General features: G+C 68.7%; 70 protein-coding genes and 1 pseudogene (1 of these 71 cut by a window edge). 33 read left to right on the forward strand and 38 right to left on the reverse strand.

The genetic code is table 11. From position 1 onward, the window contains the following. Nucleotides 1–563, forward strand: partial view of a TetR/AcrR family transcriptional regulator gene (locus tag ACFVIV_RS28300; protein ID WP_379201412.1) — the 3' portion only. It extends 4 nt beyond the left edge of the window; only the last 563 of its 567 coding nucleotides appear in the window; its start codon lies off the left edge, out of view; its stop codon occupies nucleotides 561–563. Here ACFVIV_RS28300 and ACFVIV_RS28305 read toward each other — a convergent pair. The 4 genes from ACFVIV_RS28305 to ACFVIV_RS28320 all read right to left on the reverse strand — a co-directional run bounded on the left by ACFVIV_RS28305 (nucleotide 550) and on the right by ACFVIV_RS28320 (nucleotide 4,168). Then, a complete protein-coding gene (locus ACFVIV_RS28305) occupies nucleotides 550–1,215 on the reverse strand; it encodes an MspA family porin (RefSeq protein WP_379201414.1) in 666 nt (221 codons plus the stop codon). The two genes, ACFVIV_RS28300 and ACFVIV_RS28305, sit on opposite strands and share 14 nt — an antisense overlap. A gap of 59 nt (nucleotides 1,216–1,274) precedes the next feature. Next, complete coding sequence (locus ACFVIV_RS28310) at nucleotides 1,275–1,943, reverse strand: MspA family porin (RefSeq protein WP_379201416.1); 669 nt, start codon at nucleotides 1,941–1,943, stop codon at nucleotides 1,275–1,277. A gap of 399 nt (nucleotides 1,944–2,342) precedes the next feature. Then, nucleotides 2,343–3,422, reverse strand: coding sequence for a sensor histidine kinase (locus tag ACFVIV_RS28315; RefSeq protein ID WP_379201418.1), 1,080 nt, complete (start codon nucleotides 3,420–3,422; stop codon nucleotides 2,343–2,345). Then, nucleotides 3,407–4,168 (reverse strand): response regulator, encoded by a 762-nt coding sequence (locus tag ACFVIV_RS28320; RefSeq protein WP_379201420.1) that lies wholly within the window; start codon nucleotides 4,166–4,168, stop codon nucleotides 3,407–3,409. The genes ACFVIV_RS28315 and ACFVIV_RS28320 overlap by 16 nt, the downstream gene beginning before the upstream one ends. A 200-nt stretch (nucleotides 4,169–4,368) precedes the next feature. Between ACFVIV_RS28320 and ACFVIV_RS28325 the strand changes: the two genes are divergently transcribed. Further along, nucleotides 4,369–5,202 carry a carbonic anhydrase gene (locus ACFVIV_RS28325; protein ID WP_379201422.1) on the forward strand — a complete coding sequence of 278 codons (834 nt, stop codon included), beginning with the start codon at nucleotides 4,369–4,371 and terminating at the stop codon, nucleotides 5,200–5,202. 20 nt (nucleotides 5,203–5,222) lie between these two features. Here ACFVIV_RS28325 and ACFVIV_RS28330 read toward each other — a convergent pair whose 3' ends face one another. After that, nucleotides 5,223–5,558 (reverse strand): winged helix-turn-helix transcriptional regulator, encoded by a 336-nt coding sequence (locus ACFVIV_RS28330; RefSeq protein WP_379201424.1) that lies wholly within the window; start codon nucleotides 5,556–5,558, stop codon nucleotides 5,223–5,225. 82 nt (nucleotides 5,559–5,640) lie between these two features. Here ACFVIV_RS28330 and ACFVIV_RS28335 point away from each other — a divergent pair, with 82 nt between their 5' ends. The 4 genes from ACFVIV_RS28335 (at nucleotide 5,641) to ACFVIV_RS28350 (ending at nucleotide 8,981) form a co-directional block, all read left to right on the forward strand. Next, the gene (locus ACFVIV_RS28335) at nucleotides 5,641–6,201 is read left to right on the forward strand and encodes a carboxymuconolactone decarboxylase family protein (protein WP_379201426.1); all 561 of its coding nucleotides are present in this window, start codon (nucleotides 5,641–5,643) and stop codon (nucleotides 6,199–6,201) included. 21 nt (nucleotides 6,202–6,222) lie between these two features. Beyond that, complete coding sequence (locus ACFVIV_RS28340) at nucleotides 6,223–6,801, forward strand: TetR/AcrR family transcriptional regulator (RefSeq protein ID WP_379201428.1); 579 nt, start codon at nucleotides 6,223–6,225, stop codon at nucleotides 6,799–6,801. Between the two features lie 100 nt (nucleotides 6,802–6,901). Beyond that, entirely contained in the window at nucleotides 6,902–7,756 is an 855-nt protein-coding gene (locus ACFVIV_RS28345; protein WP_379201430.1) for an NAD(P)-dependent oxidoreductase, read from the forward strand. A gap of 10 nt (nucleotides 7,757–7,766) precedes the next feature. Then, nucleotides 7,767–8,981: an MFS transporter gene (locus ACFVIV_RS28350; protein WP_379201432.1), complete on the forward strand. Its 1,215-nt coding sequence runs from the start codon at nucleotides 7,767–7,769 to the stop codon at nucleotides 8,979–8,981. 16 nt (nucleotides 8,982–8,997) lie between these two features. Here the strand turns inward: ACFVIV_RS28350 and ACFVIV_RS28355 are convergent, their stop codons facing one another. Then, nucleotides 8,998–9,948 carry a DMT family transporter gene (locus tag ACFVIV_RS28355; protein WP_379201433.1) on the reverse strand — a complete coding sequence of 317 codons (951 nt, stop codon included), beginning with the start codon at nucleotides 9,946–9,948 and terminating at the stop codon, nucleotides 8,998–9,000. Nucleotides 9,949–10,029: 81 nt separating this feature from the next. Here ACFVIV_RS28355 and ACFVIV_RS28360 point away from each other — a divergent pair, with 81 nt between their 5' ends. Next, on the forward strand, nucleotides 10,030–10,926 hold the full coding sequence (locus tag ACFVIV_RS28360; RefSeq protein ID WP_379201435.1) for a LysR substrate-binding domain-containing protein: 897 nt from the start codon (nucleotides 10,030–10,032) through the stop codon (nucleotides 10,924–10,926). 32 nt (nucleotides 10,927–10,958) lie between these two features. On the opposite strand, the gene ACFVIV_RS28365 is transcribed toward ACFVIV_RS28360, so the two are convergent. The 8 genes from ACFVIV_RS28365 to ACFVIV_RS28400 are packed head-to-tail and all read right to left on the reverse strand — an operon-like array spanning nucleotide 10,959 to nucleotide 19,121. Next, entirely contained in the window at nucleotides 10,959–12,428 is a 1,470-nt protein-coding gene (locus ACFVIV_RS28365) for a carboxylesterase/lipase family protein (RefSeq protein ID WP_379201437.1), read from the reverse strand. Nucleotides 12,429–12,471: 43 nt separating this feature from the next. Beyond that, entirely contained in the window at nucleotides 12,472–13,668 is a 1,197-nt protein-coding gene (locus ACFVIV_RS28370; protein ID WP_379201439.1) for an acyl-CoA dehydrogenase, read from the reverse strand. Continuing rightward, the gene (locus tag ACFVIV_RS28375; protein ID WP_379201441.1) at nucleotides 13,665–14,081 is read right to left on the reverse strand and encodes a RidA family protein; all 417 of its coding nucleotides are present in this window, start codon (nucleotides 14,079–14,081) and stop codon (nucleotides 13,665–13,667) included. The genes ACFVIV_RS28370 and ACFVIV_RS28375 overlap by 4 nt, the downstream gene beginning before the upstream one ends. Further along, a complete protein-coding gene (locus ACFVIV_RS28380; RefSeq protein ID WP_379201443.1) occupies nucleotides 14,078–15,715 on the reverse strand; it encodes an AMP-binding protein in 1,638 nt (545 codons plus the stop codon). Before ACFVIV_RS28380 ends, ACFVIV_RS28375 begins: the two co-directional genes overlap by 4 nt. Before the next feature lie 36 nt (nucleotides 15,716–15,751). Next, nucleotides 15,752–16,927: an acyl-CoA dehydrogenase family protein gene (locus ACFVIV_RS28385; RefSeq protein ID WP_379201444.1), complete on the reverse strand. Its 1,176-nt coding sequence runs from the start codon at nucleotides 16,925–16,927 to the stop codon at nucleotides 15,752–15,754. Between the two features lies 1 nt (nucleotide 16,928). Next, the gene (locus tag ACFVIV_RS28390; RefSeq protein WP_379201446.1) at nucleotides 16,929–17,777 is read right to left on the reverse strand and encodes an enoyl-CoA hydratase family protein; all 849 of its coding nucleotides are present in this window, start codon (nucleotides 17,775–17,777) and stop codon (nucleotides 16,929–16,931) included. Next, nucleotides 17,774–18,328 (reverse strand): MarR family winged helix-turn-helix transcriptional regulator, encoded by a 555-nt coding sequence (locus ACFVIV_RS28395; protein ID WP_379201448.1) that lies wholly within the window; start codon nucleotides 18,326–18,328, stop codon nucleotides 17,774–17,776. The genes ACFVIV_RS28390 and ACFVIV_RS28395 overlap by 4 nt, the downstream gene beginning before the upstream one ends. Before the next feature lies 1 nt (nucleotide 18,329). Then, nucleotides 18,330–19,121 (reverse strand): SDR family NAD(P)-dependent oxidoreductase, encoded by a 792-nt coding sequence (locus ACFVIV_RS28400; RefSeq protein ID WP_379201450.1) that lies wholly within the window; start codon nucleotides 19,119–19,121, stop codon nucleotides 18,330–18,332. Nucleotides 19,122–19,258: 137 nt separating this feature from the next. Between ACFVIV_RS28400 and ACFVIV_RS28405 the strand changes: the two genes are divergently transcribed. Further along, nucleotides 19,259–20,560, forward strand: coding sequence for an MFS transporter (locus ACFVIV_RS28405; protein WP_379201452.1), 1,302 nt, complete (start codon nucleotides 19,259–19,261; stop codon nucleotides 20,558–20,560). Between the two features lie 17 nt (nucleotides 20,561–20,577). Here ACFVIV_RS28405 and ACFVIV_RS28410 read toward each other — a convergent pair whose 3' ends face one another. Next, nucleotides 20,578–21,420, reverse strand: a complete 843-nt coding sequence (locus tag ACFVIV_RS28410) for a PaaX family transcriptional regulator C-terminal domain-containing protein (protein WP_379201454.1) — start codon at nucleotides 21,418–21,420, stop codon at nucleotides 20,578–20,580. Nucleotides 21,421–21,518: 98 nt separating this feature from the next. Between ACFVIV_RS28410 and ACFVIV_RS28415 the strand changes: the two genes are divergently transcribed. Next, nucleotides 21,519–23,855 (forward strand): bifunctional salicylyl-CoA 5-hydroxylase/oxidoreductase, encoded by a 2,337-nt coding sequence (locus tag ACFVIV_RS28415; protein WP_379201456.1) that lies wholly within the window; start codon nucleotides 21,519–21,521, stop codon nucleotides 23,853–23,855. 128 nt (nucleotides 23,856–23,983) lie between these two features. Here the strand turns inward: ACFVIV_RS28415 and ACFVIV_RS28420 are convergent, their stop codons facing one another. Then, complete coding sequence (locus ACFVIV_RS28420; protein ID WP_379201458.1) at nucleotides 23,984–24,868, reverse strand: LysR family transcriptional regulator; 885 nt, start codon at nucleotides 24,866–24,868, stop codon at nucleotides 23,984–23,986. Nucleotides 24,869–24,977: 109 nt separating this feature from the next. Between ACFVIV_RS28420 and ACFVIV_RS28425 the strand changes: the two genes are divergently transcribed. Both ACFVIV_RS28425 and ACFVIV_RS28430 read left to right on the forward strand, forming a co-directional pair. Continuing rightward, complete coding sequence (locus ACFVIV_RS28425; protein ID WP_379201460.1) at nucleotides 24,978–25,469, forward strand: cupin domain-containing protein; 492 nt, start codon at nucleotides 24,978–24,980, stop codon at nucleotides 25,467–25,469. Between the two features lie 260 nt (nucleotides 25,470–25,729). After that, nucleotides 25,730–26,866, forward strand: coding sequence for a serine hydrolase domain-containing protein (locus tag ACFVIV_RS28430; protein WP_379201462.1), 1,137 nt, complete (start codon nucleotides 25,730–25,732; stop codon nucleotides 26,864–26,866). Between the two features lie 20 nt (nucleotides 26,867–26,886). Here the strand turns inward: ACFVIV_RS28430 and ACFVIV_RS28435 are convergent, their stop codons facing one another. The 5 genes from ACFVIV_RS28435 to ACFVIV_RS28455 are packed head-to-tail and all read right to left on the reverse strand — an operon-like array spanning nucleotide 26,887 to nucleotide 31,913. Next, nucleotides 26,887–27,984, reverse strand: a complete 1,098-nt coding sequence (locus ACFVIV_RS28435) for an AraC family transcriptional regulator (RefSeq protein ID WP_379201464.1) — start codon at nucleotides 27,982–27,984, stop codon at nucleotides 26,887–26,889. Between the two features lie 7 nt (nucleotides 27,985–27,991). Further along, complete coding sequence (locus tag ACFVIV_RS28440; RefSeq protein ID WP_379201466.1) at nucleotides 27,992–28,495, reverse strand: hypothetical protein; 504 nt, start codon at nucleotides 28,493–28,495, stop codon at nucleotides 27,992–27,994. 10 nt (nucleotides 28,496–28,505) lie between these two features. Then, on the reverse strand, nucleotides 28,506–28,955 hold the full coding sequence (locus ACFVIV_RS28445; protein WP_379201468.1) for a hypothetical protein: 450 nt from the start codon (nucleotides 28,953–28,955) through the stop codon (nucleotides 28,506–28,508). 3 nt (nucleotides 28,956–28,958) lie between these two features. Next, complete coding sequence (locus ACFVIV_RS28450; RefSeq protein ID WP_379201470.1) at nucleotides 28,959–30,176, reverse strand: FG-GAP repeat domain-containing protein; 1,218 nt, start codon at nucleotides 30,174–30,176, stop codon at nucleotides 28,959–28,961. Nucleotides 30,177–30,185: 9 nt separating this feature from the next. Then, entirely contained in the window at nucleotides 30,186–31,913 is a 1,728-nt protein-coding gene (locus tag ACFVIV_RS28455) for a hypothetical protein (RefSeq protein WP_379201471.1), read from the reverse strand. Nucleotides 31,914–32,108: 195 nt separating this feature from the next. Here ACFVIV_RS28455 and ACFVIV_RS28460 point away from each other — a divergent pair, with 195 nt between their 5' ends. After that, the gene (locus tag ACFVIV_RS28460) at nucleotides 32,109–33,455 is read left to right on the forward strand and encodes an FG-GAP repeat domain-containing protein (RefSeq protein ID WP_379201473.1); all 1,347 of its coding nucleotides are present in this window, start codon (nucleotides 32,109–32,111) and stop codon (nucleotides 33,453–33,455) included. Between the two features lie 37 nt (nucleotides 33,456–33,492). On the opposite strand, the gene ACFVIV_RS28465 is transcribed toward ACFVIV_RS28460, so the two are convergent. Both ACFVIV_RS28465 and ACFVIV_RS28470 read right to left on the reverse strand, forming a co-directional pair. After that, nucleotides 33,493–34,971: a flavin-containing monooxygenase gene (locus ACFVIV_RS28465; RefSeq protein ID WP_379201475.1), complete on the reverse strand. Its 1,479-nt coding sequence runs from the start codon at nucleotides 34,969–34,971 to the stop codon at nucleotides 33,493–33,495. Between the two features lie 12 nt (nucleotides 34,972–34,983). Next, nucleotides 34,984–36,624, reverse strand: a complete 1,641-nt coding sequence (locus ACFVIV_RS28470; RefSeq protein WP_379201477.1) for a GMC oxidoreductase — start codon at nucleotides 36,622–36,624, stop codon at nucleotides 34,984–34,986. 141 nt (nucleotides 36,625–36,765) lie between these two features. Here ACFVIV_RS28470 and ACFVIV_RS28475 point away from each other — a divergent pair, with 141 nt between their 5' ends. The 3 genes from ACFVIV_RS28475 to ACFVIV_RS28485 all read left to right on the forward strand — a co-directional run bounded on the left by ACFVIV_RS28475 (nucleotide 36,766) and on the right by ACFVIV_RS28485 (nucleotide 39,347). Beyond that, a complete protein-coding gene (locus ACFVIV_RS28475) occupies nucleotides 36,766–37,233 on the forward strand; it encodes a lipocalin-like domain-containing protein (protein ID WP_379201479.1) in 468 nt (155 codons plus the stop codon). 2 nt (nucleotides 37,234–37,235) lie between these two features. Continuing rightward, nucleotides 37,236–38,630 carry a D-arabinono-1,4-lactone oxidase gene (locus tag ACFVIV_RS28480; protein WP_379201481.1) on the forward strand — a complete coding sequence of 465 codons (1,395 nt, stop codon included), beginning with the start codon at nucleotides 37,236–37,238 and terminating at the stop codon, nucleotides 38,628–38,630. A gap of 96 nt (nucleotides 38,631–38,726) precedes the next feature. Further along, on the forward strand, nucleotides 38,727–39,347 hold the full coding sequence (locus ACFVIV_RS28485; protein WP_379201483.1) for a phosphoribosylanthranilate isomerase: 621 nt from the start codon (nucleotides 38,727–38,729) through the stop codon (nucleotides 39,345–39,347). On the opposite strand, the gene ACFVIV_RS28490 is transcribed toward ACFVIV_RS28485, so the two are convergent. Further along, complete coding sequence (locus ACFVIV_RS28490; RefSeq protein ID WP_379201485.1) at nucleotides 39,298–39,936, reverse strand: class I SAM-dependent methyltransferase; 639 nt, start codon at nucleotides 39,934–39,936, stop codon at nucleotides 39,298–39,300. The two genes, ACFVIV_RS28485 and ACFVIV_RS28490, sit on opposite strands and share 50 nt — an antisense overlap. A gap of 189 nt (nucleotides 39,937–40,125) precedes the next feature. Between ACFVIV_RS28490 and ACFVIV_RS28495 the strand changes: the two genes are divergently transcribed. Then, the gene (locus ACFVIV_RS28495) at nucleotides 40,126–42,351 is read left to right on the forward strand and encodes a hypothetical protein (RefSeq protein WP_379201554.1); all 2,226 of its coding nucleotides are present in this window, start codon (nucleotides 40,126–40,128) and stop codon (nucleotides 42,349–42,351) included. Here the strand turns inward: ACFVIV_RS28495 and ACFVIV_RS28500 are convergent. The 3 genes from ACFVIV_RS28500 to ACFVIV_RS28510 all read right to left on the reverse strand — a co-directional run bounded on the left by ACFVIV_RS28500 (nucleotide 42,264) and on the right by ACFVIV_RS28510 (nucleotide 45,831). After that, entirely contained in the window at nucleotides 42,264–43,517 is a 1,254-nt protein-coding gene (locus ACFVIV_RS28500) for a glycosyltransferase 87 family protein (protein WP_379201487.1), read from the reverse strand. The two genes, ACFVIV_RS28495 and ACFVIV_RS28500, sit on opposite strands and share 88 nt — an antisense overlap. A gap of 74 nt (nucleotides 43,518–43,591) precedes the next feature. Next, entirely contained in the window at nucleotides 43,592–44,263 is a 672-nt protein-coding gene (locus tag ACFVIV_RS28505) for a response regulator (protein ID WP_379201489.1), read from the reverse strand. After that, on the reverse strand, nucleotides 44,260–45,831 hold the full coding sequence (locus tag ACFVIV_RS28510) for an ATP-binding protein (protein WP_379201491.1): 1,572 nt from the start codon (nucleotides 45,829–45,831) through the stop codon (nucleotides 44,260–44,262). The genes ACFVIV_RS28505 and ACFVIV_RS28510 overlap by 4 nt, the downstream gene beginning before the upstream one ends. A 179-nt stretch (nucleotides 45,832–46,010) precedes the next feature. Between ACFVIV_RS28510 and ACFVIV_RS28515 the strand changes: the two genes are divergently transcribed. The 5 genes from ACFVIV_RS28515 (at nucleotide 46,011) to ACFVIV_RS28535 (ending at nucleotide 51,457) form a co-directional block, all read left to right on the forward strand. After that, nucleotides 46,011–46,991: a Bug family tripartite tricarboxylate transporter substrate binding protein gene (locus tag ACFVIV_RS28515; RefSeq protein WP_379201493.1), complete on the forward strand. Its 981-nt coding sequence runs from the start codon at nucleotides 46,011–46,013 to the stop codon at nucleotides 46,989–46,991. Then, nucleotides 46,988–47,569: a tripartite tricarboxylate transporter TctB family protein gene (locus tag ACFVIV_RS28520; RefSeq protein WP_379201495.1), complete on the forward strand. Its 582-nt coding sequence runs from the start codon at nucleotides 46,988–46,990 to the stop codon at nucleotides 47,567–47,569. The genes ACFVIV_RS28515 and ACFVIV_RS28520 overlap by 4 nt, the downstream gene beginning before the upstream one ends. Nucleotide 47,570: 1 nt before the next feature. Next, on the forward strand, nucleotides 47,571–49,079 hold the full coding sequence (locus ACFVIV_RS28525; RefSeq protein WP_379201497.1) for a tripartite tricarboxylate transporter permease: 1,509 nt from the start codon (nucleotides 47,571–47,573) through the stop codon (nucleotides 49,077–49,079). A gap of 83 nt (nucleotides 49,080–49,162) precedes the next feature. Next, nucleotides 49,163–50,680 (forward strand): cytochrome P450, encoded by a 1,518-nt coding sequence (locus ACFVIV_RS28530; protein WP_379201499.1) that lies wholly within the window; start codon nucleotides 49,163–49,165, stop codon nucleotides 50,678–50,680. Nucleotides 50,681–50,689: 9 nt separating this feature from the next. Continuing rightward, on the forward strand, nucleotides 50,690–51,457 hold the full coding sequence (locus ACFVIV_RS28535; RefSeq protein ID WP_379201501.1) for a TetR/AcrR family transcriptional regulator: 768 nt from the start codon (nucleotides 50,690–50,692) through the stop codon (nucleotides 51,455–51,457). A 12-nt stretch (nucleotides 51,458–51,469) separates the two neighbouring features. On the opposite strand, the gene ACFVIV_RS28540 is transcribed toward ACFVIV_RS28535, so the two are convergent. Continuing rightward, the gene (locus tag ACFVIV_RS28540) at nucleotides 51,470–52,636 is read right to left on the reverse strand and encodes a glycosyltransferase family 4 protein (protein WP_379201503.1); all 1,167 of its coding nucleotides are present in this window, start codon (nucleotides 52,634–52,636) and stop codon (nucleotides 51,470–51,472) included. A 239-nt stretch (nucleotides 52,637–52,875) separates the two neighbouring features. On the opposite strand from ACFVIV_RS28540, the gene ACFVIV_RS28545 reads away from it, so the two are divergent. Together ACFVIV_RS28545 and ACFVIV_RS28550 are read left to right on the forward strand one after the other, a co-directional pair. After that, on the forward strand, nucleotides 52,876–53,082 hold the full coding sequence (locus ACFVIV_RS28545) for a heavy-metal-associated domain-containing protein (protein WP_379201505.1): 207 nt from the start codon (nucleotides 52,876–52,878) through the stop codon (nucleotides 53,080–53,082). An 81-nt stretch (nucleotides 53,083–53,163) separates the two neighbouring features. Continuing rightward, entirely contained in the window at nucleotides 53,164–54,537 is a 1,374-nt protein-coding gene (locus ACFVIV_RS28550; RefSeq protein ID WP_379201507.1) for an MFS transporter, read from the forward strand. Between the two features lie 64 nt (nucleotides 54,538–54,601). On the opposite strand, the gene ACFVIV_RS28555 is transcribed toward ACFVIV_RS28550, so the two are convergent. Then, nucleotides 54,602–55,978 (reverse strand): hypothetical protein, encoded by a 1,377-nt coding sequence (locus ACFVIV_RS28555; RefSeq protein WP_379201509.1) that lies wholly within the window; start codon nucleotides 55,976–55,978, stop codon nucleotides 54,602–54,604. Nucleotides 55,979–56,082: 104 nt separating this feature from the next. Next, nucleotides 56,083–57,750 carry a hypothetical protein gene (locus ACFVIV_RS28560; RefSeq protein ID WP_379201511.1) on the reverse strand — a complete coding sequence of 556 codons (1,668 nt, stop codon included), beginning with the start codon at nucleotides 57,748–57,750 and terminating at the stop codon, nucleotides 56,083–56,085. A 261-nt stretch (nucleotides 57,751–58,011) separates the two neighbouring features. On the opposite strand from ACFVIV_RS28560, the gene ACFVIV_RS28565 reads away from it, so the two are divergent. The 3 genes from ACFVIV_RS28565 to ACFVIV_RS28575 are packed head-to-tail and all read left to right on the forward strand — an operon-like array spanning nucleotide 58,012 to nucleotide 59,902. Further along, nucleotides 58,012–59,130: a sensor histidine kinase gene (locus ACFVIV_RS28565; RefSeq protein ID WP_379201513.1), complete on the forward strand. Its 1,119-nt coding sequence runs from the start codon at nucleotides 58,012–58,014 to the stop codon at nucleotides 59,128–59,130. Continuing rightward, nucleotides 59,127–59,786, forward strand: coding sequence for a response regulator (locus tag ACFVIV_RS28570; RefSeq protein ID WP_379201515.1), 660 nt, complete (start codon nucleotides 59,127–59,129; stop codon nucleotides 59,784–59,786). Before ACFVIV_RS28565 ends, ACFVIV_RS28570 begins: the two co-directional genes overlap by 4 nt. Next, the gene (locus tag ACFVIV_RS28575; RefSeq protein WP_379201556.1) at nucleotides 59,783–59,902 is read left to right on the forward strand and encodes a class I SAM-dependent methyltransferase; all 120 of its coding nucleotides are present in this window, start codon (nucleotides 59,783–59,785) and stop codon (nucleotides 59,900–59,902) included. Before ACFVIV_RS28570 ends, ACFVIV_RS28575 begins: the two co-directional genes overlap by 4 nt. Nucleotides 59,903–59,911: 9 nt before the next feature. On the opposite strand, the gene ACFVIV_RS28580 is transcribed toward ACFVIV_RS28575, so the two are convergent. Together ACFVIV_RS28580 and ACFVIV_RS28585 are read right to left on the reverse strand one after the other, a co-directional pair. After that, nucleotides 59,912–60,307: a RidA family protein gene (locus ACFVIV_RS28580; protein WP_379201517.1), complete on the reverse strand. Its 396-nt coding sequence runs from the start codon at nucleotides 60,305–60,307 to the stop codon at nucleotides 59,912–59,914. Nucleotides 60,308–60,457: 150 nt separating this feature from the next. Beyond that, entirely contained in the window at nucleotides 60,458–61,294 is an 837-nt protein-coding gene (locus tag ACFVIV_RS28585) for an oxygenase MpaB family protein (protein WP_379201518.1), read from the reverse strand. A gap of 83 nt (nucleotides 61,295–61,377) precedes the next feature. On the opposite strand from ACFVIV_RS28585, the gene ACFVIV_RS28590 reads away from it, so the two are divergent. Further along, nucleotides 61,378–62,418: an AraC family transcriptional regulator ligand-binding domain-containing protein gene (locus tag ACFVIV_RS28590; RefSeq protein ID WP_379201520.1), complete on the forward strand. Its 1,041-nt coding sequence runs from the start codon at nucleotides 61,378–61,380 to the stop codon at nucleotides 62,416–62,418. Between the two features lie 13 nt (nucleotides 62,419–62,431). Here the strand turns inward: ACFVIV_RS28590 and ACFVIV_RS28595 are convergent, their stop codons facing one another. The 5 genes from ACFVIV_RS28595 to ACFVIV_RS28615 all read right to left on the reverse strand — a co-directional run bounded on the left by ACFVIV_RS28595 (nucleotide 62,432) and on the right by ACFVIV_RS28615 (nucleotide 79,233). Further along, nucleotides 62,432–63,694: a cation:proton antiporter gene (locus tag ACFVIV_RS28595; RefSeq protein ID WP_379201522.1), complete on the reverse strand. Its 1,263-nt coding sequence runs from the start codon at nucleotides 63,692–63,694 to the stop codon at nucleotides 62,432–62,434. Between the two features lie 25 nt (nucleotides 63,695–63,719). Further along, complete coding sequence (locus ACFVIV_RS28600; RefSeq protein ID WP_379201524.1) at nucleotides 63,720–64,499, reverse strand: alpha/beta fold hydrolase; 780 nt, start codon at nucleotides 64,497–64,499, stop codon at nucleotides 63,720–63,722. A 30-nt stretch (nucleotides 64,500–64,529) separates the two neighbouring features. After that, nucleotides 64,530–65,849, reverse strand: coding sequence for a hypothetical protein (locus tag ACFVIV_RS28605; RefSeq protein WP_379201526.1), 1,320 nt, complete (start codon nucleotides 65,847–65,849; stop codon nucleotides 64,530–64,532). 6 nt (nucleotides 65,850–65,855) lie between these two features. Then, nucleotides 65,856–77,789, reverse strand: a complete 11,934-nt coding sequence (locus ACFVIV_RS28610; RefSeq protein WP_379201528.1) for an amino acid adenylation domain-containing protein — start codon at nucleotides 77,787–77,789, stop codon at nucleotides 65,856–65,858. 136 nt (nucleotides 77,790–77,925) lie between these two features. After that, the gene (locus ACFVIV_RS28615; RefSeq protein ID WP_379201530.1) at nucleotides 77,926–79,233 is read right to left on the reverse strand and encodes an MFS transporter; all 1,308 of its coding nucleotides are present in this window, start codon (nucleotides 79,231–79,233) and stop codon (nucleotides 77,926–77,928) included. Between the two features lie 490 nt (nucleotides 79,234–79,723). On the opposite strand from ACFVIV_RS28615, the gene ACFVIV_RS28620 reads away from it, so the two are divergent. From ACFVIV_RS28620 to ACFVIV_RS28645, 6 genes are all read left to right on the forward strand, one after another. Then, on the forward strand, nucleotides 79,724–80,905 hold the full coding sequence (locus tag ACFVIV_RS28620; protein ID WP_379201532.1) for an acetyl-CoA C-acyltransferase: 1,182 nt from the start codon (nucleotides 79,724–79,726) through the stop codon (nucleotides 80,903–80,905). A 96-nt stretch (nucleotides 80,906–81,001) separates the two neighbouring features. Further along, a complete protein-coding gene (locus tag ACFVIV_RS28625; protein WP_379201534.1) occupies nucleotides 81,002–81,763 on the forward strand; it encodes an ATP-binding cassette domain-containing protein in 762 nt (253 codons plus the stop codon). 10 nt (nucleotides 81,764–81,773) lie between these two features. Beyond that, nucleotides 81,774–82,808 carry an ABC transporter permease gene (locus ACFVIV_RS28630; protein ID WP_379201536.1) on the forward strand — a complete coding sequence of 345 codons (1,035 nt, stop codon included), beginning with the start codon at nucleotides 81,774–81,776 and terminating at the stop codon, nucleotides 82,806–82,808. A 30-nt stretch (nucleotides 82,809–82,838) separates the two neighbouring features. Further along, entirely contained in the window at nucleotides 82,839–83,816 is a 978-nt protein-coding gene (locus ACFVIV_RS28635; RefSeq protein WP_379201538.1) for an ABC transporter substrate-binding protein, read from the forward strand. Nucleotides 83,817–83,860: 44 nt separating this feature from the next. Next, complete coding sequence (locus ACFVIV_RS28640) at nucleotides 83,861–84,847, forward strand: LLM class flavin-dependent oxidoreductase (RefSeq protein WP_379201540.1); 987 nt, start codon at nucleotides 83,861–83,863, stop codon at nucleotides 84,845–84,847. A 131-nt stretch (nucleotides 84,848–84,978) separates the two neighbouring features. Then, entirely contained in the window at nucleotides 84,979–85,647 is a 669-nt protein-coding gene (locus ACFVIV_RS28645) for an L-2-amino-thiazoline-4-carboxylic acid hydrolase (RefSeq protein WP_379201542.1), read from the forward strand. Between the two features lie 52 nt (nucleotides 85,648–85,699). Here ACFVIV_RS28645 and ACFVIV_RS28650 read toward each other — a convergent pair. Beyond that, nucleotides 85,700–86,158 (reverse strand): annotated as a pseudogene (locus ACFVIV_RS28650) (DNA-directed RNA polymerase subunit beta); the annotation flags it as partial.

Here is an 86,158-nt window from a genome sequence, read left to right on the forward strand (position 1 = left end):
GTGAGACCATGGCGGAGTCCGGCACGCGGGCGCGTACGCGGCGAGCCATTCTCGACGCCGCGGTGGCCGTGCTCTCCCGCAAACCCGGCGCGTCCATGGCGGCGATCGCGAGCCGGGCCGGCGTCGGCCGCACCACCATGCACCGCTACTTCCCCGAGCGGTCCGATCTCATCGCGGCCCTCGGCGCCGATGCCATCGAGAAGGTCAATGCGGCGGTGGCGCGCGCCCGGCTGCACGACGGTCCGGTGCTGGACGCGCTGGACCGGCTGTGCCAGGAGTACTTCGAATTCGGCGACCTTTTCATGCTCTCCTACGCCGAGCCGCAACTGCTGTCCGGCCCCGAATGGGAACAGCACACTCCGGAGGAACGCGAATTCCTGGACCTGATCGAACGCGGCCGGGCCGAGGGCGTCATCGACGCACGGCTCGGCCCGGCCTGGGTTCAGCAGGTGCTGTGGGCCCTGCTGTTCGCCGCGTGGGAGCACATCAAGGAGGGGACAGCCAGGCACGAGGCGCTGAGCCTGTGCCTGCTGACCTTCCGCAAAGCCATCAGCCGATGCTGAACGGCTGACCCCACAGTGTCACAACGGAATTGACATTGGCGGTCTCGACCTTCACCTTGACGAAGGCGCGGGCCTGGGCGTATCCGGCGCAACCGGTGACGCCGACGGTGGAGTCGGCCCAGGTGACGCTGCCGTTCGCGCCCTTGAACTTGTTGCGGGTGGAGTGCGTTTCGTCGCCGAAGTCGTCGGCCTCCTCGAGATCGAGCAGGTACATGGCCTCGGCCTGGCCCGGGCCGAGCGAGAGGGTGGCGCCGCCCTTGCCGCCGACCGAGGGCTTCTTGCCCTCCCAGTCGCTCTCGCCGCTGACGCCGCCGGTGACGCCGCCACCGCCGATATTGACCTGGCAGGCCACCACGTAGCCGGGATAGATCTTGCCGCCCTTGGCATTCGGGCCGGACACCTCGACCTGTGCGCTGCCCGACACCCATGCGTTGCGGTGCACCGGGGTCGCGCCCATGGACGGATTGATATTCGCGGACTCGCCGACCAGGCGGACGGTCACCACGGTGCCGTCGGTCAGGGTGCGGGTGATTTCGCCGCCCGGCAGCGGCACGAAGGTATCGGCATTGGCGGCCCCGGCGGAGCACAGGCCCAGGGCCACGGTGGCAGCGGCGGCGCAGCCCAGGCGCGCCGCGTTCTCACGGTTGATCATCGAGCTTCCCTCTGGGATCGAAAAAGCTTGAGCAAGAGTTGATGTGGCAATGGACCGGGTCAGCCGATGCTGAACGGCATCCCGTAGAGGGAGGTCTTGGAGTAGTGGTCGCCGATGATCTCGACCACGGTGTACGAGCGCGCCTGGGCATAGCCGGCGCAGCCCTGGATCTCGAGTTCGACGTCCTGGTACTCCACGGAGTAGATCCCCGTCGTCAGGATGTCCTTGCCCTCGACGCCCACGAAGGCGACCTCGCCCGGCCCGAGCTCCAAGCCGATGGAGCCGCTGGCGCTGAAGCCGGAGGTGGTGATGCCGCCGCCCACACCCGCGGAGATCGCCTCGTCGCCGATGCTGATCTGGCAGCCGACGATGTAGCCGGTGGTCATGCGCGAGGACCCGTGGGTGGAGGAGTTATTGGTGCCGGGGGCGTTCGCCGCACCGTTCCAGGGCCCCGGCTTGCCCTCCGGCGTCTGGGTGACATCGGCGGTCACGATGCCCGAGAGCCAGGCCACGCGCCCGGCGCCATTGGCGGCCAGCGACGGAGAGATCTTCGCGCTCTCCTGCGTGCGGGTGATCGTCACACCCGGGCCGACCCGCTGTCCGTCCGGCAGGGGCACGAAAGTATCCGCGTTGGCCGCTCCGGTGGAGAACAGGCCCATGGCCACCGCGGCCGCCGCGCCGAGTCCGGCAACCCGCGCCGCGCGACCGGTGTCGCGAAAGTTGTTCATTTTTACCCTCATCATGTTGCTGCGTTGCGACGTCGGGCGCCGCGAAATGTGTTGCGGCTCCGACCGATACAACGGTGAAAATCCGGCAACCGGACGAAGCGTAGGTATCCGCCGCGCGCGCTCGATACCCGCCGAAAGTCAGGAGCACACCCCCCTTTCGGCTGGAAGATTCACAGCCGGGCGGGGGGATTTCCCCGCGGCACGCGCAAGGGCCCCGTAGAACGCACAAGGGCGGCGAATGCCCGCGGAGAGGGAAAGATATCCGCGGGCTTTCGCCGCCTAACGCGCCCGGTGGTCAAGCGCAGGCACCAGTTTTCCGAACCGGGATGCCCGCGGGAACCCGCCGAGTGGCTGAATGTTTCCGGTCCCCTGGGGGATTCGGCTCCCCACTCGGGGGGATCAGCTGCGGTCGAGCCGCAATTCGACGCGGAAGCCGCCGTCCGGGGTGGCGCCCGCGGTCAGCTGCCCGTGCAGCAGTTCCGCGCGTTCGGACAGGCCGAGCAGGCCGTATCCCGCCCCGGGCAGGGGAATCGCGACCCGGGTGGGTGCGGTATTGGTGATCGTCACTCCGAAATGATCGGCGCCGGACCACAATCGGACGCTCGCGCCGGCGCCCGGAGCGTGCTTGCGCACATTGGTCAGGGCTTCCTGAACCGTGCGATAGACGGCTCGCTGCGCGGCGCCGGTGATCTCCGCGGGCAGCGTGCCCTCGAGCTCGACCGTGATCGCGCTGCCGTCGATCAGGGTGTGCAGATCCGCCAGCGTCGGCTGCGGGGTCAGGTCGGTGCCGCGACCACCGGCGGCGCGCAGCAGCGTCACCAGATGCCGCAGCTCGTCCAGGGTATCGACGCTCAGCTTGCGAATCGTGTTGGCGGCCTCGCGAATACCGGTATCGGGCGCCGCGACCATGAGGGCCCCGGCGCGCACGGCGATCAGACTGACCTGATGGGACACCACATCGTGCATCTCCCGGCCGATCTGGGCGCGTTCCCGCGCCAGCACCGCCTGGGCGTGCAGATGCCGTTCGTGATCGCGTACCTCCTCGATCTCGACCAGCCGCCGGGCGAGCTCGTCACGGGTGCGCACCAGCCGGCCGAACAGCACCGGCGCGGCCGCCAAGGCCGTCAGATACACCAGGCCGATCAGCGCGTCGGCGCGCCCGCCGTCCTCCACGATCGGCGGGTCCGACGCGGTCGCCAGCACTATCTCCGCCACCACGCACGCGACCAGCGGCCACCGGCGGCGCGTGTGCACGGCCAGGGTGTACAGGGCGACCGCCGGCGCGACCACGATGCCGGTCAGGAAGGTGGCCGGCAGGGTGGCCAGGAAGACCGGCAAGGGCCAGCGCCGCCGGAACACCAGTGCGGCACAGGCGATCAGCGCCGCGGCGATCCCGTCGGTTTCGAGCCACAGGCTGCCGTACCAGGCATCGCCCAGTGCGAACAGCACCACCGCCGCATCGATCACCGGCTTCCGCAACTGTTCTCGAATGATCCATGGTCCTTCCGGAGCAGCCCGGCCCGCTGCGCCACCAGCGCGGCCTGCACGCGGCTGTTGACGCGCAACTTGGTCAGTATCGCGCTGACATGATCCTTCACCGTGCCCACGCTGAGAAAGATCCGCTGCCCGATCTCGGCATTGGACAGCCCTTCGGCCAAGAGCACCAGCACATCCCGCTCGCGCTCGGTCAAGGTGTCGATCCGCGCCACCTCGACATCACTGGCCGCCATCCGCCCGAGCTCGGTATCCCCGTGCAGCAGCGTCACCGCCGCCTTCGGCGACATCACCACTCCCCCGGCGTACAGGGTGCGCACCGATTGCGCCAGCTGCTCCGGCTCGGTGTCCTTCAACAGGAATCCGGCCGCGCCGCTGCGCAATGCCGTGACGATGTATTCGTCGGTGTCGAAGGTCGTCAGCATCGCCACCACCGGCGGCTCCGGCAGCTCCCGCAGCCGCCGCAAGACGGTGAGCCCGTCGACATCGGGCATCCGGATATCCAGCAGCACCACATCCGGGCGCACCGACCCGATCAACTCCACGGCCTCCCCACCCGAACTCGTCCCCACCACGTCGATCCCGTCCGCGGCAGCGAGAATCAGCTCGAACCCCGTCCGCACCAAGGCCTCGTCGTCCACGACAGCCACCCGGATCCCGCACCGCCCCGCGCCGCCCCGCACCCGCGGATCCGGCAGCGTCGGGGCGTTCACCGCACTCTCGTCGATCATCGAACGAGCGTAGAGAATCCACCGAGCCTCCGGCCATCCGCCGAAAGTCGGACACCCGGACAGGGTCAGCGGGTCGCGGCCGGCAACCGAGTACCGCCGGTGTGACGCGCCTCGCACTCCGGGGCCCTGGTGCGCCGTCTCGCACAGGCATAGCCTGAATCGTCGATACCACGAAATCCCTTGTACTAATTGGACATTCGTTGCAATCTGACCAAGAGGCATATTCTGGTGAGGCGGAGCGGGCGGGTCGTCCGCTCGGACGCCGGCAAATCCTGGCGGGCCTGGCCCTGCTGGCGATAACCGGCTGCGCCGGACCTTCCCGCAAACCCACGGCCGCCACCTCGGAGACTTCCCCGCACTGGGATTACGAGGCGGAGGGGCCCGAGCACTGGGCCGAACTGGATAGCCGATACCTGACGTGCGGGACCGGGCACGCGCAGTCGCCGGTCGATCTGTCCAGCCATACCCAGCTGCATCCGGACGATCACATCACCATCGAGTACGGCATCGTGCCCGCTTTCGGCATCCTGCACGACGGGCACACGCTGCTGGTACGCCCGGCCGCGGCCGATTCGAGCCGGATCCTGCTGGGCGGCAGACCCTTCCAGCTCACCCAGTTCCACTTCCACATGCCCAGCGAGCACACCGTGGACGGGGTGAACTCCACCATGGAGCTGCACCTGGTGCATCGCGACGACAGCGGCAGCCTGGCCGTGCTCGGCATCCTCATGCAGGAGACGGCGGGCGCGTCCGGATTCGACCCGCTGCTCGCCACCGTGCCGCAGCGGCAGGGCGAGTCGGTGCTGACCGGGCCGATCGATCTGCGGACTCTCCTGCCCGCGGACCTCGGCCAATTCCGCTACGAGGGCTCGCTGACCACTCCGCCGTGCAGCGAAGGCGTTTCGTGGACGGTGCTGCGCAATCCGGTGCCGGTCTCCCGCGAGGTCGCCGACCGCTATCACGCCCTCTTCCCGCACTCCAACCGCCCGACCCAACCGCTCAACGGCCGCACCGTCATCATCGCGGGCGGCTAGCGGCGACCTCCGCACTCGAATCAGTCTGCGGCCGACCGGGATTCCGCCCATTCGTCGGCCCAGGCGTCGAGCGGGGCGATCGCGCCGTGCAGCTTCGCGCCGAGGGGCGTCAACAGGTAACCGTCCGCGCCCGTGGCGATTACGCCCGCCTCGGCGAGCTCGGCCAGGCGCTGATACAGCACGCTCGACGACAGGCCCGTGCAGCGCGCGAGCAGCGCCCGGGCGCCGACCGGCCCCTCGCGCAGTTCCCAGATGATGCGCAGCGTCCAGCGGCGGCCGAGCAGGTCGAGGGCCGCCATGAGGGGCCTGCCGGTGGTCGAGCCGCGCACCGGCCGGCCCGGTCGAGGGGACGCCATCGCACTCCTTGAGCCTTGTGTTTCGATTATCGAAACACTAACATCCACAGGTGTTTCTATTTCCGAAACACGGGAGCAGGCAATGCCCAGAATCGAGCCCCTGGAACCGCCCTACACCGAGGAGACCGGTGCGCTGCTGGAACGCATGACGCCCCCCGGCGCACCACCCATCGCCCTGTTCCGGCTGTTCGCACGCAACCCGCCGATGGCCACGGCCATGCACGGATGGGGCGGCTACGAACTCGGCCGGGAACTCTCGCTCGGCCTGCGACTGCGTGAACTGGTCATCGATCGCACCTGCGCCCGCTGCGGCTGCGAATACGAATGGGGCGTGCACATGGCGTTTTTCGCCGAGCGCGCCGGCATCACGCCGCAGCAGCGGACCTCGCTGACCCACGGCGGACCCGAAGACCCTTGCTGGACGGACGAATCCGAGCGGCTACTGTTGCGCGCCGTCGACGCCCTTCATGATGACAACGACATCGGCGACGAACTCTGGGCGCGGCTCGCGGCGGTCTTCGACGACCGGCAGTTGATGGACCTGCTGTTGTTGTGCGGCTGGTATCACGCCATCAGCTTCATTGCGCGGGCGGCGCGCCTGCCGTCCGAGCCGGGCGCACCCCGGTTTTGTAACGTTCGTTAAAATACATGTTAGAGTGCTGTCATGCCTCGCCCCAAAGCCTTCGATCCGGATCGTGTCGTGGATGCCGCGATGACGGCGTTCTGGAACAAGGGGTATGCGGCGACCTCCGCCCAGGATCTGGTGGACACCACCGGCCTGGGCCGGGGCAGCCTCTACAACGCCTTCAGCGGGAAGCACCAGTTGTTCCTGGAATGCCTGCGACGATACGAAAGCGAATGGGCGACAACCCAGGTCGAGGTCCTCCGGGGTGACGGTCCGGTCCGGGATCGCGTGCGCGCGGTGCTGATGACGGTGGTCGACGAGGAAACCGGGGCGGCGCCCGCGAACCGCGGCTGCCTGGCGGTGAATGCGGCCATCGAGCTCGGCGGCAGTGACGCCGAGGCGACGGCGCTGGTGCGGCACACCTTCAACCGGATGCAGGATGCCTTTCAGGAGGCGCTCGAGCGGGCGCGCCGCGATGGCGAGATCGACGCGGATCGCAAGCCTGCGGCGCTGGCGGCCTATCTTCTCAATGCCATGTACGGATTGCGGGTGCTCGGTCGGACGGCGGACCGCGACACCTTGACCGACATTGTCGAGACCACCATGAGAATGCTGTAGCGGCAGCGAATCCCACTCTGCAACAAGACCTTTCGACCGGGCGGCTTTGCGCTGCCCGCATATTGTAATGATCAGTCAAAATCAATGAGGAGCTGTCTTCATGACCGAACAGTCCCCGATCGCGACCGTGCTCGGCACCGGCATCATCGGTGCGCCGGTGGCGCGGAATCTGCGCACGGCATTCACCGTGCGGGCCTGGAATCGCACCCCCGCCGCGGCGGAGCCATTGGCGGCCGAGGGAATCGAGGTCGCACGGACGGCGGCGGAGGCGGTGGCGGGCGCGCACGTCGTGGTCACGGTGCTCACCGATGCGGCGGCGGTGCGGGAGGTGATGGAATCGGCCGCGCCCGCGCCGGGCACGGTGTGGATTCAACTGAGCACCGTCGGCGATGCCGACACCGCCGAGCTGGCCGGTTTCGCGGCCGAGCGCGGCCTGGTGTTCTACGACGCGCCCGTCCAGGGCACCAAGCAGCCCGCCGAACTGGGCCGCCTGGTGGTGCTGGCCGCGGGGCCGGAAAGGGAACGCCAGACCGCGACAGCCGTTTTCGATGCGATCGGCAGTCGCACGCTGTGGGTCGCGGCGGAGCCCGGCGCGGCGACCCGGCTCAAACTGGCCTTGAACAGCCTGGTCTTCGCGCTCACCCACGGCATCGCCGAAAGCCTGTCCCTGGCGGAGGCTTTGGGCGTGGATCCGAATCTGGTGGTGGAGGCGGTCACCGGCGGCCCGCTGGACAGCGGCTTCTTCCAGGCGAAGGCGCGTGCGGCTTTGACCGGTGAGCTCGCGGTGGCCTTCTCGATCGACAACGCGGTCAAGGACTCCCGGCTCATCACCGCGGCGGCGGAGCGGGCCGGGATCACCGTCGATGTCACGGCGGCCGGGCTGGGCCGGTTCCAGCGCGCGGCCCGGGCCGGGCACGGCGCGGCCGATATGGCCGCCTCCTATCTGGCCCGATAGGAGCGCACCGATGACGAGTCTCGACACCTCCGCCCGCGGCGGCGCACCGTCCCGGGCGAAGCCGCCCATCGGCAAACTGCTGGCCTTCACCACGGCCGGATTCCTGGCCATCGTCACCGAGACCATGCCCGCCGGACTGCTGCCGAAAATCGCCGCGGGGCTGCATATCTCCGAATCCCGGGCCGGGCAGCTGGTCACCCTCTACGCGCTCGGCTCGGTGGCCGCGGCCATTCCGGTGATCACCGCCACCCGCGGCCTGCGCCGCCGCCCGCTGCTCCTGGCCGCCGTGGCCGGTCTGCTGGTGTTCAATACCGTGACGGCGCTGTCGTCCAGCTATTCCCTCACGCTGGCGGCGCGATTCGCGGCGGGCATGTCGGCGGGCGTCATCTGGGGCCTGCTCGCCGGATACGCCCGCCGATTGGTGCCCGAGCACATTCAGGGCCGGGCCCTGGCCGTCGTCGGCGTCGGCCAGCCCATCGCCCTGACTCTCGGTGTGCCGCTGGGCACGTGGCTCGGCTCCCTGCTGGACTGGCGCGCCGCATTCTGGATCATGTCGGCCCTCGCCGCCGCCTTGCTGGTGTGGATCCGGGCCCTGGTGCCGGACCTACCGGGACAGGCCGCGGACGCCCGCCGGCCGCTGCGGCAGGTGTTCGCCATTCCCGGCGTGCGCCCGGTCCTCGCGGTCGTGCTGGGCTGGATCCTGGCCCACAATGTCCTCTACACCTATGTGGCCCCGTTCCTCACGCATTCCGGCCTGGAGCAGCGCACCGATGTCGTACTGCTGATATTCGGTGCGGCCGCCATCGCCGGCATCTGGATCACCGGCACCCTGGTGGACCGGCGGCTACGCACCACCACGCTGGTCTCCCTCGCCGTATTCGCCGCCGCGACAACGGTCTTGGCCACCGCCGGCGGATCACCCGCCTTCGTCGTCGCCGGCACCGTCGCCTGGGGGCTGGCCTTCGGCGGAGCGCCCACCCTCCTGCAGACCGCCATCGCCGACGCCGCCGGCAACGAGGCCGACGTGGCCCAGTCCATGCTGGTGACGGTCTTCAACCTGGCCGTCGCCGGAGGCGGTCTCCTCGGCGGATTCCTGTTGAACGCCATCGGAAGCCGATCGCTCCCCGCCGCGGCCGCGGTGACGGCACTCATTGCCCTGGCGGCCGCCGCGGCCGCCGCCGCACACGGCTTCCGTCCCGGATCGCGCGGCGGCACAGCGGAGTAGGACTGCGCGCAGCGGGTCACCGGCCCGCCCGGCCGGCGGTGCGGCGGGAGATGGCGACGCCGATCAGGCAGACCGTGCCGCCGAGCAGGGCCCAGGCCGTGGGGACTTCGCCCAGCAGCACCCACGAGAGCAGGATGGAGATGGCGGGGACGGCGTAGGTGCCGGCGGCCAGGCGGCCGGCATCCGTGCGGTGCAGGGCGTAGGACCAGGCCGTGAAACCCAATGCCGTCGGGAACAATCCGAGGTAGATGCCGTCGGCGACGACGCGGGCGGGAGCGGTGGAGAGTTCGGTGATCAACTGCGGCGTCCACGGGAGCAGGACGACGGCGCCGATGAGGCAGCCGAGCCAGATGGCGGTGAGCGGATCCACATAGCGCAGTGCGGGTTTCTGGACCAGCATGCCCGCGGCGTAGAGCACGGCGGCGAGGATGCACAGCAGGACGCCGAGGCCGTCGCGGTGCCCGCCGCCGCTGGACAGGGCGATGATGCCCACGCCGGCCAGGGATACGGCCGCGCCGATGAGCAGCGTCCGGGTCAGGTGTTCGCGGAACAGGGCGGCGGCGCCGAAGGCCACCAGGAGTGGGGCCAGATTCACCAGGAGCGCGGCGGTTCCGGCGTCCACGTGCAGTTCGGCCGTATTCAGGGCGACGGTGTATCCGGCGAGCCAGAGCACCGCGTAGGTCGTCACCAGCAGGAGCGCCCGGGGCGAGCGGGGTATGCGGCGCAGGGCGTCGCGGCGGGCCAGCATGGGGACGCTCAGCGCCAGCGCGGCGACCACCAGGCGCAGCAGGGCCATCGGGGCGGGTGAAAGATGCGGGCCCGCATCGCGAATCGCGACGAAGGCCGAGGCCCACAGCACGACCGCGGTCAGTGCCGCGAGCGCGCTGGCGGCGCCGGGTCCGAAGCGGCGAGGGGCCGCCGGTACCGGCTGATCGGCGAGGTCGTGCACGCGAATTTCCTGGGTCACGCAGTCATCGTGACTCGGACAATTGAACAGGACAAGCGAACAATCACAAACATTCATTAAGCCCAGCTGTACTATCGGGATATGCTCGACCTCACCCGGCTCCAACTGCTCCGGACCGTCATCGCCACCGGCTCCCTGCGGGCGAGCGCCTCGACCCTGGGCTACACCGCGTCGGCGGCCAGTCAGCAATTGGCGGCGCTGCAGCGGCAGACCGGGTTGCGGCTGGTCGAGCGGGTGGGCCGCGGCATCGCGCCCACCGCGGCCGGGCGGGTGCTGGCCGCTGAGGCGAATCGGGTGTTCGAGGAACTGAGCCGGCTCGACGGGGTGGTCGGCGATCTGCGCGCCGGGCGGGTCGGCAGCCTGTCGATCGGGTACGTGGCCTCCGTCGGCGCGACCTGGCTGCCGCCCATCGTGGAGGTGCTGCGCACCGAATTCCCGGATCTGCGACTGGAATTGCGCATGAGCGAGACCAGCGACGGGCACTGTGATGTCGAGATCTTCATCGAGGACGCGGGCATCGCCCCACCGGCGGGGGTGGAGGTGCGGCCGCTGATCACCGATCCGCATGTGGTGGCCATGCGATCCGATGATCCGCTCGCCGCACGGCCGGCCGTGCGCCTGGCCGAACTGGCGGACCGGCCCTGGATCGACAACGAGCCCACCGCGGGGCCGTGCCGCCGAATCCTGTTGGACGCCTGCGCCCAGGCCGGGATCACGCCTCGATTCCAGGTGCAGACCCCGGACTACCGGACCGCATTGCCCATGGTGACAACGGGTATCGGGATCACCGTGCTCCCCCGCCTCGCCGCCGTGGATCTGCCCGCCGGGGTGACGACGCGCCCCCTGACGGAACCGACGCCGGTCCGCCAGGTGAGCATGGCCGTCCGCGTATCGATCGCGGGCAACCCGGCGGTCCGCCGCACGGTCGGGCTGTTCACCTCCATCGCGCAGCGGTCCGAGCAGCAAGCAAGCGGTTGAGCCCCTGTGTCACGCAACCGGAGCCGTGTTGATCACGACTGTGCCGCACCGATTATGGGCACGGTGGGTGCGGGATCGATCCGTGTCTCATCGCCGATGGTGAGGACGGCCGGTTCCGCCGAGCGGTAGGCGGGCCACGACGGCAGCCCGGCATGGGTGGGATCGCCGTCGCGGATGAATCCGATCCAGGCGCGATGCAGCGTGTCGGTGATCCGCGCGGCCGACCCCGGCTCGAAGCCCTGCGCGAACGGGGCCGCGGACCAGCGGTCGAGATTGCCGAAGGCGAAAGGCAATTCGAGACAGTGGGCGGCGCCCACGGCGGGTCCCATCGGCGAGCTCACGTCGAACTGGTAGACGTAGGTCGGCCGCGGGGCGGTCGTGCGCTGCTCGGCCATCCGCAGTCCGGGGGCGCGGAACATCACATCGCCGACAATGCGTACCACCGCCTCGCCGGGCGAGAGTCCTTCGGACAGCACCGCCGCCGCGTCGATATCGCTGTATCGTGTTGCCGCCCAGTCGATCACCTGCTCGCGGGTGGCGGCGACGCAGCGCGGATCCACCCCGAAGGCGAAGGCGGCCTCGTCGCGGGTCCAGCCGAGGATCATGTCGACGTCGGCGCTCGCCAGCGTTTCCATCGGGTGCCGGGGAATGGTCCCCGGGTCGAGAACCGGCGTGTAGGCCAGCGACCACACGCCGAAGGCGGCGTATTCGGCCATGACCGCTTGCGTGCCGAGAATCAGCCGCTCCCAGGGCTCTTCGCGGAGCGCGTCGATATTCTCGCCGTGGCCGAGGTGGCGTGCCAGGGCCCGGGTGCGTTCGACCGCGACGTCGACGCCGATCAGCTCCCACGCGAACGGCATGCTCTGCAGGATCGCGCGCTGGAACAGTCCGCGCGTCGAGGGATGCTGGGCGAGCGCGGCAATGGCGAACGCGCCACCGGATTGCCCCGCGAGGGTGACGCGCTCCGGATCGCCGCCGAACGCGGCGATATTCTCGGCGATCCACTGCACCGCGGCGATCTGGTCGGTGAGCCAGGCATTGGGGTCGCCGAGCCCGGACAGGAATCCCAGCGGACCGAGACGATAGTTGATCGAGACCGCGACGACATCGCCGTTGCGGGCGAAGGTGTCGGTGGCGTAGCGGTCGAGATTGCCCGAGCCGGTGAGGAATCCGCCGCCGTGCAGCCACACCACCACCGGGCGGCGGGCATCGTCGGCGGCGGGCGTCCAGATGTTCAGCGTCAGGCAGTCCTCGTCGAAGGGCGGCTCACCGTGGAAGCCGATCAGCGGATGCGGCTGCGGCGGGCGCGGTTGCGGGGCGGACGGCCCGTAGGCCGTGGCGTCGCGCACCCCCGCCCAGCCGGGATGCGGGCGGGCGGCGCGCCAGCGGTTCGCGCCGGTGGGCGGTGCGGCGTAGGGGACGCCGAGAAAGGCGGTGACGCCGTCGATGGTCCGGCCCCGCAGCATTCCGGACTTCGTCTCGGCTATCGGTTGTGCGCTCATCGGTTTCTCACATTTCGTCGTATCGTGTTCCAGCGCAGGAGATTCAGAAGGCGGCGATACCGGTGATGGCGCGCCCCAGGATCAGCGCGTGAATGTCGTGGGTGCCCTCGTAGGTGTTGACCACCTCCAGATTCACCAGATGCCGGGCAATGCCGTACTCGTCGCTGATCCCATTGCCGCCGAGCATGTCTCGCGCCACCCGGGCGATGTCGAGGGCTTTGCCGCAGGAGTTGCGCTTCAGGATCGAGGTGAGTTCCACCGTCGCCTGCCGCTCCTCGCGCAGGCGGCCCAGCCGCAGGCACCCTTGCAGCCCCAGGGTGATCTCGGTGAGCATATCGGCCAATTTGCGCTGCACCAGCTGATTGGCCGCGAGCGGACGGCCGAACTGGCTGCGCGCGAGCACGTAGTCGCGGGCCCGGTGATAGCAGTCCTCGGCCGCGCCCAGCGCGCCCCAGGCAATGCCGTAGCGCGCGCTGTCCAGGCAGGTGAAAGGCCCGCGCAGCCCGCGGATCTCGGGGAAGGCGTTCGCCTCCGGCACGAAGACCTCGTCCAGGACGATCTGGCCGGTCACCGAGGCGCGCAGGCCGACCTTGCCGGTGATCTCCGGCGTGGACAGTCCCGTCATGCCCCGGTCCAGGATGAAGCCGCGGATGGCGCCCGCATCGTCGCGGGCCCACACCACGAACACATCGGCTATGGGCGCGTTGGTGATCCACGTCTTGGTGCCGGTCAGCGAATACCCGCCGGGCACCGCGCGGGCGCGGGTCGCCATCGAGCCCGGATCGCTGCCGTGATCGGGCTCGGTCAGCCCGAAGCAGCCGATCGATTCGCCGGATGCCAAGCGCGGCAAGTAGTTCCGCTTCTGTTCCGCGGTGCCGAACTCATTGATCGGCACCATCACCAGCGAGGATTGCACGCTCATCATGGACCGGTACCCGGAGTCGACGCGTTCCACCTCGCGGGCGATCAGGCCGTAGGCGACATAGCCGAGACCCGCGCCCCCGTACTCCTCGGCAATGGTCGGGCCGAGCAGTCCGACCGCGCCCATCTCCCGGAAGACGCCGGGATCGGTGTGCCCGGCGCGGAAGGCCTCGAGCACCCTGGGAGTCAGTCTCCGCGTGCAGAATTCGCGTGCGGCATCGCGCACTGCTCGCTCGTCGGAGGTCAGCTGATCGTCGAGCGCCAGCGGATCGTCCCAGCGGAAGGCGGGCCGGGCGGCGGTCGGGGCGCGGCCGCTCATGCGATGCTCCTGGCGTGCGGGCCGTCGGAGATGACGGCGGTGACCTCGATCTCGACCTGCGCCTCCGGTTCGACGAGGCGGTTCACCTCGAGGGCGGTCATGGCGACATCGAAGTCGCCGATGATCTCCCGGTAGGCCGCGCCGATGGCGCGCTGGGCCCGGGAGTACTCCTCGACATCGGTGAGATACCAGGTCATGCGGACGATGTGCGCGGGTTCGGCGCCCGCCTCGGCGAGCACGGCCACCACATTGCGCAGGGCCTGCCGCACCTGGTCGGCGAGCTCGGTGGCACGGAAGACGCCGTCGGCGTCCCAGCCGACCATGCCCGCCACGAACACCATTTCGCCGCGCACGGCGACGCCATTGGCGTAACCGCGCGGGCGCGGCCAGGCCGGCGGCTGCAGCACCCTCACCGCGCGACCCCCGTCTCGTCGCGCGCCGGGTCCCGGCGCAGCTGGAATCGCTGTAACTTCCCGGTCGGTGTGCGGGGCAGTGCTTCGACGAACACGATGGACCTCGGATACTTGTAGGGGGCGACGGTCTCTTTCACGAAATGCTGTAATTCCCTGATCAATTCGTCTCCGGCCGGAAACTCCGGCCGCAGCACCACATAGGCCTCGACGATCTGGCCGCGCTCCGCGTCGGGCGCGCCGATGACGGCGCAGTCCGCCACCGCCGCATGGGCGGCGAGCGCGTCCTCGACCTCGGGCGCGGCAATGTTGTAGCCGGCGGAGACGATCATGTCGTCGGCGCGGGCATGGAAATGGAAGTAGCCGTCCTCGTCCATGGAGTAGGCGTCTCCGGTGTAGTTCCAGCCGTCGCGCACGTACTCGGTCTGCCGCGGGTCGGCGAGGTAGCGGCAGCCGGTCGGGCCCTTCACCGCGAGCCGGCCGACGACGCCGGGGCCGACGGGCTGCCCGGATTCGTCGACGACGCGCGCCTGATAGCCGGGCACCGCGGTGCCGGTCGCACCGGGCCGCGCGTGCCGTTCGTCGGCGGAGATGAAGATGTGCAGCATCTCGGTGGCGCCGATGCCGTCGATGAGCTCGATGCCGGTGGCCTCCCGCCACTGTGCGCGGGTGCTCGCCGAGAGCGCCTCGCCCGCCGAGATGCACTTGCGCAGCGGTGTGGCGCGCAGGGCCGCGCCTTCCCGGGCCAGCACCCGGTACGCGGTCGGGGCGGTGAACAGCACGGTCGCGCCGTATTCGGCAATGGCCGCGGCCAGCGCGGGCGGACCGGCCTGCTCCAGCAGCACCGTGGACGCGCCGATGGACATCGGGAACAACACCAGACCGCCGAGCCCGAAAGTGAAGGCCAGCGGCGGACTTCCGATGAAGACGTCGTCGGGTTCCGGGCGCACGATGTGCCGCGGGAAGCACCGGCAGATCGCCAGCACGTCGCGGTGGAAGTGGGCGGTGGCCTTGGGAATTCCGGTGGTGCCGGAGGTGAAGGCGATCAGGCAGACATCGGTGGCGGCGGTGGCCACCGCGTCGAACCGGCCGTCGTGGGCGGCCATGGCCGCTTCGAGGCCATCCGCCGCGGCGGTATTGAAGTACTTCACGCGGTCGAGCGTCGATCCGGCGCTGCGGGCCGGTTCCAGCCGATCGGCCACGGCGGCATCGCACAGCGCGTGGGTGATGCGCGCCTTGTCGATCATGACGGCGAGTTCCTTGGCGCGCAGCAGGGGCATGGCGGTGACGGCGATGCCGCCCGCCTTCACCACCGCCAGCCAGCACGCCGCGAGCATGGGGGTGTTCGGTCCGTTCAATAGCACCCGGTTGCCGGGTACCAGCCCCATATCGCGCACGAGCACCGCGGCAATGCGGTTGACCCGCTCGTGCAGGTCGGCGTAGGTCCAGCGCACGCCGGGGCCGCGCATACACAGCCGGTCGCCGCGGCCCTCGGCGAGATGGCGGTCGAGTAGTTCGGCGGCGCAGTTGATTCGATCCGGGAAGCGCAGTTCCGGCAGGTCCAGCAGGAATTCCGGCCATTGCTCGACCGGGGGCAGGTTGTCGGTGGCGAAGGTGTCGATATGAGCACTGGTCATGGCGATACGACCTTGGGAGAGAGGGTGTTTCGAGAATCAGGGCACGCGGGTGAGCGTGGCGTCGCGCAGCAGTTCGCGAGCGATGATCAACTGCTGCACTTCGGTGGCGCCCTCGTAGATGCGCAGGGCGCGGATATCGCGGTAGAGGCGTTCGACCGGATGGTCGTGGACGACGCCGCGCCCGCCGTGCAGCTGGACGGCGGCGTCGATGACCTGTTGCGCTCCCTCGGTGGCAGCCATTTTGGCCATGGCCGCCTCGCGGGTCACCGATCGCCCCCGGTCACGCTCCCAGGCCGCGCGGTAGGTGAGCAGGGCGGCGCTGTCGATGGTGGTGGCCATGTGCGCGAGTTTGGCCCGGGTGAGCTGGAAGTCGGACAGCTTGCCGCCGAACATGTTCCGGGTGGTGGCGTGGTCGATGGCCGCGGCCAGGGCGCGGCGGGCGAAGCCCAGCGCGGCGGCCGCCACGGAGGTGCGGAAGACGTCGAGGGTGCGCATGGCGATCGAGAAGCCCTCGCCCGGTGCGCCGATGCGCCGGGCGGCCGGAATCCGGCAGCCCTCGAAGCGCAGTCGCGCCAGCGGGTGCGGGGACATGGGCTCGATGCGCTCGGCAATGTGCAGTCCGGGGGTCCCGGCCTCCACGATGAACGCCGAAATCCCGCGTGCGCCTTCGGCTTCCCCGGTTCTGGCGAACACCACATAGAAATCGGCTATGCCGCCGTTGGAGATCCAGGTCTTCTCGCCGTCGAGCACATAGTCCTGCCCGTCGGCGCGGGCGGCGCACGACATGGCCGCCACGTCCGAACCCGCATCGGTCTCCGACAGGGCGAAGGCGGCCAGCGCCTGTCCGCGCGCGACCCGCGGCAGATAGCGGCGTTTCTGCTCGTCGTCGCCCGCGAGGCTGATGGCGCCCGAGCCGAGACCTTGCATGGCGAAGGCGAAGTCGGCGAGTGCGTCGTAGCGCGCGAGGGTCTCCCGGAACAGGCACAGCGCGCGAGTGTCCAGCTCCTCCCGCGAACCGCCGAAAGCCTTGCCCGCCACCGTGTATCGCAGCCAGCCCGCGCCGCCGAGCAGGCGGACCAGTTCCCGGCAGCGGTCGTCGACCGCGAGGCCGGAGGGCGTGGTCAGGTGCAGGGCGGCCCACTCGTCGAGCGAGATGGCCAGCGCCCGATGGTCGTCGGTGAGGAAGGGCCAGTCCCAATGATCGCCGGACATATCAGTTCCCTTCGAAGACCGGACGCCGTTTGGCGGCGAACGCCTCGTACGCGCGGGTGAAGTCCTCGGTGAGCATGCACAGGGCCTGCGCCTGCGCCTCCGCCTCGACGGCCTGCTCGATGGTCATCGACCATTCCTGGTGCAGCATGGTTTTCGTCATGCCGTGCGCGAAGGTCGGCCCGTCCGCCAGCCGCCGCGCCAGCGACCGCGCCGCGTCGAGCAGCAGCTCCGGCTCGGTGAGTTCATTGAAGAATCCCCACGCGTACGCCTCGTCGCCGTTCATGACCCGGCCGGTGTAGAGCAGCTCGGCCGCGCGGCCCTGCCCGATGATGCGGGGCAGCATGGCGCAGGCCCCCATATCGCAGCCGGCCAGGCCGACGCGGGTGAACAGGAAGGCGGTCGCGCTGCGGGCGGTGCCGACGCGCAGATCGGCGGCCATGGCCAGGATCGCGCCCGCGCCGGCGCACACGCCGTCCACCGCGGCGATCACCGGTTGCGGGCAGGCGCGCACGGCCTTGACCAGATCACCGGTCATGCGGGTGAACATGAGCAGGTCGGGCGCGCGCAGGCCGATGAGCGGGCCGATGATGTCGTGCACGTCGCCGCCGGAGCAGAAGTTCTCGGCCGCGCCGTGCACGACGACCACCGACACATCGGTGGCATGGGCCAGGCTGCGGAACAGGTCGCGCAATTCGGCGTAGGACTCGAAGGTGAGCGGGTTCTTGCGCTCGGGGCGGTCCAGGGTGATGGTTCCGACGCCGTCATCCACCTCCCAGCGGAAGTGTTCGGCGAGATAGCCGGCGAGGGTGGTGCGATTGCCCGCGAGCAGCGCGGGATGGGGGTCGGTCATGAGAGTCCCGTGGAATTCGTTGGGGGAACGGCGGGGTCGCCGCCCGAGGGGTGCGCCAGGTGGACGCGGAGTTTGCCGAGCAGTTCGTAGAGGGTCTGCTGGTCGGCATCGCCGAATCCGGCGAAGATCTCGCCCAGCCAGCGTTCGTGTTCGGCCGCCATCTCGGCGAAGCGGGTGCGGCCGAGCCGGGTCAGGCGCACCAGGGTGGCGCGCTTGTCGATCGGGTCGGGAATGCGCTCGACCCAGCCCTCCCCCACCAGTTGATCGGTGAGGCCGGTGACATTGCCGCCGGTCACCATGAGATAGCGGGACAGTGCGCTCATGCGCAGGCCGTCGCGGTGGCGTTCCAGCTGGGCCAGGAAGTCGAAGCGCGCCAGGGTGGTTCCGAACCGCTCGCGCAGCCGGGTGCGGATCTCCTGTTCGATCTCATTGGTGGTGGCCAGCAGTCGCAGCCAGGTGCGCACGTCCAGATGATCGCCGGAGGCCGCGCGGGCCTCGACGCCGATGCGGTGGTCGGCAATGGCGGGCGCGCTGTCGCGCTGGTCCGGCACGTCACATCACCTCGCCGCCGCTGACCGAAATCGATTGGCCGGTCACCGATCCGGCCGCATCCGAGCAGAGCCAGGCCACCGCCTCGGCCACTTCCTCGGGCTGGATCAAGCGGCCCTGCGGGTTGTGCTCGACGAAGGCCGCCCGCGCTCGCTCGGCATCGCGGCCGGTGGCGGCCACGACCTCGGCCACGCTCTCGCGCAGCAGATCGGTATCGGTGAAACCCGGGCAGATGGCATTGACGGTGATGGGTGTGCCCGCGAACTCGTGCGCCAGCGCCCGGGTCAGCCCGATGACACCGTGCTTGGCCGCGGTGTAGGCGCAGACGTAGGAGTAGCCGCGCAGTCCGGCGGTGCTGGCGACGGTGACGACCCGCCCGTGACCGGTCGCGAGCATATCGGCCAATGCCGCTCTGGCGCACAGGAATGCGCCGGTGAGGTTGACCGCGAGCATCTGCTGCCACAGGTCGTCGCCGGTGCGGTGCAGCGGTGCGCTGCGCGCCTGCCCGGCATTGTTGATCAGAATGTCGATGGGTCCGTGCCGTTCCCGGGCGGCGGCGAAAGCGGCGACGACCGAATCCGGTTCGGTCACATCGCCGGACACCGCGTGCGCCTGTGCCGAATCCGGCAGTGCGCCTGCGGTTTTTGTGGCCGCATCGAGATCGCGGGCCAGGATGGTGAGCCGCGCGCCGGAATCCGCGAGTCGCGCGGCGATGGCCGCGCCGATTCCGCGTGAGCCGCCGGTGACCAGTGCGTGCCGGCCGGTCAGGTCGATGGTGGTCCCGTTGTAGGTCATGTGGGCCTCCTGAAGCGTGGCGCCCACACTACGGCAGAAACTTTAGTTGTGAAGCAAATTCATACTGTTTTCATGACGATGGCCAAAAATTAGTCATACGATGGCCCGGCATCACCCCTCGCTTCTAGGGACTCACCGTGGCTTCACCCCATCCCACCGCCGCGACCACCACCGCCACCATGCGCTGGCGCGGCCACATCGTCCTCGTACTCTGTTTCGTCGCAATCGTTTTCGACGGCTACGACCTGGTGGTCTTCGGATCCACCCTGCCGTCGATCCTGGCCTACGAGCCGTGGCAGCTGACCAAGTCCACCGCCGGGGTCATCGGCTCGCTGGCACTGGTCGGCATGCTGATCGGCACCCTGGCCGTGAGCGTGCTGACCGACCGGCTCGGCCGCCGCCGCATCATGCTCATCAGCATCGCCTGGTTCTCCACCCTGATGCTGCTCACCGCCGCCGCGCCCTCGCTGGAGGCCTTCGCGCTGCTGCGCTTCCTCACCGGCATCGGGCTGGGCGGCGTCGTGCCCACCTGCGTGGCGCTCACCGTGGAGTTCGCGCCCCGCCGGCATCGCCAGACCGCGAACGCGGTCATGTTCAGCGGCTACTCCGTCGGCGGCGTCGGCGCGGCCACGCTGGCGCTGATCATCCTCCCGCGCTTCGACTTTCGCCTCATGTACGCGCTCGGGGCGCTGTCGCTGATCACACTGCTACCGCTCACCTGGAAATTCATGCCGGAATCGGTGGCGTATCTGGCGCGGTCCGGTCGCGTCGACGAGGCGCGTGCGACGGCCGTGAAATACGGGCTGGTGTACTCCGATATCGTCGCCGCGGAGGAGCACGGCCCGGACCGCGCGCGGTCGAGCCTGGCGACGCTGTTCAGCCGCCGCTGGATCGCCTCGTCGATCCTGTTCGCGCTCACCAACTTCTGCGGTCTGCTGCTGGTGTACGGCCTGAACACCTGGCTGCCGCAGATCATGCGGGAGGCCGGTTTCGCTTTGGGCGCCGCGCTGACCTTCCTGCTGGTGCTCAATGCCGGGGCCATCGCCGGAGCCATCGGCGCTTCCTCGATCGCGGATCGGATCGGCGCCAAACGGGTGGTGGTCACCTGTTTCCTGCTGGCCGCGCTGACGGTGGTGCTGATGAGCCTGGAATTCCCCTTCGCGCTCATGCTCGGGCTGGTCGCCCTCGCCGGGCTCGGGTCGATCGGCACGCAGATTCTCGTCGGCGGCTACTGCTCGACGCACTACCCGCAGTCGCTCACCGCGACCGCGCTGAGCTTCACGCTCGGATTCGGCCGGATCGGGGCCATTACCGGACCGCTCATCGGCGGGTTCCTGGTGGGCCTGGGCTGGGGATGGCAGATCAACTTCTATGCCTTCGCGGCCTTCGCCGTCCTGGGCGCGGCCACGGCCTTCGCCGTACCGCGCGCACCGGTCTAGCGAACGCGGGCGGCGAATCAGTCGCCCGCGATCACCGCAACGGCGAAATCGTGTGCCGGACCGGCGAGTTCGCGCCGCAGTTCATCGAACAGCTCCCCCGCCTGGGCGCCGTGCCAGTCGCCGGGCAGCAGTTCGATGGGCAGGCCGGGATCCAGATACGGCAGCTTGCGCCAGACCGTGAGAGCGCTCACGTAACCGGCGAACGCATCGCGCGGCGACATCCGCGCGGCGCGTTCGCGGACGGGGCCGAACCGCTCGATGAACGCGCCGTACAGCGCTTCCAGCTCCGCCAGATCCCACCACTGCCCGACCTTGTCGCGCAGATCGCCGAAGGCCAGGTGCTCGCCGCGGAACAGCTCGACATAGCGGTCGAGCTCCAGCCGCTCCAGCGTGCGCCTGGTCTCCTCGTACAGATTGCCCGGCGCCACCCAGAATCCGGGCACGGCATTCCCGAAACCCATGCGGGTCAGCTGCGTTCGCAGTTTGTGCCGCTGCTCCCGCTCGGATTCGGGCACCGTGAACACCGCCAGCAGCCAGCCGTCGGCGGCGGTCGCGCGGCGCCGCTCGAAGATTCGCGCGTCGCCCTCGCCCAGCATGTCCAGCGCCGCCGCCGACAGCTCGTAGCCGACGCCGCCGGTTGTCTTCTTGCTCACCAGGATTCCGCGGCGCTTGAGCCTGCTCACGGCGGCGCGCACGGCCGGTTCCTCCACTTCGAGCTGCGCCATCAACCGGACCAGCGCCGACACCGACAGCCAATTGCCCGTCTCCCGGGCGTACAGCCCGAACAGCGTGACGATGAGCCGGCGGGGCTGGCTGTTCGCCGCGTGGCGCTGGGCGGGATCGGACGTCGCGCGAGTCATACGAGCACGATAATTTATGACGGATTCGTTGCGGTCGTTCGGAGCACGAGATATTTTCAGGTTGTTCGCCGCATACGAACAAGGAACGGAATCACCTGATGAAGATCGTTTGCATTGGCGGCGGTCCCGCCGGACTGTATTTCGCACTGCTCATGAAGCAGCTCGATCCGAGCCACGACATCACCGTGGTCGAACGCAATCGCCCCTACGACACCTTCGGCTGGGGCGTCGTGTTCTCCGACGCCACCATGGACGGCATGCGCGAGTGGGATCCGGTCACCGCGGCCCGGATCCAGGACGCGTTCAATCATTGGGACGACATCGAATTGCGGTTCAAGGGCCGCACGCTGCGCTCGGGCGGGCACGGGTTCATCGGCATCGGCCGCAAGCGGCTGCTCAATATCCTGCAGGAGCGCTGCGAAGAGCTCGGCGTGCGACTGGAATTCGAGCGCGAGGTCGAGTCGGATACGGAGTTCCCGGACGCCGACCTGATCATCGCCGGCGACGGCGTCGCCTCCAAGACGCGGATGAAGTACGCGGACGTCTTCGAGCCCGACATCGTGACGCGACCCAACCGATACATCTGGCTGGGCACCGAAAGACCCTATGACGCCTTCACTTTCGACTTCGTCAAGACCGAGCACGGCTGGTTCCAGGCGCACATCTACAAGTTCGACGAGAACACCTCGACCTTCATTGTCGAATGCCCCGAACACGTGTGGCGGGCACACGGTCTCGACACGGCCGACCAGGACCAGTCGATCGAGTTCTGCGAGCGCCTGTTCGCCGACAATCTGGCGGGCCACAAGCTCATGACCAATGCCAAGCACCTGCGCGGCAATGCCTGGTTGAACTTTCAGCGCATCACCTGCGCGAAGTGGTGGCTGCACAATGGAAACAGCCATGTGGTCCTCATGGGCGACGCGGTGCACACCGCGCACTTCGCCATCGGCTCGGGCACCAAGCTGGCCCTGGAGGACGCCATCGAACTGGTGCGTCAATTCCGGGACCACGGGGACTCCCCCGACCGGCTGCCCACGGTGCTGCAGAATTACCAGCGGGTCCGCGAGATCGATGTGCTGCGCCTGCAGAACGCGGCCTGGAATGCCATGGAGTGGTTCGAGGTCTGCGGCGAAAGATATTGCGATCAGCTCGAACCCGAGCAGTTCATGTACTCCATGCTCACCCGCAGCCAGCGGATCAGCCACGAGAATCTGCGCCTGCGCGACAAGGAGTGGCTCGAGGGCTACGAGCGCTGGTTCGACCGGCGGGCGGGGGTGGCGCGCGCCGCGGACGAACCGGCCGTGCCGCCCATGTTCACCCCCTACACCGTGCGCTCGGTGACCCTGAAGAATCGGGTCGTGGTCTCGCCCATGGCCCAATACTCGGCGGTCGACGGCCTGCCCGGTGATTTCCATCTGGTGCATCTGGGCGCCCGGGCGATGGGCGGGGCCGGGCTGGTGTTCACCGAGATGACCTGTGTGAGCCCGGAAGGGCGGATCACCCCCGGATGTCCCGGCCTCTACACCGACGAACAGGGCCTGGCCTGGCAGCGGATCGTCGACTGGGTGCACGCCAATTCCGACGCGAAAATCGCTGTGCAGCTGGGTCATTCCGGCGCGAAGGGATCCACGCGGCGCGCCTGGGACGGCACCGACAAGCCCTTGATCGACGAGGCCGAACCGAACTGGCCGCTGGTATCGGCCTCCCCGCAGCAGTATCTGCCCGGCGAGAGCCAGTGGTCGAGCGCCCTGACCCGCGCCGAAATGGACGACATCACAGCCCAATTCGTCACCGCCGCCGAGCGGGCCGCACGAGCGGGCTTCGACTGGCTCGAAGTGCACTGCGCGCACGGCTATCTGCTGTCGAGTTTCATCTCCCCGCTCACCAACCGGCGCGACGACGACTACGGCGGCTCACTGGACAACCGGCTGCGCTACCCCCTGGAGGTGTTCCGAGCGGTCCGCGCGATCTGGCCCGCCGACCGCCCGATGTCGGTGCGCATCTCCGCACACGACTGGGTGCCCGGCGGCGTCACCCCCGCCGAATCCGTCGCCATCGCCCGCGCATTCGCCGACGCCGGAGCCGATCTCGTCGACTGCTCCTCCGGTCAGGTCAGTAAATCCGAACAACCCAGATTCGGCCGCATGTGGCAAACCCCCTTCGCCGACCGCATCCGCCAGGAGGCCGGGATCCCCACCATCGCCGTCGGCGCCATCTCCGAGGCCGACCACGTGAACAGCATTATCGCCGCCGGCCGCGCCGACCTGTGCGCCATCGCCCGCCCCCACCTGGCCAACCCGGCCTGGACCCTCACCGAAGCCGCCAAGATCGGCTACACCGACATCGCCTGGCCCAGGCAATACTGGTCCGGCAAAAGGCAATTCGAGACCAATATCCAACGCGAACAGGCCGCTGCCCTGGGAAAGCGATAACCGAGCACGTCGCCCTCTTGGCCGGAATCCACAAATCCGTTGGTGCGCTGACGGTGTGGATCCCGGCCAAAAGCACGCCGGGATGACAGGGTCGCCCTCCTAGTGACGGAGGCGGCAATCGCCTCGAATCAGTCGGCGCGGGCCGGAGTGCGATGGAGGGCTTCGAGCAGATGCCGGAGGGCGGGCGAGGGCGGGCCCGGCTGGACGGCGAGGGCGGTGGGCACCGACATGTCCGGCAGCCGCGTGATCGTCACGCCGTGGACGGTGGGCAGGGTGGCGACTTCGTAGAAGACCGTCCATGACGGTGGGGCGGAGGCGATCTCGGTGAGCGTGTGCTGGAGAGTGGTGAACGGCGGGCCGGCGGGCGGGTCGATGCCGGCGGTGCGGCAGGCGTCGGTGATCAGATCGTGGAAGGGCGGGTTGGCCTCGCGGGCGGCCAGGCGCAACGGGATTCGCCCCAGCTGGTCGAGACGCGGGCCCGGGTGCGCGGCCAGTGGATGATCGGCGGGCAGTGCCACGTAGAGCGGATCCGACCACACGTCGAGCACTTCCAGCCCGGGCGCGTGACGCAGCGCGCGGACGAGAGCGGCATCCAGCTCGCCCGAGCGCACGGCGGCGAGCCGCTCGGCCGGCGGCAGCCGCCGGGGCCGCACCCGCAGGCGCGGTGCGATCGCGGCCAGCTCGTTCAATGCCCGATAGACCCGATCGCCGGGGGCGTGCACGGTGCCCACCCGCAGGACGCCTTCCACGCCGCCCGCGATATCCGCCGCGACACCGCGCAGTCGCTCGGCACCGGCCAGCACTAGGCGGGCCTCGGCGAGCAACCGCTCCCCGGCGCCGGTGAGACGCACGTGTCGCCTCGACCGGTCGAACAGGCGCACTCCGAGTTCGCGTTCCAGCCGACCGATCTGCTGGCTCACCGCCGACTGGACGATGGTCAGCCGGTCGGCCGCGCGACCGAATCCGCCCTCCTCGGCGACGGCCACGAAGTACTCCAGCTGCCGCAGCTCCACCGCGCCTCCGATCCATCTCGTTCCGTGATCACTGTGTGCGACAACCGCATCTGGTTCACGAGTTCTTCCCGCGATGCACTGGATCGGGCAACGAACAAAGGAGCGCACCATGTCGTCCACCATCGCCGGAGCTCTGGTCGTACCGGCCGCGACCGCGGAAACCGTGGAGCTGCCGCACGGCGGCGCCTTCCACCTGCTCGCCGATGCCTCCGACACCGGCGGCGCGCTGGGCGCCAATCGCCTCACCCTCGGCGCGGGCGCGGACGGGGCGGCCCCGCACTATCACGCGCGGTCCACCGAACTGTTCTACGTACTCGACGGAACCATGGAGTTCTACCTCGACGGCAGGTCGGAGACGGTCACCGCGGGCGGCCTGATCGTCGTCTCGCCGGGCCTGCCGCACGCTTTCGGCGCCGCCCCCGGCGCGACCGCCGACCTGCTCATCGTGCTCGGCCCCGGCATCGACCGCTTCGACTACTTCCGCCACCTCGGCCGAATCCAGCAGGGCCGGGCGGACTTCGACAGCCTCCTACCGGAACAGCAGCGCTACGACGTGCATTTCCTGCCGGGCATCCAATGGCGGGCGCGATCTCTCGTTTAGCACGTGCAGGCACGGGAGATCCCAGCCGGTCGGGGTCGCCCCCGACCGCGCCGGACAGGATCCGGTTTGCCGTGTCGATGGCGGAACACCACCGCTGACCGAGCCCGGACCGTTCACTCGATGCGGCGGCCACGACCGACTGCGGGCCGGTCGCACGCCGACGCCGCGTGAACAGCCATCTCATTGATCGGCACCGCCATCCGCCGCGGCTGGATCAGGGACGCCGAGCAGGCCGCCGCGGGCGGGGTTAGATTCCGTTCATGGATTTCGCTGAGTATCCGGTGGACGGCGGGGAATTCCCGCGGGCCGCGCCGGAAGCCGTCGGATTGGACCCCGTGGCGGTGCGGGACGCGGTCGCGTTCACCGAAGGGCGGACGACTCGGTCCATCCGGATCTATCGGCACGGGTATCTCGTCGCGGCGGGTGACCGGGATGCGGTCCGGGCCCATGGGGTACGGCCGGTGTGGAGCGCGTCGAAGAGCGTGCTGGCCATGGTCACCGGGCGGGCGGCGGCGCTGGGGCTGCTCGAGCTCGACGATCCGATCGGCCGGTACGTGACCGCGGCCGATGCACGGCATCGGGACATCACGGTGCGGCATCTGCTGAATCAGAGTTCGGGGCTGGCGTTCCGGACGCTGCGGGAATTGGCTGTGCCGGTCTACGACCAGGTGGGGTTGGCGCTCACGGCCGAGCCGAAGCATGCGCCCGGGACGTATTTCGAGTACGCGCAAGCGCCGTTGAGCCTGCTCGGGCATGTCATCTCCCGTGCCGCGGGCATGGACTCGGTGGAGTTCGCGCAGCGTGAGCTGTTCACGCCGCTCGGCATCGAGCCGAAGCAGTGGTGGGTGGCGAAGGATCGTGCGGGGCATCCGTATTGGGCGGGGCTGGTATTTCTGAGCGCGCACAATCTGGCTCGGCTGGGTCATGTGCTGCTGCGCGAGGGACAGTGGGGCGAGCGGGAATTGCTGACCGCCGATTTCGTGCGCCAGGCCCGCACGCCCGCGCCGACCAATCCGGGCTATGGATTCCTGTTGTGGCTCAATGCCGCCACCGACACCATCACCTGCCGGGCGCCGATCCGCTCCATTCTGGACCGGCCGGTCATCGCCTCCGCGCCCGCCGACACCTATCTGTTCAGCGGCATGTTCGATCAGATCGTCGCGATCATTCCCAGTCTCGACATGGTGATCGTGCGCACCGGCCAGGTACCCAACCGGACCCTGGACATCACCGGGGCCATGAGCGTCATCACCGCCGAATGGGCGCACGAGTTCTGCCGCCGCCTGTTCACCGGCTGCGCCGACCCGGCCGCGCCCGCCGATCCGGGACCGTTCCGGTCCGACGGGCTGCGACCGCTGCTGCGCGGAGCGACCGTTCGCACCGCCATCGCCGGCTAGCCGAGTCCGCGCCGCCTTCCTCACGCCGCGGACGGCGGCGCCATGCGGCGCTTGCTCCCCGCGGGCGGCGGCGCGCCGTTGACCAGCACCCGGTATTGCTGTGGCGGGCAGCCCTTCCAGCGCCGGAATGCGCGAATGAAGGCGGCCGGCTCCGCGTAACCGAGCCGCTGGCTGATCTGCCCGGTGGTCAGGTCGGTGTGGTGCAGCAGATGCTCGGCGGTGGTTTCCCGCACCTCCTCGAGCAGGGCGCGGAAGCAGACGCCCTCGTCCTGGAGCCGTCGCGACATGGTGCGCGGGCTGATGTACAGCTCGGCCGCCACCGCCGCCTGCGTGGACAGCTGCCGCGGATCGCGCACCAGCACCTCGCGCACGGCGTCGGTCATCTCGCCCCGCGACGGGCGACGGGCCAGCCGGCGCCGGGTCAGCGTCTCCCGGCACATGCGCTCGTAGGTGGTGCGCGCCCAGGCATCGGCCTGCGGCAACGGCAGCTCCAGATAGCCGGCGTCGAAGGCGCATTCGATGGCCGGGGCGCCGAAAAGCGGCTCCACGCCGAATATTTCGCGATGCCTGCTGGTGTCCGCCGGGACGGCGTGCCGGAAGGACACCCAGTCGGGCGGGATGTCGACGGCGAACAGCTCCCGGCCGAGCACCTGCACCGCGGCCATGGTGCGCTCGGTGAAGAACGGCCGCACATCCGCGGGGATGCCGGCATCGTCCAGGCGCAGCCGGGCCTGCCCGCCTGCCTCGTAGAGCGAGATCGGGCCGACGGCGAAGGCGAGTTCGAGATAGCGCAGCGCCGTGCGCAGGGCCTCGCGCAGCGTCGGGCTGCTCAGCAGCGCCAATCCCCAATTGCCGTAGAGGGATACGTGCATCAGGCTGCCCGCCGCCACTCCCAGTCCCGGCTCGTCGCCGCAGCGCGCGAGCAGGTTGCGCACCACCGCCAGCTCCTGCCGGGCGGTGATCTCGGTCCGCGGATCGATGACCGCCGTCGGCTTCACCCCGGTGCCGGCGAGGCAGTCCACCACCGGCACGCCGCGTTCGCGCGCCAGCTGGGTGAGCACGTAGACGCTGGCGGTGTTCCGCCGCATGTCCCAGTCGAATCGTGGTCGTGTGGTCATGACGATCTCAGTTGATGAACCGGAAGCAGGCGCGCTGACCGCGGTCGCCGACGGTGGCCGAGGACAGGCACACCATGCGGTAATCCTTGGCCGGGCGCCGGCTCAGGAAGCCGTAGATATAGCCGTTCGAGCACTGCGTGGCGAGCGGATACACCTCCTGCTCACCGGTTTTCGTCTCGAAGACGATCGCACCCTCGGCACAGTTCACATCGATGAACGGGGCCATATCGGCGAGCCAGCCGAGCAGGAACACCTGCCATTCCGGATTGACGGCCCACACCGCGCCGTCGAAGGTCACCCCGGCCGGGAACTGATTGGTGTGCTTGAAGTCGAAGCCGAGCACGTTGACGGTGAAGTTGAAAGGCGGAAGCAGTGGCGGCGCAGCGGTTTTCGCAGGTTCCGGGGTGACGGCGGGCAGGTCCGGGTCCGCGCCGGCCGCGGGCACGGCGCAGGTCAGGGCCAGCGCCGCGCCGAACAGACCGGTGAGCAGCCGGGTGGAAGTCTTTGTCATCGCGGAATTCTCAATCGTTCGGGAAGCGGAAGCAGGTCTCGGTCCGCTGCTCGACCACGGTGACCACGCCGCACATCTCGGCGTACTCGCCGGCCGGGCGGCGCGCGACGATCAGGTAGGGGAACGGGGCTCCACAGGCGGTGCCGACCGGAATCGTCTCGGGTGCACCGGATTTCGGATAGAAGACGAGTTGCGCGGTGGCGCAGGTGTTGTCGAACGGGGTCGCATCGGCGAGCAGGCCGAGCACGCCCGGCTGGATGGCGGGGTTCAGCGTCGCGATGTCACCGTCGAACACCGCGCCGCTGGGCACGGTGGTGAAGTGGTTGATGCTGGTGCCGCCGAAGCTGGTGCCCCAGGACAGGGTCGGTTCCACCGCGGCGGCCTCGGGTGCGCCGAGGGTGGCGGCGACGGCCAGGATGCCGCCGCACGCGGTCACCGCGGCGGGAATGGATTTCCGCATGGCTCAGCCTCTCTGCGCGGAACGGTTGACGAGCACGGCGACGTCCTCGGACAGGCTGCTCATGGTGATCAGATCCGGGTACCCGTCATTGGTCAGATCGGCCGTGACCGCCGCCTGCGGACCCAACCCGATGGTGTGCTGCTCGGCGTAGGCGAAGCCGCGCCGCCCGTCGCCGGTGAAAATCACTGCGGTGGAGGGGATGTACTGCATGGCCGCGATATCGTTGACGCCGTCGCCGTCGAATTCGCCGACCGCCACCGCGCACGGTGCGAGCGCCGGGCCGACAAGGTGGGGCGGGGAGAAGTTCCCGCGCCCGTCGCCGTAGTGGATGCCCGCGCTGAAGCCGGCGATATTCGCCGTCACGAAATCCAGATTCCCGTCGGAGTCCACATCGGCGAGCTTGAGGTCCTCGCTCGGCAGCGCGACGAGATTCCATCGGGGAGCGAGGAATCCGCCCCGCCGGTCATTGACCATGATCCAGACGCCGGAGGTGGCCAGATCGTGGAAGGCCAGGTCCGGGTAGCCGTCATTGTCGACATCACCGGACAGTGCGCTGCCCTTGGACAGTCCGACGCCGAACCACTGCGGTGCGCCGAAATGCCCGCGGCCGTCGCCACGCATCACGGCCGCCCCGCCGGGCACCGGGACAATGCTGTTGAAGGCCAGGTCGACCGCACCGTCCTGATCGAAATCGGCCAGCGTCACACCGAAGGGAATGCCGCCGGTGCGGGAGGTGACATTCGGATTGAAGTCGGTCGAGTAGGTGCGGTCGACATGGAAGACACCGCTGCCGTCATTGATCAGCACGGCCAGGCTCAGGAAGTCCCCAACCACCAGGTCCGGGCTGCCATTGCCGTCGATATCGGCCGCGGCCACCGCGTTCGCGCCGATCTCGGTGTTCACGAACTGATTCCGCCGCAGCCGCCCGGTGCCGTCGCCGAACAGCACGCCGACGCCGTCGACAATGCCGGTGGCCGCCACATCGGTGAAGCCGTCACCGTTGAAGTCCGCGGTCGCCATGGTCTGCGATCCCACGCCGGGACCGAGACCGCCCACGTTGTACTGCACGGATTCATGGAAGATGGGATTCGGCCCGCCCGAGCCCGAGGCCGATCCGGAGGACAGCGGCTCGGCGGCCGCCGTCACCGCGCCGCCCAGGGTCAGGGTGAGGGCCGCGCTCGCGGCGCACAGGCGCCGCACGCGAGTCTTGGTGGAGTGCACAGTCTTTCCTCAGTCTTGGCGGGTGCAGTCGTACCAGCCGGGGCTGCTGGTGAGGTTCTGCAGGAAGATCTGCGGCCGCACGATCTGCCCGAGGGTGGCGCGGTCCGGAATGGTCACGCAGTAGCTGGGCCCGTCATGTCCCTGCGGCGCGTATTCCGTTGCGACAGCGCGCGACAGTCCGTCCCGGGGTTGACTCAAGGCGTCGCAGGCGGCCTGATCGGCATCCGCGCGGCCGTAGCAGTTGAACCAGCTCATCGTGTAATGCACCGACAGCGCTGGGGATTTCGGGTTGTGCGGCACGCCCAGCCAGTTGATGGAATCGCCGTGGCTGCCGCTCTCGTAGGGGATGAGCATCATCGGGTTGGTGCTGCGCGGATTGCGGCGCTCCATGTCGTAGAGATCCTTGGTGCCGATCGGGCCGTCGGTGGCCTGGAACAGCGGATTCGGGAAGTCGACGAGGCCGTATTCGCTCAGGCCCGGGATATCGAGATCCGCGGTCTGCCACTGCACCGCCGCCGAGGCCGCGTGCTGGGTGAATCCGGACATGAGCGAGGCCGCGGCGACCCGGGGCAGCGGGCGGCCGTCGTATCCGTGGCCCTTGTCCTGATAGTTCAGGTAGGAGGACATGCCGACCGAGCCGACCGATTGACCCCACAGGTTGATGTGCTCGAGGTCGAGCAGGTCCAGATACGGATTGCGCGGGTTCTGCCCCACCGGCTCGTACGCCGGATTGATCCGCACCAACCGCGGGTTCTGCAGGCGCACAAGGTTTCCGATCTCATTGTTCAGATCGCTGATGGCCATGATGTCGTCCCCGGCCACCCAGCGCGTCACATCCTGCGCGTCCAGGCAGGACCCGGGCGCGAAACAGGCCTCCACCTGAAGCAGGGGCGTGATCAGATCCAGGGCGTTGCCGTCGCTGGCGGGCTGACCGGCCTGGGCGAAGCTGTAGCTGATGAATCCGTTGCGCGCCGCGCCCTGGGCGTACATCGCCACATCGTTCTGCGATTCCGAGGCGCCCGGGAATCCGATTGTCACCGGGTATTTCTCGGTTCCGGGATTATCGGGGTCGACGCCCGCCGGGAAAAACACCTTGCCCGCCAGCATGATGCCGCGCGCATTCACCATCTGGATCTTCTTGACCGTGCCCAGCTTGAATGCCGCGCCGGAATCGCCCGGGGCGCAGGAACCGTCGGTGGTCTCGTACCAGATGCTGCCGTCCGGATTGTTGCACGGCAGCCGGAACTTGGCCGTTTCGAAGGCCGGATCGTCATAGGTGTCGTCCCGCATGGCGTCGTCGATATCCGCGACGCCGAATACCCCGTTGTTGTTCCAGTCCGGTGTGTAGCCGGGATGCGGCGGGAAGCCGATGCCGAACGGCGCCACATGGGTGAGCGCGTCCCAGAGCTGCTGCGCGGCCGCCAGCGCGCCCACCGCGCCATCGGGCGTATGCCAGGTCTCCGGCTTGCTCAAGTTGGCGAACGGCTCGGCGAGCCGGCCGAGATTGGTGAGAATGCCCGCCTTGACGAGGTATTCGAACTGCCCCGGGGTGAGCAGGTCGGTGACCGTACCGCTGAAGATCTCGGCGACCTGCGCGAACACATAGGTCGGATCCGGGGGTTGCGGAGCGGGATAGGGATCCGCGTGTGCGGGGCTCAACCCGGAAGCCGCCACCGACAGCGATAAGGCCGCACCGATGGTGAACAAAGCGCGAGTAAGACGACGTGGGCGAGGCACCCGACCCTCCTCTGAGCGAATCAGCATTCGAGTTAGACGGTATGGGCCGGAATGTGATGGAGGTCATGGCAGGAATCGCCAGAGCATTGATTTACCGCGCCACCCGGACCCGGCCGGAAAATGGCCTGGCCGGTCAAACGCGCGACCGCGGGAGACAATGACTCGCGATCGGCCCGGGTCATAGTGTGCGGCGATATGAGGTCACAAGTCTTGGTCTGCGCCGCGGTCGTCGCCGGTGCGGCGGTCGCCGGCGGGCAGGCGGTCGCCGCACCGCCGACCGGTTCGAGTGGGGGTGCGGGGACGCAATTCTCGGCACCGTACTACTTCGATACCGGTACCGCGCCGTGGGTGACGCGCGCCGGGGACGTCAATCGCGACGGCAAACCGGACATCGTCACGGCCAATGCCGGCTCCGCCACCATCAACGGCGCCACCCATCTGGGCCTGAAGGGCGTCTCGGTATTGCTGAACACCACCGGAACCGGCGCTGCCGCACCGTCTTTCACCGCACCGCGGCAGTTCGTCGCGGGTGTGGGCACGCTGTCGGTGGAGCTGGCCGATATGGACGGCGACGGCGCGCCCGAGATCATCGCGTCCAATTTCTTCGACACCGGGGCGAATGGCGTGTCCATCCTGCGCAATCTCACGCCCGAGGGGTCGGCGACGGCCGAATTCGCCGATCCGATCAATCTGCCCACGGGGGCGTTCCCGTCGCTGGTGCGCACCATCGATATCAATGCCGACGGCCGGCTCGATCTGGTGACCGGTGATGCCGGTATTCCGTTCGGCCTCGGAATCACGGTGCTGCTCAATGCCTCTCAGCCCGGCGGGCCGCTCACCTTCACCGCGCCGACGCAATTCCTGGGCGGCAGTGTGGCCGAGGGCCTGGCCGTCGGCGATATCAACAATGACGGGCTCGAGGATGTCCTCGTCTCCAACACCACCACCAGCAATGTGGCGGTCCTGGTCAACACCACCGCCCCCGGCTCGCTGATCCCCACCTTCAACATCACCGAGGAATGGGTGGTCACCAGCACCGACGCCCAGCTGGCCGACCTCGACGGGGACGGCCGACTGGACATGATCATCGCCCGCACCGCGGGCGGGTTCACCGTTCGCCTCAACCGCACCGCGCCCGGCGCGCCCACCGCCGAGTTCGGCGAGGACGTCGTCGGTGACCTCATCGGCGAGGTGACCCGGGCCCAGGGGACCCTGGGCGTGGTGACCGAGGGCCTCGCGGTGGCCGACTTCGACGGCGACGGTTCCCCGGATATCGCCGCCAACAACGACTTTCCGATTCCGGGCTACAGCATCAGCGTCTTCACCAACCACACCCCGCCCGGCGCCCGCACCGCGGTCCTGTCCGGCCCGGACGGGTACAACGGGTCCGCGCTGATCATCGGGACCAACTCCATCACCGCCGCCGACTTCAATGCCGACGGCAAACCCGATCTGGCCACCGGCAATGTGCCCAGTCTCGCCGTCGATGACGACGTCCTCGTGCACGGCGGCATCTCCGTCCTGATGAACACCCGGCCGTGAGAGCGATCGGCCTGCGCGCCGCGCGGGCCGATCCGGCTCAGGCGTAGTCGTAGTCGCCGATCGGGAAGCGGCCGCGTTTGAGCATCGCGCCATTGGCGCCGAAGCGGACCAGTGACGGCTCATTGTGCGGGTCGAGGTAGTAGGTGTTCGAGGTCAGGCAGGTGGGGTTGATCATGATGCTGTCGCCGGTCAGTTCCGTCATCCGGGCCAGATAGCGGGAGTTGGCTTCCTCGGTGACCTCGAAGACCTGTGCGCCATGGGTTTTCAGCTGATCGAACAGTCTCCGCAGATGCCCCATCTGTTCTTCGATGGTGTAGAAGTAGGACAGGATATTGAACGAGTACGGGTTGGCCAGGCCCAGGAAGTTCGGGAAGTAGGGCACGGTGAGGCCTTCGTAGGCCTGGAAGCGGTTCTCCCGCCACCACTTTCCCAGATCGCGGCCCTCGCGGCCGATGATCTCGAAGGCCGGGAAGTTGGTCTCCCACAGGCTGAATCCGGTGGCCAGCACCAGCGTGTCGATGCGGATCCTGCCGCCGTCGGCGGTGACGATGCCGTCGGGTTCGATGCGCGCGATCGGACTGGTCTGCAGGCGCACGTTCGGGCGATCGAACATGGCGTAGTAGTGGTTGGAGAAGGTGGGCCGCTTGCAGCCGAATTCGTAATGGGGCGTGAGCTTGTCGCGTATTTCCGGATCGCTGACCTGCATGCGCAGGTGGGCGCGGCCGATGGCGGCGGCGGTCTTGTTGAGGAAGCGGAACCGCCGGTAACGCAGCTGCCCGGCGACCAGCAACTCCAGCATGACCGTATTCGCCGTGCGCATCGCGCGCTGCGCCGCGGGCGCTTTCGCGAATACGGTCCGCACCGGCCGCGGGATCGGCGCGTCGATCTTGGGCACCACCCAGATCGGGGTGCGCTGGTACACGGTCAGCTCGGCGGCGGAGCGGGCCAGCTCGGGCGCGAGCTGCACCGAGGTGGCGCCGGTGCCGATCACGCCGATGCGCCGGCCCGCCGGATCATAGGAGCCATCCCAGTTCGCGGTGTGGATCACCGTGCCCGCGAAGGTATCCAGGCCCTCGATCTCCGGATCGCGCGGCTGTGACAGGTACCCGGTCGCGGCGATCAGATAGCGCGCCGTGATCGGATCGCCCTGCGCGGGCGTGACGACCCAGCACCGCTGCCCGGCATCCCAGCGGGCGCTCCGCACCGAGACCCCGAAGCGCATATGGCGGCGCAGATCGTATCTGGCGGCAATGTGATCGGCGTAGCGCTTCAGTTCCGCGCCCGGCGCGAAGATCCGCGACCAGTTCGGATTCGGTTCGAAGGAAAAGGAATACGACACCGAGGCGATATCCACGGCGAGACCCGGGTACCGGTTCACATGCCAGGTGCCGCCCAGGTCCTGCTCCCGGTCCAGGATGAGGATGTCGTCGATGCCCTGCCGGCGCAACTGGATCGCCGCGCCCATCCCGCCGAACCCGGCGCCGACGATGACGACCTCGTAATGCGGTGTGCTCATGGGTATTCCCTTTCAGGCCGAGGCCGTGGGGCCGAAGCGAATCGGCGGCGCGAGCTCGGCATGCGGGGCGGGCTCGACGAAGCCCATGGCGCGCTCGGCCAGGGCCGCGATGGTCAGGCTGGGGTTGACGCCGACATTGGCCGGCAGTGCCGCGCCATCGGTGACCAGCAGGTTCCGATAGCCGAAGACCCGGTGGCGGTCATCGATGACGCCGTGGTCCGGGTCGCCGCCGATGGCCGCGCCGCCGAGTATGTGCACGGTGCTCGGAATCGAGAAGACCGCTTCGGGCACAGCCGCTTTCACCACGCCGCCGGTGCGCCGGGCGATCCAGTTCGCGGCCCGGTATCCGGCCTCGACATAGGCCGGGATCGGGTGGATCGGGTCCTGCCGGGTGGTGAGCACCGGATAGCCGCCGGGCAGCCGGAACCGCACCCGCAACGCCATCGAGTTCTCGTACGCCTGCATGGTGGTCAGCACCATCGATCGTGCCGCCGAGCCCCGGATGCGGTTGGCGCGGGCGAATCGCACCGGGTTCCGGAGCGCCTCGGACAGGAAGTACAGCGGCCGGGTCCAGCGGCCGCCCCGGGTCACCGCCGGTGTGGTCAGCAGGGACAGGGCATCGCCGGCGGCGCCGTAGGTGGCCGGCTGGATATGGGTGTCCGCATCCGGGGCGAAGTCCGACATCACCGTCACACCGTGGGTGAACTCGCGGCGCTCGTCCGGTGTGCGCACCACCAGCACCGTCTCGCTATTGGTGCGCACCAGCTCGCCGACCCGGTCGGACAAGGCCGGCAATGATCCATTGCCCTTGCAGCGCAGCAACAGCCGGACGGTGCCGAGCGCACCCGCGGCCAGCACGACGCCGCGCGCGGTCACCGTCCGGCGCTCCCGGCGGAACCAGCGCCCGGTGCGCTCGGTCGTCACCGCGTAGCCGTCGCCACCGGATGGATCGGAGTCCAGCGGGCGGACGTCGATCACCGTGCGCTCCGGCAGCACGACCGCGCCGCGCCGTTCGGCGAACCACAGATAGTTCTTGTCGAGGGTGTTCTTCGCGTCGTATCGGCACCCGATCACGCACGCACCGCAGCGGGTGCACCCGGTGCGATCGGGGCCTTCGCCGGCGAAGTAGGGATCGGGCACCGTCTTGCCCGGCTCGCCCAGGAAGACCGCGACCTTGCTGCGAGCGTGCCTGTCCGCCAGCCCGTTCGCGGCCGCGTACTCGCGCAGCAGCAGCCCGGCCGGACTGTCGGCGTCGTAGGTCGTCACGCCCAGCATGCGTTCGGCGGTCCGGTAATGCGGGTCCAGCTCGCTCGCCCAGTCGGCCAGCCGCGCCCACTGCGGATGGTGCAGGAATCCCGGTTGCGCACGGTAGAGCGCATTGCCGTAGACCAGCGAGCCGCCGCCCACGCCCGCACCGGTGGCGATCAGCACGTCCTTGAACAGCGTGGTCCGGACGATGCCCCGCAAACCGAGTCGCGGCGCGAAGAGATAGCGGCGCACATCCCCGGCCCCCGTGGCGTAGTCCTCGGGCCCGAACCGGTAGCCCGCCTCCACGACGGCGACCCGATAACCCTTCTCGGCCAGTCGCAGTGCGCTCACGCTGCCGCCGAATCCGGAGCCGACGACGATCCAGTCGTAGTCGAACTGTGTCACAAACCCATTCCTTCTCTCGGATTCAGCCTCGCAGAGCGATCGCGGGCCGAGATTGGCCGATGCCGACAGCCCGTTGATCCGATCGGCCAGCCTCGGCGGCGCGCCTACCGGCGGAACCGCCGCGCCGATTCACTGGCGAGGGTGAATGCTCATCGGCCCGCGGAATTCGTCGGCACCTGGAAGTTGCTGTCCCTGCGCCAGGAACGCGCCGATGGATCGGTCACCGAACCGATGGGCGACGATCCGCTCGGCTACCTCACCTACACCGGATCCGGGCACGTGCACTGCATCCTCGGGCCGGCGGGGCGTCCCGGACTGGGCGCGCAACCGGACGAATTCGCCGCCCGCGACGGGCTCGCGCGGATCCTGTTCACCCTGCCGAAACTGCCGAATCTGCTGCGTCTGGGCGTCTCCACGGTGCGGACCGTGGTGTACGCCGGAACCTGGGAGGTCCGGGGCGGCAGCGTCATCCACCATGCCGAGATCGCGGGGCTGCCGGACTGGGACGGCACCGATATCGTGCGCGACTACGAGATCGACGAAGGCGCCCTGCGTCTCATCGCGCGGTTCCCGGGCAACCGCGTCGTCGTGGACTGGCGGCGGGTGTAGCGGTGCCGGTGCTACGCAGCTGGGGCTCGCGCACCAGCCTGACCCAGCCGGATACGCCGATCCTGCGACCGGCCACCCAGGACGAGTTGATCGCCGCGGTGCGGTCGGGACGGTACCGGCGACTGCGGCCCCTCGGCTCGGGCCACAGCTTCAACGAGATCGCCGCGGCCGGGGCGGAGGCCGCCGCCGTCCTGCTGGACCGGTTGAATCGGGTGCTCGCGGTGCGGCGCTACGACATTCACCGGCCGCGGCCGCCGCTGCCCGCGACCGTGGGCACGGTCACCGTCGAGGCGGGCATCACCATCGACGCGCTGCTGCGGGACCTGCAGGCCCGCGATCTCACCCTGGTCAATGTGGGCGCCATCCGGGAACAGACCATCGCGGGCGCCATCAGCACCGCGACGCACGGCGCGAGCATCCATACCGGCTCGCTCAGCGCGCTGGTGGTGTCGCTGAAACTGCTGTGCGCCGACGGCACCGTCACCACGGTCACCCGCGACGACCCCGGGCAGGCGGACCTGTTCCGTTGCGCCCGAGTCGGATTGGGCGCGCTCGGCATCGTGCTCGAGGTGGAGCTCGAAGTGGTCCGGGCGTTCACCCTGCGCCCGGTCAAGCGAATGCTGCCGGTCGAGCGGTTCCTGACCGAGGGCGAGGACATCGCCCGAGCCCACCCGTACGCCCGCTTCTACTACTTCCCCTACACCGATCTCGTCGAATGCGTCACCGCCATACCCGTCGACGAACCCCCTGCGCCCCACAGCCTTTCGAGCGCGACCCGACGCCGGCTACGAGGCAGCGTAATCGACCGCCATCTGGCCGGGGCCGTGTTCACCGCGGCATCCGCCGTACGCCCACGCTCATCGATCCCCGCGGCCATCCGCTTCGCCGCGGCCACCCGCACCACCGGAACCGGCGAACCCGACACCGCATGGCGCTGCCTGAGCCTGCCCGACCTGCCACCGCGCCACATCGAAATGGAATGGTCGGTGCCACTGCCGGATTGGCGCGCCGCCGTCACCGCCCTGCACACCACCATCGGCGCCGCCCCGACCCCCTCCTTCCTCGCGGGCTTCGTAGTGTCCCTGCGCTTCGTAGGCAGCGACGGCGATATCGCCCTGAGCCCCAACCACCACCGCGAGACCCTGACCATCGACATCATGCAATTCCACACCCTCGACCACCGCCCGTACTTCGCCGCGACCACCCACGCCATCCGGTCCGCCAGCGACACCGCCCGCCCCCACTGGGGCAAGTTCTTCACCCTGTCCCGCCCCGACCTCGCCCCCCTCTATCCCGATTTCGAACTATTCGAACGCGTCCGCGCAGCGCAAGACCCCAACGGCGTCTTCCTCAACCCCTGGCTGTCCCGCGTCCTGGACCTCAGAGGGCATTGTTAACCGCGGCAACAGACGTGTCGGCGATGTTGGGGGTGTCGGCGGTGCGGGCGGACCGGGCGCTGGGGGCGGCGGATGCGTATCGCATAGGGTTCGGGTGTGTTCGTGAAGCTGTGCGGTCTGCGGACCGAGGAGGATGTGGCCACCGCCGTCGCGGCCGGGGCCGACGCCGTCGGGTTCGTTTTCACCGCCAGCCCGCGGCAGATTTCGGTCGAGGCCGTCCGGGACCTGCTCGCCGGGGTGCCGCCGCAGGTGCTGTCGGTCGGCGTGGTGCACGGCATTCCGGCCGCCGAAGCCGGGGAGCTGGCGCGCGCGGCGGGTGTGGACGCACTGCAACTGCATGGTTCCTATCCCCGTGCGGCCTTCGAGGAGCTGGCCGGGCTGCGGTTGCTGCGCGCCACCTCGCTCACCGCCGAGACCGCGGTGGACACCGGTGCGTATGGCGAAGAGTGGCTGTTGCTCGACTCCCCCGTGGCCGGGTCCGGGGATCGCTGGGATCTCGGCGCGCTGACCGCCACTCCACCCACCGGGCAGTGGCTGCTCGCGGGCGGGCTGTCCCCGGCGAATGTCGCCGAGGCGATTGCCGCCGCGCGGCCGTGGGGCGTGGACGTGTCCAGCGGCGTGGAATCCAGCCGCGGCGTCAAGGATCACGACCTGATGCGCGAATTCGTCAGTGCCGCAAGGGCGGCCGGGGCACGGCCATCCGGCCCTGCGCATTGAGCACGTAGAGCTTCTCGCGCCCGCCCGCGATGAGACCGGATTCGCCGACCTGCTCGCGGTAGGCGGTGAACAAGGCGTCCAGGGTGCGCTCGGTGAAGCGGCGCGGTTGCGACCCCTCGCCCGCATCGGTGAGCCGGCTGCCCAGCTTCGCCACCATCCGGTTCCGGCTGTCGGCCAGATTGCGGACCGGTTCGGCGAGGATGACCCGGATGCGGGCGGCGGCCAGCATGCGGTCGATCACCGGCTGCGGATCGGGCAGGAAGTGGTACAGGCTCGCCTGCATGACGACGTAATCGGCGGCGGGCAGCGGGGTTTCGGACCGCAGATTCCACACCTCGCCGCGCGCGCCGGCCGCGGTGAGGCGGGCGACGAAGCGCTCGTTGAGATCGAATCCGGTGTAGGTCACCGCTTTCCGGCGCAGATGCCGGGTGTAGAGGGTGGCGGGGCCACAGCAGAGGTCGAGGACTTCGGCGCCGTCGGGGATGAGGGCCGCGACGGCGCGGAACCTCTCGGTGTAGTGACGGCGGTACAAGCCGCGCATCAAAAGGTTGTAGATCGTTTCGTGCCGATAGATGAAGCTTGTGTTCACGAATGTCCCGTGATCGTGGTCGAGAATGGCTTCGGTACGAAAAACGCTGTACCGCCCGGAGTTTCCGCGGGGCCCGATCACAGCGCACTCTAGTCCGATGCCGAAGGGCGTGCCACCCGGTACGGTTGGGAACTCGTGAAGGACAGTGCGGTGCACGGCTGTGAGCAAGAGACGATTTCCCGGCGGGATGTGTATCGGTGGGGAGCGGTCACCGCGGTCGGCGTGATCCTCGGATATGCCGCGGTGCTGCTCGCCAATGCCCGGCACTTCTTCACCGACGACACCGAATCCCAATACACCGCACTGTGGGTGGACCTGGGCCGGCAGCTGCGCGAGGGCGCCTTTCCGGTGATGGTGCCCGAGCAGTGGATGGCCGGCAACAACACCATGGACGATGCGGGCCTGTTCAATCCGCCGCAGCTGCTCATCGATCTGATCGCGCCGTCGGTGGACAATGTGGCGCTGTACGCCACGGTCGTGAAACTGATCTTCTCGATCATCGCCGCGCTGGGCGTCTACCGGATCTGCCTGGCCTACGGCGGCCGGCCGGCCTGGTCCGCGGCCGCGGGCATCGCGTTGCCGCTCTCGGGCTTCTTCCTGTTCTTCGACGAGGCCAGCTGGATGACCGCGCTCACCGGCACCGCGTGGATGGTGCACGCGTGGGCCTCGTCGGTGCGATACACCCGCGGGACCGGCGGGCCGATTCCGGTCTTCGTCTTTCTGTACCTGACGATTACGACGCAGTACATCTTCCCGGCGGTCGAAGCGATTCTCATGCTGCTGGCGGTGTCGGCGGGCGAGCTGATCCATCAGCGCAAGTGGCAGCCCGTGGCCCGGCTGACGGCCGCGGCGGCCTGCGCCGGGCTCGCCGGACTGCTGACCTTCCTGCCGTCCATGCTCTCGGCCAAGGTGACCTGGCGCGGCGTCTCGAGCATCATCAACGACCAATTCCTCACGGTGCCATGGTCGGAATCGCTCAATGCCAGCCTGCCGAGCGCCCGGCCCGCGTTCACCTCGTGGTGGGGCTATGTGCAGCCCATGCCGGTCACCTATATCGCCTGGTTCCTGATTCCGGCGCTGGCGTTCATCGACTGGCGGCGGGCGCGCGAGGCGTGGCGGGAGCTGAGCGCGGTCGCCATCTTCTCCGTCATCATGCTCATGTGGACCGCCGGACCGGGTTCGATCGGGCCGCTGCGCTGGCCGGTGCGGGTGCTGCCCATGCTGGCCATCGGCCTGCTGGTGCTGGTGTGCGTGCTGCTCGGCCGCTTCGGCACGGCGGCGAATCCGAGGGCGCGGGGTATCGCGGCGGGCGTGCTGATCCTGGCCTTGTGGGCGCGGTCGTTCTCCGCCGATCCGCATGCGGTGATCGGCCACGTGATCGCCGCCCTCGTGCTCGGCGGGCTGGTGGCCGCGGCCATGTGGCTGGGCCGGACCAGGGGTGCGACGGCCGCGGCCGTGCTGGCTGTCGCCGCCCTGTTCCCGATCGCGTACTACCAGGTCGAGGCGGCGCAGCCCACGCCGATGACCTGGAATCTGCCCGCGAAACGCTCCGATGCCAAGGCCGCCTTCCCCGATTTCACCGGCACCACAATCCAGCTCGGTGATCGTGCGCTGTTGCAGCCGGGGGACAAGAGCATCGAGGGCGCGTACGGCTCCCTCGTCTTCGGCAACTACGCCCGGGCGGTCGAGCTCCGCTATGTCAATGGCTACACCCCGAGCGGTCACTACTACTTCGGCGAAATGCTGTGCATGCGCTGGGACGGCAGCGTCTGCCCCGACGCCTACCGACGCATGTTCGCCCCGGAATCCGCGACCGGCCGGCCCCTCGTCGACCTGATGAAGCTCGATCGCGTTGTGCTGCAACGGGCGCTGTTCCCCGACGCCCCGAACCAGCCCGCCCCCACCGGCTGGAAATGGGTCGCCTACCCGGGCCACGAGCGCTACATCGCGGTGCTGGAACGGGTGGACGGGCCGATCTCCGGCACGAACGGCCGCATCTCCGACACCAAGAACGTCACCGCGAGTTCGATCTCCGAAACCGACACCACCAGCCGGGTGCGGGTGACCTCGGCCGAAGGCGGCCGCATCGTCTTCGCACGGCTGGGCTGGCCCGGCTATCGAGTCACCCTGAACGGCAACCCGATTCCGATCACCACGGTCGCCAAATCGCTCGTCGCCGTCCAGATTCCCGCGGGCACGCACGACGCCGAACTCGTGCTGACCTGGCGTCCGCCGGGTTGGAAGATCGGCATCGCCACCGCGGCTGTGGGCCTGATCGGGCTCGGCCTGCTGCAGTGGCTCCACCTCCGGTCACGGCGGCAGCGGAGTCAGACGGCGGTTGACGCCAGAGCGGGTGCGCGGCGGCGCGTGCCGAACACGAACAACGCCACGAGCAGGACGCTGAGCCAGATGTAGGTATTGCCGATGACGTGCTGCCAGGGCGTCCACGAGGCTTCGCGATCGTCGTCGCCGGGCAGCCAGTTCTGCGGGCCGTAGACGAACACCGCGGTGGTGATGGCGGTGGCGAGGTACCAGCCCCACGCCTGCCGCCAGGGCTGCACCGTCGCGTAGCCGAGCATGGCGAGCAGGGCGGGGGCGATCCAGATCCAGTGGTGCGACCACGAGATGGGCGAGACCAGCAGGGTGAAGACGGCATTGATGGCCAGCGCCAGCGGCGGGAAGTCGGTCGCGCGGCGCATGGCGACCACCACCAGGGCCAGCAGCGCGGCGCCGAAGAGCAGCCACAGCACGGTGAACAGCGGCTTGTGGATCTCGAAGCGGGCCAGCACCGCCTGGATGGACTGGTTGGTGTGGAAGGACGATCCGCTCAGGCCCTCCACATTGCCCATGCCGCCGAACCAGTACTTGATCGAGGCCGAGGGCAGCACCAGGAAGCTGAGCGCGGTCGCGGCGGCCCCGGTGATCGCGGCGGTGGCCGCGGCCTTGTAGTCGCGGCGAACCAGGAAGTAGAGCACGAAAGCCGCGGGGGTCAGCTTGACCGCGGCCGCGATTCCGATGAGCATGCCGCGCCGCCACTTGGGCTTCTCGGTCAGGCAGTCGGCCACCACCAGTGCCATCAACAGCAGGTTGACCTGCCCGAAGTCCAGCGTCGAGCGAGCCGGTTCCAGCAGCAGCGCCAGCGGCGTCGCGGAAGCCGTCACCCACAGCGCCAGTCGGCGCCGGTCCTCCCCCGGCCACACCCGGCGGGCGACCAGGTACAGCGACAGCGCCACCGCCGCCACCGAGGTTACGAAGAACGCGACCGTGGCCACATTCCACGGCAGCAGTGCGAACGGCGCCAGCACCAGGGCCGCGAACGGCGGATAGATGAACGGCAGCCCGATTCCGATGGTGGTCTGCGGCAGCTGCCCGTACATGTCGCCGCCGTCGCGCAGCGTCTCGACCCCCAGCCGATACACCTGCAGATCGATGAACCCGCGCGAGATCTCCTCGAACGGCCACAGTGGCGTCATCAAACACAGAGCCGCAAAGCCGGCGGTCAACGCCGGAACCAGCCACATCACCCGCCCGAATCGGCGGTCCAGCGACTTCGGCACAGCAACAGCAGTGGAACAACTCATCCGCGGCGACTATACCGGCCCGCGACCCCGCCCACCGACGCTATGCGGCCCGCCCCTGCCCCGAGCGGGCCGGATCAGGCCCCGGTCCAGCGGTAGCGGCGTTCGGGGCGGCCGGTGCCGCCGTAGCGCAGGCGGACCTCGGCGCGGCCGGTGTCGACGAAGTGTTCCAGGTACCGGCGGGCGCTGGCGCGGGACAGGGCGGCGGCGTCGGCGCACTCCTGGGCGGAGAGGTCGTCGGGGGCGGCGCGCAGGACGCGGGCCACCAGCTCCGAGGTCTGGGCGGTGAGGCCCTTGGGCAGCGCCACCGTGCCGCGGGGGCGGGCGCCGAAGACCTGGTCGATATCGGACTGGTCGGCGCGGTCGAGCGCGCTGAGCTTGGTGTGCAGTTCGGCGAAGTGCCGCAGTTGATCGTGCAGGGCGCTGTAGGTGAAGGGTTTGACGAGGTAGTGCAGGACGCCGCCGCGCACGGCCGCGCGAATGGTGTCCACATGGTCGGCGGCGCTGATGATGATGACGTCGGTGGCCTCGGCGGTCTCGCGAATGCCGCGCAACACGCTCAGGCCGTCGAGGTCGGGCAGATAGATATCGAGCAGGACCAGGTCGGGGCGGAGGTCGGCGATCAGGCGCAGGGCGTCGCGGCCGGTATGGGCCACCCCGGCGACCTCGAAACCCGGTGTCCGGGCGACGTATCCGCTGTGCACCTTGGCGACCATGAAATCGTCGTCGACGACCAGCACCCGGATCATCGGGCGGCCGCGGGTGTCAGCGGGAGGGTGGCGGTGAAGACGGCGCCCTCGGCATTGTGCACCGAGACCGAGCCGCCGCGGCGCACGCAGGCCTGCCGGGTGATGGCCAGGCCCAGGCCGCGCAGGCCGCCCTGTTCGGCGGCCTTGGTGGTGAAACCGTGGCGGAACACCTCTTCGGCGATATCGGGGGCGACGCCGGGTCCCGAATCGCGCACCACGACCCGTACCTCCGCGCCGACCCGGCGTAGGTCGACCTCGATCCAGCCTGCCGGGCCGTGCAGGGCGTCGAGGGCGTTGTCGACCAGATTGCCGAGCACCGTCACCAGATCGGCCGACAGCGCGTCGTCCACCTCGGGTAGCGCGGTGGCGCCGGAAAGCCGCAGTCCCACACCCTGTTCGGCGGCGCGGCTGGCCTTGGCGATGAGCAGCGCCGCGACCGCCGGATCGCCGATCCGGCCGGTCACCTCGGCCTGCCATTGGTCGCGGCCGGCGCTCACCAGTTCGACGTACCGCCGCACCTCGTCGTATTCGCCGAGTTCGATGAGTCCGGCGATGGTGTGCAGCCGATTGCTGAACTCGTGCGCCTGGGCGCGCAGCGTATCGGTGGTATTGCGGTTCTCGGTCAATTGATCTCGCAGTCGCATGAGTTCGGTGCGGTCGCGCAGGGTGATCACCGCGCCGAGGGTGCGCTGATCCCAGCGGATCGGGGTGCGGTTCATGATCAGCACCTTGCCGCGGCGCAGGCCGATCAGATCGGTGCCCTCGGCCCGCCCGGTGAAGACGTCCAGGATCCGCTCGTTGAGGCCGAGCTCGTGCACGCTGCGGCCGACCACGTCGCCGAGGGAGAGCAGCGCCCTGGCCTGATCGTTGACCAGCGTGATCCGCTGCTGCTGATCCAAACCGACCACGCCCTCGTGAATGCCGTGCAGCATGGCCTCGCGATGCTCGACGAGCCCGGCGATCTCGGCCGGTTCCAGCCCGAGCGTCTGCCGCTTCACCCACCAGGCGACCGACAGCGATCCCGCGATGCCCAGCGCGCAGGCCAGGCCCAGCAGGCCGAGCAGGCGCGGGAACGACTCGGTGAGAATCGTCCAGAACGCGGGCAGCTGTTTGCGCGCGGCGACATAGCCGACCAGTTCGTGATCGCCCTGCCCGATGACCGGGACGTGCGCCACCACCGCGCCGCCGATCTCCCCGACCCAGGCTCGCCCGTCGGTCACCGTCGAATCGGCCAGGGCCAGCGGCGCACCGATATCGGCGGGGTGCTGCGAGGTGAGCACGGTGCCGTCGGTGCGGGCGATGGCGACCACATCGGCGCCGGAGGCCACCTGCGCCGCGGTGGCGAAGGGCGCCAGCCGCAGATGCTGTTTCGGATCTTCCAGCAGGATCCGCAGGCTGGGATTGGCGGCCACGTCCTCGGCGATGCCGAGCATGCGCCGGGATTCGGTGGCGCGGAAGGTCTCTCCCACCTGGGCGACCACCACCGCCGCGACCGCCGCGAGCAGGGCCACGACAATCGTCAGCTGCAGGGCCAGCAGCCGTCGTGCCAGCGAGCCCCTCTTGCCCACGTCTCTCATACCTCCCGGCGCCGTCGCCTGCCGCCAGTCTCGCCGTACGCCCGGTATGCCCGGGTCGTTTTCGCCGCGAACACTATGAGCAAAACGAACATTGCTTACGCAAGGCAGACAGACCGAGTGGTCCACCTCACAATTCGAGCCAACTCGATGTTGCGAGATGAGGATCCACAGTGAGAACTTCCAAGTTGCTGACCGGACTGGTCGCAGCCGTGGCGGCCGTCGCGCTGACCGCATGCAACAGCACCGGATCCGGCGCCGGCGACAAACTGACCGGCGTCCGGATCATGGTGCCCAACTCCCCCGGCGGCGGCTACGACATCACCGCCCGCACCTCCGCCAAGGCCATGGAGGACGCCGGGATCGCGCGCTCGGTCGAGGTTTTCAATCTGCCCGGCGCGGGCGGCACCGTCGGCCTGGGCCGACTGGTGGGCGAGAACGGCAATGGCAAGCTCGTCATGCAGATGGGCCTGGGTGTGGTCGGCAGCGTCTACACCAATAAGTCGCCGTCGAAACTCACCGACACCACGCCGATCGCCAAGCTGATCGAAGAGCCCGACATCCTCGTGGTGTCGAAGAATTCCAAGTACACCGATATCAAACAGCTCATCGCGGAGTGGAAGGCGAATCCGGGCGCGGTCCCGGTCGGCGGCGGCTCCTCGCCCGGCGGGCCGGATCATCTGGCGCCCATGCTGGTGGCCAAAGCCATTGGCATCGAGCCGAAGTCGGTGAACTACGTGCCCTTCGACGGCGGCGGCGAACTGCTGGCCTCGGTGCTCGGCAACAAGATCGCCTTCGGCGTGTCGGGGGTCGGTGAATACCTGGACCAGATCCAGGCCGGTGAGCTCCGGGTGCTCGCGGTGACCGGGCCCAAGCGGATCGCCGATGTCGACGCGCCGACGTTGAAAGAGGCCGGCATCGATGTGGAATTCACCAACTGGCGCGGTGTGGTCGCCCCGCCGGGCATCGGCGACGCGGAACGCAAGGCTTTGATCGACGCCTACAGCCGCATGCACGATTCGCAGCAGTGGAAGGACGCGCTCGCCACCAATGGCTGGGACGACGCCTTCGTCATCGGCGAGGATTTCGGGGCGTTCATTCAGAAGCAGACCGATCAGGTCGGCACGGTGCTCACGGAATTGGGGCTGGCATGACGGAGCCCAGCGATCCCGGTTCCGGGATCGACGGGGCCGCACCGACCGCCGGGTCCGCACCGACGAAAGCACCCGCGCCCTCCGCATCGGCGTGGTTGAAGGAGCGGTCCGAACTCGTCGTGGCCGTCCTGCTGGCCGGTGCGGGCGGGCTGGTGCTGTTCGACGCCCTGACCATGTCGACGGACTTCACCCAGCGCGGTCCGGTCGGGCCGAAGGCGGTGCCGGTCCTGGTCGGACTGCTGCTGCTGGTGGTGGCGGTCGCGCTGGCCGTGGACGTGGTGCGCGGCGGCAGCGGCGACGCCGAGGCGGGCGAGGACATCGACCTCGACACGCCTCTGGAATGGCGCACGGTACTGCTGCTGATCGGCGTGTTCGTGGCCAACATCATGCTCATCGACCTGGTCGGTTTTCCGATCTCCGGTCTGCTGCTGTTCTGGGGGGCCGCCTATGCGCTCGGCAGCAGGCATTTCGTGCGCGATCCGCTGGTCGCGGTGACGCTTTCGCTGGTGACCTATGTCGTATTCGTGAACCTGCTCGGCGTGGCGCTGCCGGGCGGTCCACTGGAGGGGGTGTTCTGAGTTGGATGTGCTGGGAGATCTATTGCAGGGGTTCGGCACCGCGCTGACCCCCACCCATCTGCTGCTGGCGGCCGTCGGCGTGCTGCTCGGCACCGCCATCGGGGTGCTGCCCGGCATCGGGCCGGCCATGGCGGTGGCGCTGCTGCTGCCCATCACCTACAGCGTCGAGCCGACCAGCGCGTTCATCATGTTCGCGGGGATCTACTACGGCGGCATGTTCGGCGGCTCGACCACGTCGATCCTGTTGAACACTCCCGGCGAGACGGCCTCGGTGGTCACGGCCATCGAGGGTCATCCCATGGCGCGAAAAGGCCGGGGCGCACAGGCATTGGCCACCGCCGCCATCGGCCACTTCGTCGGCGGCATCTGCGGCACCCTGCTGCTGGTGCTGCTGGCGCCCGCGGTGGCGAAGATCGCCGTGAACATCGGCGCCCCCGACTATTTCGCGATCATGCTGCTGGCCTTCATCGCCGTCACCTCGGTGCTCGGCACTTCCCGGATCCGCGGATTCGCCTCCCTGGGAATCGGTTTGATGATCGGCCTGATCGGTCTCGACCCCATCACCGGTCAGCAGCGCCTCACCTTCGGCTCCCTGCACCTGGCCGACGGCATCGACGTGATCATCGTGGCGGTCGGCCTCTTCGCCGTCGGCGAGGCCCTCTGGGTCGCCGCCCATCTTCGCCGCAACCCCGGCACCGCCATCCCGGTCGGCCGAGCCCTGTTGAGCAGGAACGACTTCCAGCGCTCCTGGAAGCCCTGGCTGCGCGGGCCGCTCATCGGCTTCCCCTTCGGCGCGGTCCCCGCGGGCGGCGCGGAGATCCCGACCTTCCTGTCCTATGCCACCGAACGGCGACTCTCCAAGCACAAGGACGAATTCGGCAAGGGAGCCATCGAGGGCGTCGCCGGGCCCGAGTCCACGGCCAGCGCCTCGGCCGCGGGCACCCTCACCACCATGCTGACCCTCGGCCTGCCCACCACCGCCACCGCGGCGGTCATGCTCGCCGCCTTCCAGCAGTACGGCATCCAGCCGGGACCTCTTCTCTTCCAACGGGAATCGGAGCTGGTCTGGACCCTAATCGCCAGCCTCTTCATCGGCACCACCCTGCTGCTGGCCCTCAACCTCCCCCTCGCTCCCCTGTGGGCGAAACTCCTCCGCATCCCCCGCCCGTACCTGTATGCCGGAATCCTGTTCTTCGCCAGCGTCGGCGCCTATGCCGTCAGCGGCGACGTCACCGACCTGATCCTGCTGCTGGTCATCGGCTTGATCGGATTCCTCATGCGCCGCTATGGCTTTCCGCTCCTGCCCGCCATCATCGGCGCCATCCTCGGCCCGAATGCGGAAGGGCAGCTGCGCCGCGCCCTGCAGATCAGCAACGGCGACCTGTCCGGCCTGATCGACACCTGGTTCTCGATCGCCGTCTACACGGTGATCGCGGTAATCCTGGCCTGGCCACTCCTCGCCCGCCTGGTCCGCAACCGCCGGCCGGAACCGGTCGATTCCCGGCCGTAGAGCATTGACCGAGTCACGCTGTCTCATTATTTTTAGTGGGACAGCTTGTCTCAGGTTGAACAGCTCAGCAAGGGAGCCAGCTCATGGCCGATTCCTCGCGTTCGCTTTATCCGCCCAGGTGGGCGCCCACTTTTCTGCGGTGGCACGACACGCGCGTCGGGTGGTGGGAGTCGTGGCGGCTGGCGCTGGGGGTGATTCCGCGGGTGCGGGATCACACGGTGGTGGATTATGCGGCGAATCTGCCGGGGGCGGATGACGTACTGGTGGCGCGCGTGCCGTTCGCGCGGTTCGTCATCGTGCGGAGTCCGAAGTTGGCGCGGCAGGTGCTGGTGACCAATCAGAACAACTACATGAAGAGTCCGGAGTACGACATGCTCGCGGTGGCGTTCGGGCGGGGGCTGGTCACCGATCTGAACGAGGAACAGTGGCAACGGAATCGGCGGCTGGTGCAGCCGATCTTCGCCAAGCGCAATGTGGATGGGTTCGCGCCGGTCATGGTGGCGGCGGCCACCGAGGCCGTGGAACGCATTCGCGGGCTGGCGGCGGCGGACGGGGTCGTCGATGTGGGGGCCGAAATGAACCGGCTCACATTGGATATCACCTCGCGGACCATGTTCGGGACAGATATCACCGGGCCCATGTCGGAGGTGGTGCTGGAGCGGCTGCTGCGGTTCTTCGGGCGCGGGTTCATGACCAATCTCAGCCATCCGCTGCACAATATTTCGGCTTGGGTGCTGCAGCGGCGCGGGCGAACCGATCCTGCCAATTCCCGGTTGCCCATGCGAATCATGCGGACGGTGGGCTGGGTGATCGAGCCGCGGGCAATGCGTGATCTGCGGCATGCCGAGCGGGTGGTGGACGGGCTCATCGCCGACCATCGCGGCGGGCGGATCGATCGCAAGGACAATCTGCTGGCCCTGCTCATGGACGCCGCCGATCCCGAAACCGGTTACCGCTACAGCGATCAGGAGATCCACGACGAGCTGATGACCTTCATCGGCGCGGGAATGGAAACCACCGCAACGGCTTTGAGCTGGGTTTGGCAGCTGCTGTCCGAACATCCCGAGGCCCGCGACCGGCTGCGGCGGGAGGTGGCATCGGTGCTCGGCCCGCGCCCGGCCACCGCGGCGGATGTGGAGCGGCTGCCGTGGACGCAGGCGGTGGTCGCCGAGACCATGCGCCTGCTGCCGCCGGTGATCGGCCTGGCGCGCACCGCCAAGGGCCCGGATGAGCTGGGCGGCTATCGGATTCGACCGGGCGACACCGTCGCGGTCTTCCTGCACGGCCTGCACCACCAGCACGGAGTGTGGGAGCGGCCCGAGGAATTCGATCCGAGCCGGTTCCTGCCGGAGCACCTGGAACGCGAGCAGAAACGGGCCGCCATTCCGTTCGGCGCGGGCAAGCGCATGTGCGTCGCCTCGGGTTTCGCGAGCATGGAGGCGACCCTGGTGGTCGCCACCTTCGCACAGCACCTGGAATTCGACGCCGTATCACCCGAGCGGGTGCGGCGGCAGATCTCCTTCACCGGCGGCCCGGACGGCCCGCTGCCCATGCGCCCGCGCTTCCTGGCCCAGCCGCGCCGGACCGGCGCGGCCGTATAGTCGGATACCGTGAGACCGCCCCTCGACCTGCGACCGCATCGCCGGCGATCGGGCGGTCAGCGCTGGCACGAACACAATTCGGCGCGCCGGACCACCATCCTGGAAGCCGCGGTCGCGCTCATCGAGGAGCATCCGCCGGGCGCGGAGATCTCCACCGCGCAGATCGCCGACCGCGCCGGGCTGGCCCGCTCGGTCATCTACCGCCAGTTCGAGAACCGCGACGATCTGGACGCCTATGTCCGCGAGTTCGTATTCCAGCGCTACCTGGCGGAATTCGAGGCGATCCTGGTGCTGGATCCGGCCAAGACCGTCGAGCAGATCGTGTACGACATCATGCGCACCGTGGTGCGCTACGCCGCCGAGCATCCCAACCTGTACCGCTTCGCCCAGGTCGGGCCGCTGCCCGGCGCGGGCACGGCCACCGATACCGTCGCCACCTTCCGCCAGCACATTGCCGACACGCTGTGGCGGCGGTTCACGTCCTGGACCAGAGTGCTCGGCATCGACGTCGCGCCGTTTCACCCACTGGTGTACGGGCTGGTCGGCCTCGTCGAGGGCATCGTCACCGAATACCTCGGCCGCCCCGATGATTCCGGCCGGCCCGACCAGGAGGCCATCGCCCGCCTGCTCACCTCCTCCACCTGGTACCTGTTCGACGGCCATGCGCGCGAACTCGGCTACGCCTTCGACCGCGCGGCCACCGTCTCCAGCACGCTCGGCACCCTCTTCGCCGCCGCGGGCCGCACCGGCGCGGGCCCGGGCGGCGGCTCCGAGTGAACCGGGCGGCGGCTAGGCCAGGCTCTTGACCGCGCTCGATCCGCGTCGAATCACCCTGCCCGGCAGCAGAATCGGCAGCGACGGCGGTTGCGGGACGGTTTCCAGGGCCCGGTAGTAGACGCTCTCGTAACCGGAGCCGAGCTTGTCGACGCCGAACAGCCGCCGCACGCGCTCGCGGCAGGCATGCGGATCCAGGTCGCCGGCGCGCGCGATGGCATCGGGCAGCTCGGCCGGATCGTCGCAGATGATGCCGGTGACACCGTCTTCGAGCACCTCGGCCACCGCGCCGCCGCGCAGCGCCACCACGGGCGTGCCGCACACCATGGCCTCGATCATGACGATGCCGAAGGGTTCTTCCCATTGGATCGGGAAGAGCAGGCAGCGGGCCGAGGCCAGCAGTTCCCGCTTGGCCACCGCGTCGGCCTCGCCGTAGACCGAGTCCGAGTCGGTGAGCAGCGGCCGGATCCGCTCCTCGAAGTACGCCTTCTCCGGCGGCTCGTTCAGCTTGGCGGCCAGCACCAGCGGGATCCCGGCCGCGTGTGCGGCCGCGAGCGCCAGGTGCGGGCCCTTGTAGGGGGCGTAGCGGCCGAGGAACAACGCATAGTCCTCTTTTTTCGGGCGGAACGGCCATTCCTCGGGGCGCAGCGCATTGTGCACCCGTCCGATCCAATTGAAATCCGGTGTCAATTCCCGTTGCCGGTCGCTGATGGCCACGAGCTGCACACACTCGTCCAGCGAACGGTAGTAGTCGATCATATCGGGATCGTCGACCGGGCCGTGCGCGGTGACCACGGTGGGAATTCCCAGCTGACGATAAAAAGGAGCATTCATCGGACCGGCGAAGGTGTGGTCGTGCACGATATCCAAGGAATTCGTTCCGGCCAATTCCGCGATCGCTTTCTGCACCTTCATGGCGTGCACGACCTCGGGGTATGGCTGGCCGAGCCGTTCAGTGAGCGGATCCTGCCAGATTTGTACGAATTCTGCTTGAGTGCCCGATTTGCCGGATCCTAAGAGCGTGACACGGTGCCCGCGGTTCACCAATTCATCGGCCAGTTCGGCAACAATGGCCTCGATACCGCCGTAACCGGCGGGCGGAATGTCGAAATAGGGCGGGGCGACCATGGCGATATGCAGTGGGCGACCCTTAGCAGTGGAGCAGGAAAACGCCGAACTCATCGCAAATCTCCTCGTCTTTGAGGGGCGAAAGAAATAGAAATCTCCCCCACCATTGCAGCAGCCGCGAGAGTTATCAAGACCACACGCCAGACAATTGTCACTGCCGCACTACAGACCGGCCGCCGCGCGGCGACCGCGCGTCAAGGGCCCCGGACACCCGAACGCGATCTTGCGCTAGATACCCTAGGGGGGTATGGTTCCTTTCGTCGCCGACCGGCGATCACGAGAAAGGGATCTCCATGAGCACCACCTCCGTCACCGTGACCGGCATGACCTGCGGCTGCTGCGCCAACTCCGTCAGCAAGGAGGTCGGCAAGCTGCCCGGTGTCACCGGCGTGGATGTCGACTTCGTCAGTGGCCGTGTCTCATTCGACAGCGAGCGCCCCGTGGACCGGGAGTCGATCGCGACCGCCGTGAGCACCGCCGGTTACCAGCTCGCCGACTGACGTCGACAGCCCACCGGCCGCCCGAAAGCGGCTGGTGGGCAGGCGGATTCGTACGAGCACGAACTTCAGGACGAAACTCTCATGATCACTTCCCTGTTCACCCACCGCGATTACCTGCGGCTGTTCACCGCCCAGGTGTCGGCCCTGTTCGGCACCGGTTTGACCACCGTCGCACTGGGACTGCTCGCCTACGAACTCGCCGGCGCGGACGCCGCCGCCGTGCTCGGCACCGCGCTCACCATCAAAATGCTGGTCTACGTCACGGTCGCGCCGATTGTCGGCGCCTACGCCGATCGCTTCCCGCGCCGGCTGTTCCTGGTGTCGCTCAACGCGATTCGCGCCGCGGTCGTGCTGGCGCTGCCGTTCATCGACCAGATCTGGCAGATCTACCTGCTCATCGCGATCCTGCAGACCGCCTCGGCCGCCTTCACCCCGACCTATCAGGCCGTGATCCCCGACATCCTGCCCGATGAGCGCGACTACACCCGGGCGCTGTCGGCCGCGCAGCTGGCGGCGACCATGGAGACCCTGCTCAGCCCCATGCTGGCCGCGGCCGCGCTGACCCTGATCAGCTTCCACTGGCTGTTCGTCGGCACCGCCATCGGCTTCGTCATCTCGGCCGCACTGGTGATCGGCACCCGCATCCCGAATGCCACCGCCAAGACCGAGGGCAGCTTCCGCGAGCGGATCACCGTCGGCATGCGGATCTTCGCCGCCACCCCGCGCCTGCGCGGACTGCTCGGGCTGAACCTGGTGGTCGCGGCCGCCGGCTCGGTGATCATGGTCAATACCGTCAACTATGTGCGCGACACCCTGGGCGGAACACAGTCCGGTGTGGCGATGCTCTTGGCCGCCAATGGATTCGGCACCATGCTCGTCGCGCTGTCGCTGCCCCGCGTGCTGGATCGCGTCGGCGCCCGGCCGGTCATGCTGACCGGCGCGGCCACGCTGCTCGCCGGACTCGGCGCCGGCATCGCGCTGTCGACCGCCGGATCGGGCGACTGGCGCTGGGCCGCGGCCATCGCGGTGTGGTCGGTGATCGGCGCGGGCACCGCGGCCATTCTCACCCCGACCGGTCAGGTGCTGCGACGCTCCTCGCGGGCCGCCGACCGCCCGGCGCTGTTCGCCGCGCAGTTCTCGCTCTCGCACCTGGCCTGGCTGCTCACCTATCCGATCGCCGGATGGCTCACCACCGCAGCCGGTTTCACCGCAACCTGGGTGACGCTGGCGGCGCTCGCCGCGGCCGGTGTCACGGTGGCGGCGCGCATGTGGCCGGGCGAGGATCCGGCCGAGATCACCCACCTGCACGCGGCCGGCACCATCGACCCGGCCCGGCTGGGCGATGCCGAACTCGTGGGCGAGGGTCTCTACCGGCACACCCACGTGTACGTGATCGACGCCGAGCACCCGCGCTGGCCCGCGCGGGAGGCCCGGCAGCTCGCCCTCGCCGCGTGACGGACGCGGGCGGCGGATACCCGCGACGGCGGGCGCGGATCGGACCCGCGCCCGCCGTTGTCGGCTAGAAGCCCGTCGGCGAAACCCGGCCCGACTGGATGGGCCGCACCACCGGCGCGCCCGACCCGCGTTCGCCCGCCGCGTGCATCCGGGCCCAGCGCCCGCGCACCGCTTCCTTGGTGGCCGGGCGCACGCGGTACAGCAGGGCGATCCCGCCCGCACAGCCGATGGTGATGGCCAGGGCGACCACGCCGGGCGCGACCGCCATGACCGGTTCGGTGGGGCGGTACCAGGTCGGCGAATAGGCCACCCGCTCGAAATCCCTGCCCCACAGGGCGACCGCGGCCGAGGGCACGAACAGCACCGCGATGCACAGCGGCGGAATGCTGGGGAACAACGGGGTCGCCGCGCCCAGGCAGTAGCCGCCGACGAAAGCCACGGCCGTGCCGCTGAGCACGGCCGTGAACGTGCCGTGCACGCCGGTGAGCACCGTGACGATCGAGCCGACCGCCAGCGCCGCCGTCACCCCGGCCGCCACCAGCGGCAGCCCGCGCCGATATCCGACCAGCAGGCCGAGCGCGATGGCCGCCACGAAGACGAGGACCGCCCAGTCGGGCCGGGGCACAGTGATCGGGGTGCTGCCCGCCGCGGCGAAGGCCACCATGAGCAGTAACAGCATGCCGTCCCGCCCGGGCAGGATGAGCGCCCCCGCGATGGCGGCCAGCACGATGAGCACCACGCCCACGCACAGCACCCGCATGTCGTAGCCGTCCTGCGCGAACCATTCCGAGGTGAGCAGGATGGCCGGGAACACGATCCCCGCCGCCAGAATCGGCCGCAGCGGAATCACATCCACCAGCCTGCGCACCGGAGCCGGCCGATGCCGGTACAGCAGCGCACACGCCCCCGCCAGCACGGCGAGCACGGCCACCGAGGCCGCATGCGGCGAATCGAGCAGGAACCGGTCCAGGAACGAGGGCTCCTCCCCCGCCGTCGGCGAAGGCGTGAAATCACCGATCAGAATGCCGGTCAGCGCACCCAGCAAAAAGGCGCTCGCAGTCGTCCGCCGATACCACGACAGCGTGCCCACCAACCCCATGAGCGCCCCCGCCCACAGCGAATCAACATAGGTGAGCGCCGACTGCGACCCGATCTCATTGCTCCACAGCACCTGATTGCCCAGCAGCGCCACCGCGACCAGCATGGCGGTAATCCACGCCGAGGCCACGCTCATCATCACGGCGAAGACGGCGGCGAGCACCGCCACGAACGCGGCGGCCGTCGTAGCCCGGGGCACATTGAAAACCGCCAGGTCAACCCAGGGAGCCGAAGCCTCCGAGGAATCGAGGGTGGGGTCGATCGGCACCATGACCGTGAGCCCGGCGAGCACGGCCGCCAGGCACACCGCTACAGCTTCGAGCGCTTCCCGCAGACGCCGCACCTCACCACAATGGCCCACTCCGGACAATTCGGCAATCGCTGGTTACGTCTCTCACCAGCTCAGACGCTCAGCAGCGACTCAATGGCAATCAGATTGCCGCCTGATCAGCCGAGGCTGCGGATGAACAACGCCAACTGCCAGCCGCTGTGATCCGGCTGCCCGTCATTCTGGGTGCGGGCGGCCCCAATCGTGTCGATGTGGTTGTATCCCGGCAGCGTGACCACGTGCGCCAATGCCGGAGTCGGAAAGAACGTGCCGGTGGCGGGCGGCACCGGACTGTCTCCCGCCCAGGCCACGAAGTTGGGCTTCAGCCGGCTCATGCCGTGATACCGCAGGACAGCGCGATCACCACTGCGGGCGCCGCCGAACCCGGCGGCGATATCGGTGACCAGCCGCAGCGGGAAATAGGTCTCCCAGTACGCGCTGGGCCCGCCGCTCGCCAATTGCCGTGCCACATCGCGGATATCGGCGACCTCATGATTGGGCGAGGTGTACGGGATACCGGTGACGTCGTCATAGTTGCGCCAGGTATAGAGCGCGGTGCGGTCGGTGGGCGCCACGCGCCGCTGCGGTCCCGCGGTGATGCGCAGGAAGTTGCCCAGCAGCGGAAGCTGAGTTAGCTCGCCCGGATTGGGAAAGCTCTTGTCCTGCACCGGACCTCCCGCCAGCGCACCCACACCCTGCTGGAAGAGGGAGAAGTTGGAGGAGTTGTTGTCGATGAGCACGCCCAGCAGCGCGGTATTGGTGAAGCGGTAGTCGCGCAGCGAGCCGGAGCCGTCCGCGCCATTGGTCACCCAGGCGGCCCAGGTGGGCGCTCCCAGCGTGCCGAGCGTGCCGTCGATGTCCAGATCACGCGGAAGATGCGCCAGCAGTTGACTTTCGCCGTCGGGGTCCAAGTGCGCGGCCAGTCCGGCCAGGCGCAGCAGGACGAAGGCGCGGGTGCCGAGTCCGGGCATGGACCCGAAGGTGCGCGGCAGCGCGTTCAGCCGGAAGCCGTTCTGCAATACCGAATCCAAAGGCCCGACAATGGCATTGGTGAGATCGTGCAGAAACGGAGTGTTCTGAATGGCGACCGGATCGGACGAGATCATCGAATCCTGGGCGGCGAACGCGACGCACTGATCGGCCCCTGGCCGGCCGTCGAAGTCCCAATCGGAGAAGAACCCGGTGACCAAGCCGCCCAGGGAGATTCCGGTGCAGACGAACTTGCGCTGCCGCTCGGCGTGCTCCGGAATCTCGTGCAGCATCACCTCGTACTGATCACGCACGACGCGATCGAGTCCCATGAAGTCGAGCACCGGCAGATCCGCTGGAGCCTTGAAGCCCGCGAAACGCTCACCGTCGATGGGCATCCCATTGAAGTAGTAGTCGACCGCATCGAGATAGTTGCCGGTTTCCAGCGCGTAGTCGAAGCCACGGGTTTCATCCAGGCAAGTGCTGCGGCGGGCCAGCGCCCAGTACTCGATCCGCTGCCCCTGGGCCAGCGCCGAGTGCACGGTATTGAAAGCCACACTGTCGGAATTGACCGCGCCGCCGTGCAATCCCTGCTGCTGGATCACCACGTGCTCGGCGTCGCGGGCGTCCGCGGGACCGTCGGCGGGGCGATACCGCAGCATGCCCACCCGATCGCAGCTCGCGGGGTGCGCCGGTGCGTTCGCGGGTAGCGGCAGCGCGAAACTCACATAGGAGGTGGTGATTCCGTCCCGGGTGGAGAGCACCTGCTCCTGCCGATCGCTCGCCGCACTCACCGGTTCCGGTTCGGCGGTGGCCACCCCCGCACACCCACCCGCACACGCCACTGTGACCACTGCTGACAGGAGCGCGGCCCGGCGGACAACCTTGATCATATCCTGCAACGCTGCCAGTCGATTTCCTTGTCTACCAGAGGAAATAGCACGAAGAACCGCCTGTGCAACCAGTCACAGTGCCCAAATCCGCGGCCGCGACGAGAGCGGGTCTACCGCCGCCGCGGTAGCCGCGTGCTCCTGCGTGAGCAGGACGCGCCCGCGCGCCCGCCCGGATAGGGTGCACACATGAGCTGGGGACGAATCGGTCTCGGAGACGTGGCGATCGCCCTCGGTGTGGCGGGGGTCGTGCTGGTCGCCGGGCTGTCCGGGCAGCACTCCCCGTCCGGTCCCGCGATCCTCGGCCCGCTGGGCTACGCCTTGCTGGTGTGCAGCGGTCTGGCGCTGGTGGCGCGCCGCACGGCTCCGATCGCCGTCCTGGGAGCAACCGGATTGTGCGCCTTGGGCTATCAGGCCGCCGGTTTCGATGTCCCGGCGGTCGCGTTCGTCTTCGCGGTGTACGCCGCGGTGCGGGCGGGTCATCGGCTGGTCACGCTGGCGGTGTCGGTGGCCATGCTGGCGGCGCTGCCGCTCGCGGCGCTGGCCGCGCTGCACGATACGGGCGCGGCGTTCGCGCAGGCCCGCGGCGCGCTCGAGATCGCCTGGCTGATCGCGGCGGGTGCGGCGGGTGAGGCGCTGCGGCAGGCCGAGCGGCGGGCCGACGAGGCCGAGCGCACCCGGGAGGAGACCGCGCGCCGTCGCGCCGACGAGGAGCGGCTGCACATTGCGCGGGAGCTGCATGATTCGCTCACGCACCAGATTTCGGTGATCAAGGTGCAGTCCGAGGCCGCCGTGCACGTGGCCCGCAAACGGGGTGAGGAGGTGCCGGAGGCATTGCTGGCGATCCGGGAGGCCGGGCGGGAGGCGGCGCGGGAGCTGCGCGCCACCCTGGAGGCATTGCGCGATGACGGGTCCGAGCCGCGGCACGGGCTCGAGCAGGTTCCGGAGCTGGTGGAACGCGCCCGCACAACGGGATTGGATGCGACGCTGACCATTGCGGGTCAGCGGCAGGATGTGCCGGTGGCGGTGGATCGCACCGTGTACCGGATCGTGCAGGAGTCGCTGACCAATATCGCCCGCCATGCCGCCGCGGACACGGCCTCGGTCCGAATCGATTACCGCCCGGACACTTTGGTCGTCCAGGTCGACGATGACGGCATGGGGGCCAAGGATCGCGCGCCCTCGGCCGGCGTCGGGCTGCTCGGTATGCGCGAACGGGTCACCGCGCTGGGCGGGCGGCTGCGAGCCGCGCCGCGCGTCGAAGGCGGATTCAGCGTCTGCGCCGAACTTCCCGTGGAGCGGCCGTGATTCGCGTTCTATTGGTCGACGATCAGCCGCTGATTCGCAGTGGTTTCCGCGCCCTGCTCGATATCGAGGACGATATCGAGGTGGTGGCCGAGGCCTCGGACGGGGCCGAGGGCGTGGCGCTGGCCCGGGAGCATCTGCCCGATATCGCGCTCATCGATATCCAGATGCCGGGCGTGGACGGCATCGAGGCCACCCGCCGTATCGCGGCGGACCCGGAGCTGGCCGCGATGCACGTCGTCATCCTCACCAACTACGGCCTGGACGAGTACGTCTTCGACGCGCTGCGTGCCGGTGCGGCCGGGTTCCTGGTGAAGGACATTCAGCCGGAGGACTTCCTGCACGCCATCCGGGTGGCCGCGCGCGGTGATGCGCTTCTTGCTCCGTCGATCACGCGCAAACTCATCGACCGATACGTCACGCAGCCGCCGCACACCGGGGCCGCGGCATTGCACGATCTGACTGCTCGCGAACGCGAGGCCGTCATCCTGGTCGCGCGGGGCCTGTCCAACGACGAGATCGCCGCCCACATGGTCATCACCCCGCTGACCGCGAAAACCCACATCAACCGGGCCATGACCAAACTGCATGCCCGCGATCGCGCCCAGCTCGTCGTTCTCGCATATGAATCCGGCCTGATCGTTCCGCGCGGATCCTGACGCCCCGCCAGGCCGACCTCGCCCGCATCATCGAGGATGCGGGCTGGGGCCGGGTGCAGTGGCGGAACCTGACCTTCGGGGTGGCCGCCATGCATCGTGCGGTCAATCCGGGCTGAGCGGGCGGATCAGTCGACGGCGGTGCCCTCGAGTTCGATCATCTGGCCGGGGATGGCGAGCCGGGTGACGCCGAGCATCGTGGTCGCGGGCGCCACTCCGGCCGCGCCCAAGCGCGCGGCCAGCACGCCGTAATGCTGGAAGAGCAGGTCGACGTCGGTGGTGTAGACATTGAGCCGGACCAGGTTCGCGAGCGCCATGCCGGCCTCTTTCAGCACGGCCTCCAGATTGTCGAGGCTCAGCGCCAGCTGTGCCGCCATATCGCCGTCGTGCTGCGGCTCGCCCTCGGCGCTCATGGCGGTCTGGCCGGAGCAGTACAGGGTCCGGGACTGCCCGGAGACCAGCTCGGCCTGGTTGAATCCCATTGCCAGCGACCACGACACCGGGTTGACAGCCGTTCGTTCCACTACCACATCAGTTCCGTTCGATTCGTTGAAACACGGGCGCCCAACGGCCGGGTGGCCGCTGTCGGTGACGCCGTAGCAGCAAGCGTTCCAGCGAATCACGACATCTTGTGTCAGGTATTCCGAGGCAATTTCCGACTGCGTGCCGGACCGTCAGACCAATGGCTTTCCGGTGCGCATGCGGCGGCGCAGATCCCACAGGCAGAGGTTCACCGGCAGCAGGCGAATCGGTTTGGGTGCGTGGACGACGACTGCTCCGAGCAGCCGCAGGAAGCGATCGAATCGCCGTTGCTGTGCCGGTGTCCAGGTCATGTTCAATTGCGCGCGGAGTTCGGCCGGGAGCAGGCCGGTGACCAGGTAGCGGTGAAACCGGGCGCAGAGGAAGCGCAGTGGGCGCGGGAGCATGGCGAGGTCGATCAGGCCGTCGAAGTAGTCACGGATCACCGGATCGATATGGGCGCGGGCCAGACCGGCTTGCCAGTACTGCTCGAAGGCGGTCCGGTCGGCCGGCCACATGGCCGACGGCACTTGGAGCGTGGTGGCCAGGCGGGAGCAGTGCCGGTAGAGCGGGTCGGCGATCGCCTGGTCCAGGGTTCCGCCCCGGAATTTCTCCAGGATGTCGAGGTAGCCGCGGTACAGGCAGGCCGCGACCCATAGTTGCAGTTCGCGGTCGAAGGCGTTGTAGCGCACCGGGCTCGACGGCGTGGACCGGACGAACCGGTGCTGCGCGTCGACGGCGGCGCGATAGGCGGCGCGCTCGGCATCGGTCCCCATGGTCGCCACGGCCAGATAGGTGAGGGTCGTGCGCAGCCGCTTGAAGGGGTGGCGATCCACCCGGCCGCTCTCGACGGTGCTCTCGTAGACCCCGTACCCGACCGGCGGCAGGCTCAATTGCATGATGACATTGGCCATTCCGCCGAGGAATGCGGCGATTCCGTAGATGTGGTCCGCAATGCGGAACTCGGCCGATTCGTCCGGCGGCTGGCTCATACGCAGACCTCGAATCGTCTCGGGTGGCTACGAATTCCGGCCAACTTCTTGCCCGCATTGGCCAGACGGCGTTCCATTGTGACGTGGCGTGCTGGGATCGGCGGCGAACGGTAGCGTTTTCGGCGATTCTCGTCGAGACGGGCAGGGATCGGGGCCTCGAACTGGACGAATGCTTGAGAGATACCGGCATTTCGCCCACGGTGTTGGCCACGCCCGGCGCCGAGATAACCGCCGCCCAGGAAATCGCCCTGGTGCGCAATATCGTGAAAGCCTTCGACGACCGCCCGGGCCTCGGAATCGAGGTCGGCGCAAGAACTCCCGTCACCTCCGCCGGTATTTTCGCCCTGGCCCTGATGAGCAGCCCCACCCGCCGCTCCGCCGTCGAATTCACCATGCGCTATTTCAACCTGATCATCTCCTTCGCCAATGCCTGGCACCTCGACCGCGGCGACGAAGTATGGATCTACTTCGACGATTCCGAAGTCCCCGCCGACATCCGCGGTTTCCTCCTCGAACGCGACGTCGCCGCCATGCACTCCAACTGGATGCACGCCTTCGGCGCCCCCGCTCCCGTCCTGCGCGCCGAAATCGGCGCCGACCTCCGCCCCCGCCTCCAACACGTCCTGGACCACTTCGAAATCCCCGCCACCGACTGCGACGGCCCCCACCTGGCGGTCTTCGACGCCACCGGCTTCGACGAACCGATGCCGCAAGCGAGTCCCCTCACCGCCGCCCTGTTCGAGCAGGAGTGCGCCGACCTCCTCCGCCGCCGCAATATGGACCGCGGCATGGCCGGCACCGTCCGCAACGTCCTCCTCCACCGCATAGGCGGCCGAGTCACCCAAGACGAGGTAGCCTCCGCCCTCCACCTGAGCCTCCGCACCATGCGCCGCCGCCTGGCCGAAGAAGGCACCTCCTACCGCCAGGTCACCTCCGAAATCTACGGCGGCCTGGCCGAAGACCTCCTCGAATCCGGCCTAACCGTAGAAGAGGTAGCCCACCGCCTCGGCTACTCCGGCGCCTCCAGCTTCTCCGCCGCCTTCCGCCAATGGCGCGGCATCTCCCCCGGCCGCTACGCCCGCGGCATAACCGAAACCCTCCGCCGCACCACCCCCTCGCGTTAGCCCACCGAACTGCCTAGACTGCGCGTCTGAGTTCATCGCTGCCCGATGGTTGAGGGTGGGTGGGGGCGGCGGGGGTGTCCGGGGTGGGGCGGAAGAGGGATAGGAGGGGGCCGGTGGCGGCTGTGGTTACGAGGGCCATGACGAGCATTAGGGCGTAGAAGGTTTCGTCGATTATGCCTACTTGGAGGCCTACGGTGAGGATTACTACTTCGGTTAGGCCGCGGGTGTTGAGGAGGATGGCTATGGTGCGGGCTTCGGGGTGGTCGATGCCGGCGGCGCGGGCGCCGAGGTAGCCGCCGCCTGTTTTGGAGGCGATGGCTACGAACAGGACCGCGATCAGGATGAGGGCGGCTGTGGTGTCGACGGTTTGGAGGACGACGCTGTAGCCGGCCAGGACGAAGTAGATGGGCATGAGGAGGTCGGCTACGGCGGTGAATTGGGCGGTGATGGTCTGGGGTTCGCGGGTGAGGCCGGCTCGGGGGAAGGCTATGCCGAAGGCGAAGGCGCCGAAGGCGAAATGCAGGCCCATCCATTCGGTGGCGGCGCAGGAGACGGCCAGGAGGAGGGCGATGACGGGCAGGGTGGGGCTGGGGTCGCGCCAGGAGCGGCTCTTGCCTTCGGCGGCCACCATGCGGCGTAGTAGGGGGCGGACCACGAAGACCAAGGCCAGGATGTAGGCGGGCAGGAACACCATGCGCCAGCCGTGTGCGCTCTGGGTGCCGGCGGCCGCGGCGATGACCGCCAGGGCTATCCAGGCGACGGCGTCGCCCAGGGCGGCGACGGCGAAAGCCATTCTGCCCGCGAAGGTTCCGTCCAGGCGGGTGTCGGCGAGGATGCGGGCCAGGACCGGCATGGCGGTCACGGACATGGCGACGGCGACGAAGGCGACGAAGGCCGCGGGTGAGCCGGGGCCGTGGCGGGCGGCCAGGGGCAGGGCGAGCAGGGTGCCCGCGATCAGGGGGACGCCCACCGAGCCCATTGCTATGACGATGGGGCGGCCGCGACGCCGCCACACGTCGGCGAAGTCGAGTTCGAAGCCCATGACGAACATGAAGGCCGCCAGGCCGACCGCCGCCACCGCGGCCAGCAGGGATTTCTGCTGGCCGGGGAAGAGATCGTCGCGCACCATCGGGATGGCGCCGAGGGCTACGCCGGCGAGGATCTCCCCCACCACCGGTGGCTGATGGATGCGGCGGCAGAGGATCCCGACCACGCGCGCGGCGGCCAGCACGACGGCGATGCTGAGAAAGAAGGCTGTGGTGCTGTTGCTCGTCACGAGATCGTCTGCCAAACCGCTGGATTCAGGCTTCCCGCAGGAAGGCGGAGATGAGTTTACGCACCGCCGGCGAGCCGACGATGTCGAAATGATCGGCGCCGTCGATCAATTCGAGAGTGGACCCGGGCCACGCGGCGTACAGGGCCTCGCCGTTGGCCGGCGGCACGTAATCGTCCTTGGCGCCGTGGATGACCAGCGCCGGCACGTCGACCGCCTTGGCGTTCTCCGAGGGCGAGAAGACCTCCCACACGTCCGCGCCCAGCCGTTCCTCGATGGCCGCCGCCAGCTCGTCGAGCTGATCTTGCTCGATGGGCATGAAGTCGGCCATCTTGTCGACCAGGAACCGCATGGTCGCCGGCGCCGAGATCGATACGAACGCCTTCGCGCGCAGCCCCTCACGCCACGCGGACAGCGACCACAGCGATCCGAGCGAATGCCCGACCACGGCGTGCAGTTCCGGGAACTGCCCGGCGATGGCCCGGATCACCTCGCGCACTTCGATGGGATCGGTGCTGTCGCCGAGCGCCTCGCCGTGCGCGGGCGCGTCGAACAGCACCACCTGATAGCCCTGTTCCAGCAGGTCCTCGGCAATGGCGGTCATGCTGCCCAGATTGCTGCGGACCCCGTGCACGTGCAGCACGGTGGGTCCGCTGCCGGCCTGGTAGTACTTGTAGGCCTTGCCGTCCACCTTGATGGTGTGCGACTGGCAGCGGCCGAGGAACTCCTTGGTGGCCGGATCGTGCGGCAGTTTGGCGATCCGGAACCATTCGCGCACCAGGCGGCTGGTTTCGACGACACGGGTCATAGGGCCAATCCTTCTGTGAGAGAGCGTCGTTCAGTGTGAGAGTGCATCGAGATACTGCTTCGCGCGAGCCGGAAGCACATACTCCCCCTCCTTCTCGATCCGCTCGTACAGACGCTCGACCCGCTCGTAGTGGTCGTCGAGGTTCTGGTCCAGCAGGTGGTACTCGGACTTGTTGTAGACCCCGAACTGAAGATCGGTCATCAACCCGAAAGGGTTAATGTCCTCAGTGTGCCTGCCGCCGAAGACCAGCCGCAGGAACTCGTCGATGTCCTCGTAACCCAAGGTGGCGAGCAGGAATTCGAGCGAGGCCCGCTTCCGCTTGATCTGGTGATCGCGCTCCGCGGGATCGACGATGAAATCGAGCCCGCTGGTCATGCCGGCCGGATAGTGCACCCGGTTGAAGCAGCGGAAGTCGATGGTCAGCCGATCCTTGGGCGAACTCGGCAGCGTGCCGTCGCCGTGCGCGCGGTAGTTGTCGAACACCAGCGCGTCACCGATGCGGGAGTCGCAGTAATAGCCCGGTGACGGCGTATCCGCGTACTTCTTCGACCAGTACTTGGCCATGAGGAAATCGCGCACGGTGGGCAGGTCGATCTCCGACAGCTTGCCCTCCAGGAACAGGTAGAGGGCCTTGTCGACCGCGGCCTTCTCCTCGCTGTCCAAACCGTATTCGAGCATCTTCTCGTAGACGAACTGCAGGTTGGGCGCCTCCTGTTCGGCTTCCTCGAAGATGACGAACGGCTGCCGGTCCAGCGGCGTCGGGGTCAGCGCGGTGTGGAAGCTGCGGTATTCGGTGGGGAACCCGAGCTGCTTCTTCACCAGCGACGGAATCTGCAGTGCGATACCGCTGGCCGCGTGCGTGCCGTAGGACCGTTTGTTGGCGGTGACCACGAAGGCGTTCACCACCGCGGTCTCCACCTCCGGAAAATGCTTGTGCACGATCTCCTGGTTGAGGTCGTAGAAGCGTTTCGCCGAGGGGATGAACAGCACGCAGTTCTCGAACATGGTCGACAACGGGAAGTAATTGCCGATCGAGGCTTCCGCGTAGCTCTCCTGAATGACGGCCTGGCACCGCAATTGCCGCGCCAGATTGTCGGCGAGATCGTCGTCGAGATTCATCTGCTCGACCACGGTCGGCGTCGACTCCGGATAGAAGGCGCACGGATTGAGCGCCCGGTTGGGCGGCAGCCGCAGCGCCACTTCCGCGGCGTCCACCGGGTATTTGTCCAGCACCGGCACGAGCTTGTCGGCATGCGCGGCGGCGGACGAGTGCAGGAAGGTCCCGCTCTTCTGATAGGTGCCGGTCATGGCCGCGGAAAGGGCCTGATCCTGATCCAGCGTGTCACTCATGACGATCTACTCTCCTGTTGATCCGATGCGGTCCAGGTAGCGCCGGACGTACTGCTCGTCGATCGGCGGCGCCGGGTACCGATCTGCTCCGAATACGTGCTCGCCCACGGGCAGGCTCGCCAGCATGGCGGCGGCCTGTTCGGCGGTGAGGCCGTCCACCACGGCGGCAATGCGGGCCAGGGGGCTCGCGGAATGCTCGGCGGCGTGGGCGAGCGCCCGATCCCGCCACTGCGCGAAGGGCAAGACCTCCACTTCGCCCGCCACCGCGCCGATGAGTTCGAAGAAGCCGCCGAAACTCGGGGCGGGCGCATTGACGTAGTCGTAATCCCGGCCCGTGCCGGGATCGTTCAGCACCAGATCGGCGATGGTCCTGCTCAGGTAGTCGACCGGCAGCACGGCCGACAGATCGGTGTCCAGCTCGGGGAAGCCGCCCAGGTCGAGTCCGCCGGCGATCAGGTTGTGCAGGAAATCGCCGCGGTCGAGCCGGAAGTGGCCGCTGCCGGCCGCGGCGCTGACGAACGGCAACCGGTGCACCGAGGCCCGCGCGCCGCGCCAGCGGGCCGCCGCGACCATCTGCTCGGCCATGAACTTCGAAGTGAGATAGCCGAATTCGCGGTCGTCCTCGTCGACTTCGTAGCCCAGGTACTTGGGCAGCGTGGCGAAGGTGGAGATGAGGTGCACCGCCTTGCCGCGTCCGCGGGCGGCCAGCCGCAGCGCCTCGTGCGCACCGATCACATTGGGGCCCAGGTAATCGTCGAGCGGCCGCATCCAGTCCACCAGCGCGCCGGAGTGGCAGATGGCGTCGACCCGGTCCGCCAGTTGATCGAAGCGCTCCTCGTCCAGCCCGAACAGCGGCTGGGTCAGATCGCCGACCACCGGGTTGAGCAGCGGCGCGAACTCCGGCCGCCACAGCCCGTAGCCTTCGAGCGTGGTCACCAGGCGTTTCATGGCCACCTCGGCATCATCGGCCCGCACCAGGCAGTACGCGATCAGGTCGGCCGCGAGCAGGTCGTGCAGCAGGAAGGCCCCGACGAAACCTGTTGCGCCGGTGACGAACACCGACTCGGGACGACTCGCGATGGCACCGCCGAACCGCAGCTCCGGATCGAGGAAGCCCTTGCGGACCCCCGTCATATCGAACCCCGGCGTCGCCGACTCGATCTCCGCCGGCTCCACCGCGGCCGGTGCGGGCGCTCCGGCCTCCAGCAGCTTCGACAGCAGGAACTGACTGAGCGCCTTGAGATTCGGATGATCGAACGCGATCTTGGCGGGCAGCGCCAACCCGGTCAGATCCGCCAGCTGATTACGCATGAGCACCGCGGTCAGCGAATCGATGCCGATGTCCTGCAGGGGCAGATCGACATCCACATCCTCCGGCGACGCGAAACCCAGTGTCTTGGCGATCTCTTCGCGCACCATGCCCAGCACGACGGCCGGATGTTCGTCCGGGGCGGCCTCGCTGAGCAGCTTGCGCAGATCCGCGCCGCCCGCCCCCCGTGCCCGCCCGCCGGACCCGCCGCTGAGCAGTGTGCGCAGCAGCGGCGGAATCCCGCCGCGCTCCTCGTAATAGCGTTGCAGCCGAGTGAGGTCGAAGGCGGCGGCCATGGTGAGCGCGCGCCCGCCCTGCACCGCCGTTTCGAGCAGTTCCAGGCCCTCCTCGGGTGCGAGCCGGTCCAGGCCCAGTTGCGCGAACCGGGCCCGGTCTGTCTCGCTGAGCCCGGCCGCCATACCGCTGCCCTCCCAGGGGCCGAAGGCCACCGAGGTGGCGGGCAATCCCTTGGCGCGGCGCAGCTGTGCGAGCGCGTCGAGGAAGGCATTGGCGGCCGCGTAGTTCCCCTGTCCGGGCGCGCCCATGATGCTCGCGATGGAGGAGAACATCATGAACAGGTCCAGCTCCAGGTCCCGGGTGAGCTGATGCAGATGCCACGCGCCGTCGAGCTTGGGCGCGAACACCGTGTCCAGCCGTTCGGGCGTCAGGGCCGACAGCGCGCCGTCGTCCAGCACGCCGGAGGCGTGGACCACCCCGCGCAGCGGCCGATCCGCACCGAACAGGGTCAGCACGGACTTCAGCCCGTCCAGGTCCGCCGAATCACAGGCCACCACGGTCGCTTTCGCGCCGAGATCGGCCAGCTCGTCCAGGAAGGCGTCCACGCCGGGGGTGTCCAAGCCGCGCCGCGAGGTCAGCACCAGATCGCGCACGCCGTGGGCGCTCGCGAGCCAGCCCGCCACGCGGCGGCCGAGATCACCGAGACCGCCGGTGATCAGCACCGCGCCGTCGGTCCGCAGGAACCGCCGCTGCTCGACCGGCAGCAGCACCACCTTGCCCACGTGCCGGGCCTGGGCCATGAACCGCAGGGCCTCGGAGGTTTTGGTCATGGGGAAGGTGCGCAGCGGCAGCGGCCGCAGCTTGCCCGCCGTGAACAGTTCCGCAATGGCGACCAGCATGCGCTGGATGCGATCGGGCCCGGCCTCGGGCAGGTTGTAGACGGTGTAGGTCACGCCCGGGTGGTGCTGATCGATCCAGGACTGCTCCCGAATATCGATCTTGCCCATTTCCAGGAACCGGCCGCCGTCGCCCAGCATGCCCAGGCTCGCGTCGATGAATTCGGTCGCCAGCGAGTTCAGGACGACGTCGAACTTATTGCCGGGCAGGGTCTTTCCGAAGTGATCGACGAAGCCCAGATCACGCGACGAGGCCAGGTGGTCGTCGTCCAACCCCATGTCGCGCAGGGCATCCCACTTCGGCTGACTGGCGGTGCCGTAAACCTCCGCGCCGTGCAACTGCGCCAGCTGCACCGCCGCCATGCCGACGCCACCGGCCGCGGCGTGCACCAGGACCTGCTCCCCCGGCTGCAACGCACCGAGTTCGTGCAGTCCGTACCAGGCCGTGAGGAAGGTCATCGGAATGGTTGCGGCCGCTTCGAAACTCAGCGTCTCCGGCTTGCGCACCACCTGACGCGCGTCGGTGATCACCTCGGAGGCGAAGCAGCCGCGGGCCAGACCCAGGACCGGATCGCCCACGTGCAGATCCTTGACGTCCGCGCCGACTTCGGTGACGACGCCGGCGAATTCCAGTCCGAAGGCCGGGATCTCCACCATGCCGAGCGCATTGAGCACGTCGAGGAAGTTCACGCCCGCGGCCTTCACCTCGGCGCGAATCTCATTGGCGGCCAGTGCCTTGCCGGGGATGGCCCGGACCGTCAGCGGCTCGTCCAAGCGGCCCTTGGCGGCGATCTCCAGCTGCCAGGCCCCTTCGGCCGGAATCTGCAGCTCCTGGGGGCCGTTCGCGCGCCGCAACTTCGGCACCAGGACCTGCCCGTCGCGCAGCGCGCATTCCGGTTCGGCCGCCAGCATCAAGGCCGGCGGGAGCGTCGTCCGGTCGGTGTCCTCGATACCGAGATCGATCAGGCGCAGGCTCAGGTCCGGATGCTCGTTGCGGGCCGTCCGCATGAGACCCCACAGCGGTCCCGCGCCCAGCCCGGTGACACTGTCGTCGCCGCCGGCGCCGACCGCGCGGCGGGTGACCCACACCAGGGGTGGCGCGAACCCGGTCTCGGCCGCGGTCTGGAGTTGGGCGAGGGCCGTCGCGGTGAATGCGTGCGCCTGCGCCAGCACGTCCGCATCCGAATCCCACAGGCAGAGCAGCCCATCGAGGTCTTCGGCGCCTTCCAGGTCCCGGACCTTGATCACCTGGATTCCGGCCCGCGACAAGGCGGTCTTCACCTCACGCGCCCACGACACCTCACCGGCGGGGCACAGCAGGCCCCAGGAACCGCCCAGCTCCACGGCGTCGGTATCGACGGGACGCCAGCCGACCTCGAACTGGAACCGGTCCACGCCCGCCGCGGCCAGCCGCCGCAGCACCGCCCGGTCGACGCGCCGCGCATGCAGCCGATGCAACCGGCCGATATTCACCCCGGCGGTGTTGTAGATGTCGAGGGAGGCCCAGAATTCACCGTCACCCAGCTCGAATTCGGCTACCCGGACCCAGATTTCGCCGAGTCCGGCCTCCCGCAGCGACAGCCGCTCGACCTCGAAGGGCACGAACAGATCGTCACCGGTCTTCTTCTTCAGCCGCTGGGTCAGCAGCAGCGAATGCATGGCCGAGTCCAGCAGCGCCGGATGCAATCCGTAGCCGAGAGCCGAGGATTGCGCGGTCTCCGGCAGCACCGCCCGGGCCCAGACCTCGTCGCCGACATGCCAAGCCTCGTCGATGCATTGGAAGGTCGGCCCGTAGCCGTAGCCGAGATCGGCGAGATCGCTGTAGACCGCCGAGACGTCGATGCGTTTCGCACCGCGCGGCGGCACGCTGACAGCAACGCCGGTGCCGGTATGCGCCTGGACGAGAACGCCTTCCGCATGCAGCTGCCACTCACCGTCACCGTCCTCCGGTGCGCTGTACACCTGTACCGGGCGGCCGCCGCCGGCGGCGGCTCCGACGGTGACCTGCAAGCGCACCGGCACCCCGGCGTTCAGCACCAGGGGTGCGAAGAGCATGACATCCGAGACATCCCACTCCCCCGCCGCGACGGCGTGGCCCGCGGCGCGCATGGCCTCGAAGAACGCGGTCCCCGGCATGAGCACCGCGCCCATGACCTGGTGTTCGCGCACCCATGCCGGCTCATCGGCCGCCACCACGGTGGTGAACACCGAGATCTCGGTGCCCGCGATCGACACGCCACCGCCGAGCAGCGCATGTCCGGTGTCGTCCAGTCCGGCCCCGACCGCCCGCTGCACCGGCGGCTCGAACCAGAAGCGCTCCCGCTGGAATGCGTAGGTGGGCAAGGCCACCCGCTGACCGCCGAAGGGCTCGAAGTAGCCGTTCCAGTCGATCGGCACATCGCGCACATGCAATTCGGCAAGGCTGCGCTGCACGACGGCGGCACCGTCCTTACCGGCAAGGAGCGAGGGCACCCACCCCACCGACTTCTCATCGGCCAGGCAGGCCGCTCCCATACCGGAGAGCACCGGCTGCGGCCCCAGCTCCAGGTAGGTGTTCACGCCCTGCCGATGCAGGGTGGCGATGCCGTCGCTGAAGCGAACGGCCCTGCGCACCTGACGAATCCAGTAAGCGGGTTGTTCCAATTCCCCCGGCTCGGCGAGCTTGCCGGTCAGGCTGCTGACCACGGTCAGAGTCGGCGGGTTGAACCGCACGGTCTCGGCGACAGCTTGGAACGCCGCCAGCATGCCGTCCATGTGATGCGAGTGGAAGGCGTGGGATACCGTGAGCCCCTTGGTCCTCCGGCCCTCGGCGGCGAAGTGCGCGGCCATGCGCTCGACGGCGTCGGCATCACCCGACACCACGGTCTGCGCCGGGGTATTGAGACCTGCGATGTCGACCTTGCCGTGCAGCCCCAAAGCCGTGATGGCGAGGGCTGTTTCGTCGGCATCGGCTTCCAACGAGGCCATCGCGCCACCGCTGGGCAGCGCCTGCATCAGCCGCCCGCGCGCCGCCACCAGCCGGCAGGCGTCGGCCAGATCGAACACCCCGGCGATATGGGCCGCCGCGAGCTCGCCGATGCTGTGCCCCAGCACCAGTTCCGGCCGCACGCCCCAGCTCTCCCATAGCCGGGCCAGCGCCACTTCCAGCGCGAACAGCGCGGGCTGGGTGAAGTCGGTGCGATTCAGCAAGGCGGCCTCGGCACTGCCGGGCTCGGCCCACATCACCTCCAGCAGCGGCTTGTCCAACTCGGTGAACTGCGCCGCGATCTCCGCCAGGGCCGCCCGGAACACCGGATAGACCTCGGCCACCTCCTTACCCATCCCCGGCAGCTGACTGCCCTGCCCGGTGAACAGCATGGCCAGCCGCGGTTCCTCGGCATGCTCGCCCGTGCGCACCGCCCCCGCCGGCGCCTCGCCCGTGCGGGCGAAGTTGGCCAGCGCGTCCAGCAGTTCCCCGCGGTCGTGCACCGGCAGCACCAGCCGCCGCCGGAAGTGGGTGCGGGTGGTCGCCAGCGAGTGCGCCACATCCACGAGATGGTCCTGGATATTCATGCCCAGATGCCGGTGCAGGGTTTCGGCCTGCTGCCGCAGCGCGGCATCGGTATAGCCGGACACCAGGAACGGCACGGTGGCCGGCGGCGCGACCGCCGGTCGCTCCGCGACCACCGGCTGCGGCGGTTCCTCCACGATCACATGCGCATTGGTGCCGCCGATGCCGAAGGAGCTGACCCCGGCGCGGCGCGGCCGCCCGTTCGGCTTCCAGGACCGGTTCTCCCGCACCAGCGCCATCTTGGCGTCGTCCCAGTCCACCGCCGGGGTGGGCGCGGTGACGTGCAGGGTGCGGGGCAGCGTGTTGTTGTGCATGGCCAGCACGACCTTCATCACCCCGGCGAGACCGGCGGCCGCCTGGGTGTGGCCCAGATTGGATTTGGCCGAGCCGATCCACAGCGGGTCCTCGTCGGTGTGACTGCCGCCGAAAACCGCTGCCAGCGCGGTGCCTTCGATGGGGTCGCCCAGTTTGGTGCCGGTGCCGTGCGCCTCGACGTAGTCGATATCGCCCGGTTGCAGATCCGAGGCGGCCAGCGCCGAGCGGATGACCCGCTGCTGAGCGGGACCGCTGGGCGTGGTCAGGCTGGCGGCGTGGCCGTCGTGGTTGACGGCGGTGCCGCGCAGCACGGCCAGAATGGGATCGCCGTCGCGCTGGGCGTCGGACAGGCGCTTGAGCACCACCGCCGCGGAGCCCTCACTCCAGCCGGTGCCCTCGGTGTCGGCGGAGAAGGACCGGCAGCGGCCGTCGGGCGACATACCGCGCAGGCGGCTGAATTCCACATGCAGCTCGGGTGAGAGCATGAGGCTCACGCCCGCCGAGACCGCGAGGTCGCATTCGCCCTGCCGCAGCGCATTACAGGCCAGATGCGTGGTCACCAGGGACGAGGAGCAGGCCGTGTCCAGGGTCAGCGTCGGCCCCTCGAGGCCGAATACGTACGAGACGCGACCGGACATGGTGCCGCCGGCGGAGCCCGGGCCCACATACCCGTCCAGATCGGCCAGTCCACCGGCCAGGGTCAGGCCGTATTCGTGATACGCCGAGCTCTTGCCGACGCCGATGAACGCGCCGGTCTGGCTGCCGCGCAATCGCTCCAGCGTGTAGCCGGCGCGCTCGAATGCCTCCCAGCAGGTCTCCAGCACCATGCGCTGCATGGGATCCAGCGAGCGCGCCTCGCGCGGCGAGATACCGAAGAACGGGGCATCGAACAGATCGATGGGCGAGACGAAACCGCCTGCGCGGCAATAGGACTTGCCCTTGGCCTCCGGATCGGCGTCGTAGAGCGCAGCGGCGTCCCAGCGGTCCGGCGGCACCTCGACAATGCCGTCGCCGCCGCGTTCGAGCAGTTCCCAATACTCTTCGGGCGTGGTCACCTCGCCGGGCAGCCGGCACGCCATGGCGATGATGGCGATGTCCTCGTCGTAGGCGGCGCGGCGGGAAGCCGTAATGCGTTCCGGCCCGGCCTTGGCGGCTCCGGCCAGATCCGCGGCCAGGGACTTGACGGTGAAGTGCTCGAACAGTTTCGCCGAGGACACCGGCCGCCCGAGCAGCCGCTCCAGCTCGGCCTGCACCCGCACCGCGCGCAGCGAGTCGCCGCCGAGCTCGAAGAAGTTCTGCGTGAGGCCGATGCGGTCGTGCCCGAGGACCTCCGACCAGATGGCCAGGATGTCGCGCTCGAGTTCATTGGCGGGTTTGGCCGTGACCTCGATACCCGCCACCGGATCCGGCAGTGCCGCGCGGTCGATCTTGCCATTGGGCGTGAGCGGGAATTCGTCCAGCTCGACGAAGAAGGCGGGCACCATATAGGCCGGTAGGCGCTCGGCCAGCCAGGGGCGCAGCAGGCGCCCGAGTGCGGTCTTGACCGGTTCGCCGACGGCCGGCACGGTCGCATAACCGTCCAGCGCACCGCGAGCCATGGGCGCGGCGGGGCGGAAGGCGAGGTCCGGTGTCGTACCGGCGGGCCAGAACAGCGCGTCCATGCGCCACTTGTCGCCGGTTCGGCTGGGCAGCACCGCCATGTCCAGACCGGCGGCGGTGGCGATGGCGGTGAGATCGCGCGGATCCGCCCAAGACGTGGTGGATTCGGCCGGCTCACCCAGCGCGGCCCCGACGCGACCGTGCACCTCGCGCAGGCGGGCATTGGGAATGCCGTTCAGACGCAGTGCGTTTCCGCCGACGGCGGCGAGTTGCCCGGGCAGCAAATCCAGGTCGAGGTGCTCGGCGCGCCAATCCTTTTCGGTGACTTCGGCAGCGGTGACCGGACTGTCTCCGATGTGCAGGGTGACATCGAAGCGGTAGCGGGTCATCTCGTTGACATAGCGGCCGTCCCGCAGGGCGATATCGACGCGCGTAATGCGCGGGAACAGGCTCGGCAGGTCGGCGAAATACGCGGGCGAGATCACCAGTTCGCGCTCCGAGCGCACGGCCTGCGCGACGCGCCCGGCCAGCTCGTCCGGGGTGAGCCTGCCGCCGGACCGGAAATCGATCACATCGGCGTGGAAGACCTCGAGCAAAGCGAGATCCCGGATGTCCCCGAGGAATACGCGTCCGGCGCCGACCGCCTTGGTCGCCCATTCGATCACCGAGGTCAGGTAATCGAGGGACGGGAAGTACTGAGCCACCGAGTTCACGATGACGGTGTCGAACGATCCGGCCGCCACTTCCGGCAGTTGGTGGGCCGGTCGGTGCTCACAGATCACGTGCGGTAGCGAGGACAGGTGGGCGCGGGTGAGCTCCACCGCCCGCTGCGAGGCGTCCACGGCGTGATAGGAGCCGCAGTGCGGTGCGATGCCGAACAGCATGAGCCCACTGCCGGAACCGATTTCGAAGACATGTTCCGGCGCGTGGGACAGGATCCGGCGCACCGAGCCCATCTGCCAGTCGCGCATCTCGCTGTTGGAGAACGGCAGTCCGTCGTAGCTGCTGTGCCAGCCCGCCGGGTTGAAGGTGGCATCCTCCGCCTCGGTGGCATAGGCGCGATCCCAGGCGCCCGCCCACTCGGCGACGGCGTCACCGTCGACCCGGCCGGTCCCGGCCGGGCGCACGGCATCGCGCACGCAGTAGGCGACCAGCTGCTCGTTGCGGCCGACGACCACGGCCCGGGAAACCTCCTCGTGCGCGGTGACGGCGGCTTCGACCTCACCCAGTTCGATGCGGTAGCCGCGCAGCTTCACCTGGTTGTCGTCGCGGCCGAGCACGGCGAGCCGACCGGGTTCGAGGAAGCGCGCCACATCGCCGGTCCGGTAGAGGACGCCCGGATGGAAGGGGTTGTCCACGAATCGATTCCGGGTGAACTCGGGATCGCCGCGATAGCCGCGCGCCACGCCCGCGCCACCGATGCAGAGCTCACCCGGGAAACCGAGGGGCACCGGCGACAGATCGGCGCCGAGGACATAGAGCTGGGTGTTGGCGATCGGATCGCCGATGAGCACCTCGCCGCCCGCCCGCACCCGCCAGACGCTCGACCACACGGTGGTCTCGGTGGGGCCGTACATGTTCCACACCTCGTCGCCGCAGGCGAGCAGCCGATCGGCCAGCAGGCGCGGCAATGCCTCACCGCCGCAGAGGATCTTGGCCAGGCGGGGTTCGCCGCGCCATCCGGAATCCAGCAGCAGCTGCCAGGTGGCCGGGGTGCCCTGCATCATGGTGATGGCGTGCCGGCGCACCAGCGCGAGCAGCGCCGCGGCGTCGATGGTTTCGTGCGCCTGCGCGATGACCGTCGTCGCGCCGCACAGCAGCGGCAGGAACAGTTCGAGGACCGCGATATCGAAGGAGACGGTGGTGACCGCCAGCAGCCGGTCCGACGCCGCGCAGCCCGGCTGCCGCCGCATGGAGAACAGGAAATTGCACAGTGCGCCATGGGTGATCTCGACGCCCTTTGGCTTGCCGGTCGATCCGGAGGTGTAGATGACGTACGCGAGATCTTCGGCGTATACGTCTCTTTCGAGATTGCCGGTCTTCTCGGAGCCGTCCCGGGCGGCATCGACGCTCAGACAGCGCGATTCCCACTCGGACAGGCTCGCCGGCGCCACGGCGGGCGTGAGGATTGCCTTCGGGTCGGCGTCCTCGATCATCTGGCGGATTCGCTCCGCCGGGAAATTCGGGTCGATCGGCACATAGGCCGCGCCCGCCTTCATGACCGCCAGCAGCACCGCCACCAGGTCGATGGAGCGATCCAGGGCCACGCCGACCAGATCACCGCGGCCGATGCCCATGTCCACCAGCACATGGGCCATGCGGTTCGCGTCCGCATTGAGGTCGCGGTAGGTCAGCTCGGCGTCGGCGCAGATCAGGGCGGTGCTGTCGGGGTGGACCTCCGCCACGTCCTCGTAGAGCCGCGGCAGGGCGCGACCCAGCACGGCGTCATCGACGGTGGCATTGAATTCCTCGATCAGGGTGCGGCGTTCGTGCGCGGAGACGACCTGCGCCGCACCCAGGGCCACCTCGGCCAGCGATGGCAGCCGATCGCACCAGTCGCCGAACTGCCCGGCCAGCCGCTCGGCATCGGTACGCGCGAGACGCCCCGCGTCGTAACGGAACTCGACCGTCTCACCGTCGTCCAGAACGGCCAATTCCAGCACCGGCCGATAGCCCTCGGCGGTGAAAGCCGCAGCACCGCTGGAGATCACCACATCGGGCAGCGATTCTCCGCCGTGCCGGCGCTTGCGCAGCGCCTCGTCACGGCCGGTGAAATCCCGGCGCAGCCACGCCTTCTCCTGCCCGGCGGTGTACTCCCGCCCGACCGCGGCAAGATTCTCCGCAACGGTTTTCGCCGTGTCCAGGCGCGCGGACAATGGCAGCCAGGCCGCGAACAGATCGCGGTAGGCCGCCTCGACATCGGCGCGCGGCGCGGCCATCCCGAGGTGGATATCGGGTGCGCCGGTCGCCCGGTTCAAGAAGGTGCACCACGCACCGGCGAGGTAGGCGGTCGCCGACATCTCGTCCGGGTCGGCGAGTTCCACGCGGCAGCGCACGGTGACCGGATCGGCCGCCGCCGCATCGCCGGTCGCCGGGGCGGGATAGTGCAGGCGATAGGGATCGCCCGCGGTCAGACGCTCGCGCCAGTACGCGCCGGCCTTGGACGCCGCCTTGCCCGCCGCGGTGATCGCGCTCGCGGCGGCGGCCCCGGGCGAGGTCAGGATCATGCCCGGCGCGAGGCCGTAAGACAGTGCGAGAGTATCGATATCGAGCGCATCGCCTTCGAGGGTGCTGGTGCGCGCCACCTGCACGATGCCGGTGGCGGTGGCGATCCGCAGACCCGAGATCTCGTCGCAGGTGAGGACCTCGCCCGGCGCGGCGGCACCGGCGGCCCCGCCGGTATGGGCTTCGCGCACGGCAATGAACCGGCCATCGACATTCACCTTGGGCCACACCAGCGGACTGCTGAACGGGCCGTAATCCGCGGCGCGCACCATGGCGGCGATCTCATCGGCCGGACGCTCCCAGTCGATGAGGCCCTCGGCGGGGAACTGGGTGTGCCGGGAGAAGTAGCGCCGCGCCGAAAGATCCTGGGGCGTGGCCGTTTCGCGGCCCTCGACGATCTCGTCGATCAGCTCCGCCAGGCTCGCGACCGCGGCGTCGTCGCACTTCAGGCCGAGTGACAGCGCCGTCTCACCGGCCGCCATGGGCACCGGCACGCGCCGCAGGATATCGCCGCTGTCGACCTTGCCGCCGATGCGATGCCAGGTGATGGCGTACTCGCGCACGCCGTCGGCGATCGCCCAGGACGGCGCGTACAGGCCGGAGTATTCGGGCAGCGGACCGTAATGGTAATTGACGCTCATGCGTTTCGCGCACGCCAGCAACGGATCCGGGACGATCGAATAGTTGCCGATACTCAGCAGCAGATCGCATTCCCATTGGGATGCACGGTCGACGGCCTCGCCGAGTTCATATCCGGGAATACCCGCCTTGACGGCCCAGGCCCGGGCGGTGGCGTCATCTGTAATCACCGCTCTGATGCGATGCCCTTTCGCCAAGAGGACTTCACCGCAGCGCGCGAGCACACTACCGGAACCGATCAAAAGGAAAGCTGTAGCAGACATCGGATTACTTCCGTTTTCTCAAAGCTAATTCAGAGCTGTGTAGCTAGTTGCGTATCAATGCGGCCACCACGAGCGCGCACACAATGTTCACCGCCAGTGCGGCAATGAATACGTAATGGAATGAGGAGAGGCTCCCCGGCTCGGCGCTCGACAGCATGATGGCCGCGAATCCCGCGACGCCGACGGCCCCGCCGACCTGGCGCGCCGCCACCGTCATACCGAGCCCGCCCGCGAATTTCAGCGGCTCCACCGCACCGGCGGCCAGGGTCGACAGGCAGGTGAATCCGAGACCCAGTCCGACACCGCCCAGAATCGCCGCGGGCAGCCAGCCGGTCCAGAAATTCGGCGTGGATCCGAACAGATTCGAGGCCCAGATGGCATTGCTCACGGCGAACAGCAAGGCCGCCGCTATCGCGACCCGCACCTGCGCCGCCCGGGTTCGCAGCCGCCCGGCGGACAGCGAACCGGCCATGGAGCCGACGGCGCCGATGCACAGGGCTCCGCCCGTCTCCAGAATCGTCCAGTCCCAGATGGTCGTGGCGAACAGCGGCGCGGCCAGATTCCAGGCGAACATGTTCGCGCTGAACATGGCCAGGCCGAGGCAGGCGATCCGGTAGGTGCGGCTGCGCCACACCGCGAGATCGATTGCCGGAGCACCGTGTGCGCGCGAGCGCAGCACCGCCGCGCCGATGAGCAGCAGTCCGGCGAGACCGAGGCCGAGGGTGCGAATGTCCGCCCAGCCCCAGTGATCGCCCTTGGTGAGCGCGCTGACAATGCCCGCGATGCCCAGGCCCAGCGCAATGCTGCCGAGGGGATCCGGCCAGCGCGCGCCGGCCACGCGCACCTGTCCCGGCAGCACGGCCAGACCACCCGCCAGCAGTGCGGCGCCCACGGGGAGATTGACGAAGAAGACCCAGCGCCAGTCGAGTACGCGCACCAGCAGGCCGCCGACCGCGGGACCGATGACCGCCGAGAAGCCCGCCGCCGCGGACCAGGTCGCCACCGCGCGCGGTATGCGTTCGCGGGGCGTGGTCGCCAGGATCAAACCCAGTGCGGCAGGGATCATTCCACCGGCGGCCGCGCCCTGCAGGAACCGACCGGCTATCAGCAGGCCGATGGTCGGCGCGAGACCGCAGATGAGCGAGGCGAGGGTGAACAGGCCGAGCGAGCAGAGCAGCACCGTCCGGCGGCCGATGCTGTCGGCGATCCGGCCGGCCGGGGCGAGCAGGGCCGCGAACATGACCGCGTATCCGCTCACGACCCATGTCAGGGTGTCCAGCGGCGTGTTCTCGAAGTCGCGCAGAATATCCGGGAAAGCGATATTGACGACCGTGAAGTCGAGAAACGCCATGAAGGTGATTCCGCTGCACATCGCCAGCACGCGTGCCGGAACGATTTCGCCGATTACACGCTTTCGTTCTAGGCCCGCGTCAGCCATGCAACCTGCTCCGGCCGACAAGCGGAATTGGGCATTACTTTATGGGATCCGGAATTATCTCCGGATCCGGAATTCGGAACCATTGTGCCTCTTGCGCGGTTGAATAGCACCCGGTCCGTTGTACGGAGAGGGCGCATTGTCCTCGGGGAGTACGAGTAGCCATGCCCGATGCCTCAAACTATCGAAAGCGTATGTGATCCAACACCCTTTCGCAAGGGCGACCGAATGATCGCGGACCACATATCGCAGGTCGCGGCGGTGTGGGAATCCCACATAGATAGTTCTTCGCTCTGAAATGTTAACACTCCATCTCTATCATTATGGCTATGTAATTAGCGACTGGTTGGTTTCATTGATCGCATGCGGTTCAGAAAAATAGCGACGCGCGGTAATGTCCGATCGCATGAACGAGGCCGTCGTAGTCGGATACGCCCGCATTCCCATCGGCAAGTTCGGCGGGGGCCTGGCCCCCTTCGCTGCCACCGAACTCGGAAGCAAGGCCATTGCCGGCGCTCTCGCCCGCGCCCAGCTGCCGGGCGACCGGGTCGAGTACACCGTCATGGGGCACACGCTGCAGGCCGGAGCCGGTCAGATCACCGCCCGCCAGGCCGCTTTCGGCGCGGGCATCCCGCTCGGCGTGCCCGCCGAGACCATGAACAAGGTGTGCCTGTCCGGCACCACCGCCATCGCACGCGCGGCATCGCTGATCGCGCTGGGCGAGTTCGACATCGTGGTCGCGGGCGGCATGGAGTCCATGTCGAATGCGCCCTACGTCCTCGACAAGGCGCGCTTCGGGTACCGCCAGGGCGACGGAACACTCAAGGACACAATGCTTTTCGACGGACTCACGTGTCCGTTCGACCACAAGCTGATGGGCCTGGCGACCGAGGAGTACCAGGCGCTGTCGCATCATTACAGCCGCGCGCGGCAGGACGAGTGGTCGGCGCGCTCGCACGAACGCGCCGCCGCCGCATGGAAGAACGGGGCCTTCGCCGACGAGGTCGTCGGCGTCGAAGTGCCGCAGCGCAAGGGTGATCCGGTCGTCTTCGATCAGGACGAGGGCATTCGCCCGGACACCACGGTGCAGAAACTCGCCGCGCTGCGACCGGCTTTCACCGCCGACGGCACCATTACCGCGGGCAGCGCCTCGCAGACCGCCGACGGCGCGGCCGCGCTGGTGCTCATGTCGCGCGACAAGGCGGCGGAGCTCGAGCTGCCGGTGCTGGCGACCATCAAGGCCTGGGGCACGACCGCCGGACCGCTGTCGCTGCTGCCGCAGCCGTCGAATGCGATTCGCAAGGCGGCGGCCAAGATCGGCGTCGATCCCGCCGGCCTGGACCTGTACGAGCTGAACGAGGCGTTCGCATCGGTCGCCATGGCCGGGGTCGATGATCTCGGCATCTCCGAGGACATCGTGAACGTGCACGGCGGGGCCATCGCCATGGGGCATCCGCTGGGCTGCACCGGCGCCCGCATCACCGTGACGCTCATCAATGCGCTGCACCGCCGGGGCGGCGGGCTGGGCGCGGCCGCCCTGTGCGGTGGCGGCGGCCAGGGCGATGCCCTCATCGTCGAAGTGGCCTGATCTTTCGCGGTATCGGCCCCGGCGGACGGTGATCGAACGTACGATCGGCGAGCGGACCGGACGTCCGCTCGAGCAATGTAGCCGGGGTGATCGCCGATGCCTGCCGTGGTACTGGAAGCCGAGGGGCTCCTCAAGCGGTATGGCGGCGTGGAAGCGTTGCGCGGGGCCAACTTTCAGGTCAATGCCGGTGAAGTCGTCGCGCTGATCGGGGACAATGGGGCCGGTAAGTCGACGCTGGTGAAATGCCTGTCGGGCGCCGAACAACCCGATGGCGGGCGGATTCTGCTGGACGGGAAACCGGTGCGGATGGCCTCGCCCACGGCCGCGCGGCGGCTCGGCGTGGAGACGGTGTACCAGGATCTGGCGGTGGCCCCCGATCTGGATCCGGCCGCCAACCTCTTCCTCGGGCGCGAACTGTTCCGCACAGGGCTGCCCGGATGGCTCGGCATGCTCGACCGCAAGGGCATGAGAACCCAAGCGGCCGAGCATTTTCAGCGGCTCGGCGTGGTGCTGCCGCGCGCGGATGTGCCGATCGGGGCGCTGTCGGGCGGGCAGCGGCAGACCGTGGCGGTGGCGCGCGCGGTCATGTGGGCGAGCAAGGTCGTGTTCATGGACGAGCCGACGGCCGCCCTCGGCGTGGTGCAGCGCGAACGGGTGCTGGATGTCGTTCGCCGCGTGCGCGATCAGGGCATCGCGGTGGTGCTCATCAGCCACAACATGCCCGAGGTGCTGGCCGTCGCCGATCGCGTCGAGGTGCTGCGGCTGGGGCGTCGCGTGGCGCGCTTCGGCGCGGACGCCACCTTGGAACAGCTGGTCGGCGCCATGACCGGCGCGCTGAACACCGAGGATTCGGCATGAGGGAGGCGGTATGGCCGTGAGCGCCGACAATGACAGCGCCGAGCTGCCCGCGCCGACCCGGTGGCAGCGGCTCGCGGGAGCCAGCACGCTGTGGATCGGGATCGTGCTGCTGGTGCTCTATGTCGTGTTCGGCATTCTGCGCCCGGACGCCTTCCCGACCCGGTTCACCTTGCAGACCCTGTTGATCGAAACCTCGGTCCTGCTGGTGCTTTCGGTCGGGATGACCTTCGTGATCATCACCGCCGGCATAGATCTCTCGGTGGGCATGGTGCTCATCTTCTCGGGGGTGGTGGCCGCCAAGACCATGGAACGGCTCAGCCCGGGCGGCGACGCCACCCATGCGGGCTGGGGTCTCATTGCGATCGGATTGCTGATATCGCTTGCGGGCGGGGCACTCTGGGGTCTGATCAATGGTTTCCTGGTGGCCAAGGCCAAGATTCCGCCCTTGATCGTCACGCTCGGCTCGTTTGGGGCGGCGCTGGGCGCGGCGCAGCTCATCACCGGCGGCGTCGATACCCGCACCGTGCCCGAGAAGCTGCGCAACTCACTGGGTTTCGGCACCCTGCTGGGCGGCGTCCCGATTCTGGTGCTGGTGGCCGCCGCGGTCACCCTGCTCGGGGCCTGGCTGCTGCACACCACCCGCTTCGGCCGCTACACCTATGCGATCGGCTCCAGCGCCGAGGCGGCCCGCCGCGCGGGCATCGGCGTCACCCGGCATCTGATCCTGGTGTACCTGATGGCCGGATTGCTCTCGGGCCTGGCGGGTTTCATGAACTTGGCCTATTTCGGCACCACCACCATCGCCGGGCACACCACCGACAATCTCGACGCCATCGCCGGTGTCGTGATCGGCGGCACCAGCCTGTTCGGCGGGGCCGGGTCGGTGCTGGGCACCGTGATCGGGGTGTTCATCCCGTCGGTGCTGCGCAAGGGCTTCGTCATCGTGGGGGTGCCGGTGTTCTGGCAGCCCATTGCGGTGAGCGTCGTGCTCGTGGCGGCCGTGTGGTTCGACCAGATCCGCCGGAGGTCGCGAGACCGGAAATAACACAACGTATCTCGAAATGAGGGCCTGACGATGAGGACCGGTGGACGAGCGGCCGTACTGGCCGGGGTGATGGTGACGGCGGCGGCGCTGGTGACGGGATGCGGCGGGTCGGTGAGCAATTCCGGCGGCGGCGACGCCAAGAAGCTGGTGCTCATCCCCGGCGTGGCCAATGAACCCTTCTACATCTCCATGCAATGCGGCGCGGAAGCCCGGGCCGAGCAGCTCGGCTACAGCCTGGACACCCAGGCGCCCACGCAATTCGACGCCTCTTTGCAGACGCCGATCGTCACCGGCGTGATCGCCAACAAGCCCGGGGCGATTCTCATCGCGCCCACCCATGCCTCGGCCATGGCCAGCCCGATCTCCCAGGCCAAGAACAGCGGTATCAAGGTGATCGAGGTCGACACCGCGCTGGAGGACACCTCGATCGCGCTGTCCTCCATTGCCTCCGACAATGTGGCGGGCGGCGAGCTGGCCGCGCAGACGCTGTCGAAACTGGTGGGCGGCAACGGTTCCGTGCTGGTGATCAATACCAAGGCGGGCACCTCCACCACCGATCAGCGCGCCCAGGGCTTCGAGGACGAGCTGAAGCGCAACCACCCGGGCCTGGTCTCGCTCGGCGTGCAATACAACAACAACGAGGCCGCCCAGGCCGCCTCCATCGTCACCGCCACCCTGGCCGCGCATCCGGATCTGGTCGGCATCTTCGCCACCAATCTGAGCTCCGCCGAGGGCGCCGCCACCGGCCTGCGCAATGCCGGCAAGCTCGGGCAGGTGAAGGTGGTCGGCTTCGACGCCAGCCCCAAACAGGTCCAGGACCTCAAGGACGGGACGGTGCAGGCGCTCATCGCCCAGAACCCGGGCGATATCGGCAAGCAGGGCGTCGACCAGGCCGTGGCCGCGCTGGAAGGCAAGCCGGTCACCCGCACCATCCAGACCGACATGATCGCCATCACCCAGGAGAACCTGAGCAGCAACGAACAGTACTTCTACAAGAGTGGCTGCTGACCGGCTCCCGCACCGGCGGGCCCCGCGGCAACTAGCGTGGAGTCATGATCGATATCCCGCTGTCGGTGCTCGAACTGGCCATGACCGAAACCGGCGGCGACGCCGCCGCCGCGTTCGCCGCGACCACCGTGATGGCCCGCCGGGCAGAGGAATTGGGGTTTCGCCGCGCCTGGATCGCCGAACACCACGGCTCGGCCGCCATTGCCAGCGCATCACCGCCGGTCCTGACCGCACACCTGGCCGCCGCCACGACGCGGATCCGGGTCGGCTCCGGCGGCGTGCTCGCACCCAATCACGCACCGCTGGCCGTCGCCGAGCAGTTCGCGACTCTCGCTGCGCTGCATCCGGATCGGATCGATCTCGGCATCGGGCGCGGTCCGGGCACCTTCGACCAGAACATCGTGCGCGCCCTGCGCCGCGGCGCGGACGCCGCCACTCCCGAGGACTACCGCCGCGATGTCGGTGAACTCCTCGGCCATCTCTCCGGTGCGAGCGGGCTCCGGCTGCTGCCGGGCACGGCGCCCCTGCCCCGGCCGTGGCTGCTCGCCTCCAGCACCGCGGGCGCCGAACTCGCCGCCGAGCTGGGCCTGCCGGTGGCCTTCGCCCACCACATCCGCCCGGGCAATACCGTCGAAGCGGCCGAGCGCTACCGCAGCGCGTTCCGGCCCAGCCGGTGGTCCTCCGCACCGTATGTCATCGTGGCCGTCGAAACCCTCTGTGCTGATACGGATTCCGAGGCCGTGCGGCTCGCCCGCCCGGGCGACGTGCTGAAGGCCTACCTGCTGAGCGGACTCGGCGACACCGGCCTGCGCACTCCCGAGGCGGCCGCCGAACACGAATTCACCCCCGAGATCGCCGAACGCATCGCCGAATTCCGGGCCACCCAGGCACAGGGCTCGCCCGGCACCGTGCGACAGCGGTTGACCGAACTCTCCACCGCCACCGGCGCGGACGAATTGATGCTGCTGACACCAATTTACGACCCGTCCGCACGCGTGCGCTCACTCGAGCTGATCGTCAAGACGAGTTAGCGCCACCGGCGGGATCACTTGCCGAGTGGCCGATCGCAGTGGCAGTCTGCAAGGGTCATATTCATAGACGTCAGCGCCGGGTCGGTCGGTGGAGCGTGCTGGCGTGCTCTTTCCTTTCGAAAGGACACCCTGTGAACACCGACCGATTCGACCTCGCCGACGGCGAGTACACCCCCGATCCCGAGCGCGATTCGGCTGCCGTCGTGGACGGCTTCTTCGCTCATCTCGGGCAAGCGCTGCGAGCTCGCGGCGTGACCGCCGACTTGATTCCCGACATGCGCACTCGCCTGCGGGAATTGATCACGGAGAACGCGCATCGCGCGGTGGACGATGCCGCCGTGTACAACCTCCGGATGACGCTCGCGACGGTGGTCGCGTACCGGGCGCTGCTACCGCTCCTGGGGCGTGCGGAGTCGATAGCCCGCATCCGGGCGGCCTTTGTCGAACCGCTGAGCGAGGCCGTTCGCGCGGGCACGCGCGCCATGCTGGACACCGCCGAGGACCCGTTCGCCGCCATGGTCGCGGTGTCGAAGTCGCGCGAGGAGCACGCTTTCGGCGCGGGTTTCGGCTTCGAGCGCCCAGCCGACGATGCCGATCGCTACCACGTCGATGTCGTTCGCTGCTTCTATCACGAAGTGCTGGTGGCGAATTCGGCCGCTGAACTCACGCCGGTCCTGTGCGAGTTCGACGCCAACTGGATCGGCGCGATCGAACCGGACCGGCATGGTTTCCGGTTCGAGCGCGCCACGACCATCGGCCTGGGCGGCTCGCACTGCCCCTTCCATTTCGACCGCATCTGAGCGGTAGGGCCGCGCACCGTGTTTCGCGGTGCGCGGCACTACGGGCACCCGATCAGCTCGGTAGGTCGCTGACTGTGGCGGACTCGTTGCGGGACAGGGTGATTCCCAGATTGGCGGCGGCGCGGTCGAGTTCGTCGTCGTCGCCCTGCTGCAACTCCACCGCGGAACCGGCGGAGAGGACCTCGACATTGAGGCACAGCGATTGGAGTTCCTTCAGCAGGACCTTGAAGGATTCCGGGACGCCGGGTTCGGGGACGTTGTCGCCCTTGACGATGGCCTCGTAGACCTTGACGCGGCCGACGATGTCATCGGATTTGATGGTGAGCAGTTCCTGCAGCGTGTAGGCCGCGCCGTAGGCCTGCATGGCCCAGCATTCCATTTCACCGAAGCGCTGGCCGCCGAACTGCGCCTTACCGCCCAGCGGCTGCTGCGTGATCATGGAGTACGGGCCGGTCGAACGCGCGTGGATCTTGTCGTCGACCAGGTGGTGCAGCTTCAGGATGTACATGTA

This window comes from Nocardia sp. NPDC127526, assembly GCF_042672265.1.
Lineage (GTDB): Bacteria > Actinomycetota > Actinomycetes > Mycobacteriales > Mycobacteriaceae > Nocardia.

Coding starts and splice junctions, on each gene's coding strand:
- ACFVIV_RS28545 (WP_379201505.1), top strand. CDS start 52,876: ATGAGCACCACCTCCGTCACCGTGACCGGCATGACCTGCGGCTGCTGC.
- ACFVIV_RS28500 (WP_379201487.1), bottom strand. CDS start 43,517: ATGAGTTGTTCCACTGCTGTTGCTGTGCCGAAGTCGCTGGACCGCCGA.
- ACFVIV_RS28310 (WP_379201416.1), bottom strand. CDS start 1,943: ATGAACAACTTTCGCGACACCGGTCGCGCGGCGCGGGTTGCCGGACTC.
- ACFVIV_RS28415 (WP_379201456.1), top strand. CDS start 21,519: ATGAAGATCGTTTGCATTGGCGGCGGTCCCGCCGGACTGTATTTCGCA.
- ACFVIV_RS28630 (WP_379201536.1), top strand. CDS start 81,774: ATGGCCGTGAGCGCCGACAATGACAGCGCCGAGCTGCCCGCGCCGACC.
- ACFVIV_RS28365 (WP_379201437.1), bottom strand. CDS start 12,428: ATGAGCGCACAACCGATAGCCGAGACGAAGTCCGGAATGCTGCGGGGC.
- ACFVIV_RS28530 (WP_379201499.1), top strand. CDS start 49,163: ATGGCCGATTCCTCGCGTTCGCTTTATCCGCCCAGGTGGGCGCCCACT.
- ACFVIV_RS28340 (WP_379201428.1), top strand. CDS start 6,223: ATGCCTCGCCCCAAAGCCTTCGATCCGGATCGTGTCGTGGATGCCGCG.
- ACFVIV_RS28360 (WP_379201435.1), top strand. CDS start 10,030: ATGCTCGACCTCACCCGGCTCCAACTGCTCCGGACCGTCATCGCCACC.
- ACFVIV_RS28520 (WP_379201495.1), top strand. CDS start 46,988: ATGACGGAGCCCAGCGATCCCGGTTCCGGGATCGACGGGGCCGCACCG.
- ACFVIV_RS28400 (WP_379201450.1), bottom strand. CDS start 19,121: ATGACCTACAACGGGACCACCATCGACCTGACCGGCCGGCACGCACTG.
- ACFVIV_RS28440 (WP_379201466.1), bottom strand. CDS start 28,495: ATGACAAAGACTTCCACCCGGCTGCTCACCGGTCTGTTCGGCGCGGCG.
- ACFVIV_RS28620 (WP_379201532.1), top strand. CDS start 79,724: ATGAACGAGGCCGTCGTAGTCGGATACGCCCGCATTCCCATCGGCAAG.
- ACFVIV_RS28330 (WP_379201424.1), bottom strand. CDS start 5,558: ATGGCGTCCCCTCGACCGGGCCGGCCGGTGCGCGGCTCGACCACCGGC.
- ACFVIV_RS28585 (WP_379201518.1), bottom strand. CDS start 61,294: ATGAGCCAGCCGCCGGACGAATCGGCCGAGTTCCGCATTGCGGACCAC.
- ACFVIV_RS28350 (WP_379201432.1), top strand. CDS start 7,767: ATGACGAGTCTCGACACCTCCGCCCGCGGCGGCGCACCGTCCCGGGCG.
- ACFVIV_RS28345 (WP_379201430.1), top strand. CDS start 6,902: ATGACCGAACAGTCCCCGATCGCGACCGTGCTCGGCACCGGCATCATC.
- ACFVIV_RS28390 (WP_379201446.1), bottom strand. CDS start 17,777: ATGACCGACCCCCATCCCGCGCTGCTCGCGGGCAATCGCACCACCCTC.
- ACFVIV_RS28445 (WP_379201468.1), bottom strand. CDS start 28,955: ATGCGGAAATCCATTCCCGCCGCGGTGACCGCGTGCGGCGGCATCCTG.
- ACFVIV_RS28565 (WP_379201513.1), top strand. CDS start 58,012: ATGAGCTGGGGACGAATCGGTCTCGGAGACGTGGCGATCGCCCTCGGT.
- ACFVIV_RS28435 (WP_379201464.1), bottom strand. CDS start 27,984: ATGACCACACGACCACGATTCGACTGGGACATGCGGCGGAACACCGCC.
- ACFVIV_RS28615 (WP_379201530.1), bottom strand. CDS start 79,233: ATGGCGTTTCTCGACTTCACGGTCGTCAATATCGCTTTCCCGGATATT.
- ACFVIV_RS28370 (WP_379201439.1), bottom strand. CDS start 13,668: ATGAGCGGCCGCGCCCCGACCGCCGCCCGGCCCGCCTTCCGCTGGGAC.
- ACFVIV_RS28505 (WP_379201489.1), bottom strand. CDS start 44,263: ATGATCCGGGTGCTGGTCGTCGACGACGATTTCATGGTCGCCAAGGTG.
- ACFVIV_RS28425 (WP_379201460.1), top strand. CDS start 24,978: ATGTCGTCCACCATCGCCGGAGCTCTGGTCGTACCGGCCGCGACCGCG.
- ACFVIV_RS28305 (WP_379201414.1), bottom strand. CDS start 1,215: ATGATCAACCGTGAGAACGCGGCGCGCCTGGGCTGCGCCGCCGCTGCC.
- ACFVIV_RS28625 (WP_379201534.1), top strand. CDS start 81,002: ATGCCTGCCGTGGTACTGGAAGCCGAGGGGCTCCTCAAGCGGTATGGC.
- ACFVIV_RS28320 (WP_379201420.1), bottom strand. CDS start 4,168: ATGATCGACGAGAGTGCGGTGAACGCCCCGACGCTGCCGGATCCGCGG.
- ACFVIV_RS28335 (WP_379201426.1), top strand. CDS start 5,641: ATGCCCAGAATCGAGCCCCTGGAACCGCCCTACACCGAGGAGACCGGT.
- ACFVIV_RS28465 (WP_379201475.1), bottom strand. CDS start 34,971: ATGAGCACACCGCATTACGAGGTCGTCATCGTCGGCGCCGGGTTCGGC.
- ACFVIV_RS28635 (WP_379201538.1), top strand. CDS start 82,839: ATGAGGACCGGTGGACGAGCGGCCGTACTGGCCGGGGTGATGGTGACG.
- ACFVIV_RS28380 (WP_379201443.1), bottom strand. CDS start 15,715: ATGACCAGTGCTCATATCGACACCTTCGCCACCGACAACCTGCCCCCG.
- ACFVIV_RS28605 (WP_379201526.1), bottom strand. CDS start 65,849: ATGAGTGACACGCTGGATCAGGATCAGGCCCTTTCCGCGGCCATGACC.
- ACFVIV_RS28640 (WP_379201540.1), top strand. CDS start 83,861: ATGATCGATATCCCGCTGTCGGTGCTCGAACTGGCCATGACCGAAACC.
- ACFVIV_RS28385 (WP_379201444.1), bottom strand. CDS start 16,927: ATGTCCGGCGATCATTGGGACTGGCCCTTCCTCACCGACGACCATCGG.
- ACFVIV_RS28540 (WP_379201503.1), bottom strand. CDS start 52,636: ATGAGTTCGGCGTTTTCCTGCTCCACTGCTAAGGGTCGCCCACTGCAT.
- ACFVIV_RS28430 (WP_379201462.1), top strand. CDS start 25,730: ATGGATTTCGCTGAGTATCCGGTGGACGGCGGGGAATTCCCGCGGGCC.
- ACFVIV_RS28460 (WP_379201473.1), top strand. CDS start 32,109: ATGAGGTCACAAGTCTTGGTCTGCGCCGCGGTCGTCGCCGGTGCGGCG.
- ACFVIV_RS28600 (WP_379201524.1), bottom strand. CDS start 64,499: ATGACCCGTGTCGTCGAAACCAGCCGCCTGGTGCGCGAATGGTTCCGG.
- ACFVIV_RS28410 (WP_379201454.1), bottom strand. CDS start 21,420: ATGACTCGCGCGACGTCCGATCCCGCCCAGCGCCACGCGGCGAACAGC.
- ACFVIV_RS28550 (WP_379201507.1), top strand. CDS start 53,164: ATGATCACTTCCCTGTTCACCCACCGCGATTACCTGCGGCTGTTCACC.